The 87,282-nt window shown below is 60.6% G+C and carries 73 protein-coding genes (1 of these 73 cut by a window edge); 11 read left to right on the top strand and 62 right to left on the bottom strand.

Features of this window, described 5'->3' with window-relative positions:
* Window positions 1-301 precede the first annotated feature (301 nt).
* The gene (locus tag KG088_RS10585) at window positions 302-1,219 is read right to left on the bottom strand and encodes a hypothetical protein (RefSeq protein ID WP_213825489.1); all 918 of its coding nucleotides are present in this window, start codon (window positions 1,217-1,219) and stop codon (window positions 302-304) included.
* 675 nt (window positions 1,220-1,894) lie between these two features.
* Here KG088_RS10585 and KG088_RS10580 point away from each other — a divergent pair.
* The gene (locus KG088_RS10580; protein WP_213825488.1) at window positions 1,895-3,598 is read left to right on the top strand and encodes a ShlB/FhaC/HecB family hemolysin secretion/activation protein; all 1,704 of its coding nucleotides are present in this window, start codon (window positions 1,895-1,897) and stop codon (window positions 3,596-3,598) included.
* Between the two features lie 96 nt (window positions 3,599-3,694).
* Here KG088_RS10580 and tviB read toward each other — a convergent pair whose 3' ends face one another.
* The gene (gene tviB / locus KG088_RS10575; protein WP_213825487.1) at window positions 3,695-4,972 is read right to left on the bottom strand and encodes a Vi polysaccharide biosynthesis UDP-N-acetylglucosamine C-6 dehydrogenase TviB; all 1,278 of its coding nucleotides are present in this window, start codon (window positions 4,970-4,972) and stop codon (window positions 3,695-3,697) included.
* 242 nt (window positions 4,973-5,214) lie between these two features.
* Between tviB and KG088_RS10570 the strand changes: the two genes are divergently transcribed.
* Complete coding sequence (locus KG088_RS10570) at window positions 5,215-6,444, top strand: DegT/DnrJ/EryC1/StrS family aminotransferase (RefSeq protein WP_213825486.1); 1,230 nt, start codon at window positions 5,215-5,217, stop codon at window positions 6,442-6,444.
* On the opposite strand, the gene KG088_RS19955 is transcribed toward KG088_RS10570, so the two are convergent.
* The 3 genes from KG088_RS19955 to KG088_RS10555 all read right to left on the bottom strand — a co-directional run bounded on the left by KG088_RS19955 (window position 6,406) and on the right by KG088_RS10555 (window position 10,489).
* The gene (locus KG088_RS19955) at window positions 6,406-7,770 is read right to left on the bottom strand and encodes an O-antigen ligase family protein (RefSeq protein WP_213825485.1); all 1,365 of its coding nucleotides are present in this window, start codon (window positions 7,768-7,770) and stop codon (window positions 6,406-6,408) included. The two genes, KG088_RS10570 and KG088_RS19955, sit on opposite strands and share 39 nt — an antisense overlap.
* 17 nt (window positions 7,771-7,787) lie before the next feature.
* The gene (locus KG088_RS10560) at window positions 7,788-7,985 is read right to left on the bottom strand and encodes a hypothetical protein (protein ID WP_213825484.1); all 198 of its coding nucleotides are present in this window, start codon (window positions 7,983-7,985) and stop codon (window positions 7,788-7,790) included.
* 482 nt (window positions 7,986-8,467) lie between these two features.
* On the bottom strand, window positions 8,468-10,489 hold the full coding sequence (locus KG088_RS10555; RefSeq protein WP_319941420.1) for a polysaccharide biosynthesis protein: 2,022 nt from the start codon (window positions 10,487-10,489) through the stop codon (window positions 8,468-8,470).
* 225 nt (window positions 10,490-10,714) lie between these two features.
* Between KG088_RS10555 and KG088_RS10550 the strand changes: the two genes are divergently transcribed.
* Window positions 10,715-11,359 carry a transposase gene (locus KG088_RS10550; RefSeq protein WP_213825483.1) on the top strand — a complete coding sequence of 215 codons (645 nt, stop codon included), beginning with the start codon at window positions 10,715-10,717 and terminating at the stop codon, window positions 11,357-11,359.
* Between the two features lie 43 nt (window positions 11,360-11,402).
* Here the strand turns inward: KG088_RS10550 and KG088_RS10545 are convergent, their stop codons facing one another.
* The 12 genes from KG088_RS10545 to KG088_RS10490 form a co-directional block, all read right to left on the bottom strand.
* The gene (locus KG088_RS10545) at window positions 11,403-11,822 is read right to left on the bottom strand and encodes a DUF2384 domain-containing protein (RefSeq protein ID WP_213825482.1); all 420 of its coding nucleotides are present in this window, start codon (window positions 11,820-11,822) and stop codon (window positions 11,403-11,405) included.
* A gap of 318 nt (window positions 11,823-12,140) precedes the next feature.
* Window positions 12,141-13,334 (bottom strand): DegT/DnrJ/EryC1/StrS family aminotransferase, encoded by a 1,194-nt coding sequence (locus KG088_RS10540; protein WP_213825481.1) that lies wholly within the window; start codon window positions 13,332-13,334, stop codon window positions 12,141-12,143.
* A 26-nt stretch (window positions 13,335-13,360) separates the two neighbouring features.
* Window positions 13,361-13,999: an acetyltransferase gene (locus KG088_RS10535; RefSeq protein ID WP_213825480.1), complete on the bottom strand. Its 639-nt coding sequence runs from the start codon at window positions 13,997-13,999 to the stop codon at window positions 13,361-13,363.
* Window positions 13,992-14,591: a sugar transferase gene (locus KG088_RS10530; RefSeq protein WP_213825479.1), complete on the bottom strand. Its 600-nt coding sequence runs from the start codon at window positions 14,589-14,591 to the stop codon at window positions 13,992-13,994. The genes KG088_RS10535 and KG088_RS10530 overlap by 8 nt, the downstream gene beginning before the upstream one ends.
* On the bottom strand, window positions 14,588-15,820 hold the full coding sequence (locus KG088_RS10525; RefSeq protein WP_213825478.1) for a glycosyltransferase: 1,233 nt from the start codon (window positions 15,818-15,820) through the stop codon (window positions 14,588-14,590). The genes KG088_RS10530 and KG088_RS10525 overlap by 4 nt, the downstream gene beginning before the upstream one ends.
* Entirely contained in the window at window positions 15,820-16,965 is a 1,146-nt protein-coding gene (wecB, locus tag KG088_RS10520) for a non-hydrolyzing UDP-N-acetylglucosamine 2-epimerase (protein ID WP_213825477.1), read from the bottom strand. The genes KG088_RS10525 and wecB overlap by 1 nt, the downstream gene beginning before the upstream one ends.
* Complete coding sequence (locus tag KG088_RS10515) at window positions 16,962-18,116, bottom strand: polysaccharide biosynthesis C-terminal domain-containing protein (protein ID WP_213825476.1); 1,155 nt, start codon at window positions 18,114-18,116, stop codon at window positions 16,962-16,964. Before KG088_RS10515 ends, wecB begins: the two co-directional genes overlap by 4 nt.
* Window positions 18,117-18,159: 43 nt before the next feature.
* On the bottom strand, window positions 18,160-19,170 hold the full coding sequence (locus tag KG088_RS10510; RefSeq protein WP_213825475.1) for an SDR family NAD(P)-dependent oxidoreductase: 1,011 nt from the start codon (window positions 19,168-19,170) through the stop codon (window positions 18,160-18,162).
* Window positions 19,170-20,303, bottom strand: a complete 1,134-nt coding sequence (locus KG088_RS10505; protein WP_213825474.1) for a hypothetical protein — start codon at window positions 20,301-20,303, stop codon at window positions 19,170-19,172. The genes KG088_RS10510 and KG088_RS10505 overlap by 1 nt, the downstream gene beginning before the upstream one ends.
* Window positions 20,304-20,372: 69 nt before the next feature.
* On the bottom strand, window positions 20,373-21,617 hold the full coding sequence (locus tag KG088_RS10500; protein WP_213825473.1) for a hypothetical protein: 1,245 nt from the start codon (window positions 21,615-21,617) through the stop codon (window positions 20,373-20,375).
* A 127-nt stretch (window positions 21,618-21,744) separates the two neighbouring features.
* Window positions 21,745-23,037 carry a glycosyltransferase family protein gene (locus KG088_RS10495; protein ID WP_213825472.1) on the bottom strand — a complete coding sequence of 431 codons (1,293 nt, stop codon included), beginning with the start codon at window positions 23,035-23,037 and terminating at the stop codon, window positions 21,745-21,747.
* Between the two features lie 198 nt (window positions 23,038-23,235).
* Window positions 23,236-24,513: an oligosaccharide flippase family protein gene (locus KG088_RS10490; protein WP_213825471.1), complete on the bottom strand. Its 1,278-nt coding sequence runs from the start codon at window positions 24,511-24,513 to the stop codon at window positions 23,236-23,238.
* Window positions 24,514-25,215: 702 nt separating this feature from the next.
* Here KG088_RS10490 and KG088_RS10485 point away from each other — a divergent pair.
* Window positions 25,216-25,362: a hypothetical protein gene (locus KG088_RS10485; protein ID WP_213825470.1), complete on the top strand. Its 147-nt coding sequence runs from the start codon at window positions 25,216-25,218 to the stop codon at window positions 25,360-25,362.
* A 339-nt stretch (window positions 25,363-25,701) separates the two neighbouring features.
* Here the strand turns inward: KG088_RS10485 and KG088_RS10480 are convergent, their stop codons facing one another.
* From KG088_RS10480 to KG088_RS10450, 8 genes are all read right to left on the bottom strand, one after another.
* A complete protein-coding gene (locus tag KG088_RS10480) occupies window positions 25,702-26,712 on the bottom strand; it encodes an MBL fold metallo-hydrolase (RefSeq protein WP_319941419.1) in 1,011 nt (336 codons plus the stop codon).
* Window positions 26,654-27,148 carry an MBL fold metallo-hydrolase gene (locus tag KG088_RS19950; protein WP_319941418.1) on the bottom strand — a complete coding sequence of 165 codons (495 nt, stop codon included), beginning with the start codon at window positions 27,146-27,148 and terminating at the stop codon, window positions 26,654-26,656. The genes KG088_RS10480 and KG088_RS19950 overlap by 59 nt, the downstream gene beginning before the upstream one ends.
* Before the next feature lie 44 nt (window positions 27,149-27,192).
* Complete coding sequence (locus KG088_RS10475) at window positions 27,193-28,494, bottom strand: lipopolysaccharide biosynthesis protein (RefSeq protein WP_213825469.1); 1,302 nt, start codon at window positions 28,492-28,494, stop codon at window positions 27,193-27,195.
* Window positions 28,495-28,508: 14 nt separating this feature from the next.
* On the bottom strand, window positions 28,509-29,531 hold the full coding sequence (locus KG088_RS10470) for an NAD-dependent epimerase (protein ID WP_213825468.1): 1,023 nt from the start codon (window positions 29,529-29,531) through the stop codon (window positions 28,509-28,511).
* Window positions 29,532-29,610: 79 nt separating this feature from the next.
* A complete protein-coding gene (locus KG088_RS10465; RefSeq protein WP_250148183.1) occupies window positions 29,611-31,128 on the bottom strand; it encodes an exopolysaccharide biosynthesis polyprenyl glycosylphosphotransferase in 1,518 nt (505 codons plus the stop codon).
* 321 nt (window positions 31,129-31,449) lie between these two features.
* On the bottom strand, window positions 31,450-33,675 hold the full coding sequence (locus tag KG088_RS10460; protein ID WP_213825467.1) for a polysaccharide biosynthesis tyrosine autokinase: 2,226 nt from the start codon (window positions 33,673-33,675) through the stop codon (window positions 31,450-31,452).
* Between the two features lie 55 nt (window positions 33,676-33,730).
* Entirely contained in the window at window positions 33,731-34,168 is a 438-nt protein-coding gene (locus KG088_RS10455) for a low molecular weight protein-tyrosine-phosphatase (RefSeq protein WP_213825466.1), read from the bottom strand.
* A gap of 20 nt (window positions 34,169-34,188) precedes the next feature.
* On the bottom strand, window positions 34,189-35,307 hold the full coding sequence (locus KG088_RS10450) for a polysaccharide export protein (protein WP_213825465.1): 1,119 nt from the start codon (window positions 35,305-35,307) through the stop codon (window positions 34,189-34,191).
* Between the two features lie 794 nt (window positions 35,308-36,101).
* Between KG088_RS10450 and KG088_RS10445 the strand changes: the two genes are divergently transcribed.
* The 4 genes from KG088_RS10445 (at window position 36,102) to KG088_RS10430 (ending at window position 40,147) form a co-directional block, all read left to right on the top strand.
* Window positions 36,102-36,434 (top strand): hypothetical protein, encoded by a 333-nt coding sequence (locus KG088_RS10445; RefSeq protein ID WP_213825464.1) that lies wholly within the window; start codon window positions 36,102-36,104, stop codon window positions 36,432-36,434.
* Window positions 36,435-36,489: 55 nt separating this feature from the next.
* A complete protein-coding gene (locus KG088_RS10440; RefSeq protein ID WP_213825463.1) occupies window positions 36,490-37,146 on the top strand; it encodes a hypothetical protein in 657 nt (218 codons plus the stop codon).
* 74 nt (window positions 37,147-37,220) lie between these two features.
* Window positions 37,221-38,012 (top strand): capsule biosynthesis GfcC family protein, encoded by a 792-nt coding sequence (locus tag KG088_RS10435; protein ID WP_213825462.1) that lies wholly within the window; start codon window positions 37,221-37,223, stop codon window positions 38,010-38,012.
* On the top strand, window positions 38,009-40,147 hold the full coding sequence (locus KG088_RS10430) for a YjbH domain-containing protein (protein ID WP_213825461.1): 2,139 nt from the start codon (window positions 38,009-38,011) through the stop codon (window positions 40,145-40,147). Before KG088_RS10435 ends, KG088_RS10430 begins: the two co-directional genes overlap by 4 nt.
* A gap of 139 nt (window positions 40,148-40,286) precedes the next feature.
* Here KG088_RS10430 and KG088_RS10425 read toward each other — a convergent pair whose 3' ends face one another.
* The 26 genes from KG088_RS10425 to KG088_RS10300 all read right to left on the bottom strand — a co-directional run bounded on the left by KG088_RS10425 (window position 40,287) and on the right by KG088_RS10300 (window position 70,846).
* Window positions 40,287-41,915 (bottom strand): glucosamine inositolphosphorylceramide transferase family protein, encoded by a 1,629-nt coding sequence (locus KG088_RS10425; protein ID WP_213825460.1) that lies wholly within the window; start codon window positions 41,913-41,915, stop codon window positions 40,287-40,289.
* 164 nt (window positions 41,916-42,079) lie between these two features.
* Window positions 42,080-44,092 (bottom strand): glycosyl hydrolase family 28-related protein, encoded by a 2,013-nt coding sequence (locus KG088_RS10420; protein WP_213825459.1) that lies wholly within the window; start codon window positions 44,090-44,092, stop codon window positions 42,080-42,082.
* Entirely contained in the window at window positions 44,089-45,078 is a 990-nt protein-coding gene (locus tag KG088_RS10415) for an EpsG family protein (RefSeq protein ID WP_213825458.1), read from the bottom strand. Before KG088_RS10415 ends, KG088_RS10420 begins: the two co-directional genes overlap by 4 nt.
* A gap of 60 nt (window positions 45,079-45,138) precedes the next feature.
* A complete protein-coding gene (locus KG088_RS10410) occupies window positions 45,139-46,317 on the bottom strand; it encodes a glycosyltransferase (RefSeq protein WP_213825457.1) in 1,179 nt (392 codons plus the stop codon).
* A 66-nt stretch (window positions 46,318-46,383) separates the two neighbouring features.
* Window positions 46,384-47,349, bottom strand: a complete 966-nt coding sequence (locus tag KG088_RS10405) for a hypothetical protein (RefSeq protein ID WP_213825456.1) — start codon at window positions 47,347-47,349, stop codon at window positions 46,384-46,386.
* Between the two features lie 26 nt (window positions 47,350-47,375).
* Window positions 47,376-48,719, bottom strand: a complete 1,344-nt coding sequence (locus KG088_RS10400) for a DUF4910 domain-containing protein (RefSeq protein WP_213825455.1) — start codon at window positions 48,717-48,719, stop codon at window positions 47,376-47,378.
* 93 nt (window positions 48,720-48,812) lie between these two features.
* Window positions 48,813-51,197 (bottom strand): polysaccharide biosynthesis tyrosine autokinase, encoded by a 2,385-nt coding sequence (locus KG088_RS10395; RefSeq protein ID WP_213825454.1) that lies wholly within the window; start codon window positions 51,195-51,197, stop codon window positions 48,813-48,815.
* Window positions 51,198-51,217: 20 nt separating this feature from the next.
* Window positions 51,218-52,345, bottom strand: a complete 1,128-nt coding sequence (locus KG088_RS10390; RefSeq protein WP_213825453.1) for a polysaccharide export protein — start codon at window positions 52,343-52,345, stop codon at window positions 51,218-51,220.
* Window positions 52,346-52,599: 254 nt separating this feature from the next.
* Window positions 52,600-53,556, bottom strand: coding sequence for a polysaccharide deacetylase family protein (locus KG088_RS10385; RefSeq protein WP_213825452.1), 957 nt, complete (start codon window positions 53,554-53,556; stop codon window positions 52,600-52,602).
* A 26-nt stretch (window positions 53,557-53,582) separates the two neighbouring features.
* Window positions 53,583-54,407, bottom strand: coding sequence for an SDR family NAD(P)-dependent oxidoreductase (locus tag KG088_RS10380; RefSeq protein ID WP_213825451.1), 825 nt, complete (start codon window positions 54,405-54,407; stop codon window positions 53,583-53,585).
* Between the two features lie 32 nt (window positions 54,408-54,439).
* Entirely contained in the window at window positions 54,440-55,357 is a 918-nt protein-coding gene (locus tag KG088_RS10375; RefSeq protein WP_213825450.1) for a Gfo/Idh/MocA family oxidoreductase, read from the bottom strand.
* The gene (locus KG088_RS10370; protein ID WP_213825449.1) at window positions 55,351-56,148 is read right to left on the bottom strand and encodes an SDR family NAD(P)-dependent oxidoreductase; all 798 of its coding nucleotides are present in this window, start codon (window positions 56,146-56,148) and stop codon (window positions 55,351-55,353) included. The genes KG088_RS10375 and KG088_RS10370 overlap by 7 nt, the downstream gene beginning before the upstream one ends.
* A 136-nt stretch (window positions 56,149-56,284) precedes the next feature.
* Window positions 56,285-57,013 (bottom strand): acylneuraminate cytidylyltransferase family protein, encoded by a 729-nt coding sequence (locus KG088_RS10365; RefSeq protein WP_213825448.1) that lies wholly within the window; start codon window positions 57,011-57,013, stop codon window positions 56,285-56,287.
* Between the two features lie 73 nt (window positions 57,014-57,086).
* A complete protein-coding gene (locus KG088_RS10360; RefSeq protein ID WP_213825447.1) occupies window positions 57,087-58,148 on the bottom strand; it encodes a sugar phosphate nucleotidyltransferase in 1,062 nt (353 codons plus the stop codon).
* Window positions 58,135-59,364: a UDP-N-acetylglucosamine 2-epimerase gene (neuC, locus tag KG088_RS10355; RefSeq protein ID WP_213825446.1), complete on the bottom strand. Its 1,230-nt coding sequence runs from the start codon at window positions 59,362-59,364 to the stop codon at window positions 58,135-58,137. Before neuC ends, KG088_RS10360 begins: the two co-directional genes overlap by 14 nt.
* The gene (gene neuB / locus KG088_RS10350; RefSeq protein WP_213825445.1) at window positions 59,361-60,377 is read right to left on the bottom strand and encodes an N-acetylneuraminate synthase; all 1,017 of its coding nucleotides are present in this window, start codon (window positions 60,375-60,377) and stop codon (window positions 59,361-59,363) included. The genes neuC and neuB overlap by 4 nt, the downstream gene beginning before the upstream one ends.
* Window positions 60,374-60,997: a NeuD/PglB/VioB family sugar acetyltransferase gene (locus KG088_RS10345; protein ID WP_213825444.1), complete on the bottom strand. Its 624-nt coding sequence runs from the start codon at window positions 60,995-60,997 to the stop codon at window positions 60,374-60,376. Before KG088_RS10345 ends, neuB begins: the two co-directional genes overlap by 4 nt.
* Window positions 60,998-61,034: 37 nt before the next feature.
* Complete coding sequence (locus KG088_RS10340) at window positions 61,035-62,045, bottom strand: NAD-dependent 4,6-dehydratase LegB (protein WP_213825443.1); 1,011 nt, start codon at window positions 62,043-62,045, stop codon at window positions 61,035-61,037.
* A gap of 551 nt (window positions 62,046-62,596) precedes the next feature.
* Window positions 62,597-62,854 carry a (Na+)-NQR maturation NqrM gene (gene nqrM / locus KG088_RS10335; RefSeq protein ID WP_213825442.1) on the bottom strand — a complete coding sequence of 86 codons (258 nt, stop codon included), beginning with the start codon at window positions 62,852-62,854 and terminating at the stop codon, window positions 62,597-62,599.
* 241 nt (window positions 62,855-63,095) lie between these two features.
* A complete protein-coding gene (gene nqrF / locus KG088_RS10330) occupies window positions 63,096-64,328 on the bottom strand; it encodes an NADH:ubiquinone reductase (Na(+)-transporting) subunit F (RefSeq protein ID WP_213825441.1) in 1,233 nt (410 codons plus the stop codon).
* Between the two features lie 72 nt (window positions 64,329-64,400).
* The gene (gene nqrE, locus KG088_RS10325; protein ID WP_213825440.1) at window positions 64,401-65,018 is read right to left on the bottom strand and encodes an NADH:ubiquinone reductase (Na(+)-transporting) subunit E; all 618 of its coding nucleotides are present in this window, start codon (window positions 65,016-65,018) and stop codon (window positions 64,401-64,403) included.
* A 1-nt stretch (window position 65,019) separates the two neighbouring features.
* Window positions 65,020-65,688 (bottom strand): NADH:ubiquinone reductase (Na(+)-transporting) subunit D, encoded by a 669-nt coding sequence (locus KG088_RS10320; protein ID WP_213825439.1) that lies wholly within the window; start codon window positions 65,686-65,688, stop codon window positions 65,020-65,022.
* Window positions 65,689-65,690: 2 nt separating this feature from the next.
* A complete protein-coding gene (locus tag KG088_RS10315; RefSeq protein WP_213825438.1) occupies window positions 65,691-66,506 on the bottom strand; it encodes a Na(+)-translocating NADH-quinone reductase subunit C in 816 nt (271 codons plus the stop codon).
* Window positions 66,506-67,732, bottom strand: coding sequence for an NADH:ubiquinone reductase (Na(+)-transporting) subunit B (locus tag KG088_RS10310; RefSeq protein ID WP_213825437.1), 1,227 nt, complete (start codon window positions 67,730-67,732; stop codon window positions 66,506-66,508). Before KG088_RS10310 ends, KG088_RS10315 begins: the two co-directional genes overlap by 1 nt.
* Window positions 67,732-69,081, bottom strand: coding sequence for a Na(+)-translocating NADH-quinone reductase subunit A (locus KG088_RS10305; RefSeq protein ID WP_213825436.1), 1,350 nt, complete (start codon window positions 69,079-69,081; stop codon window positions 67,732-67,734). The genes KG088_RS10310 and KG088_RS10305 overlap by 1 nt, the downstream gene beginning before the upstream one ends.
* Window positions 69,082-69,382: 301 nt before the next feature.
* Entirely contained in the window at window positions 69,383-70,846 is a 1,464-nt protein-coding gene (locus KG088_RS10300) for a glyceraldehyde-3-phosphate dehydrogenase (RefSeq protein WP_213825435.1), read from the bottom strand.
* 206 nt (window positions 70,847-71,052) lie between these two features.
* Here KG088_RS10300 and mfd point away from each other — a divergent pair, with 206 nt between their 5' ends.
* Both mfd and KG088_RS10290 read left to right on the top strand, forming a co-directional pair.
* On the top strand, window positions 71,053-74,502 hold the full coding sequence (mfd, locus tag KG088_RS10295; RefSeq protein WP_213825434.1) for a transcription-repair coupling factor: 3,450 nt from the start codon (window positions 71,053-71,055) through the stop codon (window positions 74,500-74,502).
* Window positions 74,503-74,760: 258 nt separating this feature from the next.
* Window positions 74,761-75,756 carry a L,D-transpeptidase family protein gene (locus tag KG088_RS10290; protein WP_250148195.1) on the top strand — a complete coding sequence of 332 codons (996 nt, stop codon included), beginning with the start codon at window positions 74,761-74,763 and terminating at the stop codon, window positions 75,754-75,756.
* 129 nt (window positions 75,757-75,885) lie between these two features.
* Here the strand turns inward: KG088_RS10290 and KG088_RS10285 are convergent, their stop codons facing one another.
* The 6 genes from KG088_RS10285 to coxB all read right to left on the bottom strand — a co-directional run bounded on the left by KG088_RS10285 (window position 75,886) and on the right by coxB (window position 83,116).
* Window positions 75,886-76,149, bottom strand: coding sequence for an Lpp/OprI family alanine-zipper lipoprotein (locus KG088_RS10285; RefSeq protein ID WP_213825432.1), 264 nt, complete (start codon window positions 76,147-76,149; stop codon window positions 75,886-75,888).
* 172 nt (window positions 76,150-76,321) lie between these two features.
* Window positions 76,322-76,936 (bottom strand): L,D-transpeptidase family protein, encoded by a 615-nt coding sequence (locus tag KG088_RS10280; protein ID WP_213825431.1) that lies wholly within the window; start codon window positions 76,934-76,936, stop codon window positions 76,322-76,324.
* Window positions 76,937-77,042: 106 nt separating this feature from the next.
* Complete coding sequence (locus KG088_RS10275; RefSeq protein ID WP_213825430.1) at window positions 77,043-79,277, bottom strand: heavy metal translocating P-type ATPase; 2,235 nt, start codon at window positions 79,275-79,277, stop codon at window positions 77,043-77,045.
* Window positions 79,278-79,293: 16 nt separating this feature from the next.
* Window positions 79,294-79,650: a hypothetical protein gene (locus KG088_RS10270; protein ID WP_213825429.1), complete on the bottom strand. Its 357-nt coding sequence runs from the start codon at window positions 79,648-79,650 to the stop codon at window positions 79,294-79,296.
* Window positions 79,647-82,184, bottom strand: a complete 2,538-nt coding sequence (ctaD, locus tag KG088_RS10265; RefSeq protein ID WP_213825428.1) for a cytochrome c oxidase subunit I — start codon at window positions 82,182-82,184, stop codon at window positions 79,647-79,649. Before ctaD ends, KG088_RS10270 begins: the two co-directional genes overlap by 4 nt.
* Window positions 82,181-83,116 carry a cytochrome c oxidase subunit II gene (coxB, locus tag KG088_RS10260; protein ID WP_319941417.1) on the bottom strand — a complete coding sequence of 312 codons (936 nt, stop codon included), beginning with the start codon at window positions 83,114-83,116 and terminating at the stop codon, window positions 82,181-82,183. Before coxB ends, ctaD begins: the two co-directional genes overlap by 4 nt.
* 123 nt (window positions 83,117-83,239) lie before the next feature.
* Here coxB and KG088_RS10255 point away from each other — a divergent pair, with 123 nt between their 5' ends.
* Window positions 83,240-83,701 carry a DUF2231 domain-containing protein gene (locus tag KG088_RS10255; RefSeq protein ID WP_213825426.1) on the top strand — a complete coding sequence of 154 codons (462 nt, stop codon included), beginning with the start codon at window positions 83,240-83,242 and terminating at the stop codon, window positions 83,699-83,701.
* A gap of 47 nt (window positions 83,702-83,748) precedes the next feature.
* Here the strand turns inward: KG088_RS10255 and KG088_RS10250 are convergent, their stop codons facing one another.
* From KG088_RS10250 to KG088_RS10230, 5 genes are all read right to left on the bottom strand, one after another.
* On the bottom strand, window positions 83,749-84,177 hold the full coding sequence (locus KG088_RS10250) for a CopD family protein (protein ID WP_250148181.1): 429 nt from the start codon (window positions 84,175-84,177) through the stop codon (window positions 83,749-83,751).
* A gap of 103 nt (window positions 84,178-84,280) precedes the next feature.
* Window positions 84,281-85,870: an ABC-F family ATPase gene (locus KG088_RS10245; protein ID WP_213825425.1), complete on the bottom strand. Its 1,590-nt coding sequence runs from the start codon at window positions 85,868-85,870 to the stop codon at window positions 84,281-84,283.
* A 161-nt stretch (window positions 85,871-86,031) separates the two neighbouring features.
* On the bottom strand, window positions 86,032-86,490 hold the full coding sequence (locus KG088_RS10240; protein WP_213825424.1) for a hypothetical protein: 459 nt from the start codon (window positions 86,488-86,490) through the stop codon (window positions 86,032-86,034).
* A 132-nt stretch (window positions 86,491-86,622) separates the two neighbouring features.
* The gene (locus KG088_RS10235; RefSeq protein ID WP_213825423.1) at window positions 86,623-87,096 is read right to left on the bottom strand and encodes a LabA-like NYN domain-containing protein; all 474 of its coding nucleotides are present in this window, start codon (window positions 87,094-87,096) and stop codon (window positions 86,623-86,625) included.
* 20 nt (window positions 87,097-87,116) lie between these two features.
* Window positions 87,117-87,282, bottom strand: partial view of a DUF6586 family protein gene (locus KG088_RS10230; protein WP_213825422.1) — the end only. The gene runs 299 nt beyond the window's last position; 166 of the gene's 465 nt are visible here — the last part of the coding sequence; its start codon lies off the right edge, out of view; the stop codon is at window positions 87,117-87,119.

The raw sequence follows: 87,282 nt of genomic DNA, 5'->3' as shown, positions 1-87,282 counted from the left end.
TCGGCTTAGCATGGCGCGATCTCTTGACGGTTTGGTCACCAACAAGGAAAGGTCATGCGGGTCGGGGGGACAATCTGTTGTGATGATTTACGGACTTATAGCGCCGGCGTCGACAGGGGCACCACCCCCGGGAACAGCGCCCGTCAGGCGCTGCGCGCCATGCTTGGCGCACCCAGAAAAATCCGGCAGGGGTTACCTGCCGGATGTAACATCTGGGTCGTCCCAGAAGAAAGGCTTACGATAGCTAGCTGCGCAGAGGCATCAGTGTCCATGCTTACGCTACACGCATGCTACATGTCGATCAATGTGCAGCCACATATTTTTCATGCTTGTGACCATGACCCTTTTTATGGTCCTTACCCTTGTTCTTGCGTTCCTGGTACTTTTGCTTCTTGGCCAGCCACTCCTCACGCTCCTTCTTCATCTTCTTGGCCATTTCTTTCTCACGCTTCTCGGCTTTCTTCTTGGCTTTCCACTTCTCACGCTTCTCGGCTTTCTTCTTGGCTTTCCACTTCTCACGCTTCTCGGCTTTCTTCTTGGCTTTCCACTTCTCACGCTTCTCGGCTTTCTTCTTGGCTATCCACTTCTCACGCTTCTCGGCTTTGGCTTTCTTCTTGGCCTCCCACTCCTTGCGCTTCTCGGCCTTGGCTTTCTTCTTGGCCTCCCACTCCTTGCGCTTCTCGGCTTTGGCTTTCTTCTTGGCCTCCCACTCCTTGCGCTTCTCGGCTTTGGCTTTCTTCTTGGCCTGCCACTCCTTGCGCTTCTCGGCTTTCGCTTTCTTCTCGGCTAACTTCTTCTTCCGCCAATCCTTCTTGTCTTTGTCCTTCTTGTGAGCCCACTTGCCCTTCTTGTCCTTATCGTGCTCGTGCTTGCCATTATTGCCGTTTTCGCCGTTTCCTTTATCCTTATGCTTCTTTTTCCAATGTCCCTTATGCTTACCGTTTTTTTCCTTCCATTCCTTCCAATCCTTTCTGTTACCATTCTCTACAACATGTTTGTAGTGTTTTTTATCTCCCTCGTGATAAGACATGGACCCATGACCATTGCCATTGAACCCAGGGGCCGCGGTGGCGGTTCCTGTTCCAGCGGCCGCTATCATGGTTCCCATCACCAGACCTGCCAGCATGGCCTTCAGTTTGTTCATGCTTGAATACTCCTTGACGGCATAGGCATCAATGCCTGTGGTTTGCTTGGACTTTCCTCCAACCTCCAGCGACATGGCAAACGGCTGCATCCTAGATTTCTGATGTAACGGACACACTCGTTGACACACTTTGTTTCACTGAAGGCCACACTCCCTCCTTGCCCTATCCGGTATAGCCCGGGCGATAGGAGGGGTCAATCGAGTGGATGGAAGCCGAAAACTCCATGAGGCATTGGGGGAGTCTCGTTACCCTGCTTTGAAAATTAGGGATAACGTATTGTTATTTTTAATGCTTCCAAATATGCTTATAAAGACAATAATACTGGCACGGCCGGTCCACCGTTCTCTGGAATTATTTTTTTGTTACAATCTGATCTTAATTCTTTGCTTTTTTTTACAATTAATAAACACATATAGCGATTAACCAGAAACACTTTTCGATAGCAATGCAATTATCAGCAACTATTTACTGACATACTGCATTACAAAAATAACACTTTGATGATTACTAAATAAAATCTTCCTCTTTCATAATCGGCTCAAGTGGTGGGTAATACGCTCAATTCTATAAGAATATCGATTTCCGACATTAGGTGTCCCTGGCATTCGTGGCGCATCTATGCTTGAGTTTCGAAAGGTAACCTTTCGTTCGATGCTTACGCGGCTGTCGGCAGTAAACGTTCGAATAGCGCGACCTTCAGCGACAAGGGTTCCGGAAACCTATCCGATGGTGATTATAGGGAAGTTGTAATGACGAAAGCATGGTGGACACCGGCCTGGGTATCAGGAACCCTGCTATTTCTGATCTCCTCAGACCTGCTTGCTCAGGTCACCCCTGCGGATCGCCAGCGTCGTGTCATCCAGACGCTGGACCCGACGGAGCAACGACGTGGCCGGGAAGATCCCCGTGAGGGAAGAGGTATTACCCTATTCGAGGTGCTACCTACGGAACCAACAGAGGAATCCGTCTACAGCACCACCCTAACCTCGGTTGTTTTCGATGGCGTGAGCGTCTACGAGGAGAGTGAGCTTGAGGCATTGTGGTCGGAGTTGGTCGGGCAGGAAATTACCGAGCAGGATGCCGAGGCGCTCGCCGATACGCTGATGGAGCAGTATCTGGACGATGGGTACATGCTGATCTTTGCCTTCGCCGATGAGCCCGATGAGGACGGGGAGCTGACGATATATGTAACCGAAGGATATATCGATTCGGTTGCTTTTACCGGGGACGATATCGACCAACACCCGCTATTGATTACCTATGCGGAAAAGATCATGGCGTCCATTCCCTTGCGGACGCAGGTCTTTGAGCGCTACTTCAACCTGATGAATGATCTGCCGGGCCTTCGCGTCGACGGGAATCTCGGCTTTCCTTCCGACCCTGACGGTGCCGAACCGCTTGTACTGGACGTTAGCTACAATGCGGTGGATTACCTGGCTACCCTGGACAACCGCGGCAGCCGTTTCGTGGGCCGGTGGCTGACCTCGGTGGGGGTGAGACAGAACTCGGCCTTACTGGGCAGCCACGACCAGGCCTCGATTCGGCTCTATTCCACGATCCCCGACCACGAGGAGCTACACGCGGTCGAACTGGCCGGCAGCCACCCAGTGGGTTCGGAAGGCACCACGCTTTCCATGGGGGCTGCGCTGTCCCGCGTTCGGCCAGGCGCTGGTCTGAAACCGATCGATATAGTCAGCGATTATCGAGAAGGCTACGTTACCGTCGAACATCCCTCGATACGCTCGGACATTCAAAGCCTTTGGCACTATGCGACGCTCCATTATGCCGACTCCGAGAGCGATGCCTTCTCTGGCGAGCTGAAGCTGCTCAAGGAAAGGGTTCGAGCCTTGCGTCTCGGCACAACCTATAGTCGCGACGATCGCTGGGGAGGGAGTAATGTGATCAGTGGTGAGGTGAGTCGTGGCCTCGACATCATGGGGGCCAACGCGGGTGAGCCGTTCAATACCACGAGCCGCCCCGGGGGGGAACTCGAGTTCACCAAGCTCTCGCTCTACCTGTCTCGCTGGCAGCCGATCACCGATGACTGGTCCCTCTTCGCGGCCCTGGAGGGTCAGTATGCGTACGATCCCTTGCTGTCGTCGGAGTTCATCTCGTTTGGTGGCGAGGATTCACTTCGCGCCTACGAATCCGGCCTGCTGTTCGGGGACCATGGCGTGACCCTCAGTCTGGAACTGAACTATGTGCCGCCGAACGAGACCGCCCTGAATTTACAGTGGTATGGCTATCTGGAGACCGGCAGGGCCTGGACCCGGGAAACGGAATTCGAGTTCAGTGACAACAACGGAGCGACGGCGACGGGCCTCGGGGTACGCTTCGATGCGACATCCTACCTATCGGGCTATGTCGAGCTCGGCTGGCCCATCTCGCCACCAGACGCCTACGAGGGTTCAAGCGGCGCGAATGGTTATCTGGGTATAGCAGTACGCTTTTAGTCGCTCTAGTAGCTTAAGTTGCCCTAGTAGCGTTAGTTGCTTTAATGCGCGGACCTGAGGGGGCGAGTCGAGCGATCGCCCTGCCCCCTTGATGCCTTACAGCCGCAAATCCACGGCCTCCTTCGGCAGCATATACTTCAGATCGTAGAGCACGTGCTCGGGCTTGCCCCAGGGGCGAATGCCCTCGGCGCCGAGTTCGCGAAACTCGCGATGGGCGACGGCGAGGATCATGGCGTCGTAGGCGCCGGGCTCGGGTTGCTCGACGGGGCGGATGCCGTATTCGGCCTCGGCTTCGGCCTTGTCGACCTGGGGGTCAAAGACATCGACCGCGACGTTGTAGTCGGCAAGCTCTCTGAGGATGTCCACCACGCGGGTGTTGCGCAGGTCCGGGCAGTTTTCCTTGAAGGTCAGGCCCATCACCAGCACCCGCGCGCCCTGCACGTGGATACGCCGCTTGATCAGCTGCTTGATCAGCTGCCCCGCCACGTAGGCGCCCATGCCGTCGTTGAGGCGCCGCCCGGCGAGGATCATCTCGGGGTGGTAGCCCACCTGCTCGGCCCGGTGGGTCAGGTAGTAGGGGTCGACGCCGATGCAGTGGCCGCCCACCAGCCCGGGGCGAAACGGCAGGAAGTTCCACTTGGTGCCGGCGGCCTCGAGCACTTCCTCGGTGTCGATGCCCAGACGATTGAAGATCACCGCCAGCTCGTTGACCAGCGCGATGTTGATGTCGCGCTGGGTGTTCTCGATCACCTTGGCGGCCTCGGCCACGGCGATCGAGCTGGCCAGGTGGGTGCCGGCGGTGATCACCCGGCGATACAGCGCGTCGACGAACTGCGCCACCTCGGGCGTGGAGCCCGAGGTCACCTTCTTGATGGTGGTGACGCGGTGTTCCTTGTCGCCGGGGTTGATGCGCTCGGGGCTGTAGCCGGCGAAGAAGTCGTGGTTGTAGGTCAGGCCCGACACTCGCTCGATCACCGGAAGGCACGTCTCCTCGGTGGCGCCGGGGTAGACGGTGGATTCGTAGATCACCACGTCGCCGTGAGCGACCACCTGGCCCAGCGTCTCGCTGGCCTTGATCAACGGCGTCAGGTCCGGCCGGCGGCTGGCGTCGATGGGCGTGGGCACGGTGACGATGTAGACGTTGCAGTCGCGCAGCGCCTCGAGGTCGCTTTCGAAGCGCAGCTGGGTCGCTTCCGCCAGCAGTTCGGGCTCGACCTCCAGGGTGTGGTCGATGCCGTCGCGCAGCGCGGTAATACGCTTTGAATTGATATCGAAGCCCACCGTGGGCAGTCCCTTGCCGAACTCCACCGCCAGCGGCAGGCCCACATAGCCCAGGCCGATCACGCCCAGGCGAACATTGTCCATGCTCGGCATCTGCAGGTTCCTTGCTTGAGGGTCACTTGCTTGAGGGTCATTGCACATACGAAGTGCGCCATTGTTAGAATATGTAACTTTAGGTGACCACTCTTGCTGCGAACAGATGAATTTTCTCCTGCTTCATAAAGTAGGCACCCCATATATGGCATATCAGGAATTCCCCATGGCGGATAAAGATACACAATGTAAGATTTGGTTTCTACATGTAATGTGCTTCGCCACCCACCCAAGGAGCCACTATGCGCAACGGTTCTCTCTCTCCCTGGCCTGCCTTCAGCGAAGAAGAAGCCGAGGCAGTCAAGCGCGTGCTGCTCTCCAACCGGGTCAACTACTGGACCGGCCAGGAAGGCCGCGAATTCGAGCGTGAGTTCGCGCAGTTTGCCGACAGCGACTATGCCATCGCCGTGTCCAACGGCACCACGGCGCTGGACCTGGCCCTCAAGGGCCTGGGTATCGGCCCCGGCGACGAGGTGATCGTCACCTCGCGCACCTTCCTGGCCTCGGCCTCGTGCATCGTCAACGCCGGAGCGACCCCGGTATTCGCCGACGTGGACCGCGACTCCCAGAACATCACCCTGGCCTCGGTGGCCGGGAAGGTCACGCCCGATACCCGCGCTATCATCGCCGTGCACCTGGCCGGCTGGCCCTGCGAGATGGATGCACTGATGGCGCTCGCCGAACGCTGCGGGCTGGTCGTCATCGAAGACTGCGCCCAGGCGCATGGCGCGGCGTATCACGGCAAGAGCGTGGGCGGCCTCGGCCACGTCGGCTGCTGGTCGTTCTGCCAGGACAAGATCATGACCACCGGCGGCGAGGGCGGCATGGTCACCACCAACGACGAGGCGCTGTGGCGGCGCATGTGGGCCTACAAGGACCACGGCAAGAGCTGGGAGGCCGTCTACGAGCGCGAGCATCCGCCGGGCTTCCGCTGGCTGCACGACAGCATCGGCACCAACTGGCGGATGACCGAGATGCAGGCCGCCATCGGGCGCATCCAGCTGACCCGCATGCCCGCATGGAAGGCCGCCCGTCAGGCCAACGCCCAGCGCCTCTGGCAGGCGGCCAGCGAATGCCCCGGGCTGCGTGTGCCGCCGATCCCCGCGCATATCGATCACGCCGCTTATAAATGCTATGTGTTCGTCGCGCCGCAGCAGCTGGCGGAAGGCTGGGATCGCGACCGCATCCAGGCGGCGATCATCGAGGGCGGCATACCCTGCCTGGCCGGCTCCTGCTCGGAGGTCTACCTGGAGCGAGCCTTCGGCCCCAGCGATCGCCACCCCGGCTGGCGCCCCGCCACCCGCCTCGAGGTCGCCCAGGAACTGGGCGAGACCAGCCTGATGTTGCTCTGCCACCCCACCCTGACGGCGGACGAGATCGACACCACCTGCCGGGTGCTCCAGGAGGTAATGCAGCGCGCCGCAAGCCACACGTCACGCCACGCGGGGCTCCTTTCTTACCGGCGGGCTTGAGTCGTCTGACGACGACGATCTCGCCGACTCACGCTCCGGGATCGACTTCACCGGCACATGCCGATACAGCGTCCAGATCACGACTAGCCAGACGCCGTACACCACCACGCCCACGGCGTAGGCCATGAAGCTGTAGGTCAGGCCGAAGTCGATAAAGGCCACCGGCAGCAGCAGCCCCGCCACCGCCAAGGCCCGATGCCCCGGGTCGGTGTGGCGCAACCCGGAGCGGAACAGCCACAGCGGCAACAGGTAGAGCGCCAGCAGCATGACCAGCCCAGGCAGGCCGTGCTTCACCCAGGCATCCAGGAAATCGTTGTGGGCATGGCGATGCGGCGTCACCGACTCGGCGAGCACCCCCGCCTCGGCCATCGCCACCATGCGCGAGTGGTACGTCTCGGCGCCGTGCCCCAGCACGGGATGCTCGAGGATCAGCCGTCCGGCCCCGCGCCACATCTCCAGGCGGGTAGTCACCGAGGAAGTGTCCGCTGCCTCCCCCGTCAGGTAGTGCGACACCTCATCCACCGCCAGGGTGACGCGCTGCTGCACCCCGGTCTGCGGTGCCAGATAGAGACCCGCCAGCAGCGCGACGACGGCCAGCCACAGCGCGGCCTTCTGGCCACCCGCCAGGCCGCTGATGAAGCCGCGATGGAAGACCAGCAGGATCAGCGGCATGGCGATCCAGCCGCCGCGCGTCCCCGACAGCACCGAGGCCATCACCCCGCCGACGGCACCGGCCAGGAGCACGACCAGCCACACGGGGCGCCGCGGGCGCGACAGCGCCCAGGCCACGCCGGCCAGGCACAGCATGCCGGTGAGCAGGCTGATGTTGCCGTAGAGAATGGCGTGCAGTGGCTCATGGCCGCTGGCCCGCCCCGCCCCCAGCTCCAGGCGCTGCCACAGCGACCAGGCGCCCGACATCACCCCGCCCAACGCCACCCCAGTCCATAACGCGGCAAGCGGCGGCCGCCAGGTGTGCAGCGCCACCATCGCCAGCAGGGCCATGCCGATCGCCAGCACCCGCGGCGCCACCGTCAGCAGCTCGTCGTGTACCCCCGCCATGATCACCAGCCCCAGGGCGACCAGCAGCAGCAGAATCGCCAGGCCCCAGCCGCGGTCGCCGAAGGAGCGCGCCTGCGCCTGCACCAGCCCCGGCCACAGCCGACGCAGCCCGGCGATCACCCCCAGCACGGCCAGCCACAGCGGCCCCCACCAGTAGCCCCCCGGCAGCATCACCGGCAGCACCAGGGTCGCCACCACGCCGGCGGCCGTCAGCCCCTTCATCACGCTCCTGGTGTCGTCGTCACGCACAGCCGTGTCATGGTTCACAGCGCTCCTCCTCGTTGTCATGTCACATGCAGCGATTTGCCGCAACCCACGGCGCAACCCACGGCGTAGTAGCAGTAGCGCAGGTCGGCCTCGCGCGAGGCCTGGGGATCATAGAGGTTGCGACCCTCCACCTCCACCATCCACCATCCACCACCATCGAGATCCACCGTCGAATGACAACCGGCCATCAGTGCAGTAGTAAAATAGTGTAACAAATTGTTGTTTTTTTGCCCATGCGGCGAGGCAAAATCTTTTCTGATTAGCCGTGTTGATCAGCTATCGTGTCAGTCTGGGGCTATACCGGAATTTGCGCGCCCGCGATGCCGAGGCAGAGCTGGGTTCACCGGGCCGACGTGCGCTCTGTGGGTATCTGCTCGAATGGATCGTGGAGAGCTAATGACAAACGCGGAAATAGATAGGACGCTGAAATGGAGAGCCTAGTGATTATGGTGATCCTGATCGCCCCTGTTGCCGGCTTTACCTATTGGGCGGCTCACAACGCCAACAAGGAGTTGGACAGAAAATAACACCTCGTTGATCTGAACTGGAAACCCCGCCATTGATGGCGGGGTTTTTGATTTTCCTGCCCCAGCGAGACGACAGCGACGCCGCAGCCACCCGGCCCCAAACGACAGGCACCCGGCGCGGAAGAACCGGCCGGGTGCCTGAGGCGATCAGAAAGGGAGGGGAAGCGGCGTCAGTCGGCCACGGGTTGCAGGGCGGTGATCTTCTTCGGCGCGGCGGTGGGCTGCGCGGCGGTGGGCTGCGCGGCGGTGGGCTGCGTCAGGACAGCCTGGCGGCACTCCCACAGCAGGTCGACGAGGCCGCCGGTGGGGTGATAGCCGGTGGGCGCTTCCAGCAGCAGCGCACGCAGCGCCGGGTAGTCGAAACGCCGGCAAGCCTCCAGCAGCGCGTTCAGCAGCTGGCGCATCTCGGGCCAGGCCATCGCCACCTCATTGGCGGTCATGATCCGCGGGTGGCGGGTCTCGCCTGGGTCCTCGCCGATCAACAACTCCTCATAGAGTTTCTCACCGGGACGCAGACCGGTGAAGACGATCTCGATATCGCCCCGTCGGGCAGCGCCCGCGCCTTCCAGTCGCTCGTCGCGCTGGGCCAAAGACGGCTCCAGGCCCGAGAGGCGAACCATATGGCCGGCCAGCTCGGCGATCTTCACCGGCTCGCCCATGTCGAGCACGAATACATCGCCGCCGCGAGCCATGGCCCCGGCCTGGATCACCAGCTGAGCGGCCTCGGGGATGGTCATGAAGTAGCGGGTGATGTCCGGGTGGGTGACGGTGATCGGCCCGCCCGCCTCGATCTGGCGGCGAAACAGCGGCACCACCGAGCCGCTGGAGCCCAGCACGTTGCCGAAGCGCACCATCGAGAACAGCGTGGCCTGCTGTTCGGCGCCCAGCGCCTGACACACCAGCTCGGCCAGCCGCTTGCTGGCGCCCATCACGTTGGTGGGGCGCACCGCCTTGTCGGTGGAGATCAGCACGAAGGCCTCGACCCCGCTGGCGATCGCCGCCTCGGCGCAGGCCCGGGTGCCTAGCACGTTGTTGCGCAGCCCCTCGACCACGTTGTGTTCCACCATGGGCACATGCTTGTAGGCCGCGGCGTGGTAGACCGTCTGCACGCCGAAGAGGGTCATCACCGCCTCGAGGCGCGACTGATGCTGCACCGAGCCGAGCAACGCGCGCACCGGCACCTCGAGGCCCTCGGCGGCGGCGATCGCCAGCAGCTCCTGCTCCACGCGGTAAAGGTTGTATTCCGAGACCTCCAGCAGGATCAGCTGCCGCGGCGCCTGGCGCAGGATCTGCCGGCACAGCTCGCTGCCGATGGAGCCCCCGGCGCCGGTCACCATCACCACCTTGCCGCGCAGGTTGGCGCCCATCAGGGCGGCATCCGGCGGCACCGGGTCGCGCCCCAGCAGGTCCTCCACCGCCACGTCGCGGATCTCGTTGATCTTCGCCCGCCCCTCGACCACATCGGCCATGCCGGGAATGCTCTGCACCGGCACGCTGAGCGTCTCCAGGGTCGCGAGGATCTCGCGGCGCCGCGCCCGGCTGGTGCTGGGAATGGCCAGCAGCACCTTCTCGATGCCGTAGTCCTCGATCAGCCGCGCAATCGCCCGCGGCGGATACACCTTCAGGCCCTGGATCAGCGCCCGCTGCAGCCCTTCGGCATCGTCGACGAAGGCGATCGGCTCATGCTCCTGGCCCTGGCGCAGCGACACCACCAGCTGGCGGCCCGCCGAGCCGGCACCGTAGATCAGCACCCGCGTCTTGTGGCGCATCTGTCCCTTCAGGTAGATCGCCCGCAGGCCGAAGCGCACCCCGCCGATGGTCAGCATCGCCAGCATGGCGTAGATAAAGGGCACCGAGCGCGGCACCGGCAGCTGGAACAGGTAGTTGGTCACCATCAGCGCCAGCGCCGACCCCACCACCCCCGCGACCACCGCCTGCAACGCCTTCTGATTCATGTAGCGGATCACCGCGCGATAGAAGCCCAGGCGAATGAAGATCACCAGGCTCACCGGAATCATCACCGGCAGCACCCACCACACCGCGGGGCGTTCCACGAAGGCCCAGCTGTCCGTGCGCAGCAGCATCGCCATGGCGAAGCTGAAGGTGATCAGCACCACATCCGCCAGCAGCTGCAACAGGCGCTTCCGGCGACGCGGCAGTCGGAACAGGGGTTGTAGAAACGTCGTCAGCACAGAGGGAATCCTCTCATCCTTGGTGGGTGAGATTAATCAATAAAAAAATGAGGGTAACATAATGTACCGTTTTCTTTATTCTTATAATCGAAAGAAAACGACCACGGGCCGTGTAAGCTCTGGCTTACAACGCGGGGTCAGACCCCAAAGTTGGCTGTGGGGTCTGACCCCAAGATGGGATGAGGCGTCTACGCTGTATATATTTCCACTACCAGGGAGTGACCGATGCCCCGCCCTCCTCGCCTGTTACTGCCCGAGACACCGCTGCACCTCATCCAGCGCGGCAACAATCGCGGCGCCTGTTTTGTCTATCGCAGCGATGCGCTGAAGTACCTGGAGCTGCTCGACGAGGCGCGTCGCGAGTGCAGCGTCGACATCCATGCCTATGTGCTGATGACCAACCATGTGCACCTGCTGGCCACGCCGCGCGAGCAGCCCGAAGGCATCAGCATGATGATGAAGGCGCTTGGCCAGCGCTATGCCCAGTACTTCAACCGCCGCCACCAGCGCACCGGTGGGCTCTTCGAGGGGCGCTACCGCGCCAGCCTGGTGGCGGAGGAGCGCTACCTGTTTGCCTGCTACCGCTATATCGAGCTCAATCCGGTACGGGCGGGAATGGTCGAGGCCCCCGGCGACTATCCGTGGTCGAGCTACCATGCCAACGCCCATGGCAGCGCCACACCGCTGGTCACCCCGCACCCGGTCTACGTCGCCCTGGGCGGATCAGCAGCCAAGCGCCAGCGGCACTACCTGGAACTGTTCTACAGCGAGCTCCCGGAGAGCCAAGTCGACGAGATCCGTCAGCAGATGCGCCGCAACCGCCCCCTCGGGCAGGTGCCCGCATCGGCGGCCTCCGGGTCAGGCCCCTAAATCCGCTTAAGGGTCTGACCCCAGAGGGGCTACAGCCTAACCTTCACCAGGCTGCTGCTCCCTTCAGGGACTGAAGGTAACGTACTAGATCCTGAGTTCGCCCATCGCTGACCAGCTGCTCCGGCGTCAGATAATCGAAGGTGCTGATGGGCTCGTTACGAAACCAGAAAAGGGCATGCCGAAAGTCCCCGTTGATGTCCGTGGCGGCACGCAGCACCTGCAACGCGTCACGCAAAAAGCTTTGCAGCTTCTCGGTCCCTTGGGCACGTGAGAGGGTGACTCGATGCACATGGGCATCTGCAGACAGAACTTGCAGATCCATGCTCAATGCGCGAGCGAACAATTTGGGGTCGATGATCGGCTTGCCCGCTGCCGTTGCCGATCGCTTGAGATCCTCCACGAAACGTTCGTAGGTCGTGGGCGCCTGATATTCGTTCGGATCGATAAGGGCTTCGGAACTCACGCTGTGGCACCTCGCAGACAAGAGGGGGCGAAGAAGGCAGGTTACGTCATTGCTGCATTAATGCATCACTGCAGCATAGCCACCTGGACTCGAGGCGTCCACGGGCGACGGGGTCAGACCCCGGCCATGCCACCAATCCCGTCATGGCGCACTTTTCCAGCGGCATTCCTCGCCGCCGGGGTCTGACCCCAAAGGGGCGGGCCACCGAGATCAGCAACGAAAATGCTGCCATCGTCTTGGAAAATACGGGGATTCCCGAGAGCCTGACCCAAGAGGTTGCGACAGCGGGGGCTACGCCAGCGCATCCAAAGCCGCAATCTAAGCGGTTTGAGTAGCCTCCGCCATCACCTCTCGCAGCACCCGGCAGGTCTTGTCGATCTCGGCCTCGGTCAGCGTGGGATGGCACAGGAACATCAGGCTGGTCTCGCCCAGCTCACGGGCCACGGGCAGCGGCTTCTCAGGCCGCCAACCGGTTCCGTCAAACGCCTTCTCGAGATACACCTCGGAGCACGAGCCCGAGAAGCACGGCACGCCGCGCGCCACAATCTCGGCCTGAATGCGGTCGCGATCCCAGCCTTCCGCCAGCTGCTGCGGCGCGACGAACACATAGCATTTATAAGCAGCGTGATCGATATGCGCGGGGATCGGCGGCACACGCAGCCCGGGGCATTCGCTGGCCGCCTGCCAGATGCGCTGGGCGTTGGCCTGACGGGCGGCCTTCCATGCGGGCATGCGGGTCAGCTGGATGCGCCCGATGGCGGCCTGCATCTCGGTCAGCCGCCAGTTGGTGCCGAAGCTCTCGTGCAGCCAGCGGAAGCCCGGCGGATGCTCGCGCTCGTAGACGGCCTCATAGCTCTTGCCGTGGTCCTTGTAGGCCCACATGCGCCGCCACAGGGCCTCGTCGTTGGTGGTGGCCATGCCGCCCTCGCCGCCGGTGGTCATGATCTTGTCCTGGCAGAACGACCAGCAGCCCACATGGCCGATGGCGCCCACGCTCTTGCCGTGATACGTCGCGCCATGCGCCTGGGCGCAATCCTCGATCACGTAGAGGCCGTGCCGCTCGGCCAGCGCCATCAGTTCTTCCATCTCACACGGCCAGCCGGCCAGGTGCACGGCGATGATCGCCGTGGTGCGCGGGCTAATCTTGTCCGCCACTGCCTTGGCCGAAAGATTCTGCGAATCGCGGTCCACATCGGCGAACACCGGCACCGCCCCGGCGGTGACGATGCTCGACACCGAGGCCAGGAAGGTGCGCGAGGTGACGATGACCTCATCCGCCGGGCCGTCATGACAGCCGACGCCCAGCCCCTTCAGCGCCAGGTCCAGCGCCGTGGTGCCGTTGGAAACGGCAATCGCGTAGTCGGTTTCGGCGAACTGCGCGAACTCGCGCTCGAACTCGCGGCCCTCCTGGCCGGTCCAGTAGTTCACCTGGTTGGAGAGCAGCACGCGCTGCACTGCCTGGGCCTCTTCCTCGGTAAAGGAGGGCCAGGGAGAGAAAGGTCCGTTAAGCATGTGAACTCATAAATAATGGTAAAAGTTTAAACTTCAAAATACTTTAAAACCTTTGCAGGATTACCAACAACAATAGCGTTCTTTTCTGTACTTTTAGTCAAAATACCTCCCATACCCAGCATACTACCGGATGCCAACGTCACGCCTTGGCGCACTGCTGCGGAGGTACCGATCTCAGAGCATTCTTGCATATGAACGTTACCCGAAATTGCGACTAGGGGGGCAATAGTGCAAAAATCATCCAGCTTGGTTTCGTGCCCGATAGTACAGTTCAGGTTAACTATACAATGCTCACCAATCTCAATTTCGACAGTCGCGATGGTACCAGCACAGATTATTGTGCCCTTGCCTAAGTTCGCGTGCCCTTCAGACATAACCGCCAAAGGATCTACCAGAGTAGCGAAATCAGGCTCACCTCTAACGGCCATTTTCTCGGCTATTTTCTTGCGAATCCGCGGATTCCCAACAGCAATAACAAACTGGCAACCGCTAAAAACATACCAACTTTCCACCTCTCCTAATACCGGCGCGCCATGGAATGATTCGCCACGAACTTCGGCATTATCGTCCAGAAAGCCCTTTACCTCGATGCCTAAACGTTCGGCCAACCAGTAGACTTCTTTACCGAAGCCACTAAAGCCAACAATAATAAGTGGTTTATTCATCTTTACTTCCTTCAAAACGTGTCATCGTCGCCTGCCCATCCGCCGAGATGCCATCACGTACCAGCACCTTCTTGACGGTCAGCCACAGGATCTTGAGATCCAGCCACAAAGAGCGGTTATCGACGTACCACACATCCAGCTTGAATTTCTCTTCCCAGCTCAGCGCATTGCGACCATTGACCTGGGCCCAGCCAGTTACCCCGGGGCGCACCTCGTGGCGGCGATACTGTTCTGTGCTATAGAGCGGCAAATATTCCATCAGCAACGGCCGTGGCCCTACCAGGCTCATGTCGCCCTTGAGCACGTTCCATAGCTCCGGCAGCTCATCCAGGCTGGTCGCGCGCAGGATATGCCCCAATCGGGTCATGCGCTGATCATCTGGCAGCGGGTTGCCTTCGGCATCGATGGCATCGCGCATGGTGCGGAACTTGACCATCTCGAATGGCTTGCCGTGCAGACCGGGGCGGGTTTGACGAAATAGCACCGGCGAGCCCAGCTTTCTACGAACCAGCAGAGCAACGATAAGCAATAAGGGTGAAAGCGGTAGCAGCGCAAAGAAGGAAGCAATAATATCGAAAATGCGTTTCATCATTCAGCTCTACCGCGATAATAAGGGCTTTCTGAATGAACTGCGTCAGCACCGCTGATGAGGTCCATTTCCATAATTCTGCAAAGGCGCTCGATGAAGTAGCCAAACTTCAAGCGTTCCATCAGGGAATGCCGGTCGATTCCTCCTGACATTTCGGCGACCTCTACCGCGTGGCCTCCCTCCATTTCCAAGAAGGCAGCAATAACACTTTCTTTGTCTGGCTCAGCTGCAAGCCCAACCTCATGCTCTTCCACCCAGCGAGCCACACTTGTTCCCCTGCCGCAGATGGCAAGGATCCGGCAACCGGCCAGCACATAGCCTGACGACTTGCTGGGAAAGGCGTAGCGGGTGACTTCGTCATCGATGGGCAGCAACGCCCAGCGATGGCGATTGACCAGAGCTGTAGCTTCAGGAGCGGGTACCATGCCGTGATAGGTGACGGCCTCGAACTCCTCGGCCAGCGCTTCGATCTGTGGGGCGTAAACGCCTGCGCCGGCGAAGGTAAATGTCAGGCCGCCACCCTGCCGCAGGTAGTCACCAATCGCCCCCAGTAACAGCGGAATGCGCTGCAGGCGCCCGGCATTGCCGCAGAATACTACGTCTCCTTCACGGCTGACGCCTTCACTCTCCTCTACCGGGAAGGACGGGTTGTCGAGCAGTTCGATCTCAGTCTTAGTGTTGGAACGCTGACGAATACAGTGGCGCATATCCTCCGATAGTGTAATCAGGCGTTCGGCATGGCGCATGGTGAGGCCATCCATCCAAGTGAGCACCTTGGAAAGCAAGGGATTCAGCCGCACCACAATATGAGCCGCTTCTGGATGGATATCCTGCAGGTGGTAGTAGTAGCGCGCACCAAACAACTTGCAGTAGAGCATCACGATGAAGGGCACCACCACCGGCGGGTTGGTGGAGACATACACCTTGGCCGGGCGGCACCTGATCAGGCTAATAAAAGCCCACGCCATGAAAATCAGCGCATCCAGGCTACGCTTGATCAGCCCGGTGGAAGAGTCGGAGCGGGAGCGGCAGTCCATAACCCTCGCGCCTCTGCCTCGCTCGGCCTGGTCCATGCGCTGGCCCAAGCGGCCATCCTCAGACTGAGTAATTATCGCGACCCGCTGCTCAACTGCACATTTTTCGGCTAGCTGCAGCAGGGCTTCACCGATCACCTGACTCTGGGGCCAGAAGCCGCGATTGACGATGACTAGGTCCGTCTTCTTCTTGAGCATTACCAGTCGTACCTGCTGAATTCGTCCATATTGCGCCAGCGATTGGCCAGCTTGGCAGTGCCGGTGATCAGCCTCACCACGCGCTCGGAGGTGTTGCGCACCTGATAGGCCTCGGGTGTCTCGCGCTCGGTGCCGGAAAACACCTCGCGTGAGGCGGTGGCGATACGCACGCCATCCAGCAGTCCTTCCTTGCCAAGGCCGGTCAACGCGATGGCGCCGGTATCCAACGCCTCGGGGCGCTCGATGGAACGGCGCAGCGTCACCGCGGGGAAGACGAGAATCGAGGCCTCTTCGCTGATGGTGCCGCTATCGGAGATGGCACAGTAGGCCTGCATCTGCAGGTGGTTGTAATCGAGAAAGCCGAACGGCTTGAGGAAGCGGATGCCCTCGCCTCCTTCGGCCATGCCCAGTTTTTCCAGACGGTTGCGGGTACGCGGGTGGGTGGAAACCACCACCGGGTAGCCGTAGTGCTGGTGCAGGGCCTGCAACGCCTCGACCACCTCGCGCAGGTTGTCGCGGTTATCCACGTTCTCTTCGCGGTGCACGCTGACGATAAAGTACTTGCCTGCCTCAAGACCCAGAATATCGAGAATCGATGACTGCTGGATACTGGGCAGCATATGCTCCAGCACTTCGCGCATGGGCGAGCCGGTCAGATAGATAAAGCGGTGCGAGAGCCCCTCGCTGATCAGGTGGCGCCGCGCATGCTCGGTGTAGACCAGGTTGAAGTCGGCCAGGTGATCGACCAGCTTGCGGTTGATTTCCTCCGGCACGTTGGCATCGAAGCTGCGGTTCCCTGCCTCCATATGGTAGGTGGGAATCTTCATGCGCTTGGCCATCAGCGTGGCGATGGCAGTGTTGGTATCGCCCAGCACCAGCACGGCGTCGGGCTTCTCCTCGAGCAGCACCTGCTCGGTCTTGATCAGGATCTCGCCCAGGCTACGCCCCAGCGACGAGGTATCCACGTTGAGGAAGTGATCCGGGCGGCGCACGCCCAGCTCCTCGAAGAAGACATCGTTGAGCTCGTAATCGTAGTTCTGCCCGGTGTGCACGATCCTGTGCTCCACCACCTGGTCCAGTGCGGCCATCACGCGGGAGAGGCGAATGATCTCCGGGCGCGTGCCCAGAATGGTCATGACTTTCATCGACTGGCTCGCTTATTGCCTGAATTAAGGTGGGTAACTTCAGGGTCCAACACCGGCTCGAAGCAGGTATCCGGCTGCGCCGGGTCGAAGATCTCGTGGCTCCAGAACATGGTAAGCAGCTCTTCGTCGCCGGTGTTGGTAATGCTGTGGGTGTGCAGGGTCGGCATGTCCACGTAGGCAGGGGCATCGCCGCTAACGTGAAACTCCTCGACCTGGTCATCCAGCAGGCGACGAATACGGATCACCGCCTGCCCCTTGACCACCAGGAAGCGCTCGACCTTGTGGAAGTGGTAGTGATTACCGCGCGTAATGCCGGGCTTGGTGGTGGAGAGAAACGCCTGGCCGCCGTTACGGTTCTTGACCCCCTCGAACAGCGCCCCGCGCTCGTCGCTGTGTAGCGTCAATACCTTGGGGTAGTAGCGGGGATAGAGGAACGAGCGCAGCGTGTTGAAGAGCTGCAGGTCGAAAGGAGCGCGCAGGTCGGGAATCACATTGCCGGTGTAGCTGCGGTGCATATCGATCAACTTGCCCGCAGCGCTGGCCACACTCGTGGTGCGCCCTTCAAGGCGCAGCTCGCCGGTTTGGCCACGCTCGTAGGCGGCGACGATCGCCGCGGCGATATCCTGGGCGTGCAGCAGCTCCAGCTGGCCGGTTCCGTTGATCGCCAGCTCTTCGCCTGCCGCCAACTGATGGCAGAAGGTGTGCACTGCCGAGTTGTAGTGGGGCCGCCCGCCTTCACCGAACACATGGGGCAGCACTAGCTCGGTGTAGCGGGCGCTCTGGCGCGCCGCCCACTGGTCAAAAACGCGATTCGCGGCCTGCTTGCCGCGGCCATAGGGCACGTCGCGGTCACGCTGAATGGTGTTGGCATAGAACAGATGCGGTGTAGCGGCAACGCGTTCAAGCGCACCGGCCAACCGCTCTGCGAGTTCGCGGTTGCCTTGCTCGACCCGCTCATCACTATCCCGGTTGATGCCGGCGCAGTGAATCACCCAGCCGGCGCCACCTAAGGCGGCCGCCAGCTTTTCATCGTCCTGAAAGGCGTGGCGATCCAGCGGCACGAGCTGGTCGCGGTAGGCCTCCACGGCGCGCAAATGCAGATGAACGTGCCGGCCAAGCAGTCCATTGGCTCCGGTGATAACGATCTTCATGAAATCTCCCTGGTGGAGTGGCGGGCGGTGTTTGATGGCAGAGTCAGCTATCCAGCGCGGTGCGAACTTCCGGCAGCGTCAGCAGCAGATCCTTGAGCTCCTGCTTGTTGAGCTGGTAGGTGTTGTGGGAGTGGTAGTCTTCGGTAGCGGCCTCCTCCACGTCCCCTTCGGTGAAGTACTTGGCATAGTTGAGGTCGCGATCGTCGAAGCTGACCCGGTAGTAGTCGCCCATATCCTCGGAACGGCGCAGCTCCTCATTGCTGGCCAGCGTTTCATAGAGCTTCTCGCCGTGGCGCATACCGATGATGCGAAGCTCGTTTTCCGCGTCGAACATCTCCAGCAGAGTCTCGGCCAGCAGCTTGACGGTGCAGGCCGGCGCCTTCTTGATGAAGATGTCACCCTGGCGAGCGTTCTCGAAGGCAAAGTTGACCAGCTCGATGGCATCCGGCAGTGAGAGCATGAAGCGCGTCATGCTAGCCTCCGTGATGGTCAGCGGCTTGCCTTCCTTGATCTGCTTGATAAACAGGGGAATGACAGAGCCACGGGAGCACATCACGTTGCCGTAGCGCACGCTCGACACAGTGGTCTCCCCTTCCCCCAGCTGGCGACTCGCCGCCTGAGCTGTCTTCTCCATCAGCGCCTTGGTCATGCCCATAGCGTTGACCGGCATCACCGCCTTGTCGGTGCTCAGGCACACCACGCTTTTCACGTTGTTTTCCACTGCGGAATCGATCACGTTCTGGCTACCGAGGATATTGGTCTTCACCGCCTCCAACGGGAAAAACTCACACGACGGCACCTGCTTCAGCGCCGCGGCGTGGAACACCAAATCAACTCCACGCATAGCCTTATCGACCGATTGACGGTCGCGAACGTCGCCGATGTAGAACTTCAGCTCGGGACGGCTATAGGCGATGCGCATCTCCTCCTGCTTGGCCTCGTCGCGGCTAAGAATACGAATTTCCTTGCAGCCATGGTCAAACAGGTAATTGGCCATGGTCTTGCCGAAGGAACCGGTGCCTCCGGTGATTAAAACTATTTTATCGGAAAGCATTATTTCTTGATTACCTTTTGAATAATACGATCTATAAGAGTCACGACGCCATAAACCAGGCTATGCTTCCAACTAAGGTTGGTGTGATATTTTGCCAGTTTATAGGAAACAGATCCGCCTTTTTTGCGCAACTCACGCTGGCCAATAAGATCATATAGGTGAATGTCGCACCCCGGAGCAGAGTGCACATAGTTGTCTTCATGCGGCCTATATGTAAGTCCGTAAGAAGAAATCCTTGGAGCTTTTATATCATTAGTTGTTAGAAAATAACGACAAGTTGATTGCTTACGGGTACCATATAAGTCAAGGCAAACATCTTCCCGATGGTGCGTCAGCCCAGTACGCTCAAAGAAAACGTCATAGCATGGAACCTCGTCCATAGTCCCAAAGCGGAATTCCTGTTTTCCTGAAATTAATGGAACTTGAAAATGCGGGGTCACAACCAGATTGTGCTGACCAACATCTGAGTAGTTTGAAGAGTAAGAGTCATAAGGGTAAAAAAAGGTTTTATCAGTATCCACTAGGTACTTCATATAGTATTTTTTCCAAGACGACTCCGGCCAACTGTATATTCTACTAGGCATATCAGGAGCCGCTTCCAAAAGAGTGCTATTCAGATCGTACCATTTCCTAAAATCTTGCCACATCCTACGAGTCCAGCACTGCCCCCAAGACTGAGCACTCTGTAGATAATAATTGTCAAAACCAGTTCTTTTCGGAACAAACGGCAGCATTGCCATTTCATTTATTGACGGAGAATAGAGGGAAATCCCTGCTACTTTGTCGTCATCCTGAACAAAACTGATAGATTTCAAGACATAGTCATAGAAACAATCTGAAACAACGATGTCGTCTTCCAAAACCACAACAGCATCGTACGTATCAGTTAAATCACCACAACTTAGTATGTGCTCACGCAACCCTAAACGCTGTGGAAAAGTTCTTACTTTTTTTTCTCCATACGGCCACTCTAATTTTCTAATCTCCGCACAGATCTTATCCTGAAAAGGAGATTTGTCAATACTGAAAACTAAATCAACAAGAACTCGGTATTTAGCTCTTTCCAAACTTTCAAATAGCCGAAGGATAGAGTGAATTCGACAATAACCAACCAAAACTATTGCAATTCTCATATATTCACCTTGGTAACAACCACGTGACAAAAAAAATGGAAAGTTCCAAAATATCTATTCATAAAAATACTAAACTCGACTTAATCTTTGCTTTTTTGAAATCAGCCAAAGAGCGAAGAAGGCAGCTGAGCACAAAATAGTAGAAGAAGAGACTGTAAAAAAATTTCCTACTGGAATAGAAAGCAAGAAAACAATCACGAAATAGAGCAAAGGAAGTGAAAAAGCATTAAATCTTGATAATACGTTTTGCTCTAAACGTATGGAACCGAAAAATAAAAGGAAAACAATTACCGTTGAAAATATACCGAAATATGAAATAATGATCACTACATCAGGCACCCATACAAACTGACAGACATGAAAGTCGCATATAACATCTCTTACTCCTCTTTCGTTACCTTTAATAAAATTAAAATACAAAGGGATCAGAGAGTGGGCCAGCCCACCTTCTAAAACCATTTTCAGGAAATGAGACATAAAAAACATGCCCATTGAAAAATATATGGACATCACATACAAGGCATACTCAAAATAAAAATTCAAGCCATAGGGTTCAAAACAAAAATTTAGGTTGCATGCTTTGCTGAAGTATAATGAAGCATCTTCATATCGACGGATTGTATTGAGGATAAATAACGCTGGCAACATAAAAACTAACAGGACTGATGCGACAGCAAGAACTGACCTACGAAGAGAGTTCATACTCTGAAAATAACCTACCGATAAAGTAAAAAAAACAAAGGCCACAAAAATTTCAAAAATCTCAAAAAAAGTTCCTCTGGCCAAGCCAATAAAGAGATAAGGCAACACACATAACACCAATATGGTTTTACTAAACTTCATATAGCGCTGCTGAAAAAAAAACGACATAGAAAGTACAAACAAAAATTTTACATAAGCTAAGGCGATTATAGCAGGCAACCTGTTTACAAAAGAGGTGTTTCGAATTCCTGCTTCACCAAAAAAATCTTGATAGCTTTGATATAAATTTATTCCCTTGAAAGACCCTACTACCACTTCAGGAATACTGCTCCCCGTATAAAAAGCGATTGCGTATTGCGCACAAACCCATTGCACAAAAATGCCCAAAACAATAATTTTATGGTCAAAAGGTTTTACTGAAGGCTGGAGAAACTTTTGAGATCGCCCTTTTAATAAAAATACGGGCGAAAAAAGCAAAACAAAAAAAACAAATCCAAAACCTTTAATATTCCAACCAATATCCGTGGGTGATATTATATGTAAAAATATGACAAAAACAAGCCAAACCGCTGATATTTTAAAAACAGACGAACTATATATATTTATCAACACATGACCTCTTCTAAATGATTTTAATTCTAAAAAATTAAAAAATAAATTATTAAATTATCAAGTTGAATAATTCAAATTATAAACAGGCATGATTGAGAGAAGATGAAGGGCGAAATAATGCGACAAATCAACTAACTGTGGCATCAAATAATACCAAATCTTCAAAAAGTTGTACATTATCTTCAAAGACTGGATTATGGTTGATTTGATCATTTTCAGTACAATTCTCAGCCAAAATATTATAAAGAGCCGAGTCGTAGGATTTCCTTGATGTTATGCAGCATGCTGTATCCTTCAAAAATTTCATTGAGGCTACTCTTTGCGGCCCTATGGCAAGTATAGGAGATCCAACACTCAGGTACTCACCAATTTTTGTTGATATTGACAGCCGGGTGCTTTCGATACATTTTCTATTAAAGGACTCAACATGAACTAATATATCAGCATCATTTAATTGAAATTTAACTCCATCAACATCCAGTGGTCCACAAAACTCAGCGGATCCAGATACATTTAGTGAATTTACAATTTTTTTATCTAATGACTGATGTGAAAAGACTTTAAGAACAACACTTCGACCGTTCTTCTCATTAAACTTCTTAATAGCCAATGCTAATTCGTGAAGCGTTTTCCATCGTTCAAAATGTAGCCCGCCTGCATACACCATAATGTAATCTTTTCTGGGCGTTTTTTTGAAGGATCTAACCTTCAAATCCTTGGGAGCATTAAAAATATTAATGCTATCCTTACCAAAGCGCTTTTTATACTCGTTGCGCATTTCTTTTGAAATAGTAACAAACACATCAGAGCTGACGACCGCTTTCTTCATATTTGAATATACTATATGCCGACGAAACCACCAAAAGGGAGATATTCTACGTCTCGGTAGTACATAATCATCGGTGACATAAACAACCCTTATTGAACTTGGCGTTAAAGAGGAAATAATGTCATAGACACGGTATGCAAAAACTGAGTCACCAGCGCAAAAAAAAACAACATCAGGATTAAACATTGTAACCCATTCTACCAGCCCAACGTGTTTCCAATTTGCAAGTTTCCAGACTAGTTCGCGAACGATACGGGAAACTTCGAAGTCTCTAATTGAGCGCATATCCACAATAGGCTTACTATATGGAACCCCTTCAAAATCGCTTGTGCGCAGTAAAGCTTCGCCCCCTGCCCTTCTACTACTAGGTCTAGATAATATGCTTTTTAAAACATCAGAATCAGATATTCGGTAGTAGCTAGATGCAAGGCCCTTTTCCGGAACCTCGGAGCTGAAGTATAATTGTGCCACACACTCTTTCGGGACACTTTTGAAAATAGACAACAAAGTTTTCCCGTTATTATTTTGTGTAGAAAGCACATTATTGCTTACTATAAGAACACGCTTTTTGGCTGGACGTGGCTTCGACATCTTTAGATTACCAATCGAATAAAAACACAGGAGTAACACAGCAATTTTTCGATTAAAAATGACAAAATTGCATATTTAAATATTTTAAGGGTTTATTGCCTTGAATACTCAAGAGAGCTCAATATATCAACGCTCTTATCGTGTTTACCATTAAAAAACTGTGGGCTACATGTATAAAAGCCCGTAAAATCAACTAACCTAGGTTCTAGAAATAACATAAACAGTCAAAAAAACATAAATAGCCACATTAGCCAAGCTGAAAAATGCCACTGCTGAAATTGCAGAAGCAAAAAAAGCGTAGCCAATAAATATGGCCGCACCACGAATCGCCAGTGCCAAAACCTCAAATATTAAGAATTGCTTCTGCAACCCCAAGACAGGTATAGTTGAAATTATCGGCCTAGAAACCATAACCACCAATAACCAAACCGCCATCCACTGCGAATAACTCCCGGACATCTCCCACGTAGAGCCAAAAATAAAGCTAAACATAACCGGTCCTGTAAACACGATTATAAGGTAGGGAAAAACACCAATAACCAACAACGATATACAAGCCTTCAAGATTATAGATTTCCCATTTTTTCCGTCGTGAAGGGTTTCAACAAATTTGGGGTAGAACACATCTGCCACTGACTGCCCTATCAATTGCGATGGCACAACTAATGCCATCTTAGCCAATGCATAAAAGCCTGCCGCTGCGGGACCAAAAAAACTCGCCAGCATCAGCACCGGCATGCTCTCAGATGCTGCGTTCAACATAATCTGTGGTGTGCGGTAGTAAGCAAAATCTCTGTGCCGCCAGGCTAGCGCTCTCCCCGGGCTGTCTGTATCTTTTGACTGCTTAGCCACCTCCATCTGACCGTCCGAGCTCTTACGAACTGCTGCCCAAAGCATCAAGGCATGCAGCGCACTGCCCAATGTCGCCAGAACGATCAGCACAGCAGACAGCGGTGAGAACAGCCCGATCCCCGCCTTGGCACTGTTAATCCAAAGAGCCTGTAGCACCGCGACTTTGGCCTTGAGCTTGAAAAGCTTCTTACGGATTACCCATTGACTCATCACTGCCATGGCCGCCGAGAACAGCATCGCCAACGGCAGCAGCAGGATGAAGGGTTCGACGGCCTGGAGGTTGAAGGTGTTGACGATGGGCGCCTTGAACAGCATCAGGATCAGGCTTACCAGCAGAGACATGGCTACTGCGATGCCGATCGACAGCTCGGCCAAACCTACCGCATCGACATCTCGCTTCGGCAGAACAATTGCGATGGGATAGCTTAGGGCCGCTACCGGTGCCAAAACCACTAGAATAGATGTAAAGGTTCCCAATACACCGAAAGCCTCAGGACTATACAACCGGGTGATGATGGGTGTGAAAGCCAACGTGATGGCCTGTGCGCCGGCGGTGCCGCTTGCAACGATGGCCACATTGCGGGCGAACTTGCTTTGGGTAAGGCGTTGGGCATGAGCTAGCACGTGATTACCAGAAAGAAGGATTCAATTAAAATAGCTGTACGAGATTTGAAATATGTCGCTCTAAAGAGCGCTCCTACAGAACACCATTTGGCAAACTGGGGCCAACTGCTTCAGGTATACTGCAGATTTGATGTGGGTTTTACGATAATGGGATGCTACCGGGTCGGCCCGCTGCCACAGTTGGCCAGCAGGAGTTCTTTACGCAACGTCGCCACGGCATTGCTCAACAACACCCAAAGAACAACACCCAAAGTGCCCCTTTGGGGTCAGACCCCTGCCATGCCAACAGCCCCGTGATCGTGGGCTGCTCCGGCGGTTGTGTCCGCCGCTGGGGTCAGACCCCGGAGACTTTCGGCTTCGTGGGCTTCTTCGGCGATTGCACCCGCCGCTGGGGTCTGACCCCGGAGGCTTTTTTCGTAGCTGACCCCGGTGGCCCGCCCCGTTGGGGTCAGACCCCGGCCATCTCGACAGGCCTGTGATCGTGGGCTTCTTCGGCGGGTGTGTACGCCGCTGGGGTCTGACCCCGGAGGCTTGATGCTGAACTGGGTGGTCTGCCCCGTTGGGGTCAGACCCCGGCCATGCCAACAGGCCCGTGATCGTGGGCGTTCCCGGCGGGTGCGCCCGCCGCTGGGGTCTGACCCCGGAGACTTACGGCCAGCTTTTTTGGGGTCAGACCCCGGCCGTATCAACAGGCCCGTGATCGTGGGCTTTCCCGGCGGATGTGCCCGCCGCCGGGGTCTGACCCCGGAGGCAGCGCTGGGCTGGGTGCATCTCTTAGGTCAGACCCCGCTGGGTGCCAAGGCTATGGTGATGCATGTTGCCGGCAAGGTGCTCGCCGCCGGGGTCTGACCCGCGAGGCAGAGCTTAGGGGCTCTCATGTATCAGACCCAACTGGGTTGCCTGGTCGATGGTAATGCATGTTGCCGGTAACGTGCCCGCCGCTGGGGTCTGACCCGCGAGGCAGCGCTGGGCTGGGTGCATCTGTTAGGTCAGACCCCGCTGGGTGCCAAGGCTATGGTGATGCATGTTGCCGGCAATGTGCTCGCCGCCGGGGTCTGACCCGCGAGGCAGAGCTTGGGGGCTCTCTTGTATCAGACCCAGCTGAGTTGCCTGGCCGATGGTAATGCATGTTGCCGGTAACGTGCCCGCCGCTGGGGTCTGACCCCGGTGGCTTCCCGGGGACTTACGTTATGGCGCCTGGTCGGGCAGCACGATACGGATCTCGTGCCCTTCCCGGCTCGCCCAGGCTTCGATCTTGGCCTTGAGCGCTTGCTTGGCGTCGCGGTCGCCGTGCACCAGGCGGATCTCGCCGGGCGGGGTGGCCATGCCCTGGATGAAGCGCAGCAGGTCGGCCTGATCGGCGTGGGCCGAGTAGCCGCTGATGGTGTCGATGCGCGCGTGGATGTCGTAGCGCTGGCCGTCGAGGGTGACCCAGCCGCCGCCGCGGGGGCCGTAGCGCTGGATGTCGCGGCCGGGGGTGCCGGCGGCCTGGTAGCCGATGAACAGCACGTCGTGGCGCTCGTCGCCGAGCATGCGCTTGAGGTAGTTGACCACCCGCCCGCCGGCGGCCATGCCGCTGGCGGCGATCACCACCGCGGGGCGGTGGCTGCGCGCCAGGTAGTCGACGGTGCGTTCGTGCTCGGCGTGGCTGTCCACGGTGTAGAGGTTGTCGAAGGCCAGCGGGTGGCGGCCTTCACCGGCCCTGCCCTGCGCCTCGGCGTCCCACCATGGCTTGAGCTCGCGATACACCGCGGTGAAGCGCGCGGCCAGCGGCGAGTCGACGATGATTTCGAGCTCGCGCCAGCGGGCGTCCTCGGCGGCGTGGATCAGTTCCTCGAGCTCGTAGAGCAGCTCCTGGGTGCGGCCGATGCTGAACGCCGGCACGATTACCGTGCCGCCGTTGTCCAGCGCGCGGTCGATGGCGGCCTTGAGCCGCGCCTGGCGGGCGGTGCGGTCTTCGTGGCAGCGGTCGCCGTAGGTGCTCTCGAGTACCAGCACGTCGGCGCGTTCGGGGGGCGCCGGGGCCGGCAGCAGCGGCGCGTGGGGGGCGCCCAGGTCGCCGCTGAACACGGTGCGCTGTGCGCCGGCGACTTGCCCCGGGGTAGCGAATGCCTGGGTGTCGATGTCGCTACTTTCTTCCTCACTTTCTACCTCGACATAGGCCGAGCCGAGGATGTGGCCGGCGCGCTGCAGGCGCACGCGCACCCGGTGGCGGGCGTCGTCGACCAGGGTGTGCCACTGGCCGTAGTCGAGCGGCTCCAGGCGCCCTTCCACCTCGGCGAGGAAGCGCTCGATCGCCGGTGAAGCCGATCTTCAGGGCGTCCTCGATGACCAGCGGCAGCAGCCGCGCCGAGGGCACCGAGCAGAGGATCGGCCCCTGATAGCCGGCGGCCAGCAGATAGGGCAGCCGGCCGATGTGGTCGATGTGCACGTGGGTGACGAGCAGCGCCAGCACGTCGTCGACCGGGAAGGTCACGCGGTGCTGGGCGAGGCTGTCGTCGCCCTGGGCGTCCTCGCCCTGGAACAGGCCGCAGTCGACCAGCAGGGCGCGGTCGGCGGCGAGCTGCAGGCGATGGCAGCTGCCGGTGACGCCCTCGGCGCCACCGTGGTGGGTGATCGTGGGGTAAGCGTTCATGCGCAATCGGTATCGCGTTGGGTGGATCGGGATCGGGGCGGCGTTTACGGTTTGTGGAAAGTGAACCACGGCATGGGGTGGCTCTTGTGGGAGACGAACCAGGTGGCCAGGAAGCGTACGCCCATGGCGATGGCGAAGGCGGCGGCGGCGCCGTGCAGGCCGAAGATGGGGGTGAGCAGCATCATCAGCGCGATGTTGAACAGCCCCGAGCCGATGGTGGCCAGCGACAGCCGCCCGGTGCGCTTGGCGTAGAAGATGTAGTTGGTGACCATCAGGTACATGCCCTGGAAGGCCTGGCCGATGGCCAGCAGGCCGAGCACCGAGCCGGCCTCGGCGTAGCGTTCGCCGGCCATCCACACCACCACGTAGGGGCCGAGCAGGAAGGCCAGCAGCGCCATGAACGCGGCGAGCACGAAGTAGCCGTAGGTGCCCTTGACGATGCGCCGCTTCTGCGCCGGGTCGTCGCGCTTGAGGCGCTCGAACAGCCAGGGCACATAGGCCTTGTTGAAGGCGTCGAAGCAGATACCCATGGCCATGGCGAGCTGCACCGCCACCATGTACACGCCCGCCGCCTCCAGGCCCAGGTACTTGTTGACGAAGAATCGATCGACGGTGGTGAGCAGGAAGATGCCGCCCACATGGGGGATCAGCGGCACGCCGAAGGCCAGTGCATCCTTGATGTAGCGAGTGTGCCAGCCCAGCGAGACCAGGCCGTCGCGGTAGAGCAGCACTAGCCCGAGCAGGCCGATCAGCAGTGGAGCCACTAGCTGGCCGGTCATGCGCCCTTCGGGGCCCATGGATATGACGACCACCAGGTAGATCGACAACAGGGCGTTGATCAGGCTCATGCTGATCTGCATGGCGCCGAAGTGCAGCGGCTTCTTGCGCACCTGCCACTGGCCCAGTCGCAACCGCATCACGAAGTTGCCGGCCGCCACCAGCACGGCCATCAGCACCCAGAAGGTGGAGATGCCGAGGCTGGGGGCGATCCACGGACCCAGCGCGTAGAGCAAGCCGAGCACCAGCAGGCCGCTGACGGCGAGGATCTGCAGGCAGGCGCCGATGTACTTGGCCAGCTCCTCTTGGTTGATGTCGTCGTAGTACTTGCGGGTGGCCGCATTCATTGCGTTGAGGCCGACGAAGGCGGTCAGCGCGGCGATCAGCGTCTGGAACATCGCCACCTGCCCGTATTCCGACGGTTCCAAGTTGCGGGTCAGGATGGGCAGGATCAGAAACGGGATCGCCGCGTTGAGGATGTTGGAGAACAGGTAGATGAAGGCGCCGGAGAACAAGCCCTCTTTCCTGGCCGCGGCGGGCACCCGCACCCGTTGGATCAATCCCATCATCCGTGCCCCTTCGCTCAAGCCTGGTAGTAGTCGCGGTACCAGGCGACGAAGTTGGCCACGCCCTCCTTCACCGGCGTGGCGGGCTTGTAGCCCACGGCGCGTTCGAGCTCGCTGGAGTCGGCGTAGGTGTCGGGCACATCACCGGGCTGCAGCGGCAGCAGCTCTTTGATGGCCGGCTTGCCCAGCGCGTCCTCGATGGCCTCGATATAGGCGGAGAGCTTCACGGGGTCGTTATTGCCGATGTTGAAGATTCGGTACGGGGCGTTGCTGGTGGCCGGGTCGGGGCTGTCGCTGTTCCATTCGGGGTCGGGGGCAGCGATGTCGTCGCTGGCGCGGATCACCCCTTCGACGATGTCGTCGACGTAGGTGAAGTCGCGGGTGTGGTGTCCGTGGTTGAACACGGGTATCGGCTCGCCGGCCAGCGTCTTGCGGGTAAACAAGAACAGTGCCATGTCGGGCCGGCCCCAGGGGCCGTAGACGGTGAAGAAGCGCAGCCCGGTGGTGGGCAGCTTGAACAGGTGGCTGTAGCTGTGCGCCATCAGTTCGTTGGCCTTCTTGGTGGCGGCGTAGAACTGCAGCGGGTGGTTGACGCCTTCGTGCTCGGAGAACGGCATCTTGGTGTTGGCGCCGTAAACGCTGCTGGTGCTGGCGTAGGTCAGGTGCTCGACCCGGTGATGGCGGCACGCCTCGAGGAGGTTGGTGAAGGCCACCAGGTTGCTCTGCACGTAGGCGTGGGGGTTCTCCAGCGAGTAGCGCACGCCGGCCTGGGCGGCCAGGTGGATCACGCGCTCGGGGCGGTGCGCCTGGAAGGCGTCGTTGACGGCTTGCAGGTCGGCCAGGTCGGCGCGGATGAAGGTGTAGTCGGCACCGGTGCTTGCGGCGGTCTCGTCGAGCACGCGCAGGCGGGCTTCCTTGATGGCGGGGTCGTAGTAATCGTTGACCACGTCGAAGCCGATCACGCTGTCGCCGCGTTCGAGGAGGCGCTTGGCGGTGTGGAAGCCGATGAAGCCGGCGTTGCCTGTGACGAGAATCTTCATGGGTGCCTTCTGCTGGTTGTGTGCATACGTTCTTTTTGCGCTGTTGCGCTGCAGGCAGCGCTCCGACAAGCGCCGGGGGTCAACGCGATCCGAACCCGGTGAAGATGGTGCGAAGGGTGCGGATGGTGATCAGCACGTCGAGCCAAAACGAGAAGTGCTTGATGTAGTAATAGTCGTACTCGAGCTTGCGGGTCATGCCATCGACCTCGGCGGCGTAGCCTTGTTCGACCTGGGCCCAGCCGGAGATGCCGGGGCGCACCACGTGACGGTAATGAAAATAGGGCACGTCGTTGCGGTACCACTGCGATAGGTCCATGGATTCAGGGCGCGGGCCGATCAGGCTCATGTCGCCCTTGAGCACGTTGAACACCTGGGGCAGCTCGTCGATGCGGTACTTGCGGATCACGCGGCCGACGCGGGTGATGCGCGGATCATGGCCTTCCTGGGTGAAGCCGGTGCCTTGATGGTCGGTGTACATGCTGCGGAACTTGTAGACCGTGAACGGCCGGCAGTGCAGGCCCATGCGCTCCTGCGTGAACACCGCTGGCCCTGGGCTCTCCAGGCGGATGGCGAGGGCGGTGACGCCCATGATCGGCAGCAGCAACGGCATCAACAGCACCACGCCCACGACGTCGAGCAAGCGCTTGAGCAACTCGTAGCCCTCGTCGGGCTGCATGTTGCCCAGGCGGTTGTCGTGTAGATAGACCCGCCCGGTGAGCATTTCGAAGGTGTTGGTGGCGTGGTAGACCGGGATGCGGTGTAGCGTGCAGTCGGACAGGAAGCGCTGCCAGGTGAACGAGAGGCCGGAGCGCAGGTCGGCCACCACCCCGTCGACGCGGGTGCCGTCAAGGCTCGGCTCCTCGAGGAAGCGCCAGTCCACCGCCGGGTCCTGACACAGTTCCCAGGTCTTGCCGTAGGGCACCACCGCGAGGCGCAGCCGCCGATGCGCTACCGAGAGCCGGTAGCCGGCGGTGAAGACGGCCGCCGCCACCGCGTAGCTGAACAAAAGGTGCGCGCCGGCGTAGGGTAGGCTGAGCAGTTCCAGCGCGCCCCACAGCAGGCCGTAACAGGTGGTCAGCGCTGGCACCACCAGGTGGTCGGCGCGGGTGCCCGGCAGGCGCGAGAGGCGCTGCACGGCGACGATCGCTGCCAGGTAGGCGGCGATGGAGCCGCCCAGCGCGATCCATTGCGCCGCACTGGCCTGCTGCCAGAAGGCCCAGCCCCAGTTGACGCCGGCCGGCAGCACGATGGCCACGACCAGTCCGGCCAGGAGTTGGGCGCGCCTGCTGTGCAGGAGTCGCTGATGGAGGGCGGTGTGGCGGCGACGCAGCTCCAGCTTGGTGTCGTCTTCGCTAGGCTTGACCTGGCGGAAGTGCCGGCCAGGCGGGTCGCCGGGAGCCGGACCGCTGTTGCGGACCCTGGTTTCGTTCGCCTGGGTCTCGTTCGCCGGAGTCTTGGTTGACAGAGTCTCGTTGCGGCGGTTGGAGACGGCCTGGCCACCTTCGCTTTCCTTGCGCGACATGGTCTCGGCGTTGCGCTTCACCCGCCTGGAAGGCTTGTGCCACTCGAGCTCACCATCCACGAGGACTTTTGTCATGGTCGGACCCCCGCGCCTCGCGGCGCCTACATGTGACGTTATGTCACTGAGTGTTTTGTTTCGTCACCTCCTATCCTGACATTTTGTAACGTTTTGTTATGCTGATTTTTACCCATTTTCCACTGCTAATCGGGCCATCACTCCGGCACTCATAATGTCTGAGATCCGGCCCGTGCGAGTAGCAGAAAACTACTTATTTTAGAACAACTTACTTTTATAAATGTCTACTTTTAGAGCTGCTTATTTGTAGAACTGCTTATCTTGCAGAACTAGCTACTTGCATAACCACTGACTCGTAGAACTGCTTACTTGTAGAGTCACTTACTTGTAAGAGTACTGGTAGTACCCGTAGCCGTAACTGGTGGCCGCCTTACGCTCCATGGCGTTGAGGATGGCGCCCTTGACCGTCACGCCGCCGGCTTCCAGGCGCTTGCGCGCGATCTGCAGCTCGCGGACCGGGTTGGTCTGGAAGCGCGCCACCATCAGCGTGGTGCTGCACTGGGCGCCGACCAGCACCGCGTCGGTCACCGCCAGCACCGGCGGGGTGTCGACCACCACCAGGTCGTAGCGGCGGCTGGCTTCCTCGAGGAAGCGGGTGAAACCGCCGGTCATCAGTAGCTCCGAGGGGTTGGGCGGTGCGGTACCCCGCGACACGTAGTCCAACCCGGCGATGTCGGTTGTGCGGATCGCGCCATCGATATCCAGGCGCCCGCTGAGCAGCTCCGAGAGCCCGCCTTCGCTCTTGTCATTGAAGGCATGATGCACGTGGCCCTTGCGCATGTCGGCGTCGACCACCAGCACGCGCTGGCCGGCCTGGGCGCAGATGGCGCCGAGGTTGATGGTGACGAAGCTCTTGCCGATGCCGGGGCTGGGCCCGGTGATCATCAGGCGGTTGTCGGAGGCCTCGAGCATGGCGAAGTGCAGGCTGGTGCGCAGGCCGCGCAGGGCCTCGGTGGAGGTATCCGCCGGGGCGCGCTCGGCCAGTACGCCGCTGACCACCTCGCGCGAGTTACTCTGGTTGCGCCCCTTGATGCGCCGCACCAGCTTGCGCTGCTCGTCGGACAGCGGCACCGTGGCGTAGACCGGCAGCCCGGCGTCCTCGAGCTGCTCGGGGGCTTCCACGCCGCGGTTGAGCAGGCCGCGCACCAGCACGATGCCCACCGCGAGCATGCCGCCCAGCAGAGTGGCCAGCACCACGATCAGCGGCCGCTTTGGCTCGATGGGGATCGTGCTGGCGTGGGCGCTGTCGATGATGCGCACGTTGCCCACGGTGCCGGCACGTGCGATCTGCAGCTCCTGCATCTTGTTGAGCATGTTGACGTAGATGGCCTGGGTGACTTCCACGTCGCGGGTACGCCGCACCACTTCCTGCTGCGAGGCGGGCAGCTGGTCGACGCGCTGGTTAAGTTCGGCGCGACGTTCCTCGAGCTGGTTCTTCTGACGCAGCAATGCCTGGTAGTTGGGGTGCGTGGTGGTGTAGCGCTGGGCCATCTCGGCTTCCTGGAACTCCAGTTCGCTGAGGCGGCTGTCGAGTTCGACGAACTGCTGAATGGCGGCCTGGGCCTCGGAGGTCAGATCGACGCTGTCCTGCTCCACTCGATACTCGCTGAGGCGCTCCTCGGCGGCGTCCAGCTCATCGCGTATCTCAGGGGCCTGCTGCTCGAGGAACTCCAGGCTGCGCTCGGCCTCGGCCGACTGGCGCCGGACGTTCTGCTGCAGGAAGGTCTCGGCGACGCTGTCGAGGCGCTCGCTGATCTCCTGGTGGTCGGTGCCGGTCAGGGTCAGGCGCAGCATGCCGGTGCTGGTGTTGCGCCCGCCGCCTACCTCACTGACGTTGAGGCGCTGCGACAGGTCGCGGATGGCGGCGCTGCGCGAGCGCTTGACCAGGGTGAATTCCGCACCCGGCGCGGCCTGCAGCTCGGCGAGGCGCAGCTGGATGTCGCCGCCCTCGAAGCTGGCCAGCTCGCCGACCCGGGCCTCGCCCAGCTCGCGGGGGGCCTCCTCGTCCTCGAGGGTCACCCGGTAGCGTTCGTCCTCGAGCGCGGTGACGGTAAGCGGGATGCCCAGCAGCGGGTCGGCGACGTCGAGGCGGCCGAGCTTGAGCGTCTCGTTGCCCCAGACGTACGCCCCGCCTTTCAGCAAGGCGGGGCGCGGGATGCCCTGACGGCGGATGAAGCCACCGACCACGGGCACGCTGCGCGGCGCCACCACGGTGTCCAGGCCGGTGCGTTCGACTACCTGGCCGAGCACCATGCGCGACTGCAGGATCTGCACCTCGGCGGCGGTGTTGCTCTCGGGGGTGGGGCCCACCGCATCCCCCATGACGTTGGCGAGATCCCCCAGCGGGCTCAGCGAGGAGCGCTGCTCCACCTGCACCAGGGCATCGCTCTGGTAGATGGGAGTCGCGAGCAGCGCATAGACCACGCCGATGGCGGTGAACAACAGAGTGATGAACAGGATCATCCACTTGTGATCGAGCAGCAGCCCGAACAGCCGCCCGAGATCGATCTCGTCGGCGGGCGTGGTGTGGGAGGTATTCTCGGTCATGGGAACCTTGGGATGTTGGGGAGCGATGCGTGTCGCGTACGCCCGGGCCAAGCGGTCAGATCCGCTTGGCCCAGGTGGACGTGGCGTCGGTGAGCAAGCCGTGGACGTGCTCGAAGGCCGCATCGCTCTTGCGGTACGGATCGGGGATGTCGCGCCCCTTGCCATGGTCGAGCCAGCGGCCGAGCAGCAGGGTCTTGCCCAGGGCCTCCGGCGCCAGATCACCGACCGCGCGACGCTGACCTTCGCTCATGACCAGGATCAGGTCATGGGCGGTCAACATCTCGCTTCTGAGCTGACGGGCGCGGTGGGCGCTGACATCCAGCCCGTCGGCTTCGGCCAGGCGACGCGCCTGGGGGGCCACTTCATGCCCCTCCAGGGCGCCCAGGCCGGCCGAAGCGATCTCTCGCTCCGGCAACAGACGCGCGAGCATGGCGGCGGCGACCGGGCTGCGACAGATGTTGCCGGCACACACGATGAGGATGCGCTGAAACATGATCTCGGCGGTGTCCTCGTTTACAGGTCGCCCACATCGGTGGCGCTGGAGGCGATGTCACCCGGCAGCACCAGCGACGGCAGCAGCAGGCTGATCACGCGGTTCCAGCGGGCCACCGGCGCGGTGGTGACGTAGATCACGTCCTCGGGCTCAAGCTCGAAGTGGGTGCCCATGCTGAAGGCCACGGCGTTGCTGACGTCGAGCTGGAAGACGGTGGCGAGCTTGTCCTGCTGCTGGATGCCGTTGGTGCGAATAACGAAGATGCCGGTGGGTTCGGCGGTCTCCTCGCTGATGCCTCCGCTGCGCGAGATAGCATCGGTGAGCGACATCCGCTCGTTGCCGAGTGGCAGGTTGCCGGGGGTGCGTACCTGGCCCATGACCGCCACACCCAAGTTCTCGGCGCTGGGCACGTGGACCACGTCGCCGTCGCGCAGCAGGCGGTTCTGGCTCTGATCGCCCTGGCGGGTCAGGGCATACAGCGAGATGCGCTCCTCCTCGCCGTCGCGGGTCAGGACCACCTCGTGCCAGTTGGCGTTTTCCTGGGCGCCGCCGGCCTGACTGACGGCGTCGAGCAGGGTCATGGGGATGCTGGTAATCGGCAACGTGCCGGGGGTCTCCACCGCGCCGCTGACGTAGACCTTCTTGGAATTGAAGGCGGCGATCCGCACGTCGACCTGGGGCTCGGTGAGGTAATTGGCCAGGCGCCGGGCGATTTCGTCGCGGATCTCATCGAGAGTGCGTCCACCCACCTCGATCCTGCCGATGTAGGGGTAGAAGATGGTGCCGTCGCTGCGCACCTCGTTGCCGGCCTCCTCGGCGCTGCGCTCGCTGCCCGCGGGGATGGTCAGCTCGGGGTGATCGTAGACGATGACGGTGAGCACGTCGCCGGGGCCGACATGGTACTTGTAGTTGTCGATCGCCTCGCGCAGGTCACTGGGCATCGGCGTCACTCGGCTGACCACGTCGCGATAGTTGGCCACCATGGCGGGGGTAATCGGCTGAATGTCGACTAGATCGTCGATCGGCGCCGTTTCGGCGTCATAATCGATATGCCCGCCGGGCGCCATGGCGCAGCCGGTAAGCAAGACGACGGTGCCCGTCAGGGCCATGTATTGGGTGAATCGGCGAATTCGGCGCATGCGTAACGACCTCTATATTGTTCGACGCGGGTGCTGTGAACACACCGCCCTGCTCAATGCAGCCGATACGGCGACTACGTAGCGGGGACGATGAATACCCTCAAGGTTACACCATGTAAGTGGATGTGAACATACATTACAGGACTGGAGACACAACTTTCGCGGCGTTTCCGTCGCGAAGGGCGCCATCGGCCGCCGATCGGGCCGCTGCAGGCCAGTGGAGAATGTCGCTGACGGGCGCGCTTCAGGCGTCTGGACACGCTACCGCCCCGGCGTGTGATGACACATTCCGAGGCCGGTGTGGCGTGTCATCTGGCGGCAGCCTGCCCGACACAGATGACAGCATCACGGCATTACCGGAGCACCGGGAACGCCTTATTTACTGTTTTTTTGGATTTTTTTGCCCTGACAACACTATCCAGCGCGCCGCGTATGCTACACAATCCCTACTTTAAGAACTAGTAATTTCACCTTTGTTTTTTCAAATATCAGAGATCTCCTACATAAACAGTATGAGATTACGCTCATGATATTTACGTCGTTCTCTGAACACCCTCGCGCCGCCGGGGGGCTAAGGTGCATAACGAAAGAATGACGGCATACAGGTTTAAGCATTAGGGGAGACGTTCGGACTATACTACTGCGGAACAAACCGTTACGATTCGTATCCAGGTTGCCCGGGTTACCCAGCTCGGGTTAAAAAGACCCGGGTTAACAAGATTCGGGTTAACAAGACCCGGCTTAACAAGATTCTGGTTAACAAGACCAGAGTTAACAAGAAAAGGAGCTCCACCATGAAGAAGCAGATTGCGTTGATGGCCATCGCCGGGATGTTGAGCGCCCCGCTGGCCCTGGCCCAAGGCACTGAGCCGGCCGGCGCGGCCGCCGGGGCGGGGAGCTCAGCGGGCGGCGCCGCCGGGGCCGGGGCCGCTTCCGCCGCGGGTGCCGGAGCGGCCAGTGCCGGGGGCTTCGCCGGTCTGGCGGCCGCCACCGGGCTCTCCACGGCGGCGCTCGCCGGCATCGGCGTAGCGGCAGGCTTGGGCCTGGCGACGGCGGTAGCCGCCGGCGGTGGCTCCGGCTCCGGTGGCACCGGCACCGGCACCGGCACCACCACTGGCACCAACTGAGCCGGTGCGCGTGATGCCCAAAGGCCTGGTGCGGCATTGTCGGGGAGGCCAACGCGTGCGCCTCTTGGGCGTGGCGGCGGTCGCGGCGGCTGTACTGGGTGGCTGCGCCAGCGGTGGCGCCTCGCCGCTTGGTAACGCGGTGTCGAACTGGTTACCGGGCGATACCTCCGCCGCTGAGCGCGCCGAGGCGATCGAGTTCGCCACGCTCGCCGTGGATACCGAAGATCGCGCCGGTGTGGTGGTGCTGGGGGCGATGGCTGGGCCGGCCACCTACTGGCCGACCGGTAACGAGGGCATGCTGGTGCTCTACCACGAGGGGCTACAGGCGACCTCGGGGCTGCGCGAGGACCTGCTCGACACCCGCTTCCTGCCGCTGGGGGGCGAGACGCCCCACGCCCCGGACTTCGTACCCTGGCGACAGGCATCGCCCGAACCCTTCCGGCTCGAGCGCCGCTGGCAGACCGCCGATGGCTTGCCGCGACAACTCGGCGCCCGCGGCACCCTGGCGTGTGGCGAGGCCACGGCCCACGAGCTGCCGCTCGGCCCGCGCACGCTCGAGCCCTGCACAATGCAGCTGGCGTGGGAGGACGGCAGCCATACCCGCGCCGTGCTATGGCGCGATGCCGAGACCCAGCGTTTATGGGCCGGCGATAGCGTACCGTGGCCCGACGGGCCCAGGATTCGCTGGCGGGTCGCGCGAGCCTGGTGGTGACGCGCCGATTCATCCGCACACTGACATGGCGCTTGTGCCATGCACGATGGGCAAGGTAACCAATGAAGCGAACCATGACGGGTAGCGCCACTCGCCTGGCGGCCGCCCTGCTGGCCGGCCTGTGGCTGGGAACGGCAGCCAGTGGCGCCCTGGCCCAGGGCGCCGACACCCCGACGCTGGCCGATGCCTGGCTGCGCTGGCAGCAGGAGCATCCCGCCCCGGTGGCCTGGCAGCAGGCCTTTGCCCTGCGCCATGACACCGCCGCAGCGCTCGCGGAGCGCCGCCGGCAGCTGATGGCCGAGCTGGGCACGCTGGCGGTGAGCGCGCGGGTGGCCGGCGACTCGGCGCGCGAATCCGCCCTGCTGGCGTGGCGCGAGCGGCTTGCCGAGTGGCGCCTCGAGGAGGCGCGTACTCCCGGACGCCTGGACCTGCCGTGGCTGGGGGCCAACCTGCGCGACAACCCGCCGCTTTCACGCATCGCTCACCTGGGCGTCTGCGTTCGCTCGAGCTGGGTGGAGCTGTGGAGCCGCGACGGCGTGACGCGGATCGACTGGGTGCCGGACCTGACCCTGTCGGCGGCCCTCGAGGCACTCTCCCCGGCGGCCGCCGACGGTGTCGACCATGCCGCCTTGATCACCCCCGAGGGTAGAATCTGGCGGCGCGGGGTCGCGGCCTGGAACCATCAGCGTACGCCGCTGGTGCCGGGTTCGCGGGTCGTGCTGGAGCTGCCGACCCGCCAGGGGCTGCGCGGCGCCCTGCCCTTCCCCGGCACCACCCATGAAGCTGAGCTGATCAACACGCATCTGCCGGAGCTGCTGGCCACGCGCCTGCCCGGCGACGACTGCCGCCTACGGAAGGTGCCATGAATAAAACGTCATCGCTTGCCTGGCTTCGCCCCACGCCAAGCCCCGCGTCGTCGCGCTGGGGCCCCGTCCTTTCCTGCGTGCTGCTCTCGGGGGCGGCGGCCTCAGCCCAAGCGGACGGCCTGGCGGGCGAGCTGGGGGCCGGCCAGGGCGACTACGGCGGCGTGGGCTTGATGCAGACCCCTACCGCGCGCATGGCGCCGGAAGGGACCATGTCGATCGCCGCCAGCCGTACCGACCCCTACCGGCGCTATAGCGTGTTCCTGCAGCCCCTGGAGTGGCTGGAGGGCGGCTTCCGCTACGTGGAGATCGAGGACCGGTTGTTCGGCGAGTCCATCGCCGGGAACCGTCGCTACCTCGACAAGGGCTTCGACATGAAATTGCGGCTGCTGGAGGAGAATCGCTACTGGCCGCAGCTGGCGCTGGGCTTTCGCGATGTGGGCGGCACCACACTGTTCGGGGCCGAATATCTGGTGGCCAGCAAGCGCTGGTACGACCTGGATGTCAGCCTGGGCGTCGGCTGGGGGCATCTGGGTAACGCCGCAGACATCGACTCGCCGCTGGGCTGGGCCAGTGACCGCTTCGACGAGCGCCCTCGGCGTGCCGGCGGCGACCGCGGCGGCGAGTTCGCTGTGGACGCGCTATTCCGGGGTCCCGTGGCGCTGTTCGGCGGCGTCGAGTACCAGACCCCCTGGGAGCCGCTGGTGCTGCAGCTGGAATATGAGGGCAACGACTACGGCAGCGAGCCCCTCGACAACGACCAGGAGCAGGATTCGCGCTTCAACGTCGGCGCACGGCTGGCGCTGTCCGACAACCTTGAACTGCGCGGTGGCTGGCAGCGCGGCAATACGGCCATGGCCGGCCTGACCTACAACATCGACCTCGCCGGGCTGAGCCAGGTCAAGCGCGACCCCGAGCCGGCGAGCGTCGATGCGCCACCCCGCGAGGACTGGGCCGAGGTAGCCCGCGAGCTGGAGCACAATGCGGGCATGCGGGTGGCACGTATCGAGGAGGATGGCGTGGGGCTGCGCGTGGTGGCCGAGCCGTCGACCTTCCGCTCGCTGGCACAGAGCGAGGGACGCGCCGGGCGGATCCTGCATGCGCAGGCGGACGAGGACATCGAGCGCTTCCACTATCAATGGCAGAACCGTGGCATGAGCCTGCGCGAGGACGTTCACCAGCGCGACGCCTTCGTGGCGGCGGCGCGCTCCAGCGAGCACGAGGTGCGGCATCGGCATGGCATTTACGCGCATGCCAGTCTGGAAAATGGCGACGAAACCCTCTACCGCGGTGAGCCGCGGCGCTTCGACTGGCGCCTGGGCCCGCGCCTCGACCAGAACTTCGGCGGGCCGGACGGCTATCTTTACCGCCTGATGGCGGTGGCCGACGCCGAGTACCACACCGACCCCAACGGCTGGTTCTCGGGCACGCTGGCGTGGACCCTGTTCGACAACCTGGACCGCTACGACTATCGCGGCCCTTCGCAGCTGCCTCGCGTGCGCACCTTCATCGGCGACTACCTGGCCGAGTCGAGCCTGGGTATCGAGAACCTCCAGTACACCCGCACCGGGCAGCTGGGCGAGGACTGGTATGCCATGGGCTACGGCGGCCTGCTGGAGATGATGTTTGCCGGCGCCGGTGGCGAGCTGCTCTACCGCCCCTTCGACAGCCCCATCGCGCTGGGGGCCGACGTGAACTGGGTGCGGCAGCGCGACTTCGAGCAGGGCTTTGGGCTGCGCGACTACGATACCTGGACGGGCCATCTGAGCGCCTATGTGGAAACCGGCGTCGAGGATATCCTGGCCAAGCTCAGCGTAGGGCGCTATCTGGCCGGCGACTACGGCTCCACCCTGGACCTGTCGCGGGAATTCGAGTCCGGCGTGCGGGTCGGCGGCTGGGCGACCTGGACGGATGCCGACGACGACTTCGGCGAGGGGGGCTTCGACAAGGGGCTATATGTCTCGATCCCACTGGACGCCTTCTTCACCCGCTCCAGCCGCGACAAGGCCAACATCTCCTGGCGGCCCCTCACGCGAGATGGTGGGGCCGCCCTGCAGCGCCGCTACTCGCTGTATGAGCTGACCGAGGAGCGCCAACTGGGTCGCTACTGGGACGACTACGCCAAGACCTGGGAGTAAGGGCTTCTCTCCCGCCTGCGATGTTGTGGTGAGAAACGCTGGGGTCAGACGTCAACGCAAGAAGCGCCGGACCGGCAATCCATCTGGACTGCCGGCCCGGCGCTTCAGGGGAGAGATGGCGGCTCGGGAGCGCGCTGGCTCAGTAGTTCTGGTAATTGCCGAGTGGCTCGGGGCTGCCGGTGCTGGCCTGTCGGCGTCTCAGCCGGCGCAGAAGCCAGGCTGACAGCCGCCGATAGCCGGCGAACAGCGAGAATTCATCGGTGTAGAAGTCCATCACCACCTTGCCGTCGTTGATGTCGATGGTGTGGGGTCCGCTGGCATCTGTAAAAGCGACACTGCCCACCATCCGCTCCCGGTAGTCATGCGGCGACAGAGTGACGATTTCACACACCGCCAGCCCATCGCCATAGCCGCGGCAGTTGTTCTGGCCGAAACGGTAGATCTTGCCGCCGGCGACGTGGATCCTGCCGCCCATCCGCGCCGTCCTGGGGTCGATCACGATGGGGTTCCTGGGGTGTGCGGTGTAAGGCCCCTTCAATGCGCGGCTGTAATACACATACAGGCAATTCTCGGCCGAACCCTCGGCGCCGCCGAAGATGTAGTAGACGCCGTCATGACGGAACAAGGTGCCATCCAGCACCCGCTTGTCGTCGAAGCCCTCGAGCGGGATGATCTCGGCGGCGTCGCTGAAGGGATCGGAGATGGCGTAGGGGGGGGAGTGCGAGGATACCTCGGGGAGCAGGTACTCGCGACCCTCCGCGTAAAAGGAGAAGGGGTAGGAGTAGTGGCTGCCCTTGAGGTAGGCCGGCGATGGCTGCAGAGTATCGGCATCGAGCTCCAGGATCTCTCCGATGCCATTGCGCTTGTTGAGCCCCTCCAGGCGTATCGTGCGGCCATCATGGCTGAAGAAGGGATCGGCATAGAAGCTGTAGGCCTTGCCCAGGCGCGGCACCCGGCCGCAGGTGATGCTGAGGTTGGCGATGTCGTCCAGGCCGTCGAAATCGGTGGTGATGACGTTCCAGCGCTTTTCCATCAAGGCGCCGTAGAGGAGTCGCCGAATATAGCGGGTACTCGTCTTGAGAGCGAAGCAGGCAACCGTCAGATTGCCGGGCGTCACGGGCCGGGGCCCGGGCTCGACAGCATCGAGGCGGCGTCCGGCGAGCAGGTTTTCCAACGCGGGCTTGAGGAGCAGCGCGGCGTTACGGTAAAAATCGCTGGCGGTTTTCGAGTAGGAGTAACCATAGGCACGGGAATAGCCGCGCGCCAACGCGACTCGTTCCGCACCGCTCCGGGATTGCGTCTCGACGAGGATCTCGACGCGCTCGGCATCGTGCTGCAGCTCGTGGAAGCCCGGCGCGCCTCCGCGTTCGAGCAGCGGATCACGCTGATGATAGGCGATGATGTCGATGCCGGGGAGCGCCTCCAAGGGCATGGCGAAGTTGATGATCAACTCGATGCCGCGTTGGCGCAGCACCCCGACCTCGGCCGCCGGCAGGCGGTCAGCATCGCCGCCCTTCTGCGTCGCCACGCATCGCGTCTCGATGCCAGATGTCTCCAGGGCGGCCGGTTGCAGCGCCGGTCCCTTGAGAGACAGCGCGCAAAGTGCGCGATAGCCGAGATACTGGAGTTCGCGTGGCGTAGTGTCGGTTTCGCGCGTTCTGATCAACAGCGAAATCTCCAGATAACGCGAAACGCTCTGCAACGCATCGACCTGCCACTGTTTCAGGCCGGTAGGATGCACTACCAGCGCTGCTTTTTTCTTCTTCATTACTCTGCCCCTGCGTCACTTTATCGATGGCCGTTGTATTTTTTTGAGATCTTTTTGCGTACATTTTGGTCGGCCTACGTGATAAAGCTTAAGAATACTGCAGAGTCAATGACAAGCATGGATTTACTGAGCCGGTTGGCCTCATGAAGACTTACGATGCCGCGTCAAGCGAGTTCATGCATTGCGCCGACCAGTTGCTCTGAACATCCCGTCAATGTCCGGATGCTCGGCGACTTCCATCCTCCGGCGACTAGCACTTTCGACGACTCCGGCGCTCGTGTGAGCTCGACGCCGACACGGTCCGTCTCGCTGCCGGTGTTGTAGAACAGACAGCCTGTCAGGTAGATATCGTGGGCTCGTGGGATGTCGGCCACCTCCGCGCCCGAGTCGACGCGGATGAACTCGGCGCCCTGCTCGAGATCGCCGATGAAGCGGCAGTTCGTCATGAAGAAGCAGGGCTCGGCGCTGTCATGCCGGCTGTGGATCATCAGCAGCGGCGAGGCGTCATCCGTACGCGAGAAGCGGCAGTTGTTGACGACGATCTCATTGATCTCGCCGCGTAGATCGACGAACTCGCTGTCATGGGCCCGTATACTGAGGATGCGGCCTGCCCCGCTCAGCCGGGCATTGCTCAGGGTGCAGTGGGCCATCAGGCGCGGTGAGCTGAACAGCGTGTCGTCGATGCTCAGCTGGATGGTGTTTTCGCCCGGGACCCGATACTTGATCACGGCCGGCGACCCGTCCTGAGTCCGGTAATGCCTCACCGTCACGCTGCGGGGGGACTCGCTGGAAAAGGTCGAGACGCTGCCGGGATCCTGCTCGGGGTCATGGACTGCGGCCGGTCTGTCCTGCCAGCACTCGTAGAAGTGGTCGATGGCCACTACCGCCTCCCGGCCCGTGGACACGGCACGCGACTGGGAGCCACCGCCAACATGGTAGTACGAACAATTGCTCAGCCGGGCATTGATGCTCTGGCAGACGAACCCCTGGTCATTGCCATCCGACACGCAGCCCGTGAACGAGACGTGCCCGAGCGCCTCGGGCTCGAGCCCCGAGCCCTGGAAGCCGCGCGAGGTGTTCCGAGCGTAGCAGTCGGTGAAGGTGAACTGCACGGTAGCGCGACCCACGTCTTCGGAGAGCACCCGCGAGGAGCCCACACAGATGAAGCCGGCCTCTTCCTGGTCGAGGGCGGTGCAGTTGCTGCAGGTCACCTGCGAGGCGTTCTCGAACCAGAATCCGGTATTGAACTCCCGGCCGCCATTATTCACTCCCTGATCATGGCCGTAGTGTGCCTGGCAACCGATGAAGCTGACATGGTCGGCGATCTCGTCGAACCCATCACCGGACGCCCCACCCTCGCAGACGAAACCGATGCGGGTGTGGTCCGAGGCGCGGCAGTTGGTGAGCTTGACGTGGTGGCTGCGCTGGATATAGAAACCATCGCCCATCTCCCCCCGGCTGCGGATGGCCTCGACGTTGTCGATCGTCACTCTGTTGGCGAGCTCGCAGCGCAGATTGGCGTTCCAGGAATTTCTGGCCACGCAATTCCTGATCACGACGTCGTCGGCGGAGATGCCGATCGCGTTCCAGCCGGTGAAGGCATCGTAGTTGTCGATCGTCCAGCGGCCGGGATCGCGGCTCACGGCCCCGTCGACGGTGAACCCTTCGTAGACGCCGCTGCCGGTGATATGGAAGAAGTTGTAGTCCTGCCGGCCGCGGTTGCGGGCACGGATCAGGGTGTGCTCGGCGCCGTCACCGAAGGCGCCCGAGCGAACGGCGATGCGCTCGGTGCAAAGGTAGTGGCCGGCCGGGAAATAGACGCTCTTGTAGTGCGTGTTGGCCACCTCCACCGCCTCGAGGATGGCCCGGGTATCGTCCGTGTTGCCATCGCCACGGGCCCCGAAAGCCTCGACGCTGACCGGTCCCAGTGCCGCCAGCGACCCGCCCCGCCACTCGAACAGGCTGCCCTGGGCGGTGATCAGCTGGCCCTCGGCCAGTTCGCCGCGGTAGCGCTTGAGCTCGCGCAGCGAAGCGAGGACCATGACTGCGTGACCGCCCGACTTCCGCACGGTGCCTTGACTGTAGGCGGCGTCGACCCCCAGGGGCACGGACAGGGCGGTGCCGACTGCTGCCGCCCGGAAGATGAACTCCCGGCGTCCGCTAGCTTCTGTCTTCATCGTATCCACCCCAGCGCGTCGAGGCCGAGCCTGGGATACCACTGGGTGAAAAAATAGAACATGAACAGATAGAAAAACACCATCAGCCGCACGCGACTCAGGGAGAGCGAGGCAAGCAGTACCGGCATCAGTCCACTCTCGAAGATTCGTCCCGCCACGGGAAGATACAGGTAGGTCGCCAGGTAGAAGATCAGCATGCCCACGGCCAGCGTATGACGCTGTACGAACTCGGTGCCCTGGGAGAGGTATAGGCAGAACACGATCAGCCAGAAAAGGAAGGCCTTGCCCGAGATGACGCTGCCGAACAGCTCATATTGATCCTGGCGTGCACCCAGTTGCTGAGCGATCGTCAAAGAGAAGATACCGACCCCGGTCACCAGCAGGAAGAACAGCACGAGCTTGGGGCCAGTGCTCAACTTGAGCTTGTCGATCTGCTTCTGCAAGAGGATCACGAACAGGATGAAGAAGAAGGAGGCATGGATGAAGGGAGTCAGCAGGATGACCAGGCTGCGCTTCTTGCCTGACATGCCCAGCCAGCCCAGCAAGAAGACCGAGATGGCAACGCCCTGCCTGAGGTGGGCGACGTAGTTCTTGAGGAACTGAGGCAGCAGAAGGAAGCATAGCAGCAGGACGAAGAACCTCAGGTCGTAGCTGAGCACGCAATACGCCGACACGAAGGAGGCGATGAAGACGTAGAACTTGATCGCGGCGGCAGGGTCATCGAAGACCCGCTGCAGCCCGAAGTTCATCAGCCGCCACAGGGGTTCGTTAGTGAGGAACGACATGATGCCATCCGTCCAGTACCCGATCAGGATGATATCGGCGTAGTTGAAGTGAGTGACGTAGCTCAGCCGGTCGATGACGTAGAAGGAATCGAAGGTCGTCGCGAAGTAGGCAAAGATCGTTGCCACGATGGAAATCGCCAATGACCTGGGTATCGCGGCGGGTCTGATGGTGTAGCCCCGCAAGAACTCTGCACTCACCATGACGTGTCTCCTGCATTCGACCACGCTTGGCATGGCCGTTAATGTTGTTTGGTTAACTTGCTACAGCGACCTAGTGTCGTTGCTGACCTTCAGGTTCACGCGGGCGGTCTCACCGTTCTTGCCCTGGACGAGCAGTGCCTCGTCGAGGTAGCGCCTGGCGATCCTGGTCGGCTCGAAGTCCAGGCTTCTGGCCACGCGTGAATCGTAGGTTCCGGCGGGTGACACGAGCGAGCGTGACATCGCCTGCGCCAACTCATGCGGGGCGTCGGGCTCGACCAGGAGGCCGTGCTTGCCATTCTCCAGGATCAGGCCAGAGGCCCCCGGGCAGGCGCTGGCCACGATCGGGGTGCCGACAGACAGCGCCTCCATGAGCGCATTCGGGAACCCTTCCCAGCGCGACGAGGAGACGAAGATTTCGGCGTGGCGGATGAGCGCCTTGGGGGAAGCCATGAAGCCGGTGAAGTGCACCCGCTGCGCGACCTCATACCGCCTGGCCTGCTCCATCAGGGCGTCCTTCAGCGGCCCGTCTCCCATGATGACGAGATGCAGGCTGTCATCCTTCATCAGGGCAAAGGCCTCGATGAGGACATCGAAGCCCTTCTGTTCGGAGAGCCGGCCCATGGCGCAGATGTAGCGCACGCCGCTCAAGGAGGCGGGAATGGCAGGGTCGGGCGCGGCGTCGCCCGTGATCTTGACGGGGTTACCGATGTACAGCCGGTTCTCGCAGACGCGGATTCCGTTTGCCTCGAGCGAATCGAGGATATCCTTAGCGATGATCACCGTGGCATCCGCCCTGGGATACAGGACCTTCATGAACAGCGCATGAATCGCCTGGTGCAGGCGATTGCCGCCGGTTTCCTGCCTCGGTCGGAAGACATTCGCCTCACGAATCACTAGCCGACACGCCTTGCCAGAGAACATGCGCGCCAGGAGCGCGACGATATTGGCCTCGGACATCGTCGACAGGATCGCTTGAGGGTTCTCTTCCTTGATGTAGTTGACCAGCGATGGCAACGACTTGATGGTACGGCTCTTGCCGAACTCGATGATGCGGACCGAACCAGAGACATCCCGCCGGTAGCAGCCGTCGCCGACGCCGCGCGCCAGCACCAGATGCACGGGGTGGTCTGTGAGCCGACTGAACTCGTTGGCCAGGTTGACGAAGACGCGCTCGGCCCCACCCCCGTTGAGTGAAGGAATGAAAAGAGTAATCGGCCGGCATGTGTCTGGCTTTTCCATAAGCACTCCGGGCATGAGAGTTGTCGGGTCCGGCACGTTGGAGTCGGTGGGCCGTGAGTCTGCCAATTAGCGCTCAGCGGGTGACATCGATGGCGTCATCCGCTGAGCGGTGGCGGGCTCCTCGCGACTCGCCGGGGGCTCGTACAAGGGGATCCGGGGATGCAGCAGCGACGAGGCGTTGAGGACACGGAGTTCACACCCATCGGGCTTGAGCAGGTCCTGGTCTAGCAGCATCACCAGTTCGTCCATGGTGATATTGCTGATGGCCTTGTTCACCGTATCGTGGACCTTCCCTCTCTGCTCGTTTAACGGGCGCAGTGTGTCCCGATACTCGTCGCTATCGAAGAAGTAGCCGGAGTTATACAGGTCGATGCCGCCAAGCACGATCTTCTTGTAGCCCAGCTTCCAGCCGAAATAGATGGCCGAGAATAGCGACCCGCGACAGAAGTACAGCAGGTTTCTCTGATCGAGCCCGAGTGAACGCACATAGCGTAAGGACTTCCGCTTGCTCTCCATGCTGCTGCCGTAGAGAGAGTCCTTGTAAAGAATCTGGCTGGCCTCCTTGAGCTCTTCGGGGTAGGCGTTGAAGTCCAACAGTCCGAACTCGAGATCCTTCATCAGCACGCAGGTGTTGTTTTCAAGAAGCTGGAATTTCCGCTTGTTGACCCATTCGAGTATGACCTCCCGATTCGGTGGATACTTGGGTAATTCGAGCATGTAGAAATCAGGAATATGGTCATTCATGATCCAGAAGTTGAAACCTAAGGAGTCGCTGTGTTTGATCTCCTTCCAGGTCTCCTCGGAGATGTCATTGATAGACCCGCCGCTGCCCAGGATGAACAGGGTGTCCGATGACTTCCGTCTCTTCAGCCGTTTCAGGTCCAGCCCCTGGTAGCCGGTCCTTCTGCTCAGCAGGTGGAGTTGCGCCACCCGCTTGTTGAAGAACAAAAAGGTGAGCAGGAAATAAAGCGGGAAGATTCGCTTTTCCGTGAATCTGGTAAGCCGTGTTCTGATGGAGCTCAAGTGTGACATCTGCTGTTTTCCTTGATCCTGATAGGTCATCGGGTCAGTGAGGCTGAAGGCTGCTCGACGCTTTCCGTCTCATCGGTCCCGGTATTGGTCATCTCGACGAGGCCGTGCTGCGCCCACTTCGCCAGGTAGTCCTCCACCATCGCGACCGGCAGCCCGACTCGCCTGGCCAGCACGGCAACGCTGGTCGGCCGGGAAATGGTCGGCATCAACTCCATGAGCTTGCGCATCCCGCGACGCGTCTCGTCGGGTATGTCGCCGAAGGCGACCTGGCCTGGGTCGATGTAGAGGTTGTAGTCGGGGTTGGAGAGGCAGATGTTGCCAATGAAACGCTTGCTGACGATGGCGCTCGATTCCAGCGTATCGATGGCGTGAATGAGCGCATTCACCGCTTCCTCGAGACAGGTACGGTCTATCAGGTCGTAGGTGTCGAGGTCGGTGTGATACTCCGGATAGGGATAGCGCGACAGCGAGGCCATGGGAATGTCGTAGGCTTCCCAGATATATTCGTCGTTGATCAGGGCGCTGGCGAACTCGCCGGTGTGGTGCTGGTAGCCCTTCTCGACCAGGGCATCCGCCAGGCTCAGCTCGATATTGGCCTTGTGTTCCCTGGAGAACTGCAGCGCCAGCTCGGTGGGCGAGCCGAGCATCTCGAGCATCACGCCTTCGAGCAGTGCTTCCCTCTCCTCGGTTGGCAGGTGGCCGAGATAGTACTCATTGCCGAGGATGCCTGGGGCGAGCACCAGCCGATAGCTGAAGTTGGTCTGACGCTTGCTCAGTGCCTCGAACAGGGCCACGCCCACGGCGACGCCCGACAGGCCATCATTGGCGACGCCCGGGTGGTCGAGGTTGGCCCCGAAAACGATGGTCGTCGACGAGCGCCCCTGGAGGGTGTAATCGAGCACCCGCAGGGTGCCGGGGGCCTCCTCGGTCTCGATCTCGACGTCGTAGTCGCCATCCTTCAGGCCATCGTAGAAGGTCTTGGGAACGCAGAAGCCCCAGTCGCGTTCGTGGCTGCGGAACAGCTGGCGGAAATGGAAGGGAATCGCCTCCGGATAGCGATGATCGAAGTGCAGGTGGCGCCTGAGCTCGTCGCGACTCACGGTCCCCTTGAAGGGAACCGACAGGGCCATGACCGCCAGGGGATGGTGGCAGCCGTCGTAGATCGTCTTCCCTTCATGGGCGATATAGGCACGCTTCACGTCCCAGCTCGGCGGAATACGCCAGCCGTTGTATTCGGACCCCGGCGGATAGGTGAGCTCGCGGAACGGCAGGACGTCCTTCATGTAGCGGATTGTCCTGTCGTAGTCGCTGGAGCAGATCACTCGGTTGAGCGGAGTCAGGTCTGCCAGCAACTGCATCATCGTGTCCATAATCTTCCCTTCCGTTTGCATCTTGGCTTACCCCAACGTGCCTTGTTTTTTTCGGTGAAGCGTCAGTAAAGCCTGATGGCTATTGCCGCGACATCATTTATAGGCGTACTGGTAATAGCCGTACGAGTAGTTGGTGACGGCCTTGCGCTCCATGGCATTGAGAATCGCGCCCTTGACCGTGACGCCGCCATTCTCGAGGCGCCGCTTGGCCAGCTGCAGCTCGCGCACCGGGTTGACCTGGTAGCGGGCCACCAACAGCGTGGTGCCGCACTGCGCGCCGACCAGGGCGGCATCGGTCACCGCCAGCGCCGGCGGGGTGTCGACGATCACCAGGTCGTAACGCTTGCCTATCTCTTCCAGGAAGCGGGTGAAGCCGGCGGTCATCAACAGCTCCGAGGGGTTGGGCGGTGCGGTGCCCCGCGCCACATAGTCCAGGCCCTCGATCCCGCTGGAGCGAATGACTCCGTCGACGTCGCGGCGGCCGCTGAGCAGCTCGGACAGTCCCCCTTCGCTCTGCCCGCCCAGGGCGTTATGGAGATGCCCCTTGCGCATGTCGGCATCGACGACCAGCACGCGCTGGCCGGCCTGGGCGCAGATGGCCCCCAGGTTGAGCGCCACGAAGCTCTTGCCGATTCCCGGACTGGGACCGGTGATCATCAGCCGATTGTCGGCCGCTTCGAGCATGGCGAAGTGCAAACTGGTGCGTAGGCCGCGCAGCGCCTCCATCGAGGTATCCGCCGGTGCCCGCTCGGCGAGCACACCATGGGCCACTTCGCTGGCCTCCCGGTCGCTGCGGTGCTTGATACGCTTGACGAGCTTCTTCTGTTCATCGGAGAGCGGCACCGTGGCGTAGACCGGGAGGCCGACCTCCTCGAGCTGCTCAGGCGCCTCGATGCCCTTGTTGAGCAGGCCGCGTGCCAGCACCACGCCTGCCGTGATGAGGCCGCCGAGCACGGTGGCCAGCGCCACGATGAACAGCTGGCGTGGCTGGATCGGCTCTTCAGCGACCAGCGCCTCGTCGATGATGCGCACGTTGCCGACGGTGCCGGCACGGGCCACTTGCAGTTCCTGCATCTTGTTGAGCATGCTGACGTAGATGGCCTGGTTGACCTCCACGTCACGCGTGCGGCGTACCACCTCCTGCTGGGCTTCGGGCAGCTCGTCGACCCGCTCGTCGAGGGCCGCACGCCGCTCCTCCAGCTGGCTCTTCTGGCGCAGCAGCGCCTGGTAGGTCGGGTGAGAGGGGGTATAGCGCTGGGCCATCTCGGCCTCCTGGAACTCCAGTTCGCTGAGGCGGCTGTCGAGCTCGACGAATTGCTGGATGACCGCCTGGGCCTCGGAGTTCAGGTCGACGCTGTCCTGTTCGACACGATACTGGTTGAGGCTCTCCTCGGCGGCGGCCAGCTTGTCGCGCAGCTGTGGCGCCTGCTCGTTGAGGAAGGCGAGGCTCTGCTCGGCCTCGGCGGACTGGCGCTCAACGTTCTGCGTCAGGAAGGTTTCGGTCACGGCATCCAGCGAACGACGGATCGCTTCGGGGTCAGGACCGATGAGCGCCAGGCGCAGCATGCCGGTGCTGGCGCGATTACCCGGGGCCGCGCCTTCCTCGGTAACGGTCAGGCGCTGGGCGAGGTCGCGAGTGGCCATAGGGCGGGTCCGCTTGATCAGGGTGAACTGGGCACCCTCGGGGGCCTGCAGTTCGGCCACGCGCAACCTGATGGCGCCATCGGCGAAATCCGCCAGCTCGCCGACGCGTCCCGTGCCGAGCTCTCGGTGTTCCTCGCCATCCAGGGTGAGGCTGTATTCCCCGTTGCCTCCGGTCCTGAGGATCAGGGGCTCGCCCAGCAGGCGATCGTCGGTCACCTCGAAGAGTCCGAGACGCATATGCTCGCCACCCCAGATCGCGGAGCGACCCCCCAGGATATCGGGGAAGGCGATACTGCCCTTGAAGAAGTCGGGAATGCCGATGCTGCCCTTGAGCATGTCGGGCATCAGCTCGCTCTGCCGAAGCGACTCGGGCAGGGCGATGGCATCGGGCAGCCATCCGGCGATTTCCAGATGTCCCGACAGGATACCGGGACGGGGAATGTCGTGGCGCTGCACGAAATCTCCCACGACCGGCAGCTGCTTGGGCAGGACCTGCGTCTCCAGGCCGACGCGATCCACCACCTGGCCCAGCACCATGCGCGACTGCAGGATCTGCACCTCGGCGGCTGTGCTATTGTTTCTATCGGCCTGAAGCTCCGTATCTCCCATGATGTTGGCGAGATCCCCCAGCGGGCTTACCGAGGAACGCTGCTCGACCTGTACCAGTGCATCACCCTGATAGATGGGAGTCGCCAGCAGCACGTAGATCACGCTGGCGATGGTGAACACGAGGGTGAAGCCGAGGATGACCCACTTGTGGTCGATCAGCAGGCCAATCAGCCTTCCCAGGTCGACTTCATTGCTGTTCTGACGAGGCGTTGCATTGGCATTCATGTGTGTTTCCTTACCTACTCTCACAGACCATTGGCGTCGGTGGCGGTTGCGGCCACGTTGCCGGGAAGCGCCAGCGACGGCACCAACAGGCTGATGACGCGGTTCCAGCGCGCCACTGGCGCCGTGGTCACGTAGACCACATCGTACGGCTCCAGGGGGAAGTCGCTGCCCATGGAAAAGGTCGTGGCGTCGCTGACATCGAGCTGATAGACAGTGGCCAACTTTTCGCTTCCCTCCTCGTGGCCACGGATGACGAAGATACCCGTCGGCTCGGCGGTCTCCTCGCTGAGGCCGCCTGTCCTGGCGATAGCATCGGTCAGGGAGAGCCGTTCATTCCCCGCCAAGACGTTGCCGGGGCGCCGCACCTGCCCCAACACGGAAATGCCCTGATTCTCGGCGCTGGGGACATGTACCACGTCGCCATCGCGCAGCAGACGATTCTGGTCGAGATCGCCCTGGCGCAGGATGGCGTAGAGCGAAAGGCGCTCCTCCCTGCCGTCTCGATTGAGGACCACCTCATGCCAGTTGGCGCTGTCCAGCGCGCCACCGGCCTGGCTGATGGCATCGACCAGGGTCTTGGGCACCACGGTGACGGGCTGGGTGCCGGGAGAGGCGACGGCACCGCTCACGTAGACCTTCTGTGAATTGAAGGCCGCGACCCGCACGTCCACCTGAGGATCGGTGATGTAGGTGGCGAGACGCCGGGCCAGCTCATCGCGAATCGCCGCCAGCCCCCTACCGGCGACCTGGACCCGGCCGATGTAGGGATAGAAGATCGAGCCATCGTGGCGAACCTCATGGCCGACCTCTTCGGCGCTGCGCACTCCCCCGGCGGGAATGGTCAACTCGGGATGATCGTAGACGGTAATGTTGAGCACATCGCCAGGGCCGACACGATAGGTGTAGCCTTCCAGTGCCTGATGCAGGTCGCTGGACATGGGGCGCGCCCGGGGAATGACCTGCCGGTAGCTGGCCACCAGCTCGGGGGTGATGGGCTGGATCTCTACCTGTGCCTCGAGATCCTCGATCGGCTCGACCCGGGCGCTGGCGTCATAGTCGATGTGTGAACCCGGGGCCAGCGAGCAACCCGCCAGGAGCAGAGCACTCAGGATGGCCGCTGTGGATGTAAGACATCGTACTGAAGTCATGGCTAAGCTACTCCGTTCATCCACCGCCGCGTGGCTACGCGGTAAGACACACCGTCGTGTCCGGCAACCCCCCGACGGGGGAGCTGGCGGCACCCTTCTGTAACATTATATTTCTTTTCGTTACATTTTAACTGTCAAAAAAGCTTATTTCCCTCGGCAGGCACGATTAAATAACTAGTACTCAGCGATCGGGCCCAGCGGCGTTAGGGCCCGGCGCTTCGTCAGGGCCCGGCGTTTTGCCAGAGATGAGGGGGTTACTCGGCGGCCGATGCGGCGCTAGTAGGCAGGTCGTTGGTGTCCAGGCGTGGCAGGGCCAGTGGATCGCAGCGATCGATATCGGCGACCCTCACTTCCGTGGTCAGGCCGATCGCACAGCCGCGTGAGCGGAGAATGCCGAGCAGCGACTCGTCGTAGCCGCCGTAGGGGTAGCACATGACCCAGTCCTTTCTGGACACCCCGAGGCGTTCCATGAAGTCCAGGCTGTTGTCGACCTCCTCGATCTGGGCTTGGCGATCGAGGCTATTGAGCCAGTAGTGCTGGCAGCCGTGGCTGCCGATGAACATGCCGGCATCGAGGAGTCCGGTCAGCTCCTTCTCGCTCATATAGAGCTCGGCGGCGAAGTCCTGCTCGTCGCTGGAGACATACTGGCTGAACAGCTCGTCGACCAGGGTCGTACGAAACGCCTCGGGCAGTTCCCGCTGCAAGGCGCGCTTGACGAAGGCGGTGCAGGGGTCATCGTAGCGGCTGTCGCCGGCCAGCCGTGCGAACATCGCTTCGTTGGCCTCCAGGCCGAAGCGGTCGCGTGCCTCGTTCATGGCGCTATAGACGTACTTGACCAGGATCTCGGGGTCGGAGACGCTCGCCAGCACGAAGTGCAGCTTATTGACATCCAGCACCCGCCGATCGACGACCGAGCAGGCCGGAGGAAAGAAGCTACCTTGCCAGCCGCGCTCGCTGAGTAGTGGCAACACGTGCTCGAAATGGTCCATGTAGCCGTCGTCAAACGTCAGCAAAAGGGGGTTCTCGGGCAAGGGCTCGCCGTCGGGGCGGACGGCGGCGATCAGCTGTTCCATGTCGACCACATGGTAATGCCTGTCGATATGGGCAAGCTGGCCGCGGAACCTGTCGAGCTCCAGCGCCTTCAGCTCAGGATAACGGGAATCGGCAAGCGGCCTGACGTAGTGATACATGACGATGGTAAGGTTCTGCATTGTCCTGCTCCTTGGGGATCTGTCGTTCACCAGGCGCTCAACCCGCCGTCGATGAAGAGTTCCTGACCGGTGACGTAGCGGGAGGCGTCCGATGCCAGATAGATCAGCGGGCCGACCATGTCCTCATGGCGAGCCATGCGCCTGAGCGGGATCCTCTCCGAGTAGCGCTTCACGAACTCGGCGTTCTGGCCGCTCTCGACCCCACCGGGCACCAGGGTATTCACACGAATGCCGTGCACCGCCCACTGGGTCGCCAGGTAGCGCGCCAGGCCCGCCACGCCGGCCTTGGAGGCGGCATAGACCGGCGGGGTGTTGATCTGTACGCCGAGGTATTCCGAGCCCTCGTAGATGCGCGAATCGGCGCCGAGGTGGCCGTAGATCGAGCCGGTGTGGATGATGCTGCCGCCACGGCCCTGGGCGATCATCTGGCGACCCACGGTACGCGAGACGAGAAACACGCCGTCCAGGTTGACGCGCATGATGTGCTGCCATTCGGCTAGGGCGTAGTCCTCGCTGGGCGCGAAGAAGGCCGCCAGATCATCGGACTTGCTGGCGGCATTGTTGTGCAGGATATCGATGCCACCGAAGTCGCTGACCACCCTGTCGACCAGCTCGATGACCGAGGCCTCGTCGGCGACGTCGCAGGCGTAGCCTTCGCAGCGGCTTCCGGTGGTGTCGCTCAGCTCCTCCGCATAGCGAGCGGCTCCTTCGCCATCGAGGTCGCAGACGACGACGTTTGCCCCGAACTCGGCGAGGGCCCGGCAGAATTCGCGTCCGAGGATGCCCAGGCCGCCGGTCACCAGGGCGACCTTGTCGGTGAGATCGAACAGATCCCGATAATGAGGCTTCATGCAGTCTCCAGAGCTAGGCGGTTGTGATGATTTCACAGCGAATCCAGGTAAAGTCGGCGCCGTTCTCGCATGGCCATGCTGCCGGCGATGAGGGTGCGGATCGTGTCCCGCGTCTCATCGGGGGCTATGCTGGGCGCGCCACTTTGCACCATGCGCGCAAACTCCCAGAGTGCCCGGCGGAACATGCCGAAGTTGTCGGAGATAGCGTGGTGGGAGACCTTCTTCTGGCCCAGCACATCCACCTCGAAGACGGCGGGCGAATCACCCAGGGCATCGATGATGATCGGGGTGTCGTCGGCGAGGCGTATCAACAAGGACTCGTGATTGACGTTCACCGGCTCCACCGAGACCGGTCGCGACGGCAGCAGTGAGAGGATGGCCTCCAGCAGGTGAATACCGTACTTCTCCCAACCGTTGATGACGGTGCCGCGCACCAGCGAGAGCCGGCCATGGTCGTCGAGGCGATAGCGCAGCTCGTCCAGCTCCGTGGCGTAGCGCATCGCCGAACAGGACATCAGCCGGCCCGACATGAGATAGGGGATGAACGCCTCGAGCTCGTCGCGTTCGAGCGTCAATGGCTTGTCGATGAACACCGGGACGCCGGCCTCGAGGAACGGCCTGGCCAGGCGCAAATGGCTCTCGGCGTCGTCGCGGGCGATGATCAGCGCATCGATCTCGCCCAGCATGGCCTCAGGAGCCGAGACGCCATGGTCGATCGAGGCCGTATGGCACAGCGCCCGGGTGATGGCCTCGTCCTGCGTCCAGGCGTGAGTTACACGAAGGTCGCCGACGCCGAAATCGGCGGGGTGGCGTCGACTCAGGTAGTCGTGGATGCCCTGCCACCCCGCTTCCACCAGGCCGCTGCCGCCATAGCCGTTGAGAATAGCCGAGAAGGAGAAGGGATGGCCGTTCCCCTCGCTCAGGCCAATGATGCCGGTGCGTATCACCATACGCCCCAGCCACCGTCCACGCAGATGTTCTGGCCAGTGATATAGGACCCGGCATCGGTGCATAGCAGTGCCAGGGCGCCCTTCAGCTCGTCGGGCTGGCCGAGCCTGCCCAGCGGGGCCTTGTCACGCAGACGCTGCATGAACGCCTCGTTCTCACGGGTGATGGCATGGGGGAAAGCACCGGGGCTGATGGCATTGACGCGGATCGCGTCGGGCGAGAGGAAACTCGCCAGGTAGCGGGTCAGTTGCAGGACGCCGGCCTTGGCCGCGCCATAGCTGGGCGGATTGGCGTGATCGGTGCCATCATAGAGGCGGTAATCGGGGGCGATATGCCCATACATCGAGGCAATATTGATGATCGACGCCGAGCGATCCACCATCAGCGGGTGACACTGCTTAGACATGCGGAACACGGAGTTCAGGCAGATCTCGATATCGTTGTACCAATCCTCCTCATTGATGGAAGCCCAGCTGTTCTTCTTCCCTGACCAGGCATTGTTGATCAGTATGTCCAGCCCACCGTACTCCTCGCGCAGCATCTGGACACAATCCTTGATGGACGCCTCACTGGTCACGTCCAGTCCGATGCCCCGATGGCTTCCTTCTCGCCCTGTTTCACCAAGCGCTTCGACCTGAGATTGACACTTGCTGGCGTCCCGGCTGGCCACGACGACATTGGCGCCCAACTCTGCCAGCACTTCGCACATTGCGGTACCCAGATAGCCTGCTCCACCGCTGACGAGAGCCGTCTTGCCCTTCAGACTCATCATTTCATTCAATGATCGAGACACCTTGCACCTCCTATGCTTGCACACTGAATAGTGATGACATCAGTCATCCGCTTAAGCGCTCCCTTCCAAACCACACAGCGATGATCGCCGCCGGGGCGAAGCGAGGCAGTGGAAAGAGTTCTGAATCGGTAGACATTCATTGTGAGTCGAGTTGACCGCCAGACGGCAGCTTCATTCTTTCCAGAATCAGCTCTGTCAGAATAAAGTCGAACTCAACATCGATATCGACTGACCTTTCATGGGGCATGATGACTGCTCCACTTCGGCCAAACAGCAAGCCATTGATATCGCCGGGTAGCCCGCCGGGATAGAAGGCGTAGACGGCACCATTGAGCTGATAGGCCGTGGGTAGTTCCTGGCGAGGCTTCCAGGGATTCGCGTGATCGATGAATGGCCTGGGAGCGCCACCTTCGAGCTGCCAGGCACGATGCGGGTTGAGGTCGGCGGGCTTGAAGGTCGCCACCGAGTCGAGCCGATCCTCTACCATGCGCACCACGCACTGGCGGACGTCTTCGCTGGAGCGCAGCGGACAGGTCGGTTCGAGCAGGACCATGATATCCGCGCGCTCGCCTTCCCGCCGGAGGGTCTCGTGCAGGTCCCGCAGGGCGTCGATGACCAGGGCGTCATCCGTGGCCAGATGATCCGGACGCCGGTAGATCTCGGCGCCGAAACGACGCGCCGCCTCGGCGATCTGGGCATCGTCGGTCGAGACGATGACGCGATCGATCTCCTCTACCCTCTGGGCGACCTCGATGGACCAGCCGATCAGGGGCTTGCCCGCCAGCGGGCGAATGTTCTTGCCGGGTACGGACTTGCTGCCGCCACGGGCAGGCACGACCGCAATCACTCTTTTGCCGGATATCATGGTGTGACCGTTATCTTCCGAGGATGAGGAGTGGCCGCAGGGTACGGCCCTGGTCGTGACATGGTCTGTGCCGTCAGCCCAGGCGTGCCATGGTCTCGCAATACTGCTGCCATTCGCCCGTGTCGAGCCAGGCCTTGTCGCTGATCGGATAGACGCCGACCCGACCGCCGCGAGACCTGACATCCTCGATCAGCTCGGTCAGGTGGTAGAACTTGTCCTTGGGGACAAGGTCCAGCATGGAGGAGCGCAGCACATACATCCCCGTGTTTACCATGAAGTTGTAGTGCGGCTTCTCGCGCATGGAAAACAGCTGGCCGTTATCGACGATGTCACAGATACCATAGGGGATATGGAAATGACGGACGGAGACCACCATGGTGATATCGTTGTTCTCTTTCTGGTGGTGTTCCACCAGGGCATGGTAGTCGGCCTTGATGATCACATCGCAGTTGGTGACGATCAGGTCGCCCTCCAGCTTTCCCGCCAGAGCGTGCAGTGCGCCGCCGGTTCCCAGCGGCTTGTCCTCATAGAGGTAGCTTACCTTGTAGTCCGGAGCCAGCTCATCGAAGTAGGCCTGGATCAATTTCGACTTGTAGTTGACGGAAACATAGAAGTCGTCGACACCACACACCGCGAAGGAATTCATGATGACTTCGATGGCCGTCTTGTCGCCAACCGGGATCAGGGGCTTGGGCAGCACAGAGGTGAAAGGCGCCAGCCGAGTCCCCTTGCCACCGGCCATGACCACGACGGGCAACTTCAGGTTCTGGGCGGGCTTCAATTTCTCCCCGTTACCGAAGACGTCGTCCCAGAACAGGACATCGATGATATAGCCCTCGTCATCGACCACCGGCACGGAGGTGAAATCCCCTTCGCGCATTTTCTTCTTGACCTCGGCAAGCTGGTAATCGGCAGGGACGTAATAGTGGCTACGATTGCATACCTCGCCGACGATTCCATTCATGTCCCCGCCTCCCAGGATCCAGCGTCGCACATCCCCGTCGGTAAGGGTGCCGACCAGACGCTCCTGATCATCGATGACATACAGGATCTTGCACCTGGACTCTTCCAGTTGATGAAGTGCTTCCAGAATCTTGCGCGGTTCACGAATCAGCAGTGATTCAAACATGGTCATGGTCCCCTCGGTGTTTTTCATACACGCCTGACTCGCCAACATCGATGTCGTGAAATCTTTTCTGCAGGAGTTGTGGCGTGATCTCGACAGTGGCCAGTACGTCCTTGATGCGAGTGGACGTGCTGCCGTCGCCGAACCTGTCGTAGGGATTACGCATGTCGGATAAGCCGGCCTTGAACAGGTCATCCAGGGCCCGACGAACACCGTCACGAATCGCCGCGACGTCGTTGCTCGTGGAGATCACGTTGGGTGCCGCGATGCGCCCCTGCTGCCGCTTGCCCACGTTGACCACCGGGCGGCGGAATGACGGGGCCTCGACCAGACCGCTGGAGGAGTTGCCAATCACCACATCGAGATGACGCAGGCATCCGTGATAGAGCCGCTGACCCAGGTTGTCGAAAAGCCGACCGCGCTCGGGATTGGCCTCGCACCATGCCTCCAGTTGCGCGTTGATGGCCCGCCCCTGGCTGTCGGCATTGGCCTTGGTGAAGACGAACCGCAGCGCATCGAATGAGGCCAGCGCTTCCAGCAGCGCTGCCACATCCTGCTGTGCGTCGCCGTGCATGTCGCCGGTCACGGGATGATAGGTCACCAGTGCGGTGGGGCGGTCGGGATCGAGCCCCAGCGCTTCGAACAGCGCCCCACGCTCAATGATCTCGCTACGATGCAGATGGTCTAAACCCGGCGCCCCGAGGTTGAACACCCTGGCGGGGGCCTCCCCCATCTGGACGATCCGCCGCCGGTAGGCCTCGGTAGCCGGAAAGTGGAAGGTGGCCAACTTGGTGACCGCATGGCGGAAGTACTCGTCGATGGCACCGCTGCTGGTTTCCCCCCCGTGCAGATGCGCGACCGGTATGCCATGGGCCACGGCCGCCAGTGCTACAGGGACGATCTCGAACCGATCCCCGAGAAGCACGACCATGTCGGGCCGGTCGACCTCCAGGGCATGGCCACACTCCAGCATGGCCAACCCCATGGCCTTGGTCATGGCCGTGCGGGTATCCGACGAGAGGAGGATTTCCATGCGCCGGTGAATAGCCAGTCCCGCCTTCTCTATTTCCTGTACGGTCATGCCGAACTCCGGAGACAGGTGCGTGCCCGTCACGGCCAGCATTAATTCCAGGCGCGGGTCGGCTTCGATCTCACGCAGCAGCCAGTAGAGCAGGCCGAAATCGGCGCGGGTCGAGGTCAGGACCCAGAGGCGTCTTGCGGTCATGACAGGTCACCCCATTCGATGAGGTGGTCGATATCGATCTCGCGCTGCGCGAGGCGGCCGATGACGGCATCGAGAAACATCGGGGGAAGGCCGGACCCTGGGCGTTTCAGGGTAAGATGCCTGGTGGTGATGACTTCGCCCTCGGGTATCGTGCACGCCGCCACGATAGACTTGCGCACGCTGCCGATATTGGCGATCTCGCAGGGGGCCGGCTGCTTGATGCCGTCACCGATGGCCATCTCGACGTTGCGGATCGCCTGGACCATGCGCCGGAATTCCGCAGGGGGCAGTGAGGCCGCGTGATCGGGCCCCGGCAGGCCAGTATCCAGCGTGAAGTGCTTTTCGATGACCCTCGCACCCATGGCGATGGCCGCGACGGGGATCTCAATGCCGGCCGTATGGTCCGAGTATCCGACTTCCCTGCCGAACGCCCTTGCCAGGGTGCCCATCGCAGAGAGGTTGATTTCGTCGTGGGGTGCCGGGTATTCGGTGACGCAGTGCAGAATGGTGATCTCGCCCGCCCCGGCGGCGTCCAGCGTCGCCAGTGCCACCTCAACCTCGGCCAGATGGCACATGCCCGTTGATAGGATGACCGGCTTGCCGAAACCGGCAATGCGTTCCAGCAGCGGGCGATTGGTGATTTCTCCGGAGGGAATCTTGAAGGTCCGCATGGCCATGGCGTCGAGAAAAGCTGCGCTATCTTCGTCGAAGGGACTTGCCAGGAACTCGATACCGCGCTGCCGACAGTGGGAATGGATGCGCCGGAAGTCCTCCTCCGACATCTCCAAGGACTTCAGCATCGAATACTGCGAATCGTCTCCCGGCACCGACTGCTTCTGATAGGCGGCCTTGCCTGCCTGGCGAGTGACCAGTCGATCCGCCTTGAACGACTGAAACTTAACCGCGTCGGCGCCGCTTTCCTTGGCAGCATCGACCAGCTCCAGCGCCATCGCCAAATCGCCATTATGATTGACGCCGGCTTCTGCAATGATGAAGGCGGAAGCGGTTTTCATTTGATTCTCCTGGCTGGTGTTCCCACATAGATGCCTGGTTGGTCGATGTCCCGCACGACGGTGGCCCCGGCACCGATTACGCAATCCGCACATACCCTGACGCCATGGACGAGCGTTGCCCCCGCCCCAATCATGCCGTTGTCACCGACCGACACGCCGCCGCATAGGATCGCCCCCGTCGCCACGTGCACGTTGTCGCCGAGGCGGCAATCGTGATCGACCGTGGCATTGGTGTTGACGATGCAGGCGCGCCCCAGCCGAGTTCCCGTCACCACCACAGCGCCATCCATCGTCACCGTGCCAATGCCGCTCATTACCTCTTGGTGAACGATCGAGCCTCTGGCGTGGATGACCGGAAATCGATAACCGGATAACTCGAGCCGCTCCAGCAGCCCCAACCTCCCCGGGCTCGTCGACACCTTGCCGATGCCCAGGACCAGGTCACGCACCGGCGATCGTGGCGCCCCGATCAGGACGGCATCCGTTCCCAGGTAAGGAGCTTTGGCGTGGCCTTTCGCGTCGGGATCGGTATAGCCCGTGACGCGATGGCCCAGGGTTTCGAGGGCGTCATGCACTACTCGTGCATGTCCGCCACCACCCACGATGATGAAATCGGACATTGCGATTGCCGTCTTAATGAGTCTTCAACATCGTGGATCAGATGTTGTAGGTATTGGTCTTGTAGCTCGCCAGATTATCCGGGGTGGTAAACCAGTCGATGGTCTTGCTCAAGCCGCGACGCAACCCGTCCACACCGCCGTACGCCGGAACATGACCCAGCAATTGTTCGGCCTTTTCCGTCTTTGCCCAGAGTCGTTCGACCTCGCTGGCTTCAGGCCGCAGCCTGACTTCATCGGTGTGGATGCGAATCTTCTCTCCCATGATGTCGGCGATCAGCTTTACCGTGTCTTCGATAGTGATCTCGAAGCCGCTGCCCACGTTGACCACTTCGCCCAGCACGTCATTGCATTCCGCCATCTTGATGAACCCGGCCACGGTGTCTTCGATATAGCTGAAGTCCCGAGTCGGATGCAGGGCACCGAGCTTGAGATCTCGTTGTCCCGAGGCGATCTGCGTAATAATGGTGGGAATGACGGCCCTGGCGGACTGCCTGGGCCCATAAGTGTTGAAGGGCCGGATCACGGTCACCGGGGTCGAGAATGACCGATAAAAGGAAAGCGCTATCTGGTCGGCGCCAATCTTGGAGGCGGAGTACGGCGACTGCCCCTGGAGGGGATGCTCCTCGTCGATAGGAACATGTCTTGCCGTGCCATAGACTTCGCTGGTCGAGGTATGCACGACCTTCGATACGCCCAGGTCACGAGCGGCCTGGAGGATGTTCAGTGTCCCCGTGATATTGGTATCGACGTAGGTCGCCGGCGAGTGGTAGGAATAAGGAATGGCGATCAGGGAAGCCAGATGCAGCACCACATCGCAGCCTTCCATGGCCTTGCGCACACCATGCGGATCGCGCACATCGCCCGCAATGACGTCGATATTCTCCTTAACGCTGGCGTGGGCTCTGTCCAGCCATCCCCAACTGTTGAAGGAGTTGTATAATACGAACGCCCTAACATCCACTCCCATCGCCACGAGCGTCTCTGTCAAGTGAGACCCGATGAACCCGTCCGCACCGGTAACGAACACCTTAGAGCGTTTCAATTCCATGATACTTTCCTTTGTCACACTTTAACGTTGACCTGAAGATAAAGGGCCTTAAGCCGAAGAACGCCAGGAACATCGACTTCCCGGCAGTGCGACTTACGTTTTACCCACGCTACCGCCCGGGAGTTACTTCTGGGCTTCTCCCATGCCGCAAATCTTATATTTCTCTCCTTCTACAGCCGTGAAAGTTGAAGATTTACCTTCTGCTCTCGACTACATAACTAATCTTTTTGCTCACACAATGTTACACAGTGTTGGCTATCGTTGCCCACACCATTTTTCTCGTAGACTTTTCACTAGGAAGTAAGGCGGCTTTTTAATTTTTATATGGGATAATTGGTTATTATCTGATTAGATATTTAATACAAGCCAACCCGACGTCAACGAATTGCTCTCACCACACGACAAACGCCGACCCTTACGGATCGGCGCCATGTGTCGATAGAGGAAACGGGAGGGCTGTTCAGAATACGCCTGTACGCCCGTGTTAAGCCTCGGGGCTAACGGCCTCGAATATAACGTAGGACGGCCGTATGCCTAGGGCTGAGAAGGCGTTAGCGTCGAGTTGCGTCGTATCCCAGGTCGGCCCCGCGGCTTTCGTCGCTTTGTCGACGCGCACTGGCAGGTCCCTTGCGGTTCTCCTCTTCGCATACCTCGTCCTTGCCGCCGCAGACCTCACAGCCTTCCTTCATCCCCAGGCGATTGAGCCCACCGCAGCTACCGGCAATAGGCCGCCGCCCCATGATCACGCCAATAGCCATGGCAGCCATGATCAATAGCATGAAGGCCAGTACAATAAAAAAAAGATTCATGGTCATTACTCCGCAATCACTGGAAATACATCTACTCGTACCTTTATTCACTCGTACGAGATCCTAACCTTGAGACAGTGGATATCCATCATAGATCCCTACCAATAAATCCACCCTGTGACCAGCGGTGGCACCGTTTATCAACGCGGTACGTCATAAGCACAAAGGGCCGACCCACATCGGCCAGCCCTCTGAGTACTACGCGGCAACCACTCGATGGAGGTCCGCCACTTGATGAAGGTCAACCACCAAAGTCGTCAAGCATGATGTTCTCTGGCTCTACCCCCATGTCGACGAGCATCTTGATCACCGAAGCATTCATCATCGGTGGACCGCACATGTAGTACTCGCAGTCTTCCGGTGCGGGATGGTCCTTGAGATACATGTCATAGAGCACATTGTGAATGAACCCCGTCGGGCCCTCCCAGTTATCCTCAGGCTGCGGATCGGAGAGCGCCAGATGCCATTCGAAGTTCGGGAACTCTTCGGCGAGCTTATCGTACTCTTCGTTGTAGAAGGTTTCGCGCCAGGAGCGCGCGCCGTACCAGAAGGTGATCTTGCGCTTGGACTCCAGACGCTTGAGCTGGTCGAAGATATGGCTTCGCATCGGGGCCATGCCAGCGCCACCGCCGACGAAGACCATCTCGGCGTCGGTATCCTTGGCGAAGAATTCACCGAAGGGACCCATTACCGTTGTCTTGTCGCCCGGCTTCAGACTGAAGACATAGGTCGACATCAATCCGGGGGGATGGTTTGTGTTGGGCGGCGGTGTGGCGATACGAATGTTGAACTTGAGGATGCCCTTCTCGCCCGGGTAATTCGCCATGGAGTAAGCGCGGATGACTTCCTCATTGTTCTTATGCGAGATATCGAAAAGACCAAATTTCTCCCAGTCGCCTCGATATTCTTCCTCGATATCGAAATCGGAAAACTTGATATCGTAGGGAGGGGCGACTAACTGGACATAACCACCCGCACGGAAGGCGACTTCCTGCCCTTCAGGGAGCTTGAGGTTAAGCTCCTTGATGAAGGTGGCGACGTTGGGATTGTCAATGACTTCGCATTCCCACTGCTTGACGCCAAAGACTTCTTCCGGAACTTCGATTTTCATGTCCTGCTTGACCGGCACCTGGCAAGAGAGACGCCAACCGTCTTTCTTCTCACGCAGGGTGAAGTGAGATTCTTCCGTGGGCAGGATGGAGCCACCACCCTCCTCCACGCGGCACTTGCACTGAGCGCAGGAGCCACCACCACCACAGGCAGAGGAAAGAAAGATACCATTGGCGGCCAACGTATTGAGAAGCTTGCCACCAGCTTGGGTCGTCAGGGTGTGCTCGGGGTCATCATTGACCTCGATCTTGACGTCGCCAGTACTGACGAGCCTGCTGCGTGCAGCCAGTATTACCAGGACCAGGCTGATGACGATCACGGTAAACATGACCACACCGAGCAAGATGACTACTGTATCAACCATGTCGGATTCCTATTGCTTGACATTGCCTGAGTCCCGACGGCACCCGGTGCCGTCGAAACAACATGACGTGCCTCAGAGCTGGATGCCTGAGAAGGACATGAAGCCCAGCGACATCAGACCCACGGTGATGAAGGTGATGCCCAGCCCCTGAAGCGAAGCGGGCACATCGCTGTATTTTAACTTTTCGCGGAGACCGGCCAGTGCGGTGATGGCCAACGCCCAACCGACCCCTGCGCCGAACCCATACACCACCGATTCACCGAAGTTATAGCTGCGCTCGACCATGAACAGCACACCGCCCAGAATCGCACAGTTCACCGTAATCAATGGCAGAAACACGCCCAAGGCGTTGTAGAGCGCTGGAACGTACTTATCGAGAAACATTTCCATAATCTGCACCAGGGCGGCGATGACCCCGATATAACTCAACAGCCCGAGAAACGAGAGGTCAATGTTTTCAGCACCACTGATGCCCGTCCACGTCAGCGCCCCTTCCTGAAGCAGGAAGCTATAGACAAGGTTGTTGACTGGGACGGTCACGGTAAGTACCACGATAACCGCGATTCCCAGGCCGAAGGCCGACGACACCTTCTTCGACACCGCCAGGAAGGTACACATGCCAAGGAAGAATGCCAAGGCCATGTTCTCGACGAAGACCGAGGCGACGAACAGACTAAGATAGTGTTCCATGTTACACGGCCTCCTTCGGCTGGGTGTTTTCCTTCATCTGGAACTCGTTCTCCTCGATTTGCTCAGGATTCAAGGTGCGCAGAACCCAGATCATCAGACCGATGATGAAGAAGGCTGAGGGTGGCAACAGCATCAGACCGTTGGGTACGTACCAGCCGCCATCCTGCACCGGGGCCAGAACGGTGAAACCGAAGACGCTTCCGGCACCGAACAATTCACGGAAGAAACCCACTACTATCAGGATGAAGCCATACCCCAAGCCGTTACCGACGCCGTCAAGAAACGACATTCCGGGCGTATTGGTCATGGCAAAGCCTTCTGCGCGGCCCATCACGATACAGTTGGTGATGATTAACCCGACGAAGACCGACAGCTGCTTGGATATCTCGTAGGCATAAGCCTTGAGAATCTGGTCTACCACGATGACCAGCGAGGCAATGATGGTCATCTGCACGATGATGCGGATGGACGATGGGATATGGTGGCGAATCAACGATACGAACAGGTTCGAGAAAGCCGTAACGAAGATCACCGCCAGCGCCATGACCATCGACACACTCATGCTGGTGGTCACCGCCAGGGCCGAACAGATCCCCAATATCTGCAAGGCGATGGGGTTGTTCTTGAAGATCGGCGTTGTCAAAACGCCCTTGGGAGTAACTGCCGACATGATCAGGCTCCTTCAGCTTCGAGTTCGACTTCGGCATCCTGGGCGTCTTCCTGGTCGATGCCGCTTCGGAATTTCGCCAGATATTCACCGAACCCTTCCGGGCTCAACCAGAATTGCAGCATGTTGGTAACACCGCGACTGGTCAGTGTCGCTCCAGACAGGCCGTCCACTTCCGTTTCCTCGTTGGCACCCCCCTTGACCAGTTCAATCGCTGGCGCCAGGTCACCCTGTTCATCGAAGACCTTCTTGCCTTGCCACTGGGCCTGCCAGCGAGGGTTGTTCACCTCGGCGCCAAGGCCCGGGGTCTCGCTGTGATCATAGTAGGTGATGCCGACGAAGGTGTTGCCGTCACCCTCCAGGGAGATGTAGCCCCGCATCAGCCCCCACAGGCCCTGGCCGCGAATCGGCAGGATGATTTGCTCGGGATCCTCGGGATCGCCGACCAGGTAAACGGTGGAGAAGTTCTCTTGACGGGACAGGCCGGCAATGTCCTGTTCCCCGGACAGCGTCCGCCCGCTGGCCGGATCACTCGCCGCCTCAAAGGCATTGTAGGTCTCTGGGTCGTGCTGCTCGCTGTACTCCCCGGTACGCAGATCCACAACGCGTGCGGTGATCTCGCTGAACCTCTCCTCCACATCCATTCCCGGCTCATAGAGATTGGCCACCTCAAGGATGTTGGTCTTGCGGTCGAGTTCCTGGTTGAGTTGCTGCTTGGAACGCAGCGCCACCGCGGCAGTCGAGACAATGACCGAACACACGATACAAAGTGCGAACGCTACCGTCAGGATCTTCTTGGTGGAGTTGTTGCTCTTTGCCATCAGGCAGTCTCCTCGGCCGGCACACCAGTGCGCTGCAAGCGCCGCTTGATGTTGGCCTGTACAAAGAAGTGATCGATCAGCGGGGCGAACAGGTTAGCGAAGAGGATCGCCAACATGATGCCTTCCGGGAAGGCCGGGTTAACCACTCGGATCAGTACGGTCATGACCCCGATCAGCGCACCGAATATGAGCCGACCTTGATTGGTCATCGACGCGGATACTGGGTCGGTCGCCATGAACACCATGCCGAAGGCGAAACCGCCAACCACGAGATGCCAGTGCCAAGGCATGGCGAACATCGGGTTGGACTCCGATCCCAACAGGTTAAATAGCGTGCTGGTGACCACCATACCCAGGAAAACCCCAAGTATTATTCGCCAAGAGGCGATCTTCGTCCACAGCAACACCGCCGCACCTAAGAGAATGGCGAGTGTCGACACCTCTCCCACCGAGCCGGGCACGAAACCGAGGAAGGCGTCCCACCAGCTGAACTGGCTGGAAAGTGCCGCCATGCCGTCTTGCGCCGCGACGGAGAGCGCGGTGGCGCCCGTGTAGCCATCGGCGGCAACCCATACGGCATCACCGGAAATCTGGGCGGGATACGCGAAGTAAAGGAAGGCACGCCCCGTGAGCGCCGGATTGAGGAAGTTCTTTCCGGTGCCGCCGAAGATTTCCTTACCGATCACTATGCCGAAAGTAATGCCCAGCGCCACCTGCCAAAGCGGAATAGTGGCGGGCAGAATCAGAGCGTAGAGCACGGAGGTCACGAAGAAGCCTTCGTTCACTTCATGGCCGCGCTTGATGGCGAACAGCACCTCCCAGAACCCGCCGACCACGAAGGTCACCAGGTAGATTGGCAGGAAGTAGGTCGCACCAAGGACGAAATTAGCCCAGAGACTATCGGGATCGTGACCGCTGGAGAACAACATCGTGATCGCTTCGCGCCAGCCTGCCATGGAGGCGTAGCCGTCAGCGATGGCCGTATTGGCCTGCCAGCCAGCATTCCACATGCCAAAGAACATGGCAGGGAATGTGCAAGCCCAGACAGTGATCATGATGCGTTTGAGATCGATTCCGTCACGCACATGGGCCGTTGTCTTGGCGACGCTCGCCGGCGAGTAGAAAATAGTGTCCACCGCCTCAAAGAGGGGATAGAACTGTTCGTACTTGCCACCCTTGTGGAAGTGGGGCTCGATATTGTCGAGTGTCTGTCGGATAGCCATCATCAGGCCTCTTTCTCGATCATGAAGAGATTGTCACGCAGGATAGGGCCATACTCGTATTTCCCCGGGCAAACATACGTACAGAGCGCCAGATCCTCCTCGTCCAGTTCCAGGCAACCAAGCTGCATGGCGGTTTCGATATCGCCGACGATCAGCGTGCGCAAAAGCTGCGTCGGCATGATATCCAGTGGCATCACTTGCTCGTAAGTGCCCACGGGGACCATCGCCCGCTCGGATCCATTGGTCGAGGTTGTGGGCGCATAATCATGCAGTCCCTTGAAATGGGAAATATAGATTCCCATGACCGAGTGGCGATCCTTACCCGGTGACAGCCATCCCAGCCATGAACGCTTATTTCCTTCCTCAATCAACGAGATCTGGTTGTGGAAGCGACCCAGGTAACAAAGGGAGCCCTCGGCAGTGGCACCAGCGAACACGGATCCAGAAATCACGCGTGTATCTAGAGGGTCGACGACCTCCTGATCGAGAAGTTCCTGCGTGCTGGCACCAATACGCGTGCGTAGCAGGCGAGGCGCCTTGGCGCGAGGCCCTCCCAGGGCTACCACCCGGCTCGTGTCCAACTTGCCTTCAGCAAACAACTTGCCAACGGCTATGACGTCCTGGTAGCCGATATGCCAGACGCGCTTGTGCAGCGCCACCGGAGACAAGTAATGGATGTGGGTGCCGACCAGGCCAGCTGGGTGCGGACCGCCAAAGGTCTCGATCTGGACGCCTTCGACGTCTCTACCTGGGAGAGGCGCGTCAGGTGCAGTACACAGATACACCTTACCTTCGGTGAGGCGCGTGAGGACTTTTAGGCCATCTTCGAAGGCGTCGGGCTGCTCGTTGATGATCCCGGCGGGATCCGCACTCAGGGGGTGAGTATCGATGGCAGTGACGAAAATATTCTCCGGGGTCCCGTCCAGGGTAGGTGTGCGCGAGTAAGGGCGGGTACGAAAAGCGGCCCAGAGCCCCGACTCGACCAGTTGATCTACCACGACCTGTCGATCCATACGTATCAGCTCGTTGCGACCATGGGCAGTGAACTCGACCGCCTCCTCGGTCTCGGCAACCTTGATCACGACCGACAGCAGCTTACGCTTCTCACCCCGATTGATCGCCACGACCTCGCCGGCTGCCGGTGCGGTAAAGCGCACACCATCGATTTTCTTGTCGGTGAAGAGCAGCTGCCCGAGCTTGACACTGTCGCCCTCCCGAACCTCCATGGTCGGCTTCATGCCCACATAGTCTGTGCCCAGGACCGCCACGTGATGTACCGGCCGCGCATCCTCGATGCGCTGCTCGGGCGCCCCCGCGATAGGGAGATCCAGGCCTTTCTTGACTTCGATCATAGTCTCGCCCAGTTGATGGATCGGATATACGAAGGAAATGGGTTCGAATTCTTGTGGTTCCGATATGTTAGCAGTCAGGCCCAAGAGAGTCCCGGGCCACCCCAGATATCCAAGATATTATAATGACATGCTGTCGGGATGACCACCTGCCACAAGGTATAAGGCAGTGGTTGCAACGGAGCTGTATGCGACCCGGACGGGCCTGTGGAAGTAAGCCATACCGGCTGGGAGCGCCCACGAAATCGACGCCAAGATGGGCATGTTGGCACTCCTCGCGGGAGGAGTGCCAACACGTAGAAGGTCACTCGCTGGCGCGGGGCAGCTTGCGAAAATGCACGTTGGAGATGTGCTGCAGGATGCGGATCACCTGACAGCTGTAGCCGAATTCGTTGTCGTACCAGACGTAGAGGACGGCGTTTCGTCCATTGGCGATCGTCGCCTTGGCATCGACGATACCCGCATGACGATTGCCGACGAAATCAGACGAGACCACTTCGGGGGAGTCGACGTAATCGATCTGCTTCTGATAGGTGGATTCAATCGACATGCGGCGCAGATAGTCATTCAGCGTCTTGGCGTCGGTTTCCTTCTCGAGGGTCAGATTGAGAATCGCCATGGAGACATTGGGGATCGGTACGCGAATGGCGTTACCGGTCAGCTTGCCGGCAAATTCGGGCAATGCCTTGACCACGGCCTTGGCGGCGCCGGTCTCGGTCAGCACCATGTTCAGCGGTGCGCTGCGCCCCCGGCGATCACCCTTGTGGTAATTGTCGATCAGGTTCTGGTCGTTGGTGTAGGCATGCACTGTCTCGACATGCCCATGCGCGACGCCGAACTCATCGTTGATCGCCTTAAGCGCCGGCACGATGGCATTGGTGGTGCACGATGCCGCCGAAATAATGCGATCCTCGGCGCCGATCTCAGCGTGGTTGATGCCAAAGACGATGTTCTTGATATCCCCCTTTCCCGGCGCCGTCAGCAGCGCCTTGGCCACGCCCTTGCAGGCCAGATGCTGACCAAGGCCCTCTTCATCACGCCAGATGCCGGTATTGTCGACCACCACGGCGTTATCGATCCCATAGCGGGTGTAATCGACGTCTGCCGGTGAATCCGCATAGATGACCTGAATGACATTACCGTTGGCAGTGAGGGTACGTGCCTCGGTATCGATACTGATGGTGCCGTTGAAGGGACCGTGTACCGAATCCCTTCGCAGCAGGCTAGCTCGCTTCTCGAGGTCCTTGGCAATATCGCCACGACCGCGTACCACGATAGCCCGCAAGCGCAACAGGTTGCCGCCCCCCGCCTTCTCGATCAGCACGCGTGCCAGAATCCGTCCGATGCGCCCGAAACCGTAAAGCACCACGTCCTTGGGTTTACCATTGCCGGCGCCAGGGTCATGCCCATCAATGATCTCGGCCAACTCCTCGCGCATGAAAGCCATGGCGTCTCCACTGCCACGCTTCTTGAATGCCACCCCCAGCTTGCCCACATCGACATGCGCCGGCCCCAGGTTGAGCTGAGCCATGGCCTGGATCAACGGGAACGTGTCCTGCACGGAGAGTTCGGTACCCTCGACCTTCCGCACGAAGCGATGGTCCTTGAGGATGCGAATCACGCTGCGATTGAAGAGCGAGCGACCATAGAGAGTGGTGACGACGTTGTGTCGGCGATAGAGTCTGCCGATGAGTGGGATCATCTGCTCGGCGATCGCCTGATTGTCATGCCATTCCTGGAAGACGGTTTCGAGGGGGGGTTGACTCACGTGAAGCCTCTCTGACGGTGGGAGATATGGGAGACTATTATCGTGGGCCTGCATCGCCGGGGCAATCGCAGGATGGTCGTAACCGCTGTAAAGGGATTACAGAAAACGTGTGTTGACTACACGCCTCAAGCGAGGCTGGTATCATGTTGGGGCTTGCCGCCAGGGAAGCGTACCGTCATCCATCATTACCTCCAGCCGAAGAGACCATGCCGACATTCTCGCCGCTAAACCCGCCGCGGCCCCAAGGCCTGCGCGATACGCTCTACTGGCAAACGCCCCATGGCAGTGCTGGCGCCTTGGCGCTCGCCCACCTGGCCGACGATGCACCGCTGCTGGTGATTACCGCCGACACCGCCCAGGCGCAACGGCTCGAAAACGACCTGCGCTTCTTCGCCGTCACGTCGGTAATGCCCTTTCCAGACTGGGAAACGTTGCCCTACGACAGCTTCTCGCCCCATCAGGACATTGTCTCCTCGCGGCTGCGTACCCTGCGTCGGCTCCAGGATGGCGAGCACGGCATCGTTCTAGTGCCAATCAACACATTGATGCAGCGATTGCCACCGGTGGAATACATCGCCGGCCGGGTTCTGGCGCTGGAAACCGGCATGCACCTAGACCGTGAGGGTTTTCGTGACGCGCTTTCTCGTGCCGGCTACCGTGCCGTCGAGACGGTGTACGAACCGGGTGAATACGCCCTGCGGGGCGCCTTGATCGACCTGTTCCCCATGGGTAGCGAAGACCCCCTGAGAATCGATCTGTTCGACGACGAGATCGACACCCTGCGCCACTTCCACCCTGACACCCAGCGCAGCCGAGACAAGGTCGCCAGGATAGAACTGCTTCCGGCCCACGAATACTCACTCTCCCCGGAGGCCATCGCCCGCTTCCGCGAGGGCTTTGAAACCCTCTTCGATGTCGATCCCCGCCAATGCCCTCTCTACATCGATGCACTGAAGGGTATTCCCTCTCCCGGTCTCGAGCAGTATCTTCCGCTGTTTTTCGACCACACCGCCACCCTCTTCGAGCACCTGGCCAAAGGCACGCGCGTGGCCCTGCTGCCTGACGTCTTCACCGCCGCAGAACACCACTGGGGCGCCATCGAGAGTCGTTACGAGAACCTCGGGGTCGACCCGACAAGGCCGTTGTTACCCCCGCACCGCGCCTTCGTCCCCGTCGCCGATGTCTTTGCCGCCATCAAGCGCCACCCTCGCGTCGAGCTGACCGACGACAGCGACCATCGCCACGCGAGTCTCCCAGCGACCCAGCCACCGCCCGATGTGGCCATCAATGCTCGGGCCAAGCAGCCGCTCGCCGCCCTGGAGCACTTCCTGGCCACCCAGCACGACAGCCGCGTGCTGTTTGTGGCGGAATCGCGGGGGCGCCGCGAGGCGCTTGAGGAAACGCTGGCGCCGCTGAGGCTCACGCTCCCCCATGTGGAAGATTTTCCAGCGTTTCTGGCATCAGATTCACGCTTAGCGCTCACGGAAGGGGAAATCGATGCCGGCCTCTGGCTGACCGAGCCCAATCTCGCGGTGATCAGCGAGACCGAGCTGTTCGGTGACGTCGTGCGTCAGAGTCGGCGCCGCGAAAAAGCGACCGACGACAATGAACTGGCGATTCGTCATCTCTCGGAGTTGCGTCCCGGTGCCCCTGTGGTACATCAAGCCCACGGCGTCGGCCGATACCTGGGCCTGGAAACGCTCGACGCCGGCGGCCAGGCGGCCGAATTCGTGGCGCTCGAATATGCTGACGGGGCTCGCCTCTATGTACCGGTCGACAGCTTGCACCTCATCTCACGTTATGCCGGTGCCGACGACGAACTCGCGCCACTGCACCGGCTAGGCTCGGAGCGGTGGGATAAAGCCAAGCGCAAGGCCGCCGAGAAGATCCGCGACACGGCGGCAGAGCTTCTCGATATCTACGCGCGTCGCGAAGCCCAGCAGGGTTTCGCCCACGACCCGCCCGACGACGCCTACCGGCGATTCGCCGCCAGCTTTCCTTTCGAGGAAACACCCGATCAGCGCGCCGCCATCCACGCGGTGATCGACGACATGACCGCCCCGCAACCCATGGATCGCGTCGTCTGCGGCGATGTCGGCTTCGGCAAGACCGAAGTCGCCATGCGTGCGGCCTTCCTCGCGGTTCACTCCGGTCGCCAGGTCGTGGTACTGGTGCCCACCACCTTGTTGGCCCGTCAGCATTACGAAAACTTCCGCGATCGCTTTGCCGATACCGCGGTCAATATCGAGATCATCTCGCGCTTCACCTCAGGCAAGGGGCAGGCAGAGTCTCTTAAGCGAATCGAGGAAGGCAAGGCCGATATCGTCATCGGCACGCACAAGCTGCTATCGAAGCAGACCCGGTTGCCACGGATGGGGCTCTTGATCATCGACGAGGAACACCGCTTCGGGGTGGGCCAGAAGGAAAAGCTCAAGAGCCTGCGCGCCGAGATGGACATTCTCACCATGACGGCCACGCCCATTCCGCGCACCCTCAATATGGCCATGAGCGGTATCCGTGATCTGTCGATCATCGCCACCCCGCCACCGCGCCGACTCTCGGTCAAGACCTTCGTCCAACAACGCGACGAGGCGATCATCAAGGAGGCTCTGCTGCGCGAGCTGCTGCGCGGCGGTCAGGTCTACTACCTGCACAATGAAGTCAAGACCATCGAGACAGCCGCGGAACGGCTACGCGAACTGGTGCCTGAGGCGCGTGTCGGAGTCGCCCATGGCCAGCTGCCCGAACGCTCGCTCGAGCGCGTGATGTCCGACTTCTATCACAAGCGCTTCAACGTGCTGGTGTGCTCGACGATCATCGAGACGGGAATCGATGTGCCCAGCGCCAATACCATCATCATCGAGCGCGCCGACAGGTTCGGTCTGGCGCAGCTGCATCAGCTGCGAGGACGTGTCGGCCGCAGCCATCACCAGGCCTATGCCTACCTACTGGCGCCCCCACCACGGGCCATGACCCGTGATGCCGTCAAGCGTCTGGAAGCTATTGGTCAGGCCGAGGAACTCGGTGCCGGCTTCACGCTGGCCAGCCACGACATGGAAATCCGTGGTGCCGGTGAACTGCTGGGAGAAGAACAGAGCGGGCAGATGGAAGCGCTGGGGTACGGCCTCTATATGCAGATGCTCGACCGCGCGGTACAGGCGATCCGTGCCGGCAAGACGCCCAACATCGAGTCACCACTCGACGAAGGCGTGGAAATCAGCCTTAACCTGCCGGCACTGATTCCCGACGACTATCTCCACGACGTACAACAGCGCCTGGTCATGTACAAGCGTATTGCCAGTGCCGCCGATGAAGGCGAACTCAAGGAGCTACAGGTGGAAATGATCGACCGCTTCGGCCTGTTGCCGGCACCGGTGAAAACCTTGATGCATCAGACCCGTTTACGCCAACGAGCCGAACAGCTTGGGATCGTGCGTCTCGAGGCGGGTTCCGAGAAAGGAAGGCTGATCTTCGGCACCGGAACCCGTGTCGACCCCTTGACGCTTGTGGAACTTATTCAGCAGGCGCCGAATCGCTACCGGCTCGATGGCGCCGACACCCTGCGCTTCGAGGCCGACATGCAAAGTGAACAAGCACGCTTTCAGGCGGTGGAAACCTTGCTGGATGCCCTTAACCGCAAGGCTCAAGCCGCTTGAGCGGCAAGCTACTTCTTGAAACGCTGGCAAGCCGCTACCACTCAGTGCAAGCTATGCAGGCGGGGACTGTCGTCGCTCTGTTCCTAGTCGCCCACGACAGGAAAGCCGGCAGAGTTGTGATACTCCAATAAAGAGACAACCTTGATGGATGACTTACTCTTGGCGGTCCGAACGAGGAAATGCCACGCTGCGCCGATATTCAGCTTGCCACCCTCCTTACGGCTTGTCGCCACGTTTCTTTTCTCCACACTGCTCGCGATGACGCTCCTGCCAATCAATGCCCAGGCTCAGGAAAATGACAGCGGGCAAGGCCTACCTCGCGGTCACTACCTCCTGCCCGAGAAAGGTAGCGTCATCGGGCAGGAGGAGTCGGTCGTGATCGAGAAGGGTGACACCCTGGTTGACCTGGCTCGCCGGCACAATGTCGGTTACGAGGCGATTCGCATGGCCAACCCAGAGGTCAGTATCTGGGCACCGCGAGCGGGGACCGAGGTCATGATTCCCAAGCGCCACATCCTGCCCGATGCGCCACGCGAGGGTATCGTCGTCAACCTCTCGGAACTGCGCCTTTACTATTACTCTGCCGAGAATATCGTCGAGACCTATCCCATCAGTGTCGGGCGCGACGGTTTCGGCACGCCGGTGGGCAAAACCCGCACGACGGTCAAGGTCAAGGATCCCCATTGGTCCCCGCCGCGCTCAATGCGCGAGGAAGCCGCCGCACGAGGCGACCCGCCTCCCTCCGTGGTACCGCCAGGTCCGGAAAACCCCTTGGGCAGCCATGCGATCCTGCTGGGCCTGCCAAGCTACCTGATCCATGGTACCAACAGGCCAGAAGGCGTCGGTATGCGTGTCAGCCGCGGCTGTATCCGCATGTATCCCGAAGATATCGAGTCGCTCTTCGAGCGAGTGCCGAGCGGCACCCCCGTCAACATCATCGATCAGCCTTTCAAGTCCGGATGGTCACAGGAGGGCATCCTGTATGCCCAGTCGTTTCCTCAGCTGGAAGAGAACCAGGCGAGTTTCGAGCCCCTGATCAATGCCCTTGAAGTGGTTTCAACCGCCTTTGGCGAGGTCGACCCACCGGTCGACTATGCCAAGGTGAGGCGCTTGGTCGAAGCACCCAATGGCGCTATCGTTTCACTGCTACGCTCCGCCGAGGAGGACACACAGCCTCGTGAAGACCGGCCCGACACCTTGTACGATTTCCTTGAGGCCACTGCTCGCCAAGGGGAGCCTTTAAATGGCGTCTAATCAGGCCAGCTTACACGATGCTGATGGCATATAAGCCGGCCATGTCACGAAAAAAACCCCGCTGAAGCGGGGTTTTTTCTGCTGCATAACCGACATCATCCGTAGAGAAATGCCGACACTCCGGCAGGATTACTTCTGCATGGAGCGCTCGAACATGCGGTTCATTTCATCGCGGTTCTGCTCGGACATCTGCAGGGCTGCCTGGGCGTCCCGCTGTGCCTGGTTGGCAGTGTTCTGCGCCTGGGTCGCGATGCTGCGCGCTTCTGCAGCATCGGCCTGTGCGGATTCAGCAGTCATGCGCACTTCTTCCAATGCGCCGTTGGAAGCACAGCCCGCCAGAACGGCCAGTGAGGCAGCAGCAGCAGTCATCTTCAGAGCGGTCTTCAGAGTCATAGAGTTCTCCTTGAGTATTCCTTGGTCTTGCGTTGATTGCCTGACAAACAGGCATCCTGCACATGCAGGCTAACATGCAGCATCTGAGCTGCGAAGCACAGACATCAAACGCTGTTTTATTATACTCGGCGACGCTTGTCCATAGCTTCATCATCCCCTACGTAACCAAAGCCTAGCGGATCACTACCCGCGTGCCAATATCGATCAATGATGTCAGCCGTTCGACCTGGACATCGGTGACCGCAACACAACCTTCGGTCCAATGAAAGCGCTGATGGATCTCGGGATCTCCCTTGCCGACCCCATGGATCCCGATGTAACCCCCTAGCACCGTATCCTGAGGAGGATAGCCATGGCGGCGGTAGTAAACAAAATAATTGTCGTAGTCTTGCTGGTCGTAGACCCCCGACTCGAGGGCCATGCGGGCATGAGTGGGCGTGGGGTAATCCAAGCCGATGAAAATGTGAAACTTGCTCTGGCGATTGAAGCGGTTGACACGAAACTCGCCGAGCGGGGTCACCCGGTCGCCACTGATACGCTGCGTGCTAGCCCCACCCCGCCCCAGGGAAATCGGAGCAAAGCGCTCGAGACGACGATTGCCCCGGTAAATTGTCAATGACGCCTCACGATCTTCTACCAGCACCCAAAGCTCATCGTCATGACGTGGCACGATAGCGTCCGTCAAGAGTCGGTCAATGAGGTTAGCCTGGGCGGCATCCGCCGCCAGCAGAGCGAGAGGCGCCGTCAACACCAGTTGAGAAAAACGGCGGCGGGACAGAGATGGCATTTCACGAGTCTCGAAAGTAAGGTTGCGACGAACATACCCCAATCACGCCCCCTTGTCAGTGGCCTATCGCAAAGTCGGGACACCGCGAGGCGTATCGTCAGCATTCTCACGAAATATCCGAATGACGGAAAGCCAGCCGGGCGGCGTTGCCAATCACGCTGACAGAGCTCAGGGCCATGGCCAACACGGCGACCTGTGGGGGTATGGGCATCCACATCGCCAGCGTCAGCGCAAAACCATTATAAAGCATCGAGAGTACCAGGTTCTGTTTCATTACCCGCTGGGTGCCACGGGCGGTATCAATTGCCACACGCACACCACCGAGCCCGGGGCAAAGCAGGTGAATGGCGGCGGCATCTGTCGCCTGTGTGCTGGCGCCGAGAGGCGATATCCCCAGCGTCGCGGCAGCCAGCGCAGGCGCGTCGTTGATGCCATCGCCGATATATAGGGATGGTCGCGGAAGTGCCGCCACCAAGGCGAGCTTCTGCTCCGGTCGGCGACCGCCGAAACAAGCAGTCTCGGCGAGCCCCAGGTCTCGCCCCAGCCGATGCACCAGAGGCGCGCGATCGCCGCTGATCAACGCCACGTCGATACCCTCACGTCTCAACGACTCCACCAGCGGCGCGGCCGAAGCATCCGGCATATCGGCGAGCCATAGCGTCCCAATCCAGCGACGCCCCTGAGCGATGTCGACCCGGGTGCACGTTGGATCGTCATTACCATTAGACGGTACCGCGACCCCAAGCTCGACCAACCACTCCGGGTGGCCGATGCTCAGCCGCATAGGCTGCACGTCACCGTCGTGCGGCGGCACCAGCCAGGCCATGCGCCCGCGCCCCGGCCGCTCCTCGACCCGCCAAGGCGCCTCGGCCAACGGGACGCCCTCCTCCAAGGCATGTTGCCGTATCGCCCGACCCACCGGGTGCTCGCTTCCCCACTCGAGACGCGCAGCCAGCCCCAGCACTTCCCGAACGCTTAGCCCGCGAGCCGTCTTGACGGCAGTGACAGCCAGCTTGCCTAGCGTCATGGTGCCGGTCTTGTCGAAGGCCACCGAGCGGACATTACCGGCCGTTTCCATGGCCGAGGGATCACGAAACACCACCCCCCGCTCCAATGCTCGGGCGGTTCCGGCCAGGCTTGCCAAGGGCACGGCCAATCCCACGGCACAGGGGCAGGCCACCACCAGCACCGACAGTGCCCGTACCATGGCCTCGTCAACCGGTACTTCGAAAGCGAACGAGACACCTAATGTCACCAGCGCCAGCGCGAGTGCCAGCGGGGATAGCCAGGCGGCAAAACGCTCGGTCAAGGCGCGCTGACGGGTCTTGGTGGCCTGAGCGCGCTGCATGTCGCGATAGAGCCTGTCCATGCGGCATTCACCCGCCCGAGCCGTCACCCTCATGCTCAACGCCTCGCCCCGATTGCGCGCACCGGCCACGACACGGTCGCCACGCGTCGCCCCTTGGCTGCGGCTCTCTCCGGTGAGCGGCGAGAGATCGAGCCTTGCGGCGTCATCGAGAAGCTCGCCATCCAGCGGCACCATGTCCCCAGCGGCCACACAAATGTGATCACCACGCTCCACCTCGGTGGGCGCCACCCAGGCCTCACCCGCCTGGCGCAGCACCTGCACGCGCTCGGCAGCGGGTACCAGCGCCCGAAGCGCCCGCAATCCACGATACCGCGCCAGGGTCTCGATCCAGCGCCCGGCCAGCAACAGCAGAATCAGCATCACGGCGGTATCGAAATACACCTCGGTCGCCCCTCGCCATAATAACCAGACCGAGACGCCCAGGGCAGCCAGTACGCCCAGCGATACCAATGCGTCCATGCCTGGCCAGCCGGCACGCGATGTGCGCCAGGCGGCCACGTAGAAAGGCAAACCGGCGTAGCCGATGACCGGCAGGGCAAACGCGCCGGACGCCCAGGCGAGGATGCGCTCCAGGCGAGGCTCGGGCATCGCGCCCACGTAAATCAGAAGGGAGGCCAGCATGGTCCACATGCCAAATACTGCCGCCACGATCAGCCGTCCGGCCAGCCGATGGCTCTCACCATCCAGTCTCGCCTCGGCATCAGCTGCACGCTCAAGCGAGCAAAGCCGGTAGCCCAGCCTTGCCACTGCCCCGGACAAGGCTTCTCGCCGAATCGCCTCGGACTCTCCCGCGACCAGTAGCGTGGCACTGGCATAATCGACCCCGACACGGCTGATGCCCGGCAGGCCGTTCAGTCGATGCTCGATCGCCAATGCACAACCGCTGCACCACATCCCCTCCAGCGAATAGAGGGCTTCGGTGACAGGCTCCGCCTCAGACAGTTCTGTCGGCAATGTAGCGGGTGACGTCATCGGGCCAAGGCAACCGTCACAGACACGGTGGCAGCAGCAACAGCGGCAATCCCACGAACGCCACACCGAGCGTGGAGAAAAGATACAGCCCGCCCGCCAGTGCGCTCATGTATCGCAACCTGCCCCGCTTGCGCCGGGCCGCCGCCACGCAGCGCTGGGTCAGCCACGCGAGGAAACCCAGCGTAAGGAGCGTCAGCCCTCCCAGCACGAGGTTAAGGCCCGTGAATGCCCCTTCCTCGGGCGCGGGTGGCGATACCGCACAGACCACCGACAGACCACCGTAAACCGTCACGAACCACAGGCTCCAGATCGTCAGGCCCAGCGCCAATTGCATGGGGTGTTCGGTGTCCAACCAGAGAACGCGGCGGATCATGCCCCACCTCCAATCACTCTTGGCAGCACGCCGAGCGACACCGCCAGGACGGCGTAAATGCCCAGTTGGTAACGCCAGAACAGCGCCACGACCCCCGGCTCCATGGGCAGGCGGGTACTCACGTAGCCCAGCGCCGCGCGGCGCCCTTGCAGCACCATGAGAACAGTGGCGAGCAGGCCATGCGCCAGCAGGTAGGACAGCGACACCAGCAGAATGGCATCATGCGCATTGTCGGTCGGGGCGAGATCCGCTTGCCATAACAGCACACCCAACAACAGGACATGCAGCCCGCCGAACGCGGCGATCAGATAGAACGCCAGCGCCAGTCGTGTCTCATTACCGGCATACAACCGCCGCAGCCGGCGCTCCAGCCACAGCATTCCCAGGGCAAAGGCGATCCCGGCGCCGATCAGCAGCATCGGGTCGAGCGGGGATTGCTCGGGCAGTCGCCACTGGGGAGAAACGCTCCAGAGATAGAACCAGCCGAACAGCAGCGAATGAAAGAAGGCGCCATCGGCGATCAACGACACCCCCATGGTGTAGCGGGCGGGGCCACCCTGGGTGCGCGAATGGAGTGGCAGCTCGTCGCCCTCCTCGTCTCCCAATGGGGCCGCGACCGGATGACCCCCGTTCTCCCAGGCCCAACGCAACAACATCACCACCGCCACCAGAAAGGCGCCCAACGCCAAGGGGTAGAGGCGCACCAGCAGACCGATGCAGACCACCGCCAGCACCAGGGCAGCGAACAGTGGCCACCAGCTGTTGGTGGGCAGATGAATCCTCTCGCGTACCCGTCCGGTGAGCACCTCGCCGCCCAGGATCTCGCGGCGACCGTGACTCGCATCGGCCAGCGCATGCTCGCCCCTCGCCATTTCGTCGCCTAGCGCCGGGTTATGCCATAGCGGATGGCGGCTCTTGATCGTCGGCAGGCTGGCGAAATTGTACGGCGCCGGCGGCATCGCCAGCGCCCATTCCAGCGTATCCGCCTCCCAGGGGTTGGGCGGCGCCGGACGCCCGTAGCGCCAGTGCAACGCCAGATCGAGAAGCACCACGGCAATGCCTGCAGACAACATGAAACCGCCGACGGACGAGATCAGGTTGTAGATGTCCCAGCCCATGGTGCTGTCGTAGGTATAGACGCGCCGGGGCATGCCCAGCAGGCCCGTCCAGTGCATGATCAGGAAGGTCAGGTTGAAGCCCAGGAAGGTCAGCCAGAAGCCAAGCCGACCCAAGCGCTCCGAGGGCATGCGCCCGGACACCAGCGGCAACCAGTAGACCAACCCCGCCATCAGCGGGAAGAACATTCCCCCCACCAGCACATAGTGCATATGCGCCACCACGAAGTGGGTGTCGTGGACCTGCCAGTCGAACGGCACCAGCGCCAGCATGACGCCGGTGAGCCCCCCACACACGAAAATCACCAGAAAGCCCAGTATCCATAGCATCGGCAGGGACATGCGCGGCCGTCCCAGCCACAGGGTCGCCAACCAGACGAATACCTGGATGGCGGTAGGCACTGCGACCAGCATGCTGGCAGCCGAAAAGAAGGCCTGGGCCAGGTGCGGAATCCCCACGGTGAACATGTGGTGGACCCAGAGCCCGAAGCTGATGAAACCGGTGATGATGACTGCTGCCACCGCCCAGCCGTAGCCGACGATGGGTCGGCGCGCGAAGACTGGCAAGAGGGTCGAGACGATCCCCGCCGCCGGCAGGAAGATAATGTAGACCTCGGGATGGCCGAAGAGCCAGAACAGGTGCTGCCAGAGTATCGGGTCGCCGCCCTGCTCGACGATAAAAAATGGCATACCCGTAGCACGCTCCAGTTCCAGCAGTACACTGCCAAAAATTAGCGGTGGGAACCCGACCACGATCATCAACGCCATGACGAGGATGTACCAGGCGAAGAGTGGCATGCGATGCAGGGCCATGCCGTCGGCGCGCGTGCGCAGAATCGATACCGTGAGCTCCACGCCGGCCGACAGCGCCGAGATCTCGACGAAGGTGATGCCGAGCAACCAGAAGTCCGAGCCCTTCCCCGGCGAGTATTCGCCACTGCTCAGCGGGGTATACATGAACCAGCCGCTGTCAGGCGCCATTTCCAGCGCCATGCTCGACAACAGGATGATGCCGCCAAACAGGTAGCACCAATAACCGAAGGCGGTGAGTCGCGGGCACAACAGGTCGCGAGTGCCGAGCATCTTGGGAATCAGGTAGATCGCCAGCCCCTCGAGGACGGGAATGGCGAACAGAAACATCATCACCGTACCGTGCATGGTGGTGACTTGGTTGTATATTTCCGGCGTCATGAACGCCTGACTCGGCAGCGCTAGCTGGGCGCGGATCAGCATCGCCAGCACGCCACCGATTAAGAAGAAGGCTAGCCCCGTGCCCATGAAGCGCAGGCCCAGCGTGCTGTGGTTGACCACCGTCAGCGCTCGCCAGCCATGCGGATTGCGCCAGACGGCCTCGAGTTCGCGATGTAACTGCGCGGTCTTGTCTTGCGCGTGGTGACCGGGTACCTGGGTGTCGCTCATGGGGAAAGCGTCTCCAGCCAAGCGCCGAGGCCTTCGAGGGTCTCGGCATCGAGGTGATCATGAACGGGCATCAGGTTGCCGGGCTTCAAGCGCTGATGGGCGACCAGCCAGCGGGTGATCGCGCCGTCTTCCATGGCCAGCACACCGGCTCCCAGGGTGGCGCGACTGCCGACATCCGACAGATCCGGACCGGTGTTGCCCCGAGACACACCAGCGACTCGATGGCATCGGGCGCAGTGCTGGGTGAACGCCTCGCGGGCGACTTGATGCTGCTGGTCTTCACCCATGTCGGCGGGCGCCTGGCGTGCACTCAGCCATGTGTCGAAATCCGCGGGCGTCATCGCCTCCACATAGAGCTTCATATGCGCATGCTGGGTGCCGCAGAATTCGACACATTGACCACCGAATACCCCCGGGTCGTCGGCCTGAAGACGGAGACGGTTGACGCGACCGGGCAACATGTCGATCTTTCCGCCAAGCTGCGGAATCCAGAAGGCATGGATGACATCAGCCGCGGACACGTGAAAATCCACCGGCTCGCCGGCCGGCATGACCAACTGATTGGCGGTGATCACCTCACCGTCGCCGGTATCGGGATAACGCACCTCCCACCACCATTGATGACCGATGACCTCTATCACTCGTGGCTCTTCGCCACCCGGAAGCGGCAGGGTCAGCATGCGTTGCCCAACAGGTACGCCGAAGACAAGAAGAACCAGGATCGTCATGCCAGGAAGCAACAGGCCACCGCCGATGATCCAGCGTCGCGAGAGGCGCCGCACTTCCCTCTCGCTGCGCTCACGATGTTCGCGGCGTCGAAAGGCCGCCAGCCACAGACCGACCACCACCACAAACACCAACGTGAAGAAGGCGAGCATTCCCCACCATACCCAGGCAATATCGCGCGCCGCGGGGCCGGAAGGATCCAGCATCGAATAATCACCGCTGCAGCCAGCAAGCCCCAGCATCGTAGCGGCCAACACCGGAAGCTTGACCCCCCTTGGCCCGGAGCGTTGAATGCTGGCAGGACACTTATCGTGATCAAGGAGGATGGCATGCCCATCGTGACTCAGCAGCGCTCGATCAGAAGTCGCGCCGCCATTGCCGGGCACCCATTGCACCCGGTAATGATTCATTTCCCGGTGGCATTGCTGCTGGCGCTGGTCGCCAGTGACCTCGGTTATCTCTACACGCAGGATCCCTTCTGGGCCAGGGTATCGTTGTGGCTGGCGGGGGTTGGGGCCTTGGGCGGATGGACGGCAAGCGTGGCGGGCGTCATCGATCTGGTCAGCGTGGGGCGCATCCGCCGCATGGTCACGGCCTGGAGTCATGCCCTTGTCGCTGTCTTGCTGCTGTCGCTTGCTTCGCTGAACTGGCTGTGGCGCCTGAACGGCGAGGCCTTGCTGCCCTGGGGGCTGGTACTGTCCTTGATAACCGCGGTATTGATCGCTCTCGCTGGCTTTCTGGGCGGCCAGCTCGTCTACGATCATGCCGTCGGGGTCGAAGTAGAGGAATGACCCATGGCAATGCGACATCCACGCTCTCCCTGTCCAGCTGGGGTCTGTTACAGCTCGGGCTTGGCCAGTACCAGGCCGACCACGGCCAGCATACTCAGCCCGGCGAACGTGGCGGTTAATAACGACGCCGGCCCAATGCCCCTTCGATGCCCCTTTTTCAGCTGCACGAGTAACAGGGCACAGGCTCCATGCGCCCCTATCATGACGGCCACCGCCAGTAGCTTGAGTACCAGCCAGCCACTGGCAATGTTATTGAGCAGGAACAACAGGGTTCCCGAGATGATGGCAATCAGTGCCGCAGGCGTAGCGACAAGGGTATAGAGAAAATGCGGCATGAACGGGGCTTCATCCGCAAAGGCAGAAGTGCCAGACGTGACGCGTGCCAAATGGGCGATCATCGCCGGCAGATAAAGCAGCGTGCCGCACCAGCAGACCAATGCAGCGATATGCAGGACCTTGATCCAGGGCATGTGCATCCTTGCGCTCGTTACCCAACGGTATGATTGTCGACGAGACCTACAAACCCTAGCCTAACTTCACTCGTCCCACCAGCTGTCGATGACCGGCTTTAGGCGCGGCTCAGTAATAACCCTGGCTTCTCAGGTAATCATCGTAGCCTCCCGTGAAGTCACTGATCCCACTGTCACTCATGTCAATGATACGCGTGGCAAGCGACGTGACGAATTCGCGATCATGACTGACAAATATCAGCGTGCCGGGATAGTGTTCGAGTGCCAGATTGAGGGCCTCGATAGATTCCATGTCCAGGTGATTCGTAGGTTCATCCATCAACAACACGTTGGGACGTGTCAATGCCAGCTTACCGAACAGCATGCGGCCCTGCTCGCCCCCCGAGATCACCTTGACCGACTTGCCGATATCGTCGCCCGAGAACAGCATGCGACCCAACGCACCGCGAATCACCTGCTCCCCCCCGGTGGTCCATTGCGCCATCCACTCGTACAGCGTCGCCTGGTTGGCAAAGACATCGGTATGCTCCTGGCCGAAAACCCCAATGTCGGCGCTATCGGTCCAGCGGACGGCCCCAGCCATGGGGGTCAGTTCACCGGCAAGCGTCTTGAGCAGCGTGGTCTTGCCGATGCCATTGGGCCCGATGATCGCGATTCGCTCGCCGGCCTCCACGGTCATGCTCAGCCCCTCGAACAGCGGCGCCTCGCCCGGGTAACCCTGGCTCAACGCCTCGACATTGACCGCGTTGCGGTGAATCTTCTTGTTCTGCTCGAAGCGAATGAAGGGGCTGACCCGGCTCGATGGCTTGATGTCCTCGAGCTTGATCTTGTCGATCTGGCGCGCGCGCGAAGTGGCCTGCTTGGCCTTGGAGGCATTGGCCGAGAAGCGACTGACGAAGGCCTGCAGCTCGGAGATCTGCGCCTTCTTCTTGGCGTTATCGGCATGCTGGCGTTCGCGAACGGCCGTCGCGGCGATCATGTAATCGTCGTAATTACCGGGGAATAGCGTGATCTCGCCATAGTCCAGATCCGCCATGTGCGTACAGACACTGTTGAGAAAGTGGCGGTCGTGCGAAATGATGATCATCGTGCCGCTGCGTGCCGTCAGTACGTTCTCCAACCAGCGGATGGTGTTGATATCCAGGTGGTTGGTCGGCTCGTCCAACAGCAGCACATCGGGGTCGGAGAACAGGGCCTGAGCCAGCAAGACGCGCAACTTCCAGCCGGGCGCGATTTCGCTCATGGGCTCTGCATGCTGTTCGATCGGAATGCCCAGGCCGAGCAACAACTCGGCGGCACGCGACTCCGCTGTATAACCATCGAGTTCGGCAAAACGCACTTCAAGGTCGGCAACCGCCATGCCGTCGGCCTCGCTCATTTCGGCAAGCGAATAGATGCGCTCACGTTCGGACGCCACCCGCCATAGCTCGTGGTTACCCATGATCACGGTATCGATGACACGCTCGGCTTCGAAGGCAAACTGGTCCTGTCGCAACTTACCGAGTCGGACGCCCGACTCAACCATCACCTGGCCAGCCGAAGGCTCGAGATCGCCACCAAGAATCTTCATGAAGGTGGATTTTCCACAGCCGTTGGCACCGATCAATCCATAGCGGTGACCGCTGCCAAACTTGATGGAAACGTTTTCGAACAGGGGCTTGGCCCCGAATTGCATGGTGATGTTGGCAGTGGAGATCACGTAATAGGGCCCAGTCAGATCGCGAAAGTCCGCGATTGTACCGGTTATGGGCGTTTCTCACAGTGTCATTGACCCACGTGCCTGGGCAATCGCCCCGGCGGAAAGAGTTCTACCGAGCGATGCCCTGGCGCATGGTGGGATGGATATATCAGTGGGCTAGGTCAGTCTTGACGCTCCACGGTAAAGAGGCTTTGCAGCTTGTCCGTCTTGCCATAGAGATGAACGGTTGTTTCATCGAAGGGGAAGCGATCGAGATACTCACTGTGGTTATTGAAACGCGGCTTGTGGGTATTGATCATGGCCGCGGCCAATCGCTCACGATTGGCATAGCCCGCCAACCCCACCGAATACCAGAGCTCCTCGTCGGGTTTCAGGAAGGCACGCCACGTCTCCCTATCGGAGTGATGCTCGATAGCGTAGCGCGCACTGCGGTGCTCACCCACGTACAGCAGTTGCTGAACGACCATCTCTTCGCTTTCAGGGTCCCTGGCAGCACGGAAGACACAAAAGATACCGGATTCATCCGGCGCCTCACGCAATTGCGCATCGGTCCAGTAGCCCAGCATCTTCGGCGACAACAACCCGCTCGACGCAGGACTCAACATGAAATTTTCCGGCATGGGGATCTCTCCAAGCTGACGTGTCTTCCTAGTCTGGCAAAAACATCCATAGTCTGGCAAAAACATCCATAATCTTCGAGGCGTAACACGTCGCATGCCTGACGTATAGCGATGAAGCGTGATCAGTGTCGTTTAAAGCAGTAGGGAGGCGTCAATCGGCACGAAATGGTTCGCCGCACGGATCAGTGAATCGGCGCTGAGCGGCTCCACACCCACCACCTCGACCACGACCCCGTGGCGTTCGCGTATCCTCTCCACGAGAATGTCGAAGTCGCCATCGCCTGAAACCAGCACCACACGATCGACTCGTGGCGCTGCCTCGATGGCGTCAAGCGCGATACCCACGTCCCAATCGCCCTTGGCAGAGCCATCGCTGCGCTGGATAAAGGGTTTGAGCTTTACGCTGAAGCCGATGCCCCGCAGGATATTCTGGAACTGACGTTGCTTGGGATCGCCTCGCTCCACCGCATAGGCATTGGCCACGACGACTTCTCGCCCGACCGCGAAGCGCGACCAGAAGGCGTTGTAATCAAAATGGCGGCCGAAGGCCTGGCGGGTGGTGTAATAGACGTTCTGAACATCGACGAAGAGAGCGATACGCTCCACAGAACTTTCAGACGACAGGGCTACCACTCTTCGCTGGTCTCGCGAAGCGCGGCAAGCTCCGCTTTGGCCTCGCCAAGACACCAGGCCAGCTCTTCGCCCAGCGCTGCGCCGCTACCGGTCGCGATCAAGCCTTGCGCCGCTCCGCTGGAGCGCCGAGCCACCCCGTCGCTGCCGTGCAGGGCCTCG

The sequence above is a fragment of the Halomonas jincaotanensis genome, from assembly GCF_018448785.1.
GTDB classification, from domain to species: domain Bacteria; phylum Pseudomonadota; class Gammaproteobacteria; order Pseudomonadales; family Halomonadaceae; genus Halomonas; species Halomonas jincaotanensis.
The sequence above is the reverse complement of the archived record's forward strand: the minus strand, read 5'-3'. Positions and strand labels throughout refer to the sequence as shown.

Coding starts and splice junctions, on each gene's coding strand:
- KG088_RS10585 (WP_213825489.1), bottom strand. CDS start 1,219: ATGTCGCTGGAGGTTGGAGGAAAGTCCAAGCAAACCACAGGCATTGAT.
- KG088_RS10580 (WP_213825488.1), top strand. CDS start 1,895: ATGACGAAAGCATGGTGGACACCGGCCTGGGTATCAGGAACCCTGCTA.
- tviB (WP_213825487.1), bottom strand. CDS start 4,972: ATGCCGAGCATGGACAATGTTCGCCTGGGCGTGATCGGCCTGGGCTAT.
- KG088_RS10570 (WP_213825486.1), top strand. CDS start 5,215: ATGCGCAACGGTTCTCTCTCTCCCTGGCCTGCCTTCAGCGAAGAAGAA.
- KG088_RS10550 (WP_213825483.1), top strand. CDS start 10,715: ATGCCCCGCCCTCCTCGCCTGTTACTGCCCGAGACACCGCTGCACCTC.
- KG088_RS10540 (WP_213825481.1), bottom strand. CDS start 13,334: ATGCTTAACGGACCTTTCTCTCCCTGGCCCTCCTTTACCGAGGAAGAG.
- KG088_RS10535 (WP_213825480.1), bottom strand. CDS start 13,999: ATGAATAAACCACTTATTATTGTTGGCTTTAGTGGCTTCGGTAAAGAA.
- KG088_RS10530 (WP_213825479.1), bottom strand. CDS start 14,591: ATGATGAAACGCATTTTCGATATTATTGCTTCCTTCTTTGCGCTGCTA.
- KG088_RS10525 (WP_213825478.1), bottom strand. CDS start 15,820: ATGCTCAAGAAGAAGACGGACCTAGTCATCGTCAATCGCGGCTTCTGG.
- wecB (WP_213825477.1), bottom strand. CDS start 16,965: ATGAAAGTCATGACCATTCTGGGCACGCGCCCGGAGATCATTCGCCTC.
- KG088_RS10515 (WP_213825476.1), bottom strand. CDS start 18,116: ATGAAGATCGTTATCACCGGAGCCAATGGACTGCTTGGCCGGCACGTT.
- KG088_RS10510 (WP_213825475.1), bottom strand. CDS start 19,170: ATGCTTTCCGATAAAATAGTTTTAATCACCGGAGGCACCGGTTCCTTC.
- KG088_RS10505 (WP_213825474.1), bottom strand. CDS start 20,303: ATGAGAATTGCAATAGTTTTGGTTGGTTATTGTCGAATTCACTCTATC.
- KG088_RS10495 (WP_213825472.1), bottom strand. CDS start 23,037: ATGTCGAAGCCACGTCCAGCCAAAAAGCGTGTTCTTATAGTAAGCAAT.
- KG088_RS19950 (WP_319941418.1), bottom strand. CDS start 27,148: ATGAACGCTTACCCCACGATCACCCACCACGGTGGCGCCGAGGGCGTC.
- KG088_RS10475 (WP_213825469.1), bottom strand. CDS start 28,494: ATGATGGGATTGATCCAACGGGTGCGGGTGCCCGCCGCGGCCAGGAAA.
- KG088_RS10470 (WP_213825468.1), bottom strand. CDS start 29,531: ATGAAGATTCTCGTCACAGGCAACGCCGGCTTCATCGGCTTCCACACC.
- KG088_RS10465 (WP_250148183.1), bottom strand. CDS start 31,128: ATGACAAAAGTCCTCGTGGATGGTGAGCTCGAGTGGCACAAGCCTTCC.
- KG088_RS10460 (WP_213825467.1), bottom strand. CDS start 33,675: ATGACCGAGAATACCTCCCACACCACGCCCGCCGACGAGATCGATCTC.
- KG088_RS10455 (WP_213825466.1), bottom strand. CDS start 34,168: ATGTTTCAGCGCATCCTCATCGTGTGTGCCGGCAACATCTGTCGCAGC.
- KG088_RS10450 (WP_213825465.1), bottom strand. CDS start 35,307: ATGCGCCGAATTCGCCGATTCACCCAATACATGGCCCTGACGGGCACC.
- KG088_RS10445 (WP_213825464.1), top strand. CDS start 36,102: ATGAAGAAGCAGATTGCGTTGATGGCCATCGCCGGGATGTTGAGCGCC.
- KG088_RS10435 (WP_213825462.1), top strand. CDS start 37,221: ATGACGGGTAGCGCCACTCGCCTGGCGGCCGCCCTGCTGGCCGGCCTG.
- KG088_RS10430 (WP_213825461.1), top strand. CDS start 38,009: ATGAATAAAACGTCATCGCTTGCCTGGCTTCGCCCCACGCCAAGCCCC.
- KG088_RS10425 (WP_213825460.1), bottom strand. CDS start 41,915: ATGAAGAAGAAAAAAGCAGCGCTGGTAGTGCATCCTACCGGCCTGAAA.
- KG088_RS10420 (WP_213825459.1), bottom strand. CDS start 44,092: ATGAAGACAGAAGCTAGCGGACGCCGGGAGTTCATCTTCCGGGCGGCA.
- KG088_RS10415 (WP_213825458.1), bottom strand. CDS start 45,078: ATGGTGAGTGCAGAGTTCTTGCGGGGCTACACCATCAGACCCGCCGCG.
- KG088_RS10410 (WP_213825457.1), bottom strand. CDS start 46,317: ATGGAAAAGCCAGACACATGCCGGCCGATTACTCTTTTCATTCCTTCA.
- KG088_RS10405 (WP_213825456.1), bottom strand. CDS start 47,349: ATGTCACACTTGAGCTCCATCAGAACACGGCTTACCAGATTCACGGAA.
- KG088_RS10400 (WP_213825455.1), bottom strand. CDS start 48,719: ATGGACACGATGATGCAGTTGCTGGCAGACCTGACTCCGCTCAACCGA.
- KG088_RS10395 (WP_213825454.1), bottom strand. CDS start 51,197: ATGAATGCCAATGCAACGCCTCGTCAGAACAGCAATGAAGTCGACCTG.
- KG088_RS10390 (WP_213825453.1), bottom strand. CDS start 52,345: ATGACTTCAGTACGATGTCTTACATCCACAGCGGCCATCCTGAGTGCT.
- KG088_RS10385 (WP_213825452.1), bottom strand. CDS start 53,556: ATGCAGAACCTTACCATCGTCATGTATCACTACGTCAGGCCGCTTGCC.
- KG088_RS10380 (WP_213825451.1), bottom strand. CDS start 54,407: ATGAAGCCTCATTATCGGGATCTGTTCGATCTCACCGACAAGGTCGCC.
- KG088_RS10375 (WP_213825450.1), bottom strand. CDS start 55,357: ATGGTGATACGCACCGGCATCATTGGCCTGAGCGAGGGGAACGGCCAT.
- KG088_RS10365 (WP_213825448.1), bottom strand. CDS start 57,013: ATGATATCCGGCAAAAGAGTGATTGCGGTCGTGCCTGCCCGTGGCGGC.
- KG088_RS10360 (WP_213825447.1), bottom strand. CDS start 58,148: ATGACCATGTTTGAATCACTGCTGATTCGTGAACCGCGCAAGATTCTG.
- neuC (WP_213825446.1), bottom strand. CDS start 59,364: ATGACCGCAAGACGCCTCTGGGTCCTGACCTCGACCCGCGCCGATTTC.
- neuB (WP_213825445.1), bottom strand. CDS start 60,377: ATGAAAACCGCTTCCGCCTTCATCATTGCAGAAGCCGGCGTCAATCAT.
- KG088_RS10345 (WP_213825444.1), bottom strand. CDS start 60,997: ATGTCCGATTTCATCATCGTGGGTGGTGGCGGACATGCACGAGTAGTG.
- KG088_RS10340 (WP_213825443.1), bottom strand. CDS start 62,045: ATGGAATTGAAACGCTCTAAGGTGTTCGTTACCGGTGCGGACGGGTTC.
- nqrM (WP_213825442.1), bottom strand. CDS start 62,854: ATGAATCTTTTTTTTATTGTACTGGCCTTCATGCTATTGATCATGGCT.
- nqrF (WP_213825441.1), bottom strand. CDS start 64,328: ATGGTTGATACAGTAGTCATCTTGCTCGGTGTGGTCATGTTTACCGTG.
- nqrE (WP_213825440.1), bottom strand. CDS start 65,018: ATGGAACACTATCTTAGTCTGTTCGTCGCCTCGGTCTTCGTCGAGAAC.
- KG088_RS10320 (WP_213825439.1), bottom strand. CDS start 65,688: ATGTCGGCAGTTACTCCCAAGGGCGTTTTGACAACGCCGATCTTCAAG.
- KG088_RS10315 (WP_213825438.1), bottom strand. CDS start 66,506: ATGGCAAAGAGCAACAACTCCACCAAGAAGATCCTGACGGTAGCGTTC.
- KG088_RS10310 (WP_213825437.1), bottom strand. CDS start 67,732: ATGATGGCTATCCGACAGACACTCGACAATATCGAGCCCCACTTCCAC.
- KG088_RS10305 (WP_213825436.1), bottom strand. CDS start 69,081: ATGATCGAAGTCAAGAAAGGCCTGGATCTCCCTATCGCGGGGGCGCCC.
- mfd (WP_213825434.1), top strand. CDS start 71,053: ATGCCGACATTCTCGCCGCTAAACCCGCCGCGGCCCCAAGGCCTGCGC.
- KG088_RS10290 (WP_250148195.1), top strand. CDS start 74,761: ATGACGCTCCTGCCAATCAATGCCCAGGCTCAGGAAAATGACAGCGGG.
- KG088_RS10285 (WP_213825432.1), bottom strand. CDS start 76,149: ATGACTCTGAAGACCGCTCTGAAGATGACTGCTGCTGCTGCCTCACTG.
- KG088_RS10280 (WP_213825431.1), bottom strand. CDS start 76,936: ATGCCATCTCTGTCCCGCCGCCGTTTTTCTCAACTGGTGTTGACGGCG.
- KG088_RS10275 (WP_213825430.1), bottom strand. CDS start 79,277: ATGACGTCACCCGCTACATTGCCGACAGAACTGTCTGAGGCGGAGCCT.
- KG088_RS10270 (WP_213825429.1), bottom strand. CDS start 79,650: ATGATCCGCCGCGTTCTCTGGTTGGACACCGAACACCCCATGCAATTG.
- ctaD (WP_213825428.1), bottom strand. CDS start 82,184: ATGAGCGACACCCAGGTACCCGGTCACCACGCGCAAGACAAGACCGCG.
- coxB (WP_319941417.1), bottom strand. CDS start 83,116: ATGCTGGATCCTTCCGGCCCCGCGGCGCGCGATATTGCCTGGGTATGG.
- KG088_RS10255 (WP_213825426.1), top strand. CDS start 83,240: ATGCCCATCGTGACTCAGCAGCGCTCGATCAGAAGTCGCGCCGCCATT.
- KG088_RS10250 (WP_250148181.1), bottom strand. CDS start 84,177: ATGCACATGCCCTGGATCAAGGTCCTGCATATCGCTGCATTGGTCTGC.
- KG088_RS10240 (WP_213825424.1), bottom strand. CDS start 86,490: ATGCCGGAAAATTTCATGTTGAGTCCTGCGTCGAGCGGGTTGTTGTCG.